This is a genomic window from Parapedomonas caeni, from assembly GCF_041060555.1.
Classification (GTDB): domain Bacteria; phylum Pseudomonadota; class Alphaproteobacteria; order Sphingomonadales; family Sphingomonadaceae; genus CAUJIW01.
The window spans coordinates 56,978-154,625 of sequence record NZ_JBEUDS010000006.1 but is presented as its reverse complement, the minus strand read 5'-3'; the positions used below and the strand labels follow the sequence as shown (position 1 = coordinate 154,625).

Sequence of the window (97,648 nt, the reverse complement as noted above, 5' to 3'; positions counted from 1 at the left end):
AAGGCATGGCCGAACTCAACCAACCCATGATCGAGGAGGAAAATCAGCCCCTACACATCACCGCCAAAGCCGCCTGACGATGGCCCACGGCCACAGCCGAAATTACACCACCTTGACGGACGCGACCCACATATTTGTAAAACTGAGAAATGCGCGCCCTTCAGCCTGATCAGCCGACAGCCACCCCATTGACAAGGCCGCTTGACAGCCACCGCGTGGGCGATGTCAAACCGCTCGACCGTTCGGCGGGCATCCCCGCCTGCCGGCACGACCGCAACCGCCACGACACCCGTGGAGATGCCGCCCGCTCCGGGCGCGTCCGGCCAGGGGTGACTGGCCAGATGCCAAGGAGCGAGGCCATGCTCTCCCCCCTGTCGCGGCCCCTGTGGCAGTTCCAGTCGCGGATCACCCGACGCGCGACCGCCTGTCCGCCTCTTGCCCGGCGGACGCTGAGGACGGGCGTCCTGCTGACCGCGCTCGCGCTCGCCGCCCTCCCGAGCGCCGGCCATGCCGCGACGGCGGCGGCAACGACCGCGCCGACCTATGTCGAGACGGCCAGCCGGACCCTAGGGTCAGACGTCATCGTTGAAGCCATCATACGGAAATCAAGCCGTATTTCCGCCAAGCAGGCACCCGATCTGGCGCCCGGCCGGCAACGCTTCCTGGTCGAGGCCGAAGTCGTCAGGGTGCTGGCGGCGCGGCAACCCGTCCCGCAGATCATCCGCTATCTCTGGGATGTCGAGGTCGCGCCCGGCGGGAAGGCACCGAAGATCAGGAAGCGGGCCGCGACCTTGTTCCTGCGCGAAGTGGCCACGTCCGATTCCATGTACCAGCTGGTGGACCGCGACGCCCAGTTCCTCGATGCCCCGCGGCTGGCGGAGATCGCGCGCGGCATCGCCAGTGATCCGCTGCGTGCCCGCATCGACGCCATGCGCATCGTCGGCATTCTGGAAGCGACGCCGATGGCCCATGGCCCGGCCGGCGATCGTTCCACCACCTATCTGCTCGCCACCGGCGATGGCGGCACGATGACCGCGACCCTGACGACCACCGCCGATGGCGGCCAACGCATCGACCTGTCACCGCCGGACAGCCTCGGCGATGGCATACCTGTCAAAAACGACAGCCTGGCGTGGTACGTTCTGGCATGCGGCCTGCCCGAAGCCCTGCCGGAATCGGTTGTCGATTCGGCGGCGCGCACGGGCGATTCGGCGCAGGTCGTCGCTGACTATCTGCAACTCAAGCGCCGAATCGGTCCATGCCAGTGAGTGCCGCCCCGGCCGTTCTGGTCACAGGCGGCGCCCAGCGTATCGGCCACGCCATCGCGCGGCGGCTGGCCGGCCGGGGCTGGGCAGTGGCCATCCACTGCCATCGCTCCCGCGCGCAGGCCGACACCCTGGCCGAGGAACTGCGCACCCAGGGCGCCCGCGTCGCGGTGGTGACGGCGGATCTCGCCTGCGAGACTGATGTGCTGGGCCTGGTCGACCAGGCCAGCGCCGCCGTCGGTCCGCTCACGGCGCTGGTCAACAATGCATCGGTGTTCGTGCGCGACCAGTGGGATACCGTGACGCGGGACAGCTGGACCGCGAATATGGACATCAATCTGCGTGCGCCGTTCCTGCTCACCCAGGCGTTCGCCCGCCAGCTGCCCGCCGACGCCGCCGGCGCCGTCGTCAATCTGGTCGACCAGCGGGTGTGGCGGCTCAACCCGGATTTCACCAGCTACACGGTGAGCAAGGCCGGGCTGTGGACACTGACCCAGACGCTGGCGCAGGCATTGGCACCGCATATCCGCGTCAACGCGGTCGGCCCCGGCCCGGTGCTGCAAAGCATCCACCACACGCCCGACAGTTTCCACCGGGAAGCCGCCAACGTGCCGCTGCGGCACGCGGTGCCGCCGGAAGAGATCGCCGACGCGGTACTGTTTCTGCTCGACTCGCCGTCGATCACCGGCCAGATGATCGCCGTCGACAGTGGCCAGCACCTTGCCTGGGCAACACCGGACATCGTCGGCGTCTATTGAACCGGAGTACCGCCAGCATGATCGCCTCGCAATCCTGGGGCCGCCCCACTCGCCGCGTCTTTGTGCGCGACCTGATGGTCGATGCCGAAATCGGCGTGTTCGAACATGAAAAGGGACGGCACCAGAAAGTTCGCATCAACGTTGATGTCGTCGCCGACGCCTCGCTGCCGCATGACGACAGCATCGCCAACGTGCTGTGCTACCGCGAACTGAGCGAGGGCATCCGCGCGATCATCGCCGCGGGACATGTCCACCTGGTGGAGACGCTCGCCGACCAGATCGCCGCGCTCGCACTGGGCTTCAGCGGCGCGCTGGAGGTCACCGTGCGGGTGGAAAAACTGGAGGCGATTCCCGGCACCTCGGCGGTGGGCGTGGAAATTCACAGGGTTCGCCAGGACGCCTGACGCCCTACCCGGCCGTTAACCTTCCGACGCCGGGTTGTTCACAGTATTCCCGGTCTGTTCCGGAGCCGTGAAAAATGTGGCTATGTAGCGGCCATCATCTTCCGGCAACATTATTGACAACAAAAATCCACAACAAAATCAGCGTATTAACTTTTGTGCCCAAATTTGAGGCAATCAGGAGGGAATCGCGGAGTTATGCGGGTTTGGCCTCCCCGCCCACGACCAGCGCACAGAGTTATCCACAGGGAAAGTGGATAACTCCACAGCCCCGTCCGGCAACCGATTCCCGACACGATTCGTACCCCGGCAGTGCTGGGAAAACCGCCGTCGGCTCCCTATAGTCAGCACGATGAACGACCCCACCCTGCCCGACCGCTTCTCCGAGGAACAGGCGATCCACGCCATCCAGGGCGCCGATACGCCCGACCTGGAGCGCGGCGTGCAGGTCATCCGCGACACGGTGAAGACGCTGCCGGCCCGACCCGGCGTCTATCGGATGGTCGATGCCTCGGGCAGCGTGCTCTACGTCGGCAAGGCACGCAGCCTGAAGGCGCGGGTGGTGAGCTACACCCAGGTCGGCCGCCTGCCGGTGCGGCTGCAGCGCATGGTCGCCCAGACCCGCTCGATGGTGGTGGTGACCACCCATACCGAGGCGGAAGCGCTGCTGCTGGAGGCCAACCTCATCAAGCACTACCGCACGCCGTTCAACGTGCTGCTGCGCGACGACAAGAGCTTCCCCTTCATCGTGCTGCGCGAGGGCCATGCCTTCGCCCAGATCGGCAAGCATCGCGGCGCCCGCAAGGCCGACGGCCACTATTATGGCCCGTTCGCCTCGGCCACCGCCGTCAACCGCACCCTGAACACCCTGGAAAAGGTGTTCCTGCTGCGCTCCTGCTCCGACAGCTATTTCCAGAACCGCTCGCGGCCGTGCCTGCTGCACCAGATCAAGCGCTGCTCGGCGCCCTGTGCCGACCGCATCACCCCGGAGGCCTATCAGGCGCTGGTGCGCGAGGCCAAGGCGTTCCTCTCCGGCCGCAGCCAGGACGTGCACAAGCGGCTGCGCGAGCAGATGCAGGCCGCCTCCGACGCGCTGGAGTTCGAGAAGGCCGCCGCCCTGCGCGACCGTCTGCGCGCGCTCAGCGTCATCCAGTCCGAACAGGGCATCCAGACCGACGCCGACACCGACGCCGATATCGTGGCGGCGGCCCAGAAGGGCGGCGTCACCTGCATCCAGATTTTCTTCATCCGGGGCGGCCAGAACTGGGGCAACCGCGCGCTCTACCCCCGCCACGACAAGGCGGAAAGCCTGGAGGACGTGTTGTTCGCCTTTCTCTCCCAGTTCTACGAGGACAAGCCGCCGCCGCGGCGCATCCTGCTCGACCGCGCCCTGCCGGAAACCGACCTGCTGGCGGAAGCCCTGTCGACGCGCGCCGAGCGCAAGGTCGCCATCGACGTGCCCCAGCGCGGCAAGCTCAAGACGCTGGTGGAGCTGGCCGCCCGCAACGCCTCGGAAGCGCTCGACCGGCGGCTGGCGGAATCCGCGTCACAAGCCCGCCATCTGGCGCTGCTGGCCGAGCTGTTCGGTCTCGACGAGCCGCCCGGCCGCATCGAGGTCTATGACAACAGCCACATCCAGGGCACCAACGCGGTGGGCGGCATGATCGTCGCCGGCCCGGAGGGTTTCCGCAAGAACGCCTACCGCAAGTTCAACTTCAAGTCCGGCGAGCTGACGCCGGGCGACGATTTCGCGATGATGCGCGAGATGCTCACCCGCCGCTTCGCCCGCCTGCAGGAGGAGGACCCCGACCGCGCCAAGGGCGACTGGCCGGACCTGGTGCTGATCGACGGCGGCAAGGGCCAGCTGACCGCGGCACTGGCGGTGCTGGCGGAGCTGGGCATCGAGGACGTGACGCTGGTTGGCGTCGCCAAGGGGCCGGACCGCAACGCCGGCCGCGAGGTGTTTCACCTGCCCGACGGGCGCGAGTTCACGCTGGAACCCAACAACCCCGCGCTGTTCTTCATGCAGCGGCTGCGCGACGAGGCCCATCGCTTCGCCATCGGCAGCCATCGCCAGAAGCGGTCGCGCGACATGGCCAAAAGTCCGCTCGATGACATTCCCGGCGTTGGCCCGGCCCGCAAGAAGGCACTGCTGATGCACTTCGGCACCGCGCGCGCCGTCACCCGCGCCGGCATCGCCGACCTCGCCAAGGTCGACGGCGTGTCGGACGCCATGGCCCGCGCCATCTACGAACACTTCCATCCGATAGGGTGATGACGCCGGCCAGCCCCGCTATGCTGCCGGCAACGAGACAAACGGGGAGACTGCCATGGACGCGGGCATGCCGATCAACGATCTGCAGACACTGCTGGACCGCGAACGCATCCGCGATCTGGTGCACCGCTACGCGCTGGCCATCGACAGCCGCGACTGGCAGGCCTACCGCGCCTGCTTCACCGACGAGGTGGCGCTGGATTTCGCCGCCGCCAGCGGTGCGCCGCCCACCTGGCGAACCCGATCGGCCGACGACTGGGTGGCCGAGTGCCAGGCCTTCTTCTCCCGCCTCACCGCGACCCAGCACATCCCGGCACTGCTCGCCGTCGACATCGCCGGTGATCGCGCCACCGGCTTCAAGCAATTGCACGCCCAGCACTATTGCAACCGCTTCCCGGCGCCAGTGCAGACCATGACCGGCCGCTACGCCTTCGAGGCGGTGCGCGACGGAGACCGCTGGCGCTTCGCCCGCCTGCGCCTGCATGTCGGCTGGATGGAGGGCGACCCCGCCATCATCGCCTATGCCTATGGCAACGATGGCGTACTGCCGGCCTCAACCGCCGCCAGATAGGCATCACGCAGCTCGCGCTTGAGCACCTTGCCGATGGCGCTGCGCGGCAGCTGGTCGACCAGCACCACCGCCGCCAGCCGCTGGGTCTTGCCAAGCTGGGCGTTGGCCCAGGCGCGGATATCCTCGGCCGCGGCGCCGGCGCCGGGCCGACACACCACATAGGCCACCGGCGTCTCGCCCCAGGCCTCCGACGGCACGCCGACCACCGCCACGTCCGCCACCGCCGGATGGGCATGCACCACCGCCTCCAGGTCGCTGGGGTAGATGTTGAAGCCGCCGGAAATGATCATGTCCTTCTTGCGGTCCATCAGGGTCAGGAAGCCGTCGGCGTCGAAGCGGCCAACGTCGCCGGTGCGGATGAACCGCCGGCCGTCGGGCGACCACCACTCCGCCTCGGCGGTCTTGCCCGGCTGGTTGTGGTAGCCGCGCATGGTGGCGCCGGAGTGGCCGACCACCTCGCCGATCTCGCCCACCGGCACCTCGTTGCCATCGTCGTCGATCAGCCTGATGTCATGGCCCGGCGCCGGCTGGCCGACGGTGTGCAGCTTGTCGGGGAAAGCGTGGGCGATCAGCATGCAGGTACCGCCACCCTCGGTCATGCCGTAGAATTCGACAAGCCCGCCTGGCCAGCGCTCCAGCACCTGCTTCTTGAGGCCGGCGGAAAACGGCGCCGAGGTGCAGAATTTGATCTGGTAGGACGACAGGTCATGGCGGTCGAACGCCGGTGATGCCAGCAGCCGGCTGTATTGCACCGGCACCAGCATGGTGTGGGTGACGCGGTGCCGCTCGGAGAGCGCGAGAAACGTCTCGACCTCGAACTTGGGCATCAGCACCACCGCGCCACCCTGGGCAATGGCCGGGAAGAAGCTCACCAGCGTGGTGTTGGAGTAAAGCGGCGTCGAGATCAGCGTCACCGTACCCGGCGCATAGCCGAAGGCGCCGGCGCGCTGGACATGCTGCCAGCGCATGCCGTGCTGCTGCACGATACCCTTGGGCGCGCCCGTGGTGCCCGAGGAGTAGATGATGTTGAACGGCCAGTCAGGCTGCACCTCGACCGGTGCCGGCACCGCGTCCGCCGGCGCCAGCCAGTCGCTCAGCGGCCGGCCAGCCTCGGGATTGTCATCGAGCGCGATGCACGGCCCCGGCATTGCCGACTGACGGTCTCCGAGCGCGGCCGCCACGCCGGCATCCAAGAACACCAGACGGGCACCGGCATCGGCGGCCATGGCGACCAGACTCTCCGGCGTCGAGGCGGGCGCCAGTGGCGCCACCGCCACCCCGGCGCGCAGCGCACCGAGGAACACGGCGGCATAGGCGACGGAGGAGGCGGCGCAGATGGCGACTGCCTGCCCTGCCGCCACGCCATCGCGCTGCAGACCGGCCGCCACCTGGTCCATCATCCGGTCCAGCCCGGCGAAGTCGAGCCGACCGGCCGCGTCGATGAGGGCTATGGCATCTGGCTGCGTCGCCGCATGATGGCGGATCAGGTCCGCCACGGTGGAGAACTCGCGCTCCAGCAGGTTGGTCGGCATGATCGGCTCCCACGTTGGTTTTATTGCTAATACCAATAGTGGTAGCCAGCCCGGCGCGCCCCGTCCATGGCGCATGCTCGGTAAAAGTGTCACGGCGCGTGACCCCCCGCAGGGACAGTCACACGCCGCGAGATTTCACCGACGAGTGTCGGTCGCGCCCTCAGCCGCGCTTGAGCGCCGCCTGGGCCGCCGCCAGACGGGCGATCGGCACCCGGTAGGGCGAGCAGGAAACATAGTCGAGCCCCACCCCCTCGCAGAAGTGGATCGAGGCCGGGTCGCCGCCATGTTCGCCGCAGATGCCGAGCTTGAGGTCGGCGCGGGTGGCGCGGCCGCGCTCGGCGGCGATCTTCACCAGCTCGCCGACGCCCTCGACATCGATGGAGACGAACGGGTCCTTGGGCAGGATACCCTTGTCGACATAGGTGGTGAGGAAGCGGCCAGCGTCATCACGGCTGATGCCCAGCGTCGTCTGGGTCAGGTCGTTGGTGCCGAACGAGAAGAAGGCCGCATGCTCGGCGATCTCGGCGGCGCGCAGGGCCGCGCGCGGCAGTTCGATCATGGTACCGACCATATAGTCCAGCCGGGTGCCGGTTTCGGCGAAAACCGCCTCGGCCTGGGCCTCGACCACCGCCTTCATCATCGCCAGTTCCTTCGGCGTGGCGACCAGCGGGATCATCACTTCCGGCACCACCGGCTGGCCGGAGGCCTTGGCCACCTGCACCGCCGCCTCGAAGATGGCGCGGGCCTGCATCTCGTAGATTTCCGGATAGGTGATGCCCAGCCGGCAGCCGCGATGGCCCAGCATCGGGTTGAACTCGTGCAGCTCCATGGCGCGCCGCCGCAGCGTCTCGACGCTGGCGCCGGCGGCTTCCGCCACCTCGGCGAACTCGGCTTCCTGATGCGGCAGGAACTCGTGCAGCGGCGGGTCAAGCAGGCGGATGGTGATCGGCAGCCCGGCCATGATGGTGAAGATCTGCACGAAATCCTCGCGCTGGACCGGCAGCAGCTTGGCCAGCGCGGCCCGGCGGCCGGCCTCGTCCTCGGCGAGGATCATCTGCCGCACGGCGACAATGCGCTCGGCCTCGAAGAACATGTGCTCGGTGCGGCACAGGCCGATGCCCTCGGCACCGAAGTCGCGCGCCGTCTTGCAGTCGAGCGGCGTCTCGGCGTTGGTGCGCACCTTCAGCCGGCGCTTGGCGTCGGCCCACACCATCAGCGTGGCGAAATCGCCGGCCAGTTCCGGCTGGATGGTCGGCACCGCGCCCACCATCACCTCGCCGGTGGCGCCGTCGATGGTGATGATCTCGCCCTCGCGGACCTCGCGGCCGTGGCAGCGCATCACCTTGTCGCGCATGTCGATGGCCAGCGCGCCGGCGCCCGACACGCAGGGCCGGCCCATGCCGCGGGCGACCACCGCCGCGTGGCTGGTCATGCCGCCGCGCGAGGTGAGGATGCCGCGCGCCGCGTGCATGCCGTGAATATCTTCCGGGCTGGTCTCGATGCGCACCAGGATGACGTCCTTGCCGGCGGCAGCCAGCTTCTCGGCATCGTCGGCGGTGAAGGCGACGACACCCGAGGCCGCGCCGGGTGACGCCGGCAGACCCTTGGTCAGCACGTCGCGCGGCGCCTTGGGGTCGAGCGTCGGGTGCAGCAGCTGGTCGAGCGCCTGCGGGTCGATGCGCAGGATCGCCTCGTCCTGGGTGATCAGCCCCTCGCTCGCCATGTCGACGGCGATCTTCAGCGCCGCCTTGGCGGTGCGCTTGCCCGAACGGGTCTGCAGCATCCACAGCTTGTTGCGCTGGACGGTGAACTCGATGTCCTGCATGTCGCGGTAGTGGCGTTCGAGGATGTCGAACACCTGCGCCAGTTGGCCGTAGGTCTCCGGCATCGACTCTTCCATCGACGCCGCCTTGGCGCCGGCCTTCTCCCGCGCGATCCTGGTCAGGTACTGCGGCGTGCGGATGCCCGCCACCACGTCCTCGCCCTGGGCGTTGATGAGGTATTCGCCGTAGTAGGCGTGCTCGCCGGTGGACGGATCGCGGGTGAAGGCGACGCCGGTGGCGGAGTCCTCGCCCATGTTGCCGAACACCATGGCCTGGACGTTGACCGCCGTGCCCCAGTCTTCCGGAATGTCGTTCAGACGGCGATAAACCTTGGCGCGGTCCGACTGCCAGGAGCCAAACACGGCGCCGATGGCGCCCCACAGCTGGTCCTGCACATCCTGCGGGAAGGGCGCGCCCATCTCCGCCTCGACCTTCTTCTTGTAGGTGCCGACCAGGGTCTTCCAGTCGTCGGCATCCAGCTCGGTATCAAGGTTGACGCCCTTGTCTTCCTTGAGAATTTCCAGCTCTTCCTCGAACATGTAGTGGTCGAGCCCAAGCACCACGTCGGAATACATCTGGATGAAACGGCGGTAGCTGTCCCACGCGAAGCGCGGGTTGCCGCTGTTGGCCGCCAGCCCCTCGACGGTGACGTCGTTGAGGCCGAGGTTGAGCACGGTGTCCATCATGCCCGGCATGGAGACGCGGGCGCCGGAACGCACCGACACCAGCAGCGGGTTGGCGGCGTCGCCGAAGCGGGCGCCCACCTCCGCCTCGATACGGGCCAGCGCGTCGGCGACCTGCGCCTTCAGCTCGGGCGGATAGCTCTGGCCGTGGTCGTAATAATAGGTGCAGACCTCGGTGGTGATGGTGAGACCCGGCGGTACCGGCAGGCCGATGGAGGCCATTTCCGCCAGATTGGCGCCCTTGCCGCCCAGCAAGGTTTTCTGCGTCGCGTTGCCCTCGGCCGTGCCGCCGCCGAAGCTGTACACCCACTTGGTCATGCCTGCCGCCTCTCTTCCCGTCTCTCTCGTGCCGTCCCCGTCACCGCCGGCGCGTTCGCGTGCGCACCATCCGTTTCGCTGCATTGCAGCGTGCGAAGACTTGCGGTCCCCTCAAAGCCATTGGCGGGGAAATGTCAAACCCAGAATGATTGACGCAATCTTATTACGCGCGAAGATCAAGGGGTTTCGCGGGCCGTCCGGCCGCCTCAACCTTCAATCCGTGAGAAGTCAGCCACCTGGTGCATGGCACTGCGCAACGAGGCCAGCAGGTTGAGCCGGTTGGCCCGCACATGCGGCTCCTCGGCATTGACCGTGACCTGCTCGAAGAAGGCGTCCACCGGCGCCCGCAGGCTGGCCGCCGCCTTCATGGCGCCGGCGAAGTCCTCGACCTCGACCGCCGCGCGCATCTCGGCGCCGGCCGCCGACACCCGTTCGTAGAGCGCCTGCTCCTGCGGCAAGGCCAGCAGGCCGGGCTCGACGGCGGCGTCATAGGCGCGGCCGTCCTTCTTTTCCTCGATACGCAGGATATTGGCCGCCCGCTTGTAGCCGGCCAGCAGGTTGGCGCCATCGTCGGTGGCGATGAAGTCGCTCAGCGCCGCCACGCGGGCCAGCAGGCGCACCAGATCGTCCTCGCCACCGAGGCTGAACACCGCGTCGATGAGGTCGTGGCGCACGCCCGCCTCGCGCTGCTGCACCTTCAGCCGGTCGGCGAAGAAATCGAGCAGACCGGCCGCGCCATCGAACAGCGCGTTGAGGCCGAGCCGCAGCTTGTTCTCGACGACCAGCCGGATAACGCCCAGCGCCGCCCGGCGCAGCGCGAACGGGTCCTTCGAGCCGGTCGGCTTCTCGCCGATGGTGAAGAAGCCCACCAGGGTGTCGATCTTGTCCGCCAGCGCCACGGCCACCGCCACCGGCGCGTTCGGGCAGGCGTCTGCGGGGCCGACCGGTGAATAATGCTCGCGAATGGCGCCCGCCACCTGCGGGTCCAGCCCCTCCGCCTCGGCGTAATAGGCGCCCATGACGCCCTGCACCTCGGGGAACTCGCCAACCATGCCGGAGACCAGATCGGCCTTGGCCAGCCGCGCGGCGGTCTCGGCCAGATCGGGGTCGGCGCCGCACGACGGCGCCAGCAGGCGGGCCAGCATCGCCACCCGGTCAACCTTCTTGGCCAGCGTGCCGAGCTTCTCGTGGAACACGATGTCGGCGAGCTTGGGCAGCCGGTCGTTCAGTGTCGTCTTGAGGTCGGTGTCCCAGAAGAACTTGGCGTCGGACAGCCGGGCCGCCAGCACCCGCTCGTTGCCGGCGACGATGGCCTTGCCATGGTCGGTCGCCTCGACATTGGCGACGCAGATGAAGCGGTTGGCGAGCCTGCCGGTCTTGGCATCGCGCAGGGCGAAATACTTCTGGTTCACCTTCATGGTGAGCTGGATGACTTCCGGCGGCACCGCGAGGAAGGACTCGTCGAACTGGCCCAGCAGCGGCACCGGCCACTCGTTGAGGCCGGCGTTCTCCGCCAGCAGGCCGGCATCGTCGACCAGCTCAAGGCCTGCGGCCTCGGCCAGCTTGCGGGCGCCGGTCTCGATGATGCGCGCCCGTTCGGCGGCATCCAGCACCACCTTGGAGACCCGCAGCTTGGTGCGGTAGTCGTCGAAGCCCGCCACGGTGAACTGCGAGTTGCCGTGGAAGCGGTGGCCGCGGGTGATGTTGCCGGTCTTGACGCCCTCGACCTCGAAGCCGACCACCTCGCCATCGAGCAGGCAGATCATCGACTGCAGCGGCCGCACCCAGCGCAGGCTGTCGGTGGCGGAGGAACGCTCGCCCCAGCGCATCGACTTGGGCCAGGGGAAGGCACGGACGATGCCGGGGATGACCTCCGCCAGCACCTCGGCCGTCGGCCGGCCGGCGCGCTTGATGACCGCGTAAAGGAAGCGCCCCTTGGGGTCGTCGCGTTCCTCAAGCTCGTCGCGGGACAGGCCGGTCGATTTCAGGAAGCCGTCGATGGCCGCCGCCGGCGCGTCGGCACGCGGACCACGCCGTTCCTCCTCCAGATCCGGCTGGGCCGCCGGCACCTCGCGGGCGACCAGCGCCAGCCGGCGCGGCGTGGCGTAGGTCTCCAGGCTGGCGGGCGTCAGGCCCTGCGCCTTCAGCGCCTCGGCCAACAGCCGGCCGAGATCCTCGGCGGCCTTCGCCTGCATCCGGGCCGGGATTTCCTCGCAGAACAGTTCCAGCAGCAGCTCGGCCATCACGCGCTCCAGTCCGGGAACCGCTCGGTCCAGCGCGGCGTGTTGACGGCGATGTAGCCCTCGCAGCAGCCCTTGGCGAGTTCGCGCACCCGGCCGATATAGGCCTGGCGCTCGGCCACCGAAATGACGCCGCGGGCGTTGAGCAGGTTGAACAGGTGGCTCGCCTTGATCGCCTGGTCATAGGCCGGCAGCGGCAGCTGGCGATCGAGCAGGTAGCGGCACTGTTCCTGCGCCTCGCGGAACTGGCGGAACAGGATGTCGGTGTTGGCGTGCTCGAAGTTGAACGCCGAGAACTGCACCTCGTTCTGCTTGAACACGTCACCGTAGGTGACGCCCCCCGGCGACCCCTTGAGGCCGTTGAAATCGAGGTCGTAAACGTTGTCGACGCCCTGGATGTACATCGCCAGGCGCTCAAGCCCGTAGGTGATCTCGCCGGCCACCGGCTTGCAGTCGAAGCCGCCGACCTGCTGGAAATAGGTGAACTGGGTCACCTCCATGCCGTCGCACCAGACTTCCCAACCCAGCCCCCAGGCGCCCAGCGTCGGGCTCTCCCAGTCGTCCTCGACGAAGCGGATGTCGTGCAGCGCGAAATCGATGCCTATTTCCTTCAGCGAGCCGAGATAGAGATCGACGATGTTGTCGGGGCTCGGCTTCAGAATGACCTGAAACTGATAATAGTGCTGCAGGCGGTTAGGGTTCTCGCCGTAGCGGCCGTCGGTCGGCCGGCGCGACGGCTGGACATAGGCCGCCCGCCACGATTCCGGCCCCAGCGCCCGCAGCGTGGTGGCGGGGTGGAAGGTACCAGCCCCCATCTCGACGTCATAGGGCTGGAGAATCACGCAGCCCTGCGCGCTCCAGTAACGCTGCAACGTCAGGATAAGTTCCTGGAAAGACGGCTTTTTTGGCTCAGCCACGGACCGGCCCAACCCCACTGTTCAACTCGGAGCGCGGACCCTAGCCGCCGCCCCCTGACGGGTCAAGGCAACCAAGTGTCGCCCTGCCCGCCCGGCGGCGGCGCCGGTTGACCGGAACGCCTGCTAGAAGCGCAGCACGTAGGTCAGCGAGGCATTGTGGCCGGTGTAGTCGCCGGCCTTCTGGAAGCCGTAGTTGAGCAGCAGGCTGGAGCTGTTGCGCAGATAGCCGAAGGTCAGGCCGGCCTGCACCTCGCTGGCGTCGAGCGCCGCCGAGGTCATGGTGAAGGCCTCGCCGCTGTCGACGAAGCGGGCCTTGACGGTCTGGGCGTCGGCACTGAAGTCGTGCACCCAGGCGCCATGGGCCTCCAGCTTGATGATGTCGTCGCCCATCGGATGCAGATAGGCCACCGCCAGCTTGGCGGTGTTGCGCAGCGAGCTGGCATTGGCCGCCTCCACCGCGAAGTCGGCGCCTTCCGCGCCGTCCTCGACATAGTCGTCCTGATGCAGCTTCACATAGGCGATGCTGTCGCTGGGCGTGATGCGCACCCGGCCCAGCGACCACTGGTAGCCGGCGGTCAGGCCGGCCGAGACCTGGTAGCCGTGCCACTTCGCCTCGGCGGTGCGCAGCAGGTCGCCGATCTCCAGCCGGCGCCGGCTGTGGTAGCTGTTGCGCGCCGCCCCCAGCACCGCGTCGACGAACAGCGGCCCCCGCGACCAGGAACCATAGAGGCTGAGCTGGGCGCTGTCGGCCACCAGCGGCTTGCCGCCCAGACCATCCTTGTCGATCTCGGTCGAGGTGCCGGCGAAGGCGAAGCCCAGCGCGTCGAGGCCCAGAACCGGCATGTCGCCACCGAAGGCCAGACCGAAGGTGCCGGTGTCATAGCCGGGGTCGCTGGCGCTGTCCTTCTGGTTGGAAATGTGGCCGATCTCCTGCACCCACACCGAGAAGCCGTGCCGCTCGGGATAGTCGCCGGTGCTCCACGGCTTGTCATGCAGGTCGGTCAACCGGTGTGACAGCGCCCCGAAGGCGAGGCTCTGGTTGGCGAGCGCGGTCCGCAGGATGCCGTTGCCGAACGACGGCGGCTCCAGCTGGCGATAGGCGGCGTTGAAGGCGGCCTGCGTCGTCAGGTTGCCAACCGCCAGCGCCAGCTCGGTGTCGCCGGTGAGCGCGCCGATGGAGGCTTCATAGAGGTTGCCGATGGGTTCGCTCAGCCCCAGCTCGGCCGCCGACTTGCGATGCACCTGGAGCGCCAGCGTGGTCGCCGTCGCGTCCAGCGAGTCGATGGCATACATGTAGGGCACCGTGGTCGTCTTGACCGCCGTGTCAGGGTTCTCCACGGTCAGGTTGCCCGCACTGACCAGGGTGATGGTGGCGCTGTCGGTCACCACGTCCTTGAACACGGCGGTCAGCGTCGCATCATCACTGATGGTGGCGTTGCCGGTGACCACGATGCCAGTCTGGCTCGCCGACACCGACAGCTTGAGTTCCGACGTGCCGCTGGCATCCAGACTGGCGAGGCTGAGCGTGCCCTGATCGGTGAGATCGAGAACGCTGGTGCCCGACATGGTGAGCGCCAGGGAGCCGCCGGTGCTCAGCACGCCGCCGGTCAGCACGGCGTCTCCGCTCAGTGTCAGGCTGTTGGTGCCGCCCCGGAAATCAACGTCGCCGGTCAGCGTGCCATCGGTCAGCGTCAGGCTGTCATTGCCGCCGCCGAGAATGACATCGCCAGTGATGGTGCCGCTGTTGCTGACAGAAACGCCGCTCGTGTTGGCAGAAACATCAATGGCGATGGCGGCGCCATCGTCGACCGCCGCCGTCATCGTGCCGCTGTTGGTGATGGTGGCGAGCGACCCGGACTGGTCGAGAATGACATAGGCATCCTGGTCGGCGCCGGCGGCGGTCACCGTGATGGTGCCGCTGTTGGTGAACGCGGTCACCGAACCGCCCGTCTCGACACGCAGGCCGATGGCGTCGCCACCGGCGGTGTCATCGTCGTCCTGACTGGTGGTCGCCGTGATGGTGCCCTTGTTGACAATCGCCGGCACCACACCGCCATTGCCGACGCTGATGGCGGTGGTGGTGGCGTCGACGCCGCTGGCGTAGATCACGCCCTTGCTGTCGTTGAGCAGGCCGCCGCCAGTATAGGCCCGATACAAGGTACCACTCACCGTGGTGCCACTGACGCGCACGGCGGTGGCGGCAGTGCCGGCGTTGCGGCCATAAGCGATGATACTGCCTTCGTTGACGATGCCATAGGCGAGATCGCCGGTGCCGACGTTGCCAATGGTGATGTCGGCCGTGGCCGTGTCGGTTGGCGCCACCTGCAGGGCATAGCCACCGCCCAGCGACTGGATGGTGCCGTAGACGCGCGTGTGCTTGCTGGTGTCGACATCGGCGTCGGCCACGGTATCGCCATCGCTGTCGACATAGTAGCTGTCGTTGTGCAGACCGCCGGCGACATTACCGGCCAGACGCACCGTCGCCACCCCCGGCACCGCATCGACAATGTTACTGTCGGAATCATAGGTCAGATCGGTGCCACCCACCAGCGTGCCGACGGTGTAGATCTTGCCGGTGATGCCACCATCGACATACAGCACATAGCCGTCGGCACCGGTCGAGCTGAGCGCGCCACGCAGCGTCAGGTCGCCATCAAGGGTGCCGGAAATCGACACCGCGCGCGAGCGCTCACCGGTGGTGGAGACACCATAGAGCGTCATGTCGCCGATCATGGTGGCGGTCAGGGAGACGCCTCGGGAATCATCGCCGCCGACCACGACGGAGGCCGTGGAATCGAAGGTGACGTCACCGGTCAGCGTGCCACCGCCATCGATCAGAATGCCGACATTGGCGGTGCCGGGATTGTCGTCATCGTCCTCGCCGGTGACGTAGACGCTGCCTTCGTTGGTGATGGTACTGGTGATGTTGCCGGCGGTGTTCACATGGATGGCGACGCCGTTGGACTGCGCCTTGCTGCCGATGGTGCCGGTGTTGGTCAGCGTGTTGCTGGAGTCCACCGTCACTGCGGTGCCTTCGCTGACGATCACCGAGCTCGACACCGTGACGTTGGCCGCCGCGCCATCATCGGCGGTGGAAGTGGCGATGGTGGTGGTGCGGGCGGAGTCCACGTCGATATCGGCGGCGATGGCAGGCCCCGCCGCGCACAACGCGACAGCAAGCGCCAGCGGACTCGGCCGCCACAACCACGGGGCGGACGGGCGGGCAACTGTCTGGACGGACACGGAAATACGACGGGCCTGGAAGCGCGGGGCTGCAGACATGGGAACCTTTATCAATTTGGAAGGATCGGAAAGGACGCAATGGCACAGGTACGGCGCCCGCGCGGCCGACCCTTCGATGCCTCGCCGGGGTAAGCGAGCAGGGAACCGGTCATCACGGACCGACGTGACCGTGATGACTGCCCCGTGAACGGAAAATGAATGATCGTCCCGGTTGCGACTAACCGTTGGTCGCACTGACCTCCACGGATACCGCCGTGACCGCCGCGTTGCCGGACAGCGGGTCGATCAGCGTCTCGTCGGTGACGTCGTTGATCGACGCCCCGGCGTGGGCGGTGGCGATGCCCAGCCGTACACCGGGGCGATTATGGCCCCAGCCATGCGGCAGGCTGACCACCCCGGGCATGATGTCCTCGGTCACTTCCACCGTGACATCGACGGCGCCAACCCGCGAGGCCAGCCGCGCCCGCGCGCCATGGCCGAGGTTGCGCTGGCGCGCGTCATCGGGGTGGATCATCAGTGTGCAGCGTTCCGGCCCCTTCACCAGCCGCTGGTAGTTGTGCATCCAGCTGTTGTTGGAGCGCACGTGACGGCGACCGATCAGCAGCAGCCCCCGGCCAGCGCCCTGCGGGCGGGCCTCCCGCGTCGTGGCGAGGAAGCGGTCAAGCTCGGCCAGCAAGGGCGCCGGCGCCAGCCGGATGCGCTTGTCCGGCGTAAACAGCCGCTCCGGCAGGCGCGGCTGCAACGGCCCGAGATCGATACCGTCGGGCTGCGCGGCGAGCTGCGCCAGGCCGAGGCCATAAGGCCCCGCCTTCAGGCTGGCATCCAGCATCGCCTCCGGCGCCAGCGCCGGCTTCTGCTCGCGCCCCAGCAGCCGGGCCAGCCGTTCGCCCAGTCGGGTGATGATCTCCCAGTCATGCAGGGCGCCCGGCGTCCTGGGCAGGGTCGGCGGCGAGAAGCGCGCCACGTTGCGCACCGACAGCTGGTAGAACAGCAGATCATACTTGCTGCGCTCCAGCGGTCCGGCCGGCGGCAGGATATAGTGGGCATGCCGGGTGGTCTCGTTGAGATAGCTGTCGATGCTGACCATGAAGTCGAGCCCGGCCAGCGCCCGGTCGAGCTGGCGACCGTTGGGGGTGGAGAGCACCGGATTGCCGGCGATGGTCACCAACGCTCGGATCTGGCCGTCACCGGGGGTGAGCATCTCCTCGGCCATGCAGGCCGCCGGCAGTTCGCCACAGGCCTCCGGATGACCGGAGACGCGGCTGGCCCAGCGGTTCCAGCCACCGGGGTTGGTGTGGGGCAGCAGGTCGACGGCGGGGGTGGCGAACATCACCCCGCCCGGTCGGTCGAGGTTGCCGGTGGCGATGTTGACGAGGTGGATCAGCCACTGGCACAGCGTGCCATGCTGCTGCACCGAGACGCCCATCCGCCCGTAGCACACCGCCGACGGTGCCGCCGCGAAGTCCCGCGCCAGCCGCCGGATGTCATCGACACCGATGCCGCAGACGTTGGCCATGGTGGCGAGGCTGGTCTGGCGCAGCGCCGACCACACCGCCTCCCAGCCCTCCAGCATCGGCGCCAGCCGGTCCGGCGCCGCCAGCCCCTGGTCGTCGAGCGCCAGCAGCAGGCCGGCAAGGAAGGCGGCGTCCTGGCCGGGACGGATGAACAGATGTTCGCTGGCGATCTTCGCCGTCTCGGTGCGGCGCGGGTCCACCACCACCAGTCGGCCGCCGCGCGCCTTGAGGTCGGTGAGCCGCTGCCTGACGTCGGGCACCGTCCACATGCTGCCGTTGGAGGCCAGCGGGTTGCCGCCGACGATCAGCATGAACGCGGTGCGGTCGACGTCGGGAATCGGGAACATCGCCATATGGCCGTACAGCCAGTGACTGACCAGCTGGTGCGGCATCTGGTCGACGGTGGACGCGGAGAAGCGGTTGCGCCGGCTCAGGTGACGCAGCAGCCCCGAGGCATGGAGTGTCACGGCGTAGTTGTGCGCCGACGGGTTGCCGGAATAGCTCGCCACCGCGTCCGTGCCGTGGCGGCCCATGACATCGGCCAGGCGCGCCGCCACCTCATCAAGCGCCGTGTCCCAGTCCAGGGTCTGCCAGCCCGTCCCGGTGCGCTTCATCGGTGCCCGCAGCCGGTCCGGATCGGTCTGGATGTCGGCGATGGCGGTAGCCTTGGGGCAGATGTGCCCCCGGCTCAGCGGATCGCGCGGGTTGGGCCGGATCGCCGTCACCGCGCCGTCAGCCACATGCACCTCGATACCGCAACAGGCCTCGCACAGGTGGCAGGTGCGATGATGAATGGCGCGCTCGCCCATGGTGGCCTCCCCTTCCTCCATGAATGCGTGATGGCGCCATGCTACGCGGGGGACGCCGCCCCGCAAGGCTGGCGACGGGGGGTGCCTTGCTTTTTGACCGGCGACTCGCTAGAAACCGCCGCTTCGTGAACCGGGCGGCACATCCCTGGAGGTCCGCCCATAGTGGAGAAATACCATGAGCCAACTGCTTTCTCTGAAAGCCGAGGCACGTGACCGGGCTGGCAAGGGAGCCTCCCGGGCAGCGCGCCGCGAGGGCCTTGTGCCCGCCGTGATCTACGGCAACAAAGCCGAACCGACGATGATCTCGCTGAACGCCAACGAGCTGTGGAAGATCCTGAACAAGGGTCACTTCATGAACTCGGTGGTCGAGATCACCCTGGCCGACGGCAGCAAGGAGCGCGGCCTGCCGCGCGACGTGCAGTTCCACCCGGTGACCGACCGTCCGCTGCACGTCGACTTCCTGCGCGTGGGCGCCGACACCAAGGTGACGGTGGCCGTGCCGGTGCGGTTCGTCGATGACACGCTGAGCCCGGGCATCAAGCGCGGCGCGGTGCTGAACATCGTCCGCCACGACATCGAGCTGTCCTGCCCGGCCGATTCGATCCCCGATGAGATCGTGATCTCGCTTCAGGGCCTCGACGTGCATGACTCGGTCCACATCTCGTCGGTCAGCCTGCCGGCTGGCGTCGAGCCGACCATCAAGGACCGCGACTTCACCATCGCGACCGTGGTCGCGCCGTCGGGCATGAAGTCTGACGAAGCCGCCGCGGCCGACGCCAGCTAAGCGGGTCGTCGCCTGATCGCTTGAGGGGCGCGGGGCCATCCGGTTCGGCGCCCCTTTTGCTATGACCCAGGGTCTGGGAGATGCCCGTGCAGCTCTTTGTCGGCCTCGGCAACCCCGGCAGCCAGTATGCCGGCAACCGCCACAACATCGGCTTCATGGTGGTGGACGAGATCGCCCGCCGCTTCAGCTTCGGCCCGTGGCGGGCGAAGTTCCAGGGGCTGCTGGCGGAAGGCGGCATCGGCGGCATCAAGGTGCTGTTGCTCAAGCCACAGACCTACATGAACCTGTCCGGCCAGTCGGTGGCCGCGGCGCTGGGTTTCTACAAGCTGCCGCTGGGCGCGCTGACCGTCTTCCATGACGAACTGGACGTGGCGCCGGGCAAGCTCAAGATGAAGCACGGCGGCGGCGCGGCCGGTCACAACGGCCTGCGCTCCATCGACGCCCATCTCGGCCAGGCCTATCGGCGGGTGCGGCTGGGCATTGGCCACCCCGGCCACAAGGACCGGGTGAGCGGTTATGTGCTGAGCGACTTCGCCAAGGCCGACCAGGCCTGGCTCGACCCCTTCATCGACGCGCTGGCGGCGGAAGCCGAATGGCTGGCCAAGGGCGACGATGCACGCTATGCGACGGCCGTCGCCCAGCGACTGGCGCCACCCAAGGCCGAAAAGCCGAAGGCGGACAAGCCGGCGCCGGCAGCCGCGACCTCGACGACGGAGACGAACTAGTGGGTTTTCAATGTGGTATCGTCGGCCTGCCGAATGTCGGCAAGTCGACCCTGTTCAACGCGCTGACCGAGACGGCGGCGGCCGCCGCCGCCAACTATCCGTTCTGCACCATCGAGCCGAACGTCGGCCAGGTGCCAGTGCCGGACCCGCGACTGACGAAGGTCGCCGAGATCGCCAAGTCGGCCAAGATCATCGAGACCCAGCTCGCCTTCGTCGACATCGCGGGCCTGGTGCGCGGCGCCTCGAAGGGCGAGGGCCTCGGCAACCAGTTCCTCGCCAACATCCGCGAGGTTGACGCCATCATCCACGTGCTGCGCTGCTTCGAGGGCGATGTCACCCACGTCGAGGGCAAGGTCGACCCGGTCGCTGACGCCGAGACGGTGGAAACCGAACTGATGCTCGCCGACCTTGACAGCCTGGAGAAGCGGCTGGTCGGCATCGCCAAGAAGGCCAAGACCGGCGACAAGGAATCGAAGATCGCCGAGTCCGTCCTCACCCAGGCGCTGGAGCTGCTGCGCGACGGCAAGCCGGCCCGGCTGACCCAGCCGAAGGACGAGGAAGAGGCCCGCGTGTTCCGTCAGGCCCAGCTGCTGACGGCCAAGCCGGTGCTCTATGTCTGCAACGTCGACGAGGGCGCCGCCGCCACCGGCAACGCCCATTCGGCCCGCGTCGCCGAGAAGGCGGCCGCCGAGGGTGCCAGGACGGTGATCATCTCCGCCGCCATCGAGGCGGAAATTTCCCAGATGGACCCCGCCGACCGGCCGGCCTTCCTCGCCGACCTCGGGCTGGCGGAAACCGGTCTGGCCCGCGTCATCCGCGCCGGCTACGATCTGCTGCACCTCATCACCTTCTTCACTGTCGGCCCGAAGGAAGCGCGCGCCTGGACGGTGCACCAGGGGGCGCGGGCGCCGGAGGCCGCCGGTGTCATCCACACCGACTTCGAGAAGGGCTTCATCCGCGCCGAGACCATCGCCTACGACGATTTCGTCAAGCACGGCGGTGAGCAGGGCGCCAAGGACGCCGGCCGCATGCGGCTGGAAGGCAAGGACTATGTGGTCGCCGACGGCGACATCATGCACTTCCGCTTCAACACCTGAGCGCGTCCGCGTCTGGCAGACCCGCGCCCGTCTCCTATCGGGGAACTGAGCCGGACCGACACACAGGCAGACAGGGGCGACGCCATGCGCCACCCCTGTTTCAGCCTCAGCGCCGACGGCGGCGCAGTGCCGGCACGGCCAGCAGGCCGAGGCCCAGCAGCGCCAGCGGTGCCGGCTCGGGCACCGGCTGCGGATCGGGATCGGGATCGGGATCGGGGTCGTTGGGGTCGGTGCTGATCGACACCAGCCTGGCCTGGATACGCACCAGATCGGTGAACGGTCCGAAGAACACATCCAGGTTGCCGAAGGTGGTCGCCAGCGGCGGGAACGGATCGGGCAGCGCCGGCGAGGTCAGCATCGCCAGCGTGTCGTCGTCCCAGGTGAAGTCGACCTGGGACGCGGTCAGACCCGCCACCATCTGCGAGGCCACCGTCGCCAGGTCGTCGAAGATCAGCCGGTCCAGCCCGTCGACATTGTCGGCCACCCAGCCGCGCCGGGTGTCGGCGCTGGTGTCGGCCTGGAAGCTCACGCCGCCGGCAGTGAAGCTGTAGTCCAGCAGTGCCCCCCAGTAGAGGCGGTAGTTGGGCAGCGGGTTGCCGCTCGCGGTCGGATCATAATCCTCGCCACTGGTATCGGGATCGTAGGTGAACCAGCCGTCGACCGTCTGGCCAACCGAGAAGGTGCCCGTCAGCGGCGCCGACACGTCAAAGATCTCATAGCTGAAATGCATGGTCACGGGTGCCGCGACAGCGGATGTCATCAGGCCCGGCATCGCCAGGCCGCACGTTGCCAGGCCCAGCGTCACCACGCCGGCCCTAAGAGCTGCTTTCATGAGTTCCCCCCTCGGTAGAGCGCCATCGCGCTCGATGGCGACGCTGAAGCAGCATTCATGCCAGTTTTTACGCCGTTGTTTTTGTTAACCATGCCCCGAAATTCGCTCAGGAGTTGTCAATTTTCCCGACTCCCCGTCGCCGCCAAGCATGGTGCTGGCTTTCCCGGCACGAAGCGGGCAGGATCGGCGGAATAGTTGCAAGTGCAGGATTTCAGGCGTGCCCAAGTATTTCGAGGATTTCGCGGTCGGCGACGAGGAGACCTTCGGCGCCTATCCGGTGACCGCGGAGGAGATCATCGACTTCGCCAGCAAATACGACCCCCAGCCTTTCCATCTCGACCCCGAGGCCGCGAAGAGCAGCCTGTTCGGCACCCTGTGTGCCAGCGGCTGGCATAGCTGCGCCATGGCGATGCGACTGATGGTCGACTGGATGAAGCGTGACGAGGCCGCCTCGCAGGGCTCGCCCGGCGTCGACGAAATCCGCTGGCTGCGCCCGGTGGTGCCCGGTGACGTGCTCAGCCTGCACATCCATGTGCTGGAAACCCGGCCGTCGTCGAGCCGGCCGGACATCGGCTCGGTGCGGGTACGCTACAGCCTGCTTGACCAGCAGCGCCAGCCGGTGATGCGCTTCCTCGCCATCGGCCTGTTCGGGCGGCGGCCGTCATGAGGCGGCACGCGCTCCCTGGCCTGGCCGGTGTGGCGCTCGCCGTCCTGATGGCAGCGCCGGCGACCGCCGATGTCCCCTCGGCGGAGAACCGGCTGCGCGACGCCTGCCTGAAGGCGTGGCGCGGCGACGCCACCGCCTGTTCCTGCCTGATCGCCGGCCTGCGCCGCAACGTCTCCAGTGGCGACTATGAGATGTACCTCGACATGGCACTGGTGGGCTTTGGCGTCGGCGCCACCAACGGATTCACCCCAATGCCCGCCGATCTGCGCAATCGCTACCGGCTGACGCCCGATGCGGCCGCAAGCGCGCAGGCCAGACTGAGCGCAACCCTGAACCAGGTGCAACAGCACTGCGTGCCGCGCTAGGACGGCCATGCTGTCGCCCGTCCTTCTCGTTTTGCTGAGCACCCTGGCGGCGCTGCTGCCGTTGTCCACCGACCCGCTGACGCCGGCCCTGCCGGCGCTCGCGGCGAGTTTCGGCGTGGACGCGCCGGAAGCGCAATCGGTGATGCGCAGTTTCATTCTCGGCGTGGCGTTCGGCCAGCTGATCTACGGCGCGCTGGGCGACCGCTTCGGCAGACGCCCGGTGCTGATCATCGGCACCGCCACCTACGTGCTGGCGACATTCGCAACGTTGTTCGCGCCCTCGATCGACACACTGGCGGCGCTGCGCTTCGTGCAGGCACTGGGGGCCGCGGCCGCCACCGTGCTCAGCCGGGCCGTGGTGCGCGACCTGCTGGAACGGGAGGCCGCCGCCCACGCACTGGCGTTGATGGGGGTCGGGATGGGTGTCGGCGTGCTGCTGGCGCCCGTGCTGGGCGGACTGGCGGCCGACTGGCTGGGCTGGCGCGGCCCCTTGCTGCTGATGGCGCTGTGCGGCATCGTCGCCACCGCCGGAACCCTGTGGCGCCTGCCAGAGACGGTGCCGGCACTGGATCCCGGCGCCCTGTCGCCGGCGGGCCTGGGACGCGCCTTCGGGCGCCTGCTACAGTCACGGCGCTACCTTAGCTATGTCGCCAACTGCATCACCGGCTATGGCGGTGTGTTCCTGTTCCTCACCGGCGCGTCATTCGTGCTGATGGGCGAGTTCGGCATCAGTGCCGCCGGTTTCGGCCTGTGGTTCGCCTTCGCCACCTGCGGCTACATCACCGGCAGCCTGATCAGCTCCCGGATCGCGCGCCGCATGGGTTCGGATCATGCGCTCTGGATGGGCCTGCTCGGCACCCTGAGTGGCGGCATGCTGATGACTTTCCTGGCCCTGACGGGTGTTCACCATCCCCTGGCGGTAACCGGCCCGATGGTAATCTACACCTTCGGCTGGGGGTTCCAGCAGCCGCAGGCGCAGGCGGCGGCCCTGTCGGTCTATCCGGAGATGGCCGGGCGCGCATCCGCCATGCTCGGTTTTCTCCAGATGGTCGGCGCCATGCTGGCAGCGCTGTTCTATGCCCGTATCGGTGACGGCACTGCCCTGCCGCTGGCCGCCAGCATGGCCGGCCTCGCCCTGCTCGGCGTGATCATCCGCCTGCTGTCCGACTGGCGCGTCCGCAAGCCCTGACGCCTCCTGCCGCCGGTCAGTGTCCGGCGAAAGCGAACAGGGACGTTACCGGCACGCCAGCCTGACGCAGGAGCTCGGCACCGCCCAGCTCGGGCAGATCGATGACGAACATCGCCGCCGCCACCTCGACGCCCACCGAGCGGAACAGCTCAACCGCCGCCAGCGCCGTGCCGCCGGTGGCCACCAGATCGTCGACCAGCAGCACCCGCGCGCCGGACGCTATGGCGTCAACGTGGATCTCGACCCGATCCTGCCCATACTCCAGCTCATAGTCGCGCCCGATGGTCTGGTAGGGCAGCTTGCCGCGTTTGCGCACCGGCACGAAGCCCAGCCCGAGAGCGGCGGCAATGGCGCCACCGAGAATGAAGCCGCGCGCCTCGATGCCCGCCACCACCTGGGCGTCGCTGTCACGCGCCGCCGCCGCCAGCCGGCGTACGGTCTCGCCGAAGCCCCAGGCGTCGCCGAACAGCGTGGTGATGTCGCGAAACTGGATGCCCGGCCGCGGAAAGTCGGGGATGGTGCGGACCAGTTGCCGAAGATCGTCGTTCGCCGTCATGCCGGGTCTCCCCTGAGACGACCGGCCACCGCCGCCAGTCGCGTGCTCATCCGTTCCGGCCAGCACGCCGGGTCCGTAAGCACAGCGCCGTCCAGTGCACGGTCGCACCCCCGCGCGCAGGCCGGCCGGGTTGCCGCCAGACGGGCCGCCAGGCGCGCCACCAGCGCCCTGGCGGCCTCGGCGTTGTCGGCCAGCACCCTGAGAATATCGGCCACCTCGACCGCATCGTGGCCGTCGTGCCAGCTGTCGTAGTCGGTCACCATGGCGATGGTCTGGTAGCAGATCTCGGCCTCGCGAGCGAGATAGGCCTCCGGCAGGTTGGTCATGCCGATGACGTCGGCACCCCAGCTCCGGTAAAGCCGGCTTTCGGCGCGGGTGGAGAACTGCGGTCCCTCGATGCACAGGTAGGTGCCACCCGCCGCCAGCGGCACGCCCAGTGCCGCGATCTCCTCGGCCACCCAGCCTCCCAGCCGGCCGCAGGTGGGTGCCGCCATCGACACATGCGCCACCACGCCGTCACCGAAGAAGCTGCGGGGCCGGCCCTGGGTGCGGTCAATGAACTGGTCGACGACCACGAAGGTGCCGGGCGCCAGTTCCTCGCGGAACGAGCCGCAGGCCGACAGCGACAGGATGTCGGTAACGCCAAGCCGCTTCATGGCATCGATATTGGCACGATGATTGAGGTCGGACGGCGCGATCACATGGCCCCGGCCGTGGCGCGGCAGGAAAGCGACCGGCAGGCCGGCGAGACGGCCGGTGAGGATGGCGTCCGACGGCGCCCCCCAGGGCGTTTCCACACTCTCCCAGCGCGCCTGTTCCAGGCCCGGCAGCTGATAGAGGCCGCTGCCGCCGATGATCCCGAGCCGCACCGGCGTCCCCGTGTCGCTCATGCCCCTCTCCCCCAAGACACGAAAGGCCGGAGCGAAAGCCCCGGCCTTTGTGGTTTCAGACGATCAGCAAGCCACTTAGTGGCTGTTCACCGCCGCCTTGATCTTTCTGTAGCTGTTGACCGCGACGATGAAGAACACCGACAGGAACATCAGCACGCCAATGCCGATGCGCTTGCGGGCTTCCATGTGCGGTTCGGCCGCCCAGGTCAGGAACGCGGTGACGTCCTTCGACATCTGCTCGACAGTCGCCTTGGTGCCATCGCCATAGGTGACCTGGTCGTCCGACAGCGGCTTGGGCATGGCGATCACGTTACCCGGGAAGTAGGGGTTGAAGTTGCCACCCTCGGGCACCTGGAACTCCGCCGGCGCGGTCTCGTAGCCCGCCAGCACCGAGTAGATGTAGGCCTCGTGGCCCTCGCGCGCCTTGACGATCAGCGACAGGTCGGGCGGCGCCTTGCCGTTGTTTGCGGCCTTGGCGGCGACATCGTTGGGGTAGACCAGCGGGAAGCGGTCCGACGGCAAGCCGGGGCGGGTGCTGGCGTCGCCGGTCTTGTCGTCGATCGACGGCACGTCGTAGCCCTTGGCGATCGCCTTGATCTCGGCCTCGTTGTAACCGAGGTCCGCCAGGTTGCGGAAAGCCACGCGATGCAGGCTGTGGCAGGCCGCGCAGACTTCCTTGTAGACCTGGAAGCCGCGCTGCAGCTGCGCCCGGTCGTAGGTACCGAAGATGCCCTGGTGCGCGAACTCCACGTGCATGTGCGGCTTGTGGAACTTGGCCGCGGGATCCTCCACCGCCGCTTCACGCGGCAGGAAGGCGGCGATCAGCAGGGCCAGCGTGAAGATGGCGCCCACACCGAATGAAATGAGCCGGATCATGGATCTGTGTCCCCCTTATTCAGCCGGCTGGGCAGCCGCGCCCGGCAGCACCGGTTCCGAAATGCTCTTCGGCAGCGGCTTGGGCGTCTCCAGGCGCGCAACGATCGGCACCAGGATCAGGAAGTGGATGAAGTAATAGGCGGCCGCGAACTGGCTGATCCGCACATAGGGCTCCTCCGCCGGCGCCGCGCCGCAGTAGCCCAGCAGCGCCAGATCCGCCACCAGCAGCCAGAACAGCTGCTTGTAGACCGGCCGGAACCTGGCCGAGCGGGTCTTGGAGTCGTCCAGCCACGGCAGGAAGAACAGCAGCAGAATGGCCGCGAACATCGCCAGCACGCCCCACAGCTTCGCCGGCACGCCGAGGAAGTCATAGGTGAAGGCGCGCAGGATCGCGTAGAACGGCCAGTAGTACCACTCCGGCACGATGTGCGCCGGCGTCGACAGCGGATCGGCCGGGATGTAGTTGTCGGGGTGCCCCAGCGCGTTGGGCAGGAAGAACACGAAGATCGAGAACACGATCAGCGCGGCAACCACGCCCATCAGATCCTTCGCCGTGTAGTAGGGGTGGAACGGCACGGTATCGGCCGGCCCCTTGACGTCGATGCCCAGCGGGTTGTTTGAACCCGGAATGTGCAGCGCCCAGATGTGGAGGATGACCACGCCGGCGATGACAAACGGCAGCAGGTAGTGCAGCGAGAAGAACTTGTTGAGCGCCGGGTTGCCGACGAACGGCGCGCCCAGCAGCAGGGTCTGGATGTCGTCGCCGACCACCGGGATCGCCGAGAACAGGCCGGTGATGACCTGGGCGCCCCAGAAGCTCATCTGGCCCCATGGCAGCACGTAGCCCATGAACCCGGTCGCCATCATCAGCAGATAGATGACGACGCCGAGGATCCACAGCATCTCGCGGGGCGCCTTGTAGGAGCCGTAGTAGAGGCCGCGCAGGATATGGACGTAGACGACAATGAAGAAGAACGACGCACCGTTGGCGTGCATGTAGCGGATCAGCCAACCGAAGTTGACGTCGCGCATGATGCGCTCGACGGAATCAAAGGCCACCGCCTGGTTGGCGGCATAGTGCATGGCGAGCACGATGCCGGTGACGATCTGCACCACCAGGAACAGGCCGGCCAGCGAGCCGAAGTTCCACCAGTAGTTCAGGTTCTTCGGCGCGGGATAGCCGGCGCCGACGGAGTCGTGGACCAGCCGGATGATCGGCAGGCGCTCGTCCAGCCACTTTTCGAGGCCGCTTTGCGGCTCATATTTCTTTGCCCAATGAAATCCCATGGCTGGCCTCACCCGATCACGATGGCGGTTGGCGTCTTGAAGGCGTAGGTCGGCACCTCCAGGTTCTTCGGCGCCGGGCCCTTGCGGATGCGGCCCGAGGCGTCGTAGTGCGAACCGTGGCAGGGGCAGAAGTAGCCACCATACTCACCCTTGGGCTCGCCCTGAGCCGCGCCCAGCGGCACACAGCCCAGATGGGTGCAGACGCCCAGCGTCACCAGCCAATTGTCATGACCGGCCTGGACGCGGTCCTCGTCCTTCTGGGGATCGCGCAGCTCGGAGAGGCTGACAGCGCGCATCGCCTTGACCTCGGCCTCGGGACGGTTGCGGACAAACACCGGCTTGCCCTGCCACATCACCTTGATCGCCTGACCGGAGGCGACCGGCGCCAGGTCGACCTCGACGGTCGACAGCGCCCGGGTGTCGGCGGCCGGGTTCATCTGACTGATGAACGGCCACGCCGCGGCGGCGGCGCCGGCGGCGACAAAGCCGCCACTGACAATGTGAATGAAGTCGCGACGGCGGACACCGTGTTCGGTCGACCCCGGTGCGGCACTGCTATCGGCTATAGCCATATGTCCAATGTCCCTGCTGCAACCAAACCGGCGGCTCTTACATACCGCCAGCCAAAGCCTGCTGGAAGGCCCCCTAAAGCCCCCATCAGCCGGGTTCCATAATGACCCTGGCTAGTCGGCGCAATGGTCAATTTGGCCGCATCGCGGCTTGCCCCCCCTGCGCAAGGTCGTGAAACCGGGTTATGAACGGCCGGAAGCTCTGCCGTAAACAGTCTGCCAAGGGGGGGACGACATGAAGGTGCGACGACGCTTGCTCCGGCTGCTGGCCATCGCGGTTCTGGCCATGGTGGCGGCGTTCGCCGTGCTGTTCGTGCGCACCGTGGGATGGACCGAGCCGCTGCCGGAGAACAGCACCCTCGCCTGCCATCGTCTGGACGGACCGGTGGGCGCCGAGGACATCGCCATCGACTGGCCGGCCGGACGGGCCTATGTCACCAGCGCAGACCGTCATGGCGTCAACACCGGCACCGCCCCGCGCGGCGACATATTCGTGCTCGACTTCGCGGCCGCCACGCCCGCGCTGACCCCGCTGAAGCTGCGCGACGACGATGCGTTCTTCCCGCACGGCCTCGATCTGTGGACAGGACCGGGAGGGGCAAAGCGCCTGTTCATCGTCGATCACGGCGCCGACGGATTGTCACACAGCATTGAAATATATGACATTACACAAGACGGCGCGCTATCGCTGGCCCAGTCTGTGTCCGCCTCGGCGCTGACCTCGCCCAATGACGTCGCGACCAGCGGCCCCGAACAGTTCTACGCCAGCAACGACCCCTTCGCGGAGCCGGCCTGGAAGCGCTGGCTGGAAACCTACCTGCTCCTGCCGCTCAACACGCTGGCTTATTTCGATGGACGCCGCGCCATGCCGGTGGCGGAGGGTCTGCAGTTCCCCAACGGGGTCGCCCTGTCCCCCGACGGGCAGTGGCTGATCGTGGCGGAGTCCACCGCCAGGGCGCTGCGGCTGTTCCGTCGCAACCCGTTCAACGGACAGGTGACACCGGACCGGTCGATCCGTGTGCCGATGGCGCCCGACAACATCACCGTCCAGCCAGACGGCGCGCTGATGGTGGCCGGTCACCCGCGCCCGCTGGCCTTCCAGGCCCATGCCAGGGCGCCGGCCGCGGCCGGCGCGCCGTCGATGGTGCTCCGCATCACCGACTGGACCGGCGACAAGCCCCGCATCGACACCCTGTTCGCGGACGATGGCCAGCGCTTCGCCGCCTCCTCCGTCGCCTTCCGGGACCCCCGCGGCAGACTGTTCATTGGCGGCGTTTACGAGCGCGGGTTGCTGATGTGCGGGGGTGGCGCTCAATCGATGGTTTCCCCCGCGACCGACATCCGCTAGCCAGAGGCTCATGCGCCTTGCCCTGTTCCAGCCCGACATCGCGCCCAACGTCGGCACGATGCTGCGTACCGCCGCGTGCTGGGGCGTGGGCGTGGATGTCATCGAGCCCTGCGGTTTCCCGTTCTCCGACCGGGGGCTGAGGCGTGCCGGCATGGACTATCTCGACCAGGCAGACATCCGCCGTCATATCGACTTCGACAGTTTCGACACCGCCCGCCGGCTGGCGGGCAACCGGCTGGTGCTGGTGGAAACCACGGGGACGCTCGCCTATCACCAGTTCGGCTACCGACCGGGCGATATCCTGATGGTCGGGCGGGAGAGTGCCGGCACGCCACCGGAGGTCGAGAACCGCTGCGACGCCGTGGTGCGTATTCCGATGCGACCCGGATTGCGCTCCCTCAATGTGGCGATCGCGGCATCTATTGTAGTGGCGGAAGCCCTGAGGCAGACGGGAGGCTACCCTTGAACAGCGAGAACGCGATGGAAAACCAGAAACTACGCGCAGCCCAATGGTTCGAATCGCTGCGCGATTCCATCTGTGCCGCCTTCGAGGCGATCGAGGATGAACAGACCACCGGCCCGTTCGCCGACCTGCCGCCGGGCCGATTCGCGCGCAAGGCGTGGGAGCGCACCGATCACAGCGGTGCCCATGGCGGCGGTGGCGTGATGTCGATCATGCATGGCCGCTGCTTCGAGAAGGTGGGCGTCAACATTTCCACCGTCCATGGCGAGTTCGCGCCGGAGTTCGCCAAGCAGATCGAGGGCGCGGCGGACGACCCCCGGTTCTTCGCCACCGGCATCAGCCTGGTCGCCCACATGCGCTCACCGCTGGTGCCGGCGGTGCACATGAACACCCGCTTCCTCGCCACCACGAAATGGTGGTTCGGCGGTGGCGGGGATCTCAACCCGCCGTTCCCGGTGGAGGCCGACACCCGCGACTTCCACGCCGCCTATCAGGCCGCCTGCGACAGGCACGACCCCAGCTACTTCCCGAAGTTCAAGGCTTGGTGTGACGAGTATTTCTTCATCAAGCACCGCAACCGGGCACGCGGCGTCGGCGGCATCTTCTACGACCACCTGAACTCCGGCGACTGGGAGGCCGATTTCGCGTTCACCCAGGATGTCGGCCGCGCCTTCCTCGACATCTACCCGACGCTGGTGCGCCGCCACATGCACGCGCCGTGGACGGCCGAACAGCGCGAGGAGCAGCTGCGTTACCGGGGCTACTATGCCGAGTTCAACCTGGTCTATGATCGCGGCACCACCTTCGGCCTGAAGACCGGCGGCAACGTGGAGGCCATCCTGATGAGCCTGCCGCCCGAGGCCAAGTGGCCCTGAGGCTGCCCTTCAGCCCACCCGCAGCGATCTGGCCTTGCCCCTGCCGGTCAACGTATCCCGCGTCGGCTCGGCCGCCGGGTCCTGACCGGCCGTGTAGGCTGCCAGCCATCCCGGCACCGCATCGGCGTCCATGGGCCGGGCGATGCCGTAGCCCTGCGCCTGATCGCAGCCGAGGTGAATGAGCAGCGCCTGGATCTCGGCCGTTTCCACACCCTCGGCGACCACCGTCAGCGAAAACGTCTGCGCCAGCCGGATGACCGCCTCGACAATCGCCCGGTCATCCGGATCGTTTGCCATGTCGCGCACGAAACTCTGGTCGACCTTGACGGTCTGGGCAGGCAGATGACGCAGATAGGACAACGAGGAATAGCCGGTACCGAAGTCGTCCAGCGCCACCGACACCCCCAGCGCCCGGCAGCCTTCCAGTACCTTGCGGGAGTGGCGAAGGTTCTGGAGTGCCGCGCTTTCAAGCACCTCCAGTTCCAGCTGCGACGGCCGCAGCGACGGCCACCGCGCCAGCGACTCCCGCAGCACGTCGAGGAAACGGGAATCCAGCAGGTGCCGTGGCGAAATGTTGACCGACACGGCGGTGTCCAGGCCCAGCTGCCGCCAGGCGTCGAGCTGCCTCAACGCCTCGCCAATCGACCATTCGCCGAAGACGATCTCCATCTCGGTGCCGGCGATGGCCTCCAGGAAGCGGTGCGGCGCCAGCACCTCGCCGGAAGGCAGAAGCCGTCGCGCCAGCGCCTCGAAGCCAACCACGACGTTGCTGCGCAGGTCGATCTTGGGCTGGTAGTGCAGTCGCAGTTCCCCCCGCGCCAGGGCGCCGCGCACCACCTCCACCGTGGTGCTGCGCGCGTGGTCCCGCACGGCATTGCCGACATCGAAGAACTGGATGCGCTGCCGGCCGGCGAGCTTGGCCTGGTACATGGCCTGGTCTGCCTGACGGATCAGGACATCCGGTTCCGAGCCATCGAGCGGATAGACGGAAATGCCCAGGCTGGCACCCAGCTGGAACTCCCCCGCCAGCAACCGGTAGGGTTGCGACAGCATGCCATGCAGTTGCGGAAGCGCCTCACGACAGGCCCGCATGTCCTCGAACCCCGACAGCAGCAGCACGAACTCGTCGCCGCCGATGCGGGCAGCAACGTCGACCGCCGGCAGACAGTCACGCAGACGATCGGCGACGGCCGCCAGCAGATCGTCGCCGATCTGGTGACCGTAGCTGTCGTTGATCGGCTTGAAGCCATCGAGATCGAGGTAGCAGACCGCCAGCAATGTATCAGCCGCAGTGGCGCGCGCCATCGCCTCTGCCAGCAGTTCGCCCAGCAGCACGCGGTTGGGCAGGCCGGTCAGCACGTCGTAATGGGCCAGCCGCTCCAGCTTCTTCTGCTGCTCCTTCAGCTCGCTGATATCGGAGAGCATCGCCACGTGATGACGCGCCTTGCCGGTGTCATCATAGAGCGCCGATACCACGGTCACGGTGTGCACCGTGTTGCCATCGCGATGAACGACCGAAAGCTCGCCGCGCCACTGGCCGTGGGCACTGGCGCTTTCCATCGCCTCGCGGACCCGGTGTCGGACTTCCGGCAGAACGGGAATCTCCTCGGCGCGCCGGCCTATCAGTTTGTCAGCCGCCGCCCCGATCATGGAGCAGAAGCGCGGGTTCACCTTCAGGACGCGGAATTCTTCATCGGTGACGACAATGCCTTCATCCGCCTGGTCGAAGATGATGCCCGCCAGGCGCAGGTTTTCCTCCACCTGATGGCGTTCCGTGATGTCCTCGGATACCCCGAGCAACAGTCGCGGGCTGCCATCCTCGTCATAAATCGGCACCTTGCGGGTGTGTAGCAGACGCCGCCCCAGATGCGGGGTGTCCATCACCTCTACCGGCAGGTCCACCGGCTCGCCGCTCGCCAGCACCCGGCGATCCACCTCCGTGAACAAGGTCGCCTGCTCGCGGGGCACGAAATCGAAGTCGTTGCGGCCGATCAGATCGGCTTTCGGCACCCCCATCAGGGCCGCGCCGGTGCGGTTGAAATGGGTGAACCGCAGCTCCCGGGGTTCCTTGGTGAATACCATCATCGGAATGTTGTCGATGATCGCCTCAAGCTCGCCCTGATAACGCATGGCCTGCTCGCGGGCGCGATGGTGCTCGATGGCGATGCCGGCCAGCTGGGCGGCGTGACCGATGATGAACATGTCCTCGACGTCGGGCACCGCCGGACGGGAATGATAGATGCCGAACGTGCCGAGAACCCGGCCGTCGGCGGCGAGGATGGGTTCCGACCAGCAGGATGCCAGCCCGGCGGTTGCCACGAGCTCCCGATAGGGAGCCCAGTAGGGATGCACCGCCAGATCCTCGGCAATCACCCGCTCGGCACGGAATGCCGCCGTGCCGCATGACCCGATTCCCTCGCCGATCGCCAGGCCATCGACGGCCTTGATATAGAAGTCGGGCAGCCGCGGCGCCGCGCCATGGCGCAGACACCCCTCGGCGTCGACCAGCAGCACCGAACAGAGTGCCTCGGTCGCAATGGTTTCAACCGCGCGGGTGATGGCCGCCAGTACGGTACCCAAGGGCTTGCCTCTGGCCAGTAGCTCCAGAGCCTCGCCACGCAACTGGTTGAGGTTTCGCGATCGGGTGTCGGTATCGGGGGTCGAAATCAACGCCATACGCCTTCGCCGCTTGCAGTGTCCCCGGCACCCCGACGCCCCCCCTTGGCCGCCAGCGCCGTATCCGCCCCACCCTCTACAAGCGGAGAATACGGCAGCGGAATTAATGTGCCGTTAAAGCGCGCCTGCTGCGACGGCAGGTCAGCCAAGCCCGATCCAGGTCACCGGCAGCATGGCCACCAGCGCGCCGGTCGACAGGTTGGCCAGGGTCGCCGCCAGCAGCGAGCGGAACAGCAGGCCGGCAACGTCGGAGCGGCGCTCGGGCGCGATGGCGTTGAAGCCGGCCAGCATGATGCCCAGTGAAGCCAGATTGGCGAAGCCGCAGACGCAATAGATGAGAATGGCGATGGTGCGGGCCGACAAGGTTTCATCCAACTGCGACAGCCGGATGAAGCCCATGATCTCGGTCATGGTGATCTTGGCGCCCATCACCGAACCGGCGGTCACCGCCTCGCCCCAGGGCACGCCGATCAGCCACATCATCGGCGCGAACAGCCAGCCCAGCAGCCGCTCGATGGACAGCGGCCCGCCGGCCAGGTCCGGCAGCGCCTTCAGCCCCATGTCGACCAGCGCCACCGTCGCCAGCACGGCGATGATCATGGCGGCGATGTTGAGCAGCAGCCGCAGGCCTTCCTCGACACCGCTGGAAAAGGCGTCGACGGTGGAGCGATAGACGCCCTCCTGATCGCCCTCCTCACGACCGGTCGGCACCACGCCGGGGGCTTCCGGCACCATCAGCAGCGCCAGCACGACGCCGGCCGGGGCCGAGATCAGCGAGGCCGCCACCAGATGGGCAATGGCGTTGGGCAGCACGGATTCGATCAGCAGCGCATACAGCAGCATCACCGAACCCGCGACCGTCGACAGGCCGGTAACCATCACGACAAACAGCTCGGAACGCGACAGCCGGTTGAAGTAGCGGCCGATAATGACCACCGATTCCACCATGCCGAGGAACACGTTGGCGGCGGTGGCCAGGCTGACGGCGCCGCCCAGCCCCAGCGACCGTTCGAACAGGCGGGCGAACAGGTGGCTGATCCATTGCAGCACCTTCCAGTGCCACAGCACGGCGGAGATGGCGGCGACGACGATGATGAACGGCAGGATCTGGAAGAAGAAGCTGGGGCCAACGTCAGTATTGACCACCGCGAACGGCGCCTTGCCGCCGCCGATGTAGCCGAACACGAAACTGGTGCCGGCCTGGGTGGCGCTGGAGAGCGCATCGACGGCATCGTTGAGGCCCAGCAGCGCACGGCGCACCGGCGCCAGGGCAAACAGCAGCAGCAACAGCGCCACCTGCAACACCATGCCGCCGATCACGGTACGCCAGGGGATGCACCGCCGGTTCTCCGACAGTGCCCAGCCGATACCGATGATGACGGCTAGCCCGAGCAGCCCGCGCGCGTGATTGACGTCCCAGCCCATGTATCCGCCTGCCCCCGATCATATTGCTCCGCACAATAGCTAACGGGGCACCGGACACGGCGCCAGAGCGAGAAACAAACCGCAATGTGAAATATATGTTACCGCGCGTCGGTGGACCACAGGGCGCCGATGACCGCGCCCTTCACAAAGGGCAGCAGGCCCATGGTCAGCGCGCCGACGGCCGACAGCACGCCGGTCAGCACCATTGGCAGGGAGTGTTCCAGAATGAACGGGAACCCCAGCACCGGCGCCACCACCAGGTGACCGACGATCAGGATGGTGAAATAGGGCGGCGCGTCATCGGCCGGATACTGGCCGTTGTCGTGGCCGCAGGCCGCGCAGGTGGGCGCCACCTTCAGGTAGCCGGCGAACAGATTGCCCTCGCCGCAGTTCGGGCAGCGGCGAACCAGGCCGCGCAGCACGCCCTGCAGCATCGGCTTGTTCCTGGCCACAACGACTTTCTGGGGCGACAGCTCCGGCATCGACATTCCTTCCACGCGACCCCCTGGCACATGACAAACATCGTACCGGGCCGCTCCTCTATTCGCCGTTAACAGGCCGGGACGCAACTGTCGCGCGGCGCGGCAGATCGCCCCACGCACCAGCCCGGACCGTCACGAGGGGGCACCAACGCGATCCGGCCCCCGGCCACAACGACAAACCCCTCCCCGGCAGGGCAACCGGAGAGGGGCTTGGTCGTCATCGAGAACGTCATCCCCGAAGACCGGCGCTCCGGCCGTGACGGGTCAGGGCAGCCCGTCACGGCAACGCCGGCCAGCGGCTCAGTTGGCCTGCCGCTTGAGGAAGGTCGGGATCTCCAGCGGATCCTCGCCCGCCGCGCGGGGGTCGCGCGCCGGGGCCGCCTTGGCGGCCGGGGCCGGAACGTCATCCGTCTCCTCGGCCTGGGTCGAACGACCGATCCCCATCATCCGCTCGAACAGGGTTGGCGCGCGGGTCGCCTCGGCGCGGGGCCGCGCGGCCGGGCGGGCCGGTTCGACAAACGGACGTTCCACCGACTCGACGATCGGCGCGGTTGTCTGCGGCGCCCGCGGTGCCGGCTCGCGCAGCGAGGTCACCACGGCGGGGGCATCGGGCTCGGCCAGCTCATCGGCGACATCAAGCGCCAGTACATCTTCTTCCTCGGCCACCGCTTCCGGCTCGGCGACCGGAACCGGCTGGGCCACCGGCGCCGGCTGGGCGACCGGCTGCGCGCCAGCGCGCGGCGCGCCGGTGTGGAAGGCGCCCGCGACCGGGGAGAAGCTCATGCTGGTGCGCGACGTGGCTGGCGTTGCCGGCTGGGTCGCGGCGGCGGCGTCGATGCCGGTCGCCACCACCGACACGCGCATCCGGCCGTTGAGTTCCTCGTTGAAGGCCGAACCGACGATGATGTTGGCCTCGGGGTCGACCATCTCGCGGATATGGTTGGCGGCCTCGTCGACCTCGAACAGGGTGAGGTCGTCGCCCCCGGTGATGTTGATGATGACGCCCTTGGCGCCGCGCATCGACACCTCGTCGAGCAGCGGGTTGGCGATGGCGGCCTGGGCGGCCTCGATGGCGCGGCCGGCGCCCTCGGCCTCGCCCGTGCCCATCATCGCCTTGCCCATCTCGCTCATGACGGTACGGATGTCGGCGAAGTCGAGGTTGATCAGGCCCGGCATGACCATCAGGTCGGTGATGCCGCGCACACCGGCGTGCAGCACCTCGTCCGCCATCGAGAAGGCTTCCTTGAAGGTGGTCTGCGGCCCGGCGATGCGGAACAGGTTCTGGTTGGGAATGATGATCAGCGTGTCAACGTGCTTCTGCAGCTCCGAGATGCCCTCCTCGGCCGAGCGCATGCGGCGCAGACCCTCGAAGCTGAACGGCTTGGTGACCACACCCACCGTCAGGATGCCCTTCTCGCGCGCCGCGCGGGCGACAATCGGGGCGGCACCCGTGCCGGTACCACCACCCATGCCGGCGGTGATGAAGCACATGTGGCTGCCGTCGAGCGCGGTCTCGATGGTGTCCAGCGTTTCCTCGGCCGCCGCGCGACCGATTTCGGGCCGCGAGCCGGCGCCCAACCCTTGCGTGATCTTCAGGCCAAGCTGGATGCGGGTCTCGGCCAGACCGCCCACCAGCGCCTGCGCGTCGGTGTTGGCCACCACGAAGTCCACGCCCTGCAAGCCGGACTTGATCATGTTGTTCACCGCGTTGCCACCGGCGCCACCAACGCCGATCACGGTGATGCGGGGCGAGAGCTCGGTCAGCTCCGGCCGCTTGAGTTCGATACCCATTGCCCTGTTCTCCTTCGTCCTCGATGACTCACGCCTGAACGCTATCTATACGACCTTGGCGGGCTGCTCCCACCTATATTTAGTTAAAATGCACTGGCGAGAATACGGATCATCCGCCCGAACGGATTGCGCGAAATCGTCGTCGCCGAGATGCGCGCGTCGCGCCAGATATCCTGCACCTGCTGCTGCTCCATCTGGATCAAACCCACCAGGGTCGAGAAGGCAGGCCCTGAGGCCGCTTCCGGCAGACCATCCAGCGGCTTGGGCGCGGCAAGCTTGACCTCGCGGCCGAACATGCCGGTCGCGAAATGGGTAATGCCGTTGAGGTCGGCGACACCGCCGGTGAGCATCACCGGTCGGCCCACGGCGGCCCGGAAGCCCAGCTCGTCGAGGCGGACAGCGACTTCCGAGAGGATCTTTTCCACCCGTTTGCGGATGATCGCCGACAACTGAGCCTTCGACACCCAGCTCGGCTCGCCACCCTGGGCCCGCAGCGGCGTCACCTCGATCATGTCATGGTTGTCGCGACTGGTGGTGATCAGCGTACCATGCAGCGACAGCATCCGTTCGGCGTGAATGCGCCTTGTACCCACGCCGGCGGCGATGTCGTCGACGATGTCCGCACCACCCATCGGGATCGACGACAGGCCAACCATCATGCCGCGATAGTGCACGGAGACGTTGGTGACGCCGGCGCCCATCTCGACCAGCGCGACACCGGTCTCGCGCTCGTCCTTCTCCAGACAGGCAAGGCTGGTGGCCATCGGAGCGGCGGCGATCGACTGCACACCCAGATGGGCCTGGCGGATGCACAGGTCGAGGTTGCGCAGCGGCGCGGTATCGCAGGAGACGACCATGATGTCGACGCCCAGCCGCTCGGCATGGAAGCCCAGCGGGTTCGCGACGCCCGGCAGGTCATCGACGGTATAGATGGCGGGAATGGCGTGCAGGATGGTGTGGTTGCCGGGGTCGATGCGCTCGCGACCCTCGGCCAATACCCGGTCGATGTCGGCCCTTTCGATGCGGTGGCCGGCAATGTCGACGTCGACCTGATGAATCTCGTAGCACAGGTTGCCGGCCGACATGCTCACGAGCACGCGTTCCACGGTCAGATCGGCGGTTTTCTCGGCCTGATCGACCGCCGCGCGGATGGCGCGTTCAGCCGCGTCCATGTCGGCGACCACGCCCTGGCGAACGCCCGTGCACAACTGGTGGCCAACACCCAGCACCTGGGCGGAGCCATCCGGCCCGAGACGGGCGATCAGCGCCGCCACCTTGGAGGTGCCGACATCGAGGGCGGCGACCACGCGCTCACCCCGTGCCAGACTGAGCCCAGCTCCACTCTTGCGGCGCGCCTTCATATATCGACCCCCCGATCCTGCCCGGCCCCATCCGCGACTCGCGCGGGCACCGCCGCCAACTTGCGCGTGTACATCCGATCCTCCTGGCGCATGTCAAAGCGGGCAAAGCCGCGCCCCAGCAACCCCGCGTTGCGATCCATCGTCGCGAATTTGGACACGGCCCGCACGGCGGCGTCATCCCCCTCGGGCAACATCAGCAACTCGCCGGACCGGAATCGCAAATCCCAGCGGCGATCGCCGACCCAGGTCGCGGAGTCCAGCTGGCCAGCGAGATCCGGGTGCCCGGCCAGCATGACAAACAACGCCCGGGCGTGCGCCTCGGCACCGACACCCACCACCAGCGGCAGGCGTCCGAAGCGCTTCACCCGCTCGCCATTGTCAAGGACACGACCCTCGGCATCGATCACTGCCAGCCGGCCCTGCCGCTGCCACACCGCGACCGGCTTGCGCTCACGGACCACGACGTCGAGCGTATCCGGGAGCCGGCGGGCGACCGAGGCCTCCGCGATCCACGGATTCGCCATCAGACGGGCGCGAACGTCATCGATGTCGACCAGCAGCATGGAATTGGAGCGCCCATCGAACACCGCGCTATAGATCGCGAGCTTCGGCGCGTTCTCGACCCCGCTGATCTTGACGTGCTTGACCTCGAAGCCAAGCCCGGCGACGCCCTGGGCGACGCCAAAAGCCAGCCGCTGCGGCACATCGAACAGCCAGACGCCCAGCCCCAGCACGATGCCGGTGACGGCAAGCCCGCCGCCAATGACTGCCCGCCGCCGCAGCGACGCGGTCCAGAACGACGTCGTCTTGGCCGAACGGCGCGAGGATCCGGCGGCTTTCTTGCGGCGGCTCATCGCTTCAGCCCCGCATCCTGGATCAGCCGGTCGACCAGGGCGTCGAAGCCGATCTGGCGATACTTCGCCTGCTCGGGCACCAGGCTCAAGGGCGTCATCCCCGGCTGGGTGTTGACCTCCAGCAGGTAGAGCTGGCCCGGCTCGCCCATGGTGTCGTCATAGCGAAAATCCGAGCGGGAGACGCCCCGGCAACCCAGCGCCCGGTGGGCGGCCAGCGCCATCGCCAGTGCCTGCTCGGTCGCCTGGGGGTGGATCGGCGCCGGCACCACGTGCTGGGTCAGGCCTTCGGTGTACTTGGCGTCATAATCGTAAAAGCCGCGCGTCGGCTGCAACTCGGTGACCGCCAGCGGTTCGTCGTCGAGGACGGCGACGGTCAGCTCGCGGCCACGGATGAACGGTTCGGCGAGCAGCGTCTCGAACTGCCGCCACGGTCCGGCGGCATCGCGGCTGATCGGCTGGCCGAAATTGCTGTCGTCGGTGACGATGGCGACCCCGACCGACGATCCCTCGTTGACCGGCTTCAGCACATAGGGGCGCGGCAGCGGGTCCGCCTCGAACACTGATTCCGAGCGCACCACGCCACCGCCCGGCATCTGGATGCCGGCGGCGGTGAGTACCGTCTTGGTGAGCTGCTTGTCGATCGCCACCGCCGATGTGGTGATGCCACTGTGAGTATAGGGGATGCCCATCAGCTCCAGCACACCCTGGATCGACCCGTCCTCACCCGGCGTGCCGTGCAGGGCGTTGAACACCACGTCCGGCTTGAGCTCGGCGAGGCGCTGGGCGACGTCATGGCCCATGTCGAGTCCGGTGGCCCGGTAGCCCAGCCGCTGGCAGGCCTCGACGATGGCCCGGCCGGAGGTCAGCGACACCTCGCGCTCCGCCGACCAGCCGCCCATCAGCACGACCACATGCCTGCTCATGCCCGGCCTCCCGTCTGCGGGTTGCCGATGCGCTGTATCTCCCACTGCAGTTCGACGCCGCTGTCGGCCTTCACCCGTCGCCGCACCTCCTCGCCCAGCTGCTCCAGCTCGGCACTACTGGCGCCGCCGGTGTTGAGCATGAAGTTGCAGTGCTTCTCGCTCATCTGGGCGCCGCCGATGGTCAGGCCCCGGCAGCCGGCATGATCGATCAGCTGCCAGGCCTTGTGGCCGTCCGGGTTCTTGAACGTGGAGCCGCCGGTGCGCGAACGCAGCGGCTGGCTCGCCTCGCGCTCGGCGGCGATGCGGTCCATCTCGGCGCCGATGGCGGCGGGGTCGCCGGGCCGCCCCTCGAACAGCGCCTCGACGACGATGGCACCGTCGGGCAGCTCGGAATGGCGGTATGTGTAGCCCAGCGCCGAGGCCGGCAAGGTCTCGACCCGACCGTCGCGGTGGACCACGGTGCACTCGACCAGGATATCGGCACATTCCCGGCCATAGGCGCCGGCGTTCATCCGCACAGCGCCACCGACGGTGCCGGGAATGCCGCGCAGGAACTCCAGCCCGGCGATGCCAGCGTCACGCGCGGCGCTGGCGACGGTGATGCCCATGGCGGCGGCGCCCGCGCGCACCCGGGTCGGGCCCTCGATCTTCACGTCGGCGAAGCCCTTGGACAGCCGCACCACCACGCCATCAATGCCGCCATCGCGCACCAGCAGGTTGGAGCCGACGCCCACCGGCAGCACCGGCACATCGGCCGGGCAGCCGGCAAGAAAGGTCACCAGGTCGTCGCGGTCCGCCGGGCGGAACAGCGCTTCCGCCGGACCGCCGGTGCGGAACCAGATGAAATCGGCCATCGAGCCGGCGGCCTCCAGCGTGCCGCGCGGCGCCGGCAGCCGGTCGAGCAGCGAGGGATTGGCGCGCGCCGCCATCATGCCACCGCCCCCCGATTGGCGCGGATGGCGTCCGCCAGACCCGCCGCCCACTTGGTGATGTCGCCGGCACCCAGGCAGACCACCATGTCGCCGGGCTGGATCAACGCCGCGAGCTGCTCCGCCAGATGGTCGGCACCGTCGGTCGCCAGCACCTGGCGATGGCCGGACGCCTTCAGTCCCTTGACCAGCGCGTCCCGGTCGACGCCCTCGATCGGCTGCTCGCCGGCGGCATAAACCGGGGTGATGATGACGACGTCGGCATTGTTGAAGCAGGTGCAGAAGTCGCCCATCAGATCGTGCAGGCGGCTGTAACGGTGCGGCTGGGCGACCGCGATCACCCGGCCGGTGCCCACGCCCTCACGGGCGGCGGCGAGCACGGCGCGAATTTCCACCGGATGATGGCCATAGTCGTCGATGATGGTCGCCCCATCGACCTCGCCGACCCTGGTGAAGCGCCGCTTGACGCCGCCGAAGGTACGGAAGGCCTCCTTGATCGCTTCATCCGGGATGCCGAGCTGCTGGGCGACGGCGATCGCCGACAGCGCGTTCTGGACGTTGTGCCGGCCCGGCATCGCCAGTTCCAGCTCGTCGATCGAGCGGCGCGCGCCGGTACGCCGGTCGGTGATGACGGCGTTGAAGCGGTTGCCGCCCGGCACCGGCTGCATCGCCTCGCCGCGCACGTCGGCCTGGGCGTTGAAGCCGTAGGTGACGATACGCCGGTCGGTGACGCGCGGGATGATCGCCTGCACTTCCGGGTGGTCAAGGCAGAGCACGGCGGCGCCATAGAAGGGCACATGCTCGATGAACTCGACGAACGCCTCTTTCACCGTGTCGAAGTCGCCGTAGTGGTCGAGGTGTTCGGGGTCGATGTTGGTGACGATGGCAATGGTCGGCGGCAGGCGCAGGAAACTGCCATCGGACTCGTCGGCCTCGACGACCATCCATTCGCCGCCGCCAAGATAGGCATTGGTGCCATAGGCGTTGATGATGCCGCCGTTGATCACCGTGGGGTCGAGACCGGCCTTGTCGAGCACCGCCGCCACCAGCGAGGTGGTGGTGGTCTTGCCGTGGGTGCCGGCGACCGCGATGGTCGACTTCAGGCGCATCAGCTCGGCCAGCATCTCCGCCCGCCGCACCACGGGAATGAACCTTTCGCGGGCGAGATCGACCTCGGGGTTGCCGGCCTTGATGGCGGACGACACCACCACCACCGCCGCGTCGCCGAGGTTCTCGGCCTTGTGGCCGATGGCGACCGGGATGCCGCGCTCGCGCAGCCGGGCGACGTTGTAGGATTCAGCGACGTCCGACCCCTGCACGCGATAGCCCAGGTTCTTCATCACCTCGGCGATGCCGGACATGCCGATGCCACCGATACCGATGAAGTGGATAATGCCGATATCGCGTTCCAGACCACTCATGACGCAACTTTCACTATCATGTCGCTATCGTCCTCACCGCGGACATCGGACCACGGGCCACCGGCCAGCCGGGCGATGATGCCGGCCAGCGCATGCGCCGCCAGCGGATGCCCGAGCGCCCGGGCCCGCGCCGCCGCATTGGCGAGCGCACCGGGTTCAAGCGCGATCTTCTGAATCTGCTTGGCCAGTTCCGCCGGCGTGAAGCGGGCCTGCGGGATCACCCGCGCGCCGCCGGCCTGCGCCATCTCGCGGGCGTTGGCGCTCTGGTGATCATCGGTCGCCGAGGGCAGCGGCACCAGGATGGCCGGCCGCCCGACCGCCGTCAGTTCGGAAAGCGTCGAGGCGCCGGCACGGGCGATCACCAGATGCGCCCATTTCAGCCGCGCCGCCATGTCGGTGATATAGGTGGCACACTCGGCGGCAATGCCAAGACGGGCATAGATCTGGCGCACCGTCGAGACATCCTCCTCGCGGCACTGCTGCGTCACCTGCAACCGCCGGCGCAGATGCACCGGCAGCATCTCCAGTGCCGCCGGCACCACGTCGGAGAGCACCTTGGCGCCCTGACTGCCACCCACCACCAGGACGCGGAACACGCTCTCCTCGTGAAAGTCGGGAAACGGCAGGGCCCGCAGCGCGGCGACATCGGCACGCACCGGATTGCCCGTCACCGAGACCTTCAGGGCGTGACGGGCGTTCAGCCGCGCCGTCTCCTGGAATGACGTGGCGATCACGTCCACCCGGCCCGCCAGCAACCGGTTGACCCGGCCCAGTACGGCATTCTGCTCGTGAATGACGGTCGGGATCCTCAGGCTGAGCGCCGCCAGCAATGCCGGCAAAGCCGGGTAGCCGCCAAAGCCCGCCACCACCGCCGGGTGGTAGGACTGGAACAACCGTCGGGCAGCGGCGCGACCCTCGCGCACCTTGAGCAAGGCGGACAACCAGCCGAGCGGACCGCCCCGGCTCGGCGAGCCGCTGGCGATGACATGCTTGGGAATGCCGTCGAACAGCCCGGGAAAGCGCAAACCCCGGTCGTCGGTGACCAGCGTCACCTCATAGTCCTGCGCCATCAGCGCGTGCGCCACCGCATGGGCCGGCACCATGTGCCCACCGGTTCCGCCGGCGGCGATCACCACATGGCGATTGCCGTCGGTCATAGGGTTGCCCGTCCGGACACGAAGGGGGAGGCATGGAGGAAGCGGTTGCGACGGGTCAGCGCGAGCACCAGCCCCATGCCGACAGCCACGGCGACGAACGAGGAACCGCCATGGCTGATCAAGGGCAAGGTCATCCCTTTGGAGGGCAACAGATGTAGGTTGACGCCCATATTGATGAACGCCTGTGCTCCGAATTGCGTTGTCAGCCCGGCCACGGACAGGAAAACGAAAGGATCTTCCTCGTCCACAAGCTGTAGCAGAACCCTCACTATAATGGCTAGATATAGTAGCGCCAAGCACAGACAGGCGATCATGCCAAACTCTTCGCCGATCACCGAGAAAATATAGTCCGTGTGCGGTTCGGGCAGTTGCATCTTGACCTGGCCCTCGCCCGGCCCGGCGCCGAACAGGCCGCCGGACTGGAAGCTCTCGATGGCCTTCTTGGTCTGGTATGCCTGCTCCGCCTCGTCGGTGGACAGGAAGCGCTCGATGCGCGAACGGACGTGCGGCACATACATGTAGGCCAGCCCCATGCCGGATACGCCCGCGAGGCCAACCGCCAGCAGCAACCACAGGCTCATGCCCGCCAGAAAGGCCTGTGCCAGCCACACAGCGGCAACCAGTGCGCTCTGGCCATAGTCCGGCTGAATGACAAGCAGGCCCACCACCAGCACCATCAGCGCCGCCGAGACCTGGATCGCGGGTACCGCTGCATCATCGAACCGCGCCGACAGCAACCAGGCGGTGGTGACGATGAACATCGGCTTGAGGAACTCCGAGGGCTGGAACTGGAAGCCGCCAAGACTGATCCAGCGCACCGCGCCGTTGGCGTTGGAACCGATGAACGGCACCGCCACCAGCGCCGCCAGCAGCGCGACGAAGCCGACCACGCACAGGCGACGTACCCAGACGATGGGCAGCATGGAGGCGCCAATCAGCGCCGGCACCCCCACCGCGACCCAGAACAGGTGCCGGCGAAAATACATCAGGTCGGGAATCCGGTGCGTGGCGTCGGAGTAACGGTGCGCCGCCGCCGGGCTTGCGGCCAGCACCGCGACGATACCCACCGCCACCAGCATCAGCAGCATGGTCAGCAGCATGCGGTCGATGGTCCAGAACCAGCGACCGACGGCCGTACGGTCGGAGCGACTGAACGGACTCATGAGGCGTCTCCTTGCCCCAGCGCCGCCACGGCGGCGCGGAAAGCGTCTCCACGGGCCTCGAAATCCCTGAACTGGTCGTAGGAGGCACAGGCCGGCGACAGCAGCACCACCTCGCCCGGGCGGGCCGCCGCCGCGGCGTCAGCCACCGCCTGTTCCAGCGTGCCGGCACGCACCACCGGCACGTGGGGAGACAACAGGCCCGCGAACAGCGCCTCCGCCGCGCCGATCACATAGGCCTGCCGGACATGGCCGAGATGCGGCAGGCAGGCATCCAGCTCGTCGGTCTTGGCCTTGCCACCGGCGATCCAGTGGATGGCCGGATAGGCGGCCAGTGCCGGCGCGGTGGAGGTCGGGTTGGTGGCCTTGGAATCGTTGAGGTAGGTGACGCCGCCGATCTCGGCAACGAACTCCATCCGGTGGGCGAGCCCCGGATAGCTGGCGAACGCCGCCAGGATGACCGCGTCGGCGATACCGAGCGCGCGGCAGGCGGCATAGGCGGCCGCCGCGTTCTGCGCGTTGTGCGGCCCCTGCAGACGGGGCCAGGCCGACTGGCTGCCGATGGCCCGGCCATCGACATTCAGGGTGCCGCCAACGACGCAGACGCCATGGCCCAGCACCCGCTCGTTGGAGATTGGCACCAGCGTGCCCGCCACTGTGTCGGCGATCCGCCGGCTGGGATCGTCATCGATCGATACCACCGCCGTCTGACGCGGCGTCTGCATCGCGAACAGGCGCTGCTTGGCATGGGTGTAGCCGGCCATGTCGCCGTGACGGTCGAGATGATCCGGCGTGATGTTGGTCAGCACCGCGACATCGGCCACCAGCGTCTGGGTGAGATCGATCTGGAATGACGACAGTTCCAGCACATAGACGCCGCCTTCCGGCAGCGGCGCCTCCCCGAGGATCGGCAGGCCGATGTTGCCGCCCATGCGGGTCGGCACGCCGGCGGCGGCGACAACGTGGTGGATCAGCGCCGTGGTCGTCGACTTGCCGTTGGTGCCAGTGATCGCCACCACCTTGTGCGCGGGCAGTTCGGCACGGGCGCGGGCGAACAGCTCGACATCTCCTATCACCGGTACGCCCGCCAGTCTTGCCTTCTCGGCGAGCGGGTGCGGCGCCGGCAGGTAGAGCGGGATGCCCGGCGACAGCAGCAGGCCGTCAAGGCCGCGCAGATCCAGCGCATAGAGATCGACCAGCGGAATACCGGCCTCGGCCGCCGCCCTGCGGGCGGCGTCGCCGTCGTCCCAGCCCAGCACGTCGGCGCCCGAGGCGATCAGCGCGCGCGCGGTGGCAAGGCCGGTGCGCGCCAGACCGAACACCGCATATCGTTTGCCGGAAAAGACGCGCGCCGTGATCATGAGCGACTACCGCAGCTTGAGGGTGGAAAGACCGATCAGCGCCAGCACCAGCGCAATGATCCAGAAGCGGATGACGATGGTGGATTCCGCCCAGCCTTTCTCCTCGTAGTGGTGGTGGATCGGTGCCATGCGGAACACCCGCTTGCCGGTCAGCTTGAAGCTGGCCACCTGGACGATCACCGATACAGCCTCCAGCACGAACAGGCCGCCGACGATCGCCAGCACGATCTCGTGGTTGGTGATCACGGCGATGGCGCCCAGGGCGCCGCCCAGTGCCAGGCTGCCGGTGTCGCCCATGAACACCATCGCCGGCGGCGCGTTGAACCACAGGAACGCCAGCCCCGCCCCCACCAGAGCGGCGCAGAACACCAGCAGTTCACCGGCGCCCGACACGGCATGCAGTTGCAGGTAGGTGGCGAACTTGGCGTTGCCGATGACGTAGGCGATGATGCCGAAGGTGACGGCGGCGATGATCACCGGCATGATCGCCAGGCCATCGAGACCGTCGGTCAGGTTGACCGCGTTGCCGGCACCGACGATGACGAACGAGGCCACCACCAGATAGAACCAGCCGAGGTTGAGCCCGACGTTCTTGAGGAAGGGCAACCACAGGGTGGTGCCCGTTTTCTGCGACACCCACCAGACCGCGGCGCCGGCGATGGCGAACTCGATCAGCAGGCGGGTCCGGCCGGACAGGCCCTTGTGGGAGGACTTGGTGACCTTGCGGTAATCATCCGAGAAACCGACCAGGCCAAAGCCCAGCGTCACGCCAAGGCAGACCCAGACATAGCCGTTGCTGAGGTCGGCCCACAGCAGGGTGGAGACCACCAGCGAGATCAGGATGAGAATGCCACCCATGGTCGGTGTGCCAACCTTGGTCAGCAGGTGCGACTTGGGACCATCGGTCCGGATCGGCTGACCCTTGCCCTGCTTGACGCGCAGCCAGTTGATGAGGCCCGGACCGATGACCAGGCCGATCATCAACGCCGTCAGCGCGGCGGCGATGGCGCGGAACGTCAGGTAGCGAAAGACGTTGAGAATGGACAGATCGCCACTCAGTTGCGCCAGATAACTCAGCACGGCCTTGCTCCCTGCAATTTTTCATCCAGCGTCCGCTGTTCGTTGAGGGCGCGGACGACGCGGGCCAGCCCGACACTGTTGGAACCCTTGACGAGCAAGATGTCGTCCGGCCGCAACAGGCCGCGCACCTGTGCCAACGCCTCGTCCGCCGACGTCACCAGCGTGTGGCTGATACGCCGTGGCAGGGTCGCCGCCAAGGGCGTCATTTCCGCCCCCACCAGCACCACATGATCGACTGCCGCCGCCTCGATGGGCTCGGCCAGCGAGGCATGAAACCGGTCGGAATCGGCACCCAGTTCCTTCATGGCGCCCAGCACCGCGATCCGGCGGCCCCGCCCCCTGGGCTCGAACCCGCCCAGCACCGCAAGCGACGCCGCCATCGACGCCGGATTGGCGTTGTAGCTCTCATCGAGCAGCATGGCGCTGCCGTCGCCCACCGCGATGTTGGTCCGACGGCCACGCCCCTCCAGCCCCTGCATCTCGGCCAGCGCCAGACCGGCCAGACCGAGGTCGGCACCGACGGCCTTGACCACCGCCAGCACCCCGAGCGCATTGAGCGCCCAGTGCTCGCCCGGCAGACCGACCTTGAAGGTCAGCGTCTCGCCCATCACCTCGGCCGTCATACAGGTGCACGTCGCATGGCTCGACAGTTTGATCGGCCGGACATCCGCCGCCGGATCGCGCAGGCCGAAGCTGACAAGCCGCCCGATGCCCGCCGCCCGCGCCGCCGTCGCCAGCCGCTCGAAGTGGCGGTTGTCGCGATTGAGCACCACCGTGCCCCCCGGCACCACACCCGTGAAGATCTCCGCCTTGGCGTCGGCGATCGCCTCCTCGCTGTCGAAGAAGGCGCGGTGTGCGCTGGCAATGGTGGTCACGATGGCCACATGCGGACGAACCAGCGTGGTGAGCGCCGTCAGCTCGCCACTGTGGTTCATGCCCATCTCCAGGACGCCAAAGGCGCTGTCGGCCGGCATCCTGGCCAGCGACAGCGGCACCCCGGTATGATTGTTGTACGACTTCACCGACGCATGGACCAGGCCCGGACGGAACCGGTCCAGCACCTGCCGCAGCGCCTCCTTGACGCCGGTCTTGCCGGCACTGCCGGTGACGCCGATCACCGTGCCGGCCATCCGCGCCCGTGCCGCCGCGCCAAGCGCGTTCAGCGCCATGAACGTGTCGGCAACGGCCACGTGCGGCGCACCGGGTGCCGGCAGCCGGGCGGGATCGCTCACCAGTGCCGCAGCCGCCCCCTGGGCGAACGCCTGCGACAGGTAGGCATGGCCGTCGGCGTGTTCGCCCTTGAGCGCGATGAACAGATCGCCTGGCGCCACCTCGCGGCTGTCGAAGGTGACGCCGGTCACGGCGAACGCACCCGAGGCACGGCCGGCCGTGGCGGCGGCGATATCAGAGGCGGTCCACAGCGGGGTCATGCGTCTGCTCCATCGGCACGCAACCGTCGGGCGATCTGGGCGGCGACCGCCACGTCATCGAACGGCTGCACCATGCCTTTCACGATCTGGCCCTGCTCATGTCCCTTGCCCGCCACCAGCACCAGATCGCCGGCGCGCGCCGCCCGCATGGCGGTCTCGATCGCCAGCGCCCGGTCGCCGATGTCATGGGCCGACGGTGCCGCCGCCAGAATGGCTGAGCGGATCGTGGTGGGGTCCTCGCTACGGGGATTGTCGTCGGTGACGTACACCACATCGGCCAGCCGTGCGGCGATCGCGCCCATTTCCGGCCGCTTGCCCGCATCGCGGTCACCGCCACAGCCAAATACAACATGCAGGCGCGAGACGGTGTGCGGGCGCAGCGCCTCGATGGCCGCCCGCAGGCCGTCGGGCGTGTGGGCGTAGTCGACATAGACCGGTGCGCCCGCCGGCGTCACCGCCGCCTGCTGCAACCGCCCCGGCACCCCGGCCACGCGTTCGAGCGCGCCGAACACAGCCTGGGGTGCCCCGCCGCAGGCGATGGCGAGGCCTGCCGTCACCAGCGCGTTGGCGGCCTGATAACCGCCGATCAGCGGCAGGCGGATATCGAAGGGCCGCCCCTGCCAGGCGACGGTCAGCCGCTGGCCGTCGGGCAGCACCTCACGGCCGACGAGGCGCAGGACATCACCCGCCGCGCCCACCATCCAGGTCGTGATGCCGCGCGCCCGCGCCAGGTCGGCCATGAACGCCGAAGCAGGATCATCGGCCCAGATCACCGCCGTACCGTCACCGGCCAGCAGCTCGGCGAACAGTCGCCCCTTGGCGTCGCGGTAGTGCTCGACCGTCGGATGATAGTCCATGTGGTCGCGCGACAGGTTGGTGAACGCGGCGGCGCGAATGGCGAGCCCGTCGACCCGGTACTGGTCGAGACCGTGGGACGAGGCCTCGAACACCGCGTGCTCGATGCCGGCGCGCTGCATCGAGGCCATGGTTGACAGAAACGTGAGCACGTCCGGCGTGGTCATGCCGAGGTCGCGCCGGCCCACCGCCGTGACGACGCCCAGCGTGCCGAGACTCGCGGCTGGGTGACCCAGCAGCGTCCAGACCTGGCGCAGCAGGTCGGCGACGGACGTCTTGCCGTTGGTGCCGGTGACGGCGGCGATGGTGGCGGGGAACGGCGCATGGAAGCGGGCGGCGATCACCGCCATCCGCCGGCGCGGGTTATCGTCGGCGATATGGACCGTGCCAGCCGGCACCGGGGCCTCGGGCCGGGCGACGATCGCGACGGCGCCCGCCGCGATGGCCGCCGGGATATAGTCCTCGGCGTTGAACCTGACGCCGCGGAACGCGCCGAAGATAAAACCCGGCGCGACCTGGCGATGGTCAATGGCGAGCCCGACAACCGGCGTCCCGGCCGGCGTGCCCGTCACGTCCGCCAATGTCTGGAGGGTGGCGCCCATGGCCTTACTCCACCGGCTGCTGTTTTTCGGCGATGTAGACATCGTAGGCGCGGGTATCGACATCGCGGCGGATGTCCGGCTCCACGCCCAGGATCGGGCCCGCGCGCTCCACCAGCGCCTTGATGACGGGTGCCGCCACCCAGCCGGCGGTGGCGTAGCCGTAGCTCTCCTTGTTGCCCTGCGGCTCGTCGATGGAGGCGATGACGACATAGCGGGGATCGTCCATCGGAAACGCTGCCGCGAAGGTCGAGATCAGCGACTTGCGACGATAGCCGCCGACACCCGGCTTCTCCGCCGTGCCGGTCTTGCCACCGACACGATACCCCGGCGCATCGGCCTTGCGGCCGGTGCCATCGGTTACCACCATGCGCAGCAGCGCCCGCATCTGACGCGAGGTCTCGGGCGAGAACACCTGGTCGCCGGCCGCCGGCTCGGCGCCGGGCGCCAGCTTGAGCAGGGTCGCCGGCCGCCAGACCCCGCCATTGACCAGAGCCGCCATGCCGGACGCCAGGTGCAGCGGCGTCACGGCGATGCCGTGGCCATAGCCCACCGTCATGGTGGCGATCTTGCCCCAGACCTTGGGGTAGAGCGGCTGGGCGGTCTCGGCGAGTTCGATCTTCTCCGGTTCCAGGAAGCCAAGCTTGCGCATGTAGTCGATCTGGGTCTGGGTGCCGCTGTCCACCGCCATCTGCGCGGTGCCGATATTGGACGAGTAGATGAAAATCTCGGGAATGGTCAGCCAGCGCTTCTTCGGATGGTCGTCATTGATGGTGAAGCGCCCCACCTTCAGCGGCACTGTGGCATCATAGCGCTTGTCGATGGTGACAACGCCGGTGTCGAGCGCGATCGCGGTGGTGAAGGCCTTGAACGTGGAGCCCAGCTCATAAACGCCCAGCGTCGCCCGGTTGAACCAGGTGGCGTTGGGGCTGCGACTGACCGCGTTGGGATCGAACACCGGCAGCGAGGCCATCGCCAGCACCTCGCCGGTGCGGACATCCATCACCACGCCCGCGGCCCCGATGGCGGCAAAACTGTTCATCGCCGCCTGCAGTTCATACTCCAGCGCGTGCTGGACGCGCACGTCGATCGACAGCTGCATCGGCTTGCTCAGCCGCGCCGGATCAAGCATCCGCTCGTTGAACGAGCGCTCGATGCCGGCCCGGCCCTCGTTGTCGATGTCGGTATAGCCCAGCACGTGGGCGGCCAGCTTGCCATTGGGGTAGACGCGCTCCGTTTCATCCTGGAACTCAAGGCCAGGTTCGCCGATGGCGTTGATTCGCGCCACTTCCTCTGGCGTCAGGCGCCGCTTGAGATAGCGGAACTTCGACGACGCCATCACCTGCCGGCGGATGAACGACGGGTCGAGGTCGGGCAGGGCGCGGGAGATCCGCTCCACCAGAGCCTCGCGATCATTGATCACCAGATGCGGTCGCACCGCCAGCGACTGCACCTTGATCGAGGTCGCCAGCACCTCGCCGTTGCGGTCGACGATGTCCGCCCGAGGCGGCTTCAGCGTTGCCAGAATGTCGATGCCGGGGCCGCGCCGGATCGCCTGCAACACGGAGAGATCGAACAGACGCAGTCCCACCACGATGGCGAGGGCAATGAACAGCAGCACGCCGATAACCAGGCGCTGGCGCGACCGCTCCAGGGCCTGCTGGCGATGGCCGGCCAGCTGGATACGGAGCGATCGCAGGGCGGCTGGGCTCATTGGATGCCTTCTTTGAGGGCTGCCTGCTGAATGGACGCGATGGTCGCCATGTCGAGGCCACCCGCGACCGGGCGCGGCGTCTCGACAGGCGGCGCCTTGGCGACAGGGCGCGGCTCCTCGGCCCGCCGGACCGGCGCGGCCTCGCTGGACGCCGCGTAGCTGGCGAGATGCACGCCCGCCGGCCGCTGACGATTGCTGGCGGGCATCGGCCGGACGACGGGTGCCGAGGCAGTCGGCCGGGGCGCGACATCCGGCGCCGGCAAGGTCAGGGCGACCAGCTGACCCGCCGCCGGCGCGGACTTCGCGCCGGCGGCCTGGACAAACGAAACCAGTTTGGCGCGCGGGAACGACGTGTCGTCTTCGGCACGCTCGATCGCCGGCTGCACCTGCGGGACCGACCGTGGCGCGGGATCGGCGGCAAACGCGACATAGACGTCGGCCGAGGTGAAATAGCGGTCAGCCGTCGGCGCCGTCAGGCCGAAATAGGCATCATTGAGACGCTGGAGCTGGTTGGGGCGCGCGCGAATCTGGAGTTCCGCCTGCATCCGGCGCACCGCCTTGGTGTCGGCGGCGATCTGCCGCTTGAGCGCATTGACCTGCTCGCGCCGCTCGCCCACCTGCAGACTGACGGAGAAGCACACCACCGCCGCCGCCACTACCGACAATCCCATCACGATGTTTCTGAAATGTCGCATGTCAGTCGTCCCAGGCCGGTGCGTCAGTACGAACTCCCACGCGCAACGTCGCCGAACGTGCACGAGGGTTGGAGCGGGTTTCGGCGTCGCCGGGGCGAACTGCCTTGGCGACGCGGGCGAAGGTGGCGGCAGGCCCGGTGACAACCCGCTCCGGCAGGTGCCGCGAGCCGCCGGCGACGGCGCCACTGCGCTGGCGCAAAAATGCCTTCACCGCCCGGTCCTCCAGGCTGTGGAAGCTCACCACCGCCAGCCGGCCGCCGGGCTTCAGCAGCCGCTCGGCGGCGCGCAGGCCATCGTGCAGCTGGTCCAGCTCCCGGTTGACGTGAATGCGCAGCGCCTGGAATGTGCGGGTCGCCGGGTCCTTCGGCCCCTGCCGGCCACCCAGCGCGCGGCGAACCACCTCGGCCAGCTCCGCCGTGCGGGTGAACGGCCGGGTCGCGCGGGCGGCCACGATGGCGCGCGCCACCCGGCGGGCGCCCGGTTCATCGCCGAAGTGATAGATGATGTCGGCCAGCTCCGCCTCGCTGGCGGTATTGACCACGTCGGCGGCACTGGGGCCGGCCTGCTCCATGCGCATGTCCAGCGGCCCGTCGGCCTGGAAGGAAAAGCCGCGCTCGGCCCGGTCGAGCTGCATCGACGACACGCCGACATCGAAGGCGACCCCGTCAACACCCGCGACATCGCGCTCGGCCAGCAACGCGTCCATGTCTCCAAAGCGCCCCGGAAGCAGGGTCAACCGACCCTCCGCGGCCACCTCCAGCGCACGGCCGGCCGCGATGGCGCTGGGGTCGCGGTCAATGGCATAGACATGCGCCACCGGTCGCGCCAGCAGCGCACGGGTGTAGCCGCCGGCGCCAAAGGTGGCATCCACCACCACGTCACCCGGTCCGGGGGCCAGCCCGGCGATCACCTCGTCGAGCAGCACCGGCACATGCGGCGACAAGGGCGCGGCGGCGGCGGCCGTCGTCATGCCACACCCCCCTCACCGGGCACCGGCAGCTTGCGCTGGCGCAGCAGGTAACCGACCTTGCGGCACAGCGCCTTCTGGTGCGCCTGATGCTCCAGGAACGCATAGGGGTCCCATACCTCGAAATAGCCCTGGGCACCCAGGAACAGCGCCAGCTTCCCGATGCCGGCATAGCCGATCATCGCCCCGTCCAGCACGATACGGCCGGCGTCGTCGAACCTGACCTGGTCGGCGGTGGCGAAAAGTTCGCGGCGCATGTCCTCGCGATTGGCGCCCTGAGCCACCCGCTCGCTGGCCTCTGCGCGCAGCTCGGGCAGATAGGCGCTGTCAAAGGCCACCAGACAGGGCAGGTCCTCATGCTCGCGGATCAGGAATTCCTCGCCGCCGGTGCGACTCTTGATGGTGGCGCGAAACTGGGCCGGCACGGACACGCGGTTCTTCGCGTCCACGCTGTTCAGCGCATTGCCGTAAAACAGATGTTCGTCTCGATCGCCCACCGGCTGGCCATCCTCCACCGGAACGGCACCGCCTCCACCCTCTCAAACCCGGCATCAGCGCCCGCCGCGCCGACCCGTGAAGATGCCAGGAAATGGAGACCCGCCGCCCACGGTTCAGGTGTACATACCACCACATGGGTTTTCAATGGGAAATCATCCCACCAGACTCCATTTTTGGCCAAAATCCGCGCCCGGCATCCCCCTACGCCGGACGCACGCGCAACGCCAGCGGATCGTTACGCAACGGTCGGCCGCGACCACCCGCGAAGCGGCCGGTACCGGCTGTACTGATGACGGAAACGGGCGCCCGCCGCCCCCGGTCGGAGGCGGCGGGCCAGAAGGTCTGTAAGCCGGGTTCTGTGCACGTGGGATGCAATCCCACGCCGACGACCATTCCTCTAGGACGGACGTTACCGCCCGCCTCCAGCAACCAACCCGGACGACATGCCGGAATCTCGCATCGACGACCCACGGATGAGTCGTCTCGTCGTCCCTATTCGGTCTTGCTCCCGGCGGGGTTTGCCATGCCCGCCCCGTCGCCGGGGCGGCGGTGCGCTCTTACCGCACCTTTTCACCCTTACCGGCGATAACGCCGGCGGTTCGATCTCTGTGGCACTTTCCCTCGGGTCGCCCCGGCCGGGTGTTACCCGGCGCCGTGTTTCCGTGGAGCCCGGACTTTCCTCCCCTCTCCGCCAACGGCGGAAAGCAGCGGCCGTCCGACCTTCTGGCCCGTTCATCTCAATAGGCATGCCAATCCCCCTTGCCAAGAGGCGCGTCAGACGGCACGGTCGCGCCCGCAAATGGAGGCCCCGATGCGCGTAGGACTGGTTCTCGTTGGTATTGCCCTGACCCTGAGCGGCTGCAGCTCGGTGCGTGGCGCCTTTGGCGCCGTCAGCGACCTGTTCGGCGCCAACGATCGCGGTGAACTGGCCTACCAGAACACCGGCCAAGGCAATCCCGAGGCCGTCGCGCCACGCGCGACCGACGGCAAGCCGATCAAGGACATCGCGCGGGACATGCCTCGCGGCCTGATTGGCGACGCCGCCAACAGCGCCCATGCGTCGGAAGCGATCGCGCCGCAGTAACCCGCTGACTTAAAACGGCTTCTTCAGACCTTCACCCGCAGGCCGCCAGCAGCGCCGCGAGCAGGCCCTGTGTCTCGGCGTCCGCCGCGCCATCAATGCGGGACGGGCGGAAGTGGCGCTGGAACGCCATGGTCGCCAGCCGGTGCCCGCCATCGCCATCGAGGCCGTAGCCGTAGGCGGACAGTGCCGCGACATAAGCCGCCTCGCCGCCGAAAGCCGGCCCCGGCGCCGCCGGCCACAGACCGACACCGCGCGTCGCCAGCCATCGCCAGTCGAACAGCTCGCCGGGGTCGGTCTTGCGCGCCGGCGCCACGTCGGAATGGCCCACGACATCACGCGGCGCGATGGCGTGGCGGGCCAGAATGCCGCCGGCGAGCTCGACCAAGGCCGCCATCTGCGCCGGCGGGAACGGCCGGTAGCCGAACTCGTGGCCGGGGTTGACCAGTTCGATGCCGATGGAGGCGGCGTTGACGTCGGTAATGCCCCGCCAGACGGACACCCCCGCGTGCCAGGCCCGACGGTCTTCCGGCACATGAACGTAAACCGTCCCGTCTTCGTCAATGGTGTAGTGCGCGGAAACCTTGGCGGCCGGATCGGTCAGTCGGTCGAGCGCCTCGGCGGCCGTACGCATGCCGGTATAGTGCATAACCAGGAGCCTGACCGCCTGGCCGCGACGATCGTCGAAATTGGGTGATGGCCGCTCGACCCGCCTCACGGACGCTCCTCTTCCTTGCGCGCGCCCCGGAAGGTGATAATGCCCACCCCCACCAGGGTGATCATGCCGCCGATCATCATCTTCCCGGTCAGCGGGCTGTCGAGCAACAACACGGAGAACAGCACCGACAGCAGCGGCGACAACAGGGTGAAGGGCGAGATGACGGTCACCGGATAGCGTTGCAGCAGCCAGGCAATGCCGGCGTGCCCGATCACCGAGGAGAAACCGGCGGCGAACAGCAGATAGCCGAACACCCGCGCCGGCGCATCCGGCAGCGCCTGCACCGCACCCGGCTCCACCAGCAGCGACAGCAACAGCAGCGGCACGACGCTGACCGCCGCGACCCAGGCCTGCAACGTCAGCGCCGGCACGCCGGTCATCTGGCGCATCATGATGTTTCCCACGGCATAAATGAACGCCGAAAAGGTCACCAGCAGCAGCGCCGGCCACTGATCGAACACGGCGGGGTCGAACGACATCACCACCACGCCGCCGAACGCCAGCACGATGCCGACAGTGCGGATCCAGCGGATGCGCTCGCCCAGCACGCCAATGGCGAGAATCAGGCTGAACGGCACACCGAGCTGGGTAGCGATAGCCAGCGCGCCCATGTTGGTGGCAATCGCGAAGGCATAGTTCATCACCGCGAAATTGAGCGCGCCGATAACGAACCCGGTCACCAGCACGCGCCCCATCTTGCCCGGCAACCACTTGAGAAACGGCAAGCAGAGCAACAACAACAGGGCAAACCGCACCAGCGCGGCCGTGATTGGCGGCAACGTCTCCAGCGCCAGCTTGACGGGGACGATATTGAAGCCCCAGGCGACGTTGATCAGCATCAGAAAGGCGAAGTGCAGCGGGGTCATGCCGCACCATGTTCCTTCAGGATCGTCCGGTATGCCGCGTTGATCGCCGCCATCCGCGCTTCGGCCACACGGATGAACTCATGGGGCACGCCGGCGGCGATATGACGATCGGGATGATGGTCCTTCACCATGCGCCGGTAGGCCGCCTTGATGGTGTCGAGGTCGGCCTCCGGCGCCACGTCGAGCACCGCATAGGGGTCATCATGGTCCAGCGGCACATGACGGGAGCGGATCTGGGCGAAGCGACGCGCCTCGAACCCCAGATGCCCGCCGACCGTGCGCAGATAGTCCATCTCCTCCGCGCTGACCACGCCGTCGGCGCGGGCGATGAGGAACAGCGCATCCAGCAGATCCTCAAGAATCGGCGATCCGGGTCCGAACAGCTGGGCGGCCTGTCGGGCATAGGCCTCGTAGCCGTCGGCCGAGCGATGGGCGAAGCGATAAAAGCGCACCACATTGGCCTCCTCCCCCGGATCGACATGAAACAGCCGGCGGAAGGCGGCGAACTCGATGTCGCTGGCATCGCCATCGGCCTTGGCCATCTTGGCGGCCAGCGCGATGGCGGCAATGGTGAAGGCGACCTGACGCCGGTCCGGTTCGTTGAGGGCACGGCGGGTCGCTGGCGCGTCGAGCACGGCATGGCCGACGACAATGCCGATCAGCGCGCCAATCGGCCCGCCAATCGCCAGTCCCGCCGCGCCGCCAATGAGCTTGCCCCAGATCGACATCACAACTACCAGTGTTGAGCCATTCTCATACGGTCGGATGGTTCGAGATGGAAGCGCGTCAACTGTCGCGCCCGCACACGAACCCGTCCCCCGCCGGAGACCTGGCCCCGCCCGACCACTGAGGCCATGTGCGGCCTCACCGGGTCAAGGCCCTCAGGCAAAGCCGCCGGCCGGTCACCGCGCGCCGGGATATGCCGGGCATGATCCGCGCCAGTACGACACCGGAGTCCGCCATGAGCCACGCCAGCAACCTTCCGACACCAGCCCTGACCCCGCCCTATGTGGCGGTGATCTTCACCAGCCTGCGGCCGCTGGGCGTCGACGATGGCTACGACGCCGCCGCCGAGGCGATCGCCCGGCTGGCGACCACCCAACCCGGCTATCTCGGCATGGACAGCGTGCGCGATCCGGCCACCGGGCTTGGCATCACCGTTGCCTACTGGCGCGACGAGGAGGCCGTGATCGCCTGGCGCGACCAGGAGGAACACGCCGCGGCGCGCGTCGAGGGCCGGGCACGCTGGTATGATGCCTTTAGCCTGCATGTGGCAAAGGTCGAGCGCAGCTACGACTTCACGCGGGGCTGATCAGCCGGCGGCGGCGAGCGCCATCGGGCTGTCGACGGGAATGTAAAGCCCGCGCTGCTCACGCACCGGCTTCAGCGCCTTGGTGAGGCCGAGCACCGTCTCCGCCGCGCCCAGGAACAGGCTGCCGTCGGCGGGCATCTGGCGCCGGAGATTGTCCAGCACCTGCGCCTTGGTGGGGGCATCGAAGTAGATCAGCACGTTGCGGCAGAAGATGATGTCGAACTGGCCAAGACCGGCCATCGACTCCAGCAGGTTGAACGTGCGGTACTTCACCATGTTGCGGATGTCCGCCGAGACCTGCCACTGGTCGCCGACCTTGGCGAAATATTTCATGAGCAGCTGGATCGGGAGCCCGCGCTGCACCTCGAACTGCGAGTAGAGGCCGGCCTGCGCCTTGCTCAGCGCAGCCTTGCACAGGTCGGTGCCGATGATCTCGATGTTCCAGCCCGCCCACTGTGCGGCCTGCTCGTTGAGAATCATGGCGATCGAATAGGGTTCCTGCCCGGTGGACGCGGCGGCACACCAGATGCGCAGCCGCCGGGTGGCGGCCCGCGCCACCTTCAACTGCGGCAGCACATGGGTTTTGAGCACCTCGAACGGCACCGTGTCGCGGAAGAAGAACGACTCGTTGGTCGTCATCGCCTCGGTGATTTCGACCAGCAACTCCTCACTGGGGCGCATGCGAAGCTGCGCCACCAGCTCCGGCAGGCCGGCCAGCCCGCGACGGCGGGCGATCGGGGTCAGTCGCGATTCCAGCAGATAGGTTTTCTCGGTCCCCAGCACCAGGCCCGAGCGGGTCTTGAGCAGGTTGGACAGCAGATCGAAATCCTGGGGCGTCAACGCGGTCATGGCTGGCGACCCTCCATCAGGTTGGTGATCGAACCACCAATGTTGTTGAGCGGAAACACAAAACTGGCAAAGCCCGCGCGCGTCACGGCGCCGGGCATGCCCCACACCACCGACGTCGCCTCGTCCTGGGCGATCACCGTGCCACCACGACCGATGATGGCGCCCGCGCCCTGCTCGCCGTCATGCCCCATGCCGGTAAGCACGACCGCCAGCGCCTTGTCGCCATAGACATCCGCCACCGAACGGAACAGCGGATCGACCGCCGGGCGGCAGAAATTCTGCGGCGGCGTGTCGTCGAGCACGATACGGACCTCGCCACCGGCCTGACGCACCGTCATGTGGCGGTCGCCTGGCGCGATGTAGACACGCCCCGGCCGCACCACCTCGTCATGCTGACCCTCGGCGGCGGGATGCTTGGTCATCCGCTCGACATGCTGGGCCAGGATCGCCGTGAACGTCGGCGGCATGTGCTGGGTGATGAGGACAGGCAGGGGAAACGGCCGGGCAAGGGCACCCAGCACGTTGAACAACGCCTGCGGCCCCCCGGTCGAACTGCCGATCGCCAGTACCGCCGGACGCGCCTGCGACGGCCGGGGATGCACGATCGCCCCGCCGCTGGCGGGCGCCCGCGCGGGAAGCGGCGGCGGCGTGGCCGACCGGACGCCGACCACCGGACGTGGCGCCGGCGCGGCCGTGCTCGGCACCGGCGTCTCGCCGCGCTTGCGGCGTGCGACCTGAGCAATCGCCTTCACCTTCTCCACAAGCTCGCGGCGGAAATCGACCCCGGACGTGACGATGCGGGTGCTGGTGGGTTTCGGAATATAGTCGGCGGCCCCCAGGCTGAGCGCCTTGAGCGAGATGTCGGCGTTGCGGGCGGTCAGCGTCGAGGCCATCAGCACCTGCATGCCGGGCTGGGCCACCAGCAGCTGCGGCAGCGCCGTCATGCCATCCATCTCCGGCATTTCGATATCGAGGATGACAACATCGAAGGTCTGCGCCTTGACCTGACGCAGCGCGCCGACACCGTTGGCGGCGGTGGCGGTCACGCGGATGGCGGGATCGTCTTCAAGCCAGCGCGCCAGAACCCCCCGGATCACCGCCGAGTCATCGACCACCATGACCCGGATGGTATCCGGCGCGGTGGTGACGCTTGTCTCGTTCGCTACGCCCAGGGCTGCCACGCTGAATCGCCTCACTTACTGCTGACTCTGACAACCGGATCGAGCCCTTGCGGCACGACCCGTCACAAGCGATCACGCTCAGATGAGCCCGACCTGGGCGAACTTCGCCTCGATGATCTCCCGATCGAACGGCTTCATGATGTACTCATTGGCACCCGCCTCGATCGCCGCCCGGATGTGCGACATATCGTTCTCGGTAGTGCAGAACACCACGACCGGCTGGCGATCCAGCGAGGCGCCGCGCAGCGTGCGCAGAAAATCGAGCCCGTTCATCACCGGCATGTTCCAGTCGAGCAGCACGACGTCAGGCACCTTCTTCTGGCATTGCTGCCAGGCGTCCTGACCATCGACGGCCTCTTCGATCTCGAACTGCATCTCCTCAAGGATGCGCCGGGCAACCTTGCGGATCACTTTCGAGTCGTCAACGACCAGGCAGGATTTCATCATTGCCGCTCCCCTAGGGCCTTAACTTCTTCAGTTTAGGGCGTGAAACCTTGAAACGTGGTTAAGGCTCAGGCCGCCAGTGCCTGATCCATGTCGAGCAGCCGGCGGACATCAAGCACCACCAGCAATTCGTCCTGCAGGCGATAGATGCCGTTCGACACTTCCCGCCAGCGCGCGTCCAGAGTCACCGGATTCTTCTCGTACAGCGTGTCGTCCAGCCGCAGCACCTCGCCGACACTGTCGATCAGCAGCGAATAGGGCTCACCCTTGTGATCGACGACGACGCTCATCGGAGCCTTCTCGTTGGCGCCGCGCGGCGGCAGGCCGAGGCGGTTGCGCAGATCGATGGCGGTGACGATGCGGCCGCGCAGATTCAGCACACCGGCGACCCAACCCGGCGACAGCGGCACGCGGGTGACGTTCTGCAACTTCAGCACGTCATGCACCAGCAGCACGGGGATGCCGAGCAGCTGGCCGGCCAGGCGGATGGTCACGAACTCGTTGGACTGGAGGCTCATGTTCTTTCTCCTGGTACCGGTCTATCAGGCGGCCGTGCGGGTCAGTTCAAGCTGCTCGTCGAGGATCGACAGCAGGGAGTCGCGGTCGAACTTGGCGACGTAATCGTTGAAGCCGGCGGCGCGACCCTTCTCGAAGTCGGCACCGGAGGCCAGCGACGACAGGGCAACCAGCGGCGTGTCCGCCCAGCGGCCCTGGCCGCGTACTTCCGCCGCGAACTCGAAGCCGTTGAGACCCGGCATCTCGATGTCCGAGATGATGAGGTCGAACACCTCGCCTTCCTCGCGCAGCGCCAGTGCCTCCTCCGCCGACGACACCGACGTCACGTCGTAGCCCCCGGCCGCCAGCAGCGGCTTCAGCATGTTGCGGAAGAACGAGCTGTCATCGATCAGCAGCACGCGCGGCTGCTGGGCATTCGCAGCATTGAGTTCCTGCGGCTTGGCGCGCAGATAGTCCTTGAAGGCGAGCTTGAGGTAGTGGCCGACATCCATGATCTCGGTGACCTTGCCGGCGACCACCGCGGTGCCCAGGCGACCGTTGGATTCGGAGCTCAGCTCGATCTTCAGCTCGGTCTCGACGATGTCGAGGATCTGGTCGACCGCAAGACCCATGGTCTTGTCGCCGTCGGCGAACACCAGCACTGCCTGGCGGCCCTCGGTCACCAGCTGGCATTTGTCGTCGACGGTCACCAGCGGCATCAGGCTGCCACGATACTGCACCATCGGCTTGCCGTCGGCGAACTCGATGGTCGAGACGTCGATGTCCTCCAGTCGGGCGACCAGCGACAGCGGCACCGCCTTCGGATTCTCGCTGCCGGCGCGGAACAGCAGCATGCTCTCGTGCTCGTTCTCCAGCGAGCGGGCCCGCACTTCCTGCGAGTCTTCCTGCTGGTTGTGCTGCACGGTGGCGGTGGCGTTGGCGACGCCGTTGGGGTCGAGGATCATGATCACCGAACCATCGCCCAGGATGGTGTTGCCGGAGTAGACTGACAGGTTCTTCAGGATCGGCGCCACCGGCTTCACCACGATTTCCTCGGTGTCGAACACTTCGTCGACGACGATGCCGAAGGTGAAGGAGCCGACCTGGGTGACGACGATGAAGGCCTCGTCGTTGTCGTTGGCGGTCTTGGGCTCAAGGCCCAGGATGCGGTGCAGGTGCACCAGCGGCAGCAGGCGGCTGCGCAGGCGCAGTACCGGCGCGTTGTTGACGAACTCGATGCGATATTCGCTGCCCGGCGCGGCGCGCACCAGTTCCAGCACCGAGATCTGCGGCACCGCGAAGCGTTCGCCGCCGGATTCGACGATCAGCGCCGAGACGATCGCCAGCGTCAGCGGGATCTTGATGGCGAAGCGGGTGCCCTTGCCGGCGACCGAGTCGAGTTCGATGGTGCCGCCGATCTTCTCGATATTCGACCGCACCACGTCCATGCCGACGCCGCGGCCGGACACCGAGGTCACCTTCTCGGCGGTCGACAGACCGGGGTGGAAAATGAACTTGTGGATCTGGTTGTCCGACATGCCCTCGGCTTCCGCCTCGGAGACAAGCCCGACCTCGACGATCTTCTGGCGCAGGCGGTCGACATTGAGGCCGCGACCATCGTCGGCGATCTCGATGATGATGTGGCCGCCTTCATGATAGGCGTTCAGGCGAACATGGCCGGTCTCCGACTTGCCCTTGGCGACACGTTCGGCGGGCATCTCGATGCCGTGATCGGCCGAATTGCGCACCATGTGGGTGAGCGGATCCTTGATCAGCTCAAGCACCTGGCGGTCGAGTTCGGTGTCGGCGCCCTTCATTTCGAGCTCGATCTTCTTGTCGAGTTCGTGGCTGAGGTCGCGGATGATGCGCGGCAGCTTCGACCAGGCGTTGCCGATCGGCTGCATGCGGGTCTTCATTACCCCTTCCTGCAGTTCGGTGGTGCACTGCGACAGGCGCTGCAGCGGTACGCTGAACTCGCTGTTCTCGTTGCGGCGCGCGATCTGCAGCAGCTGGTTGCGGGTCAGCACCAGTTCGGAGACCAGGTTCATCAGGCCTTCCAGCAGATCGACCGACACGCGGATCGACTGGTTGCCCTTGGCACCGCCATCCTCGCCGTCGCGGGCCTCGACCGGCGCCGCCGCCGGCTTGGCCTCGACGCGGGCCTTTTTCGGCTCGGCCTTGGCAGCCGGGGCCAACGGCGCCGCTGCCTCGACCTCTTCCGGACCGGCGGCGGCGGCAAACGCCGCTTCCAGCTCGTCAAGCGTCACTTCGCCCGGCTTCAGCGAGCGGCCGAGCAGTTTCTCGGTCTCGGCGCGGGAGTCAGCCACCACCGGCGCGGGCTCGGGCGCCGCTACCGGCGCCGCGTCCTCGAACTTGCCTTCGGCGGCAAGGTCAAGACGGGCGATCAGGTCCGAATCGTCGCCTTCCGGCTCGTTGCCGGTCTGCTCCAGGCCCTGGAGAATCATCTTGATGGTGTCGAGCGCCTCAAGGATCTGGGAGACCAGCCCCGGCGTCACGAACAGCTCGCCGTCACGGAACTTGCCCAGCACGTTCTCGGCCGAATGCGCCACCGACTCCAGCCGGGGAAGGCCCAGAAAGCCGCAGGTGCCCTTGATGGTGTGGACCAGACGGAAGATGTTATCCAACACCGCCTTGTCGTTGGGGTTTTGCTCCAGCCTGACCAGTTCGTTATCGACCGTGTCGATGCTCTCGTTGGTCTCGGTCAGGAATTCCGTGAGCAGATCATCCATGGCGCCCGCCTCGTCGTGTTTGTACCCTGAAAGGAGCGCGACTACGCTCCGGTGTCAGTCAAACACTGTGACCAAGCGGGGTTAAAAAGCCCTAAATCAAAACCGGAGTTGTTGGCGAGGCGATACAGATGCCGGTCGCCGGGCAGGATAATCGGGGGGCTCAGGCCGCCAACTGCGCGCCGAACACCAGCACGCCGGGTTCCGGTTCGAGCAGTCGCAGCGTCGCCCCGGAATGCCCCAGCAGCTGCCGGACCAGCAGCGCCGGGGCCACCCGCGGCGTCGCCTCGAAGCTTGCGGGATCTCCCGTCAAGGTCAGGCGCAGATCCTCGCCCAGCAGCAGCCGCGGGCCTTCGGCCCGCACCACCAGCTCCACCTGATCCTCCGCCCGTTCGGCGGCGATTCGCAGCGCCCCGCCGCGCAGCAGCGCGTCACCGGCGATCAGCGACAGGTTGAGCAGCACCTTGACCGCCACCTTGGGCAGCGCCGGCAGTGTCACCAGCCAGTCGAGCTTGACCTTGTCGGCGGCGAACATGCCCTGGATGGCCGCCTGTGCCTCCCGCACGTCGACCTGCTCGGAGAAGCCGCCCCCCGCCCCGAAGGCCAGACGGAAGAACTTCAGCCGGTTGGCGGTCTGCTGGGCGCTGTCCGCCAGCAGCTGAAGGCACTGGGCACGCATGTCGGGATCGGTCTCGTCGGCGAGTATCTCGATCCCGTTGGCGAGCGCGCCAACCGGGCTGACCAGATCATGACACAGGCGCGAACACAGCAGGCTGGCGAAATCCACATCACTCATGATCGATCGGTCCTCGTTGCCTGAACGCGGGCAGGTTGGGAATTGCTATGCAACTCGCACCGGCGACGCAAGTTTTTCAACGGCACCACCGGGTCGTCCGGCCGGACGACCGCTAGAACAGACCTGCCGCCAGTGCCGCCAGCCCGAACAGCAGCAACACCACCGCCGAAACATGATTGAAGATCAGCAGGTGCCGATCATCCACCCAGCCGCGTGCCCAGCGGGCCATACCGGAAATGAACAGCCACCACAGCATCGAACCCAGAAAGACGCCGATCACCACCTCGGCGGCATTGATCAGGGCATCCGGTGACTCATGCCCGATGCCCCGGAAGCCGATCGAGCCGAACGTCGCCGCGAACCACAGCAGGGTCGCCGGGTTGGTGACCGTCATCATGAAGGTCGCCAGGGCCATGTGGCGCGCCCGCGGGATCTTGCGCACCGGATCGTCGAGATGCGGCGCGGTGCGCCACACCACCACGGCGAAGCCGATCATGATGAGACCCCCGACCACGCGAATCAGGTCATGATGGTCGTCCATCAGCAGCTTGAGCGCGGTCAGGCCGAAAGCCGCGGCGGCGGCGAAGACGGCGTCGCCCAGCGCCGCGCCCAGCCCGAGTGCGAGTGCGGAGCGGATGCTCTTCTGCAAGGTCCGCTGGATGACGATGATGTTGACCGGACCAATGGGCGCCGCCGCCACCAGGCCAATCAGCATGCCGACGGGCAGGTGATAGGTCGCGAGCCAGCCCAAGTTCATCCGTCGCGATCCTGACCATCAACCCAAACACACGGCGCCCGACAGGCGGATGTGCACCGCGCCTGCTCACCGTCCGTTAATCATCGCCGCCTTATAGTGAGGCTTGGAGGGGTTGGAAAGGGAAGCGCCATGACCAACGTGCTGAAATCCGCCCTGAGTCTCGACGAGCGTCTGCTTGATGATGTGACGCCGGCCGATCAGGCCGCCCCCCTCGCGTCGGTTGCCGACGTCGTCGGTCCGCCGCTTGACCGGGACTTCTGGCAGCGCGGCTATCGCATGACCAGCGCTGAAATTCAGGTCGAGCACCCCAACGCGCCGGGCGTGATGCGCACCATGGTCTGGCAGGATATGGACCAGGCCCCCGACTACCCGGTGCTGACGGCCTTCCTCGACGACTGGGTACGGACCCGCGACGAACGGGTGGTGGCCATCCGGGTGGTGACGGTGCAGGATCTGACTCCCGACCGGCTGGCGCTGCACGGCATCAGCGTCGCGGCGCACTGAATCCGCGCCCGAGAGCACGGCCGTCATGAGGAGCCGGCGGGCACAGGCACACCCGCCGCAAAAAATCGCCGGATTTCAAGTGATTGTTAACCTTACGGTGGCCGATATTCACCGCCTGTACAGATTCGCGCCCGTATCATGCGGCCCACGTTAGAAAAAATGGTCGCTGAACGGGTGGGCAATATCATGATTCCGAACCAGTCGGGGGGGCGCCCCCCAAGTGCCCGGGCGGCAGCGCGAACGAGCGCCCCCTTGGGCACCGTTCCTCGCGCAACCGCGCGCAACATGGCGCTGCTGCGGGCAGCCCTCCTGCCCGCGCTGCTGATGTTCAGCGCGCCGGCCGCGCTCGCCGCCGCCCCGGCAGCCAAGGCCGCCGACGACGACTGCGACCCCATCGTCATCAATGGTGCCAGCAAACAGCAGGTGACCAGCGCGCCGGCAAAGGTCGTGAAAGTCAGCAAGTCGACGAAGCCAAAAACCAAGATCAAGAAAGCCGCCCGGAAATCGACCAAGCCCCGGAAGGCCAAGCCTAAGGTCGTGACCGCCAGCGCGGCCCCGGAAGAAATTCCGGGCGCCTGCCCCGGTGCCGGCAAGAATGCCGACCAGATCGCCACCCTGCTTGATGACATCGCCAGCATTGCACCGGCCGGTGAAGCGACACCCGCATTCCCTGACCCCGCGGCGGGCGGCAACCGGATTGCCGCGCTGTCCAGCCCGCCCGCGACCCGTATTTCCCGCCCCAGCTACACCCCGGTCAGCACGGGCGGCACCACTGTGCCGCTGGCGCTGGGCGGCTCGGGATCGAGTGGCGGTTCCGGCAGCGGTTCAGGCTCGGGTGGCGACGACTCGTCGGGCAGCTCCAGCGGCGGCTCCTCCGGCGGCTCCGGCAGTGGTTCCTCCGGCGGCTCCGGTGGCGGATCATCAAGCGGCGGCTCCAGCAGCTCGTCCGGCATCACCGGCTCCAGCGGCACGACCGTCAAGGTGCCGGAACCTGGCAGCGTGACGCTGATGCTGGGCGGCCTCGCGGGCCTGGCCCTGGCGGGTCGCCGCCGGCACAGGCCGACATCCTCCTCCCGCCCCGACTGACGACCGGTCGCGCCCCCGGCTCAGTGGCCGGACGGTGCCTTGATGTCGTCAATGCCGATGCGCACCGAGGCGGTGGCGATCAGGATTTCCCGCAGGAACAGCACCAGCCCCACCGTCAGCGCGGCCATGGCGCCAATGAACAGTCCGGCGACGATCTGCGAGAAATCAAGCCGGCTGAACTGCGAGATGAACATGATGGCCACCACCACGCAGATCAGCACCGCGCACACCACGCACAGGCCGATCGCCCAGTTGATCAGTCGCATACGCTGCGACAGCGCGGCGAGAATCCGGTAGATTTCCGTCCGCTGCGCTTCGTTGGCCTGCGCCCAGCGCGACTCCTGAAGCCGTGCCCGGTCGACGATACGATTGAGCCGCGCGGTCAACACATTGAGGATGGAACCCACGCCGGTCAGCAGGAACACCGGCGCCAGGGCCAGCTGGATCAGATGGGCGATCGGCAGCGCGTCATCCGCCATGGTCGCCAGGATCATGAGCGAGCGCCCCCGCCCGCCCAGGTATCGTGAAAGCGCAAGGGCGCGCCGATCGGCGTCCCCGGCACCGCGTCCTCCCACATCACCCGCTGGCCACGGATGATGGTGCCGATGGCCTTGCCGGTGAGCGTCATGCCGGTGAACGGCGACCAGCCGGCGCGGCTGGCCAGCCAGTCCTCGCTGACCGTCCACTGCTTCTTGAGGTCGACCACGGTGAAATCCGCTTCATAGCCGGCGACGATGCGCCCCTTGCCGACCAGCCCCCAGACCCGGGCGGCACCGGCGGAGGTCAGGTCGACCAGCCGGTCGAGGCTCAGCCTGCCGTGTGCCATGTGGTCGAGCAGCAACGGCAGCAGTGTCTGCACCCCCGGCATCCCCGAGGGCGACTGCGGATAAGGCTTCGCCTTTTCCTCGATGGTGTGCGGCGCGTGGTCGGACCCGATGACGTCCACCACGCCCTGACCGACCCAGTGCCACAGGCCGTCGCGGTGTGCCGCCGAGCGGATCGGCGGGTTCATCTGCGCGAAGGTGCCCAGCCGCTCGTAACAATCCGGCCCGCCCAGCGTCAGATGCTGCGGCGTCGTCTCGACGGTGGCGATGTCCTTGTGGTCGCGCAGGAAGGCCATTTCGGCAGGCGTGGTGACGTGCAGGATGTGGACACGCCGGCCGGTCTTGCGCGCCAGCGCCACCGCCCGCCGGGTCGCCAGCAGCGCCGACTCGTCGTCACGCCAGACCGGGTGCGTCTCCGGCCTGCCGTCGAGCGCGAGCGCCTTGCGGGCGCGCATCCGCTCCTCGTCCTCGCAGTGGATGGCGACACGGCGCTGACCGTGCGCCAGCACCTTTTCCAGCGTCGGGTCGTCCCACACCAGCAGATCGCCGGTCGAGGCCCCCATGAACACCTTGACGCCGCAGCAACCCGGCACCCGTTCATACTCGGGCAGGTCGGCAATGTTGTCGGCGGTGGCGCCAACGTAGAACGCGTGATCGCACCACATGCGCCCCTTGGCGCGGGCCACCTTGTCGGCGATGTCGGCGGCCGTGGTGGTGCTGGGCTTGGTGTTGGGCATCTCGAACACCGCGGTCACGCCGCCCATCACCGCCGCCAGCGAGCCGGTCGCCAGGTCTTCCTTGTGCTCCAGACCGGGCTCCCGGAAGTGCACCTGGGTGTCGATGACGCCCGGCAGCACGTGCAGGCCGGTGCAGTCCACCACCTCGCCGGCCGACGCGGACGCCAGGTCGCCGAGTTCCACGATGCGGCCGGCGCGCACGCCGACGTCCACCCGTTGCGCCCCGCCCGGTGTCACCACCGTGCCGTTTTTCAGGATCATGTCGAGACTGTCGGTCATAGGCTCGATCTATAAGCCGACCACGCACGATAATCCACTGGTGGCGCAGGCGCGCGGTGCCATTGATGGCTTATCCCTTGAGACAGGCCGCCAGCCGACTATCTTGGAGCCACCATGAGTCTCGATGCCACGTCACCCGCCGCGCCCGGCCTCCACCGCACCCGCTTGCCGACTCGCGCCGTGCTGGCGGTCGGCGGCCCGGACGCCCGCGCCTTCCTGCAAGGTCTGCTCACCAACAGCGTCACCGCCGTCACGCCGGACCGGCCGGTGTGGGCCGGCCTGCTCAGCCCGCAGGGCAAGTGCCTGTTCGACCTGATGGTGTTCGACGACGGCGCCGGCGGCCTGCTCGTCGACGCCGATGCCAGCCGCCTGGCCGACCTGACCCGACGGCTGACGATGTATCGGCTGCGCGCCGCGGTGACACTGACGCCGCGCCCCGATCTGGCGGTGTTCGCCGCCTGGGGCGACGGCACGCCACCGGCCGGCGCGCAACCCGACCCGCGCCTGCCGGCGCTGGGCTGGCGCTGGATCGCCGCCGCCAACGACACCGCATCCACCGCGACGCCCGAGGCCTACCGCCGGCATCGCTGGCGCCTCGGGGTGCCGGAAGGCGCGGCCGAGGTGGGCGTCGATGCCCTGCTGTGGCTGGAGACCAACGCCGGGGAACTCAACGGCGTCGACTTCCGCAAGGGCTGCTACGTCGGCCAGGAGAACACGGCGCGGATGCACTTCCGCAACAAGGTGCGCAAGCGGCTGCTGCCGCTCGACCTGCCCGGCGCTGCCTCCGGTGACGAGCTGGGCGACGACACCGTGATTCGCTCGGGAGACGGCAAACCCGCCGGGGATCTGGTGGCGCGCGACGGCGACCTCGGACTGGCGCTGATGCGGATGGAGTATGTCGAGGATGGCGCGGCCCTGACGCTGGGCGGCCAGCCGGTGACGGTGCGACGGCCGGACTACCTCGCCGCCGGCTGAGCGGTCGCCGTCTCCGGCCGCCATGCCGCCAGCAGCAGGTCGACGCAGGTGGCGATATGCGCCTCCAGCTCGCCCTCGGCCAGCGGCCGCAGGCCGAGCATCACCACCATGTGCGGATTGCCCTTGAGCAGACAGATGAACTGCGCCGCCGCCTCGCGCGCGTCGGCGAAACGCAGCCGACCCGCCTGGCGGTGCCGGTCGAGGAAGGCGGCGGTCTTGGCCACCGTCTGCTCGACGGCGTTCTCGAAGAACAGCTGCGCCAGCCGGGGCTCGCGCGGGCCCTCGATCAGCACCAGCCGGTGGGCGGCGATCGCCTGCGGATCGAGAATCAGGTCGAGGAACAGCCGCCCGACCACCATCATGCCGGCGCGCGGATCGGCCGCCTGCACCTGCTCGATGGCGAAGGGGTCCATCATGCGGTCGCACTTGGCGCGGATCACCTGGGCGAACAGCGCCTCCTTGCCGGCGAAACGCTTGTACACCGTCAGCTTGGATACGCCGGCGGCGGCGGCCACCGCGTCCATGCTGGTGCCTTCGTAGCCCTGGGCGAGGAACAGCTGGCCCGCCGCCTCCAGGATGGCGGCACGCTTGGCGGCGTCGAGCGGCCGCCCGCGCTTGCGGGCCGTCGCCATCGTGCGGGCGGGCATATCGCTTATTTCTAAACTCATGAGTTTACATATAATCAATTTTTGTGTACCAGTCAGTATAGAAAATTCGATGTTGTCGCGATTGCCCCTAAATCCCCGATCCGTTGAGTAGAGTGCCATGACGCAGCCCCTCGCCCGCCACGTCATCCGCCAGCTCCGCGCGGCCGTGCCCGGACTTGCCGTCGCCGCCCTGCTGGCCGGCTGCGGTGGCGACCCGACGCCCGCCACGCCCGAATCGACAGCGCCCGTGATCGCCGTGGCAGTCGCCGAGCCCGCCGCCGGCACCGCCACCGCGCGGGCCACCGGCACCGTGCGGCTGCGCCGCGAGGCGGACCTCGCCTTCAAGGTCGGCGGTGTCGTCGCCAGGGTGCTGGTGGACGCCGGCACGCCGGTGCGGGCCGGCCAGGTGCTGGCGGCGCTCGACACCATGGAGGTCGAGGCTGGTCGGCGCGAGGCCGCCGCCAACCGCGACAAGGCCCGCGCCGAACTGGCGCGGGTGGAAAAGCTGGTCGCCGACGGCTGGGCCACCACCCAGCGGCTGGAAGCCGCGCAGGCTGCCGACAAGGCCGCCGCCGCGCAACTCGACACCGCTGCCTTCAACCTGCGCTGGTCGGTGCTGCGGGCGCCGACCGACGGCGTCGTGCAGCGTCGGCTGGCCGAGCCCGGTCAGGTGCTCAGCCCCGGCACGCCGGTGCTGCGGCTGGGCAAGGTGGACCAGGGCTATGTGCTGGAGGTGCCGCTGTCCGACGCCCAGCTCGCCACCGTGCGCCTGGGCGACACGCTGCCAGTGGAACTCGACGGGGTGGGCCAGCAACTTTCGGGCAAGATCATCGAGGTCGCCGCGCGCAGCGACGATCGCACCGGCACCTTCGATGTCCGCATCGCCCTGCCGGCCGCACCGGGGCTGCGCAGCGGCCTGATCGGCGACGCGCTGGTGCCAACCCGCCGTGATGGCGCGGCCACCATGGTCGCCATTCCCGCCATGGCCTTGATGAACGGCCGGGCGGACGAGGCCTTCATCTATGTCGTCGACCCGAAAAGCCGTGTCGCCCGCAGTCGCCGCGTCGCGCTGCGCAGTTTCGACGACCAGTGGGCCATTGTCAGCGCCGGGCTCGCCGCCGGCGAGCAGGTGGTGGTGGCCGGCACCGACCGGGTGCGTGACGGCATGAAAATCACCCCGCGCCTGACCCCTGCCACCGGCCACCCGGCGAACCGGGGCTGAGCATGGGCGGTCTGGTTCAGTTCGCGGTCCGCCGCTGGCAGTTCACGCTGCTGCTGTTCACGCTGCTGGCGGCGCTGGGCTACAACACGCTCAACACCATCCCCCGCTCGATGGACCCGCATTTCCCGATTCCCGTCGTCGTCGTCGTGGCGGCGATGCCGGGCGCCGACCCCACCGACATGGAGCAGCTGGTCAGCAAGCCGGTCGAGGACGTGCTCCAGGGCCTCGATGACGTGAAGGAAATCCGCTCGGTGAGCCAGGACGGCTCGGCGGTGGTCACCGTCGAGTTCGGCTGGGATACCGACGCCGAGCGCAAGTTCGACGAGGTGGTGCGGGAGGTGAACGCCATCCGCTCCACCCTGCCGTCGCGGCTGCAACGGCTGGAATTCCGCAAGGTGCGCACCACCGAGGCGGCGGTGGTCCAGCTGGCGCTGGTCAGCCCGGACGCCTCCTACCGCCGGATGGACAAGATCGCCCGCGACCTGCGCGATCTGCTCAATCAGGTGCCCGGCGTGCGCAAGACCTCGATCTGGGGCGTGCCGCAAACCGAGGTGCGGGTGGCGGTCGATCTCGGCCGGCTGGCGGCACTGAAGATCCCGGTCACCGCCATCGCCGACGCGCTCACCGCCCAGGGCGCCGACCTGCCGGCGGGCGCCGTGCACGTGGGTGACCGCCGCTTCAACGTGAAGGCCGGCGGCGCCTTCCGCACCCTGGAGGAAGTCGAGAACACGCCGGTGCTGTCGGTGGCCGGCCGGGTGGTGCGGGTGCGTGATCTCGCCACCGTGTCGTGGTCGACCGAAGAGGCGACCCACCTCACCCGCTTCAACGGCAAGCGGGCGATCTTCGTCACCGCAACCCAGAAGAACGGCGTCAACCTGATGGACGTGCGCCAGGGCATCAACGAGGTGCTGGACGACTTCGCGCCGTCGCTGCCACCCGACATCAAACTCGAACGCGCCTTCGACCAGTCGCGCGTGGTCGATGAACGGCTGGCGCATCTGGGACGCGATTTTATCATCGCGCTGGCGCTGGTGCTGGTGACGCTGCTGCCGCTGGGCGTGCGGGCGTCGATTGTCGTCATGATCTCGATCCCGCTGTCGCTGGCCATCGGTCTTACCGCGCTCAAAGGTCTCGGCTTCACGCTCAACCAGCTGTCCATCGCCGGTTTCGTGCTGTCGCTCGGGCTGCTGGTCGACGATTCCATCGTGGTGACCGAGAACATCGCCCGCCACCTGCGCGAAGGCGCCAGCCGGCGCGAGGCGGCACTCGCCGCCACCCGGCAGATCGCCGTCGCCGTGGTCGGCTGCACCGCCACCTTGATGCTGGCCTTCCTGCCGCTGATGTTCCTGCCCGAGGGCTCGGGCCGCTTCATCCGCTCGCTGCCGCTCACCGTACTGCTGACGGTGGGCGCCTCGCTCATCGTCTCGCTGACCATCATCCCGTTCCTCGCCAGCCGCATCCTGCCGCGCCACGAAAGCGCCCACGGCAACCGCCTGCTGCAATGGCTGACCACCGGCATCCACCGGCTGTACGCGCCGGTGCTGCACCTGGCGCTGGAGAAACCACGCCGGACGCTGGCGCTGGCCGGCGCGCTGTGCGGGCTGGCCTTCGCGCTGGTGCCCTATCTCGGCTTCTCGATGTTCCCGCCCGCCGACGTGCCCTATTTCCTGATCGAGGTGAAAAGCACCGATGGCGCGGCGATGCCCGCCAGCGACCGCGCCGTGCGCTTCGTCGAGAAAGTGCTGGCCGAAGAATCGATGGTGGAGACGGTCAGCAGCAACATCGGCCGCGGCAACCCGCAGGTGTTCTACAACGTCCGCCAGCAGGAAAACCGCACCCAGTATGGCGAGCTGTTCGTCACCGTGAAGGACTGGAACAATACCGACGGCCCGGCGCTGGTCGAGCGGCTGCGCCACCGTTTCGAGGGCTTCCCCGACGCCGACATCGTGGTCAAGATCTTCCAGAACGGCCCGCCGATCGAGGCGCCGATCGCGGTGCGCATCTCCGGCCCCGACATGACCGTGCTGAAGCGGCTCGCCGGCGTCGCCGAGCAGGCGATCATCGCCACCCCCGGCACCCGCGACATCAGCAACCCGCTGCGGCTGGACCGCACCGACCTTGATCTCGGCATCGACGAGGCCAAGGCGGCGGCACTGGGCGTGCCGGCCGGCAGCATCCGCCGCGTCACCCGGCTGGCGCTGGCCGGCGAGGCGACGTCCAGCTACCGCGATTCCGACGGCGACTCCTATCCGGTGCAGGTCCGCCTGCCGATGGACGAGCGCCAGCCCTATTCCGCGCTCAACCACATCTACGTCCCGCTCACCGATGGCAGTTCGATTCCGCTCAGCCTGGTCGCCAAGCCGGAACTGCGGTCGGCACCGGCGGCGATCGACCGCTTCAAGCAGAAGCGCACCGTCACGCTGACCGCCTACACCCGTGACGGCTACCTGACCTCCAAGGTGAACAAGGAAGTGTTCGAGCGTCTGCAAAGCCTGCCGCTGCCGGCTGGCTACACGCTCTCCGCCGGTGGTGAAGCGGAAGCCCAGACGCGCAGCTTCTCGGGTCTTGGCGACGCCATTCTGGTGGCCATCTTCGGCATCCTCGCCGTGCTGGTGCTGGAGTTCGGTAATTTCCGCGAGTCCGCGGTGGTGGCGGGCGTCATTCCGCTGGGCGTGTTCGGCGGCCTGATCGCGCTGGCGCTGACCGGCAATTCGCTGTCGTTCACCGCCGTCATCGGCTTCATCGCGCTGATCGGCATCGAGATCAAGAACTCGATCCTGCTGGTGGATTTCACCAGCCAGTTGCGCCGGGAGGGGCTGGCGCTGCGCGAGGCGATCGAGCGGGCCGGCGAGATCCGCTTCCTGCCGGTGCTGCTGACCTCGGTCACCGCCGTCGGCGGCCTGCTGCCGCTGGCGCTGTCCGGTTCGGGGCTTTACGCCCCGCTGGCCTGGGTGATCATCGGCGGCCTGGTCTCCTCCACCCTGCTGTCGCGCATCGTCACGCCGGTGATGTACCTGCTGCTCAGCCAGCGTAGCGAACAGCGGCGGCTGGCCGAGCTGGAGGACTAGGAACAGCCGCCTGTGCGGCGGCCGACCGGCTGACAACCCTTGACCGGGGCGGCCGCTTGGTGTCTATGGCCCGCTTCCCACGGTCGGGATTCCGGCCGTGCCCCCGGCGCGTGGCCTATTGGCCCGCGCATGACCGTCGACACTCGACACCCTGCAAACCGCGAGTCCGCCCCCATGGCCTTTCCCCCGGTCCATCCCGATCTTGCCCGCGCGCTAGAGGCACGCGGCTATGCCGAACCGACGCCGGTGCAGGCCGCCGTGCTCGCCCCCGAGGCCGAGGGCCGCGACCTGCTGGTCTCCGCCCAGACCGGCTCCGGCAAGACCATCGCCTTTGGTCTCGCGCTGGCCTCGACGCTGCTGGAGGCCGATGGCGCGCCGCTGCCGCGTGCCGCCGAGCCGCTGGCGCTGATCATCGCGCCGACCCGCGAGCTGGCGCTGCAGGTCCACCGCGAGCTGGAATGGCTCTACGAGCCCACCGGCGCCCGCGTCGTCTCCTGCGTCGGCGGCATGGACGCCCGGCGGGAGGCGCGCAGCCTGTTCCAGGGCGCGCACATCGTCGTCGGCACGCCGGGCCGGCTGGTCGACCACCTCCAGCGCGGCAACCTCGATGCCTCGTGCCTGCGCGCCGTGGTGCTCGACGAGGCCGACGAGATGCTCGACCTCGGCTTCCGCGACGACCTTGAGCTGCTGCTCGACGCCGCTCCCTCGGCGCGACGCACGCTGTTGTTCTCGGCGACCCTGCCCAAGGGCATCGTCGAACTGGCCAAGACCTACCAGCGCGACGCGCTGCGCATCGCCACCACCACCGGCCGGTCCGCCCACGCCGACATCGACTATCGCGCCATCCGCGTCGCGCCGGGCGATCTTGAGCACGCCATCGTCAACGTGCTGCGCTATTTCGAGGCCGGCATCGCCATGGTGTTCTGCGCCACCCGCGAATCCGTGCGCCATCTGCACGCCAACCTCGCCGAACGCGGCTTTTCCGTCGTCGCCCTGTCGGGCGAGCTCAGCCAGAACGAGCGCAGCCACGCGCTGCAGGCACTGCGCGACCGCCGGGCGCAGGTGTGCATCGCCACCGACGTCGCCGCGCGCGGCATCGACCTGCCGGAGCTCGGGCTGGTGATCCACGCCGAGCTGCCGACCAATTCGGAAACGCTGCTTCACCGCAGCGGCCGCACCGGGCGCGCCGGCCGCAAGGGCCTGTGCGCCATCATGGTGCCCTACCCGCGCCGCCGCCGCGCGGAACGGCTGATCGCCGACGCCCACATCAAGCCGGAATGGATGGCACCGCCGTCGGCCGACGAGGTCCGCGCCCGCGACGCCGAACGGCTGATCGCCGACCCGATCTGGACGGAGGAAGCCGCCGAGGACGTCCGCGCCGCCGCCCAGACGCTGCTTGCCCAGCGCTCGGCCGAGGACGTGGCGATGGCCTATATCCGCCTGCAGCGGGCCCGCCTGCCGGAACCGGAAGAGCTGTTCGACCCCGGCCCGGCCGAACCGGCGCCACGCGAACGTGGTCGGCGCCGCCGCGACGAGGACGGTTACGACGCCGCCCCCCGGGGCGGGCACCCGGAAGGCGATCACGCGCCGCGCGAGCGGGGCGGCGGACCGGGCGTGTGGTTCCGGCTGAGCATCGGCCGTAACGCCAACGCCGACCCGCGCTGGCTGCTGCCGCTGCTGTGCCGGCGCGGCCATATCGTCAAGCGCGACATCGGCGCCATCCAGATCTTCGACCGCGAGACGCGGTTCGAAATTCACCCCGAGGTGGCGGAACGCTTCGCCGTCGCCGCCAGCCGGCCGGACCCCGCCGACAAGGCGATCCGTATCGAACCCGCCGATGGCCCCTACCCCGGCCCGTCGCGGGACAAGCCGCGTGAGGAAGCACGCCCGCCGCGCCCGACGCTGCGCACCGTCGAACGGCCCGAGCGGCCGGCCGCCGGCGAGGGCGAGGAGCCGCTGTACGACACCCGCACGCGCAAGAAGGAAGGCTTCGTCAAGCCGCTCGGCAAGGGTGGCCCGCGCAAGGCTGGTGTGGGCAAAACTGATCCGGGCAAGGGCGGCCCGCGAAAGGGCGACGCCCCCCGTGGCGGCGACGGCCCCCGTGGCGGCGAGGGCCCGCGGGGTCGTGAAGGCGCCCGTGAAGGTGGCCGCGAGGGTGGCGCCAGCTATGGCAAGCCGCGCGCCGGTCAGCGCCCCGGCGCGGGTCGCGGGGGTCCTGCGGGCCGCGGTGGCGGCTTCGACAAGCCGCGCCGGCCGCGCTGAATTGGTCCGTGGTGATTCCGGCCCGCGCCCCCGGCCCGGCGCCGGATCGCTGACCGCTCAGGCGGCCCGGTAACGCCCGACCCAGGCCCATACCGTCGCGGGGTCTTCCACCATGGCGTTGTGGCCGAGCCCCGCCAGCACCTCGGCCTGCGGATCGTGCGCCTGCAACTGGGCGAGATTGACCATCGTATCGTGCTCGCCGCAGGCCAGGTGCAGCGGGCAGCGGGCCGCCGCCACGAAGCCGGCGATCGGCGGCGCGCCAACCAGGCCGGTGCGCGGATCGGTGGCCAGCCACCAGCCGCCGTCCGCCTCGCGCACCCCGTGGGCGACCAGCGGCGAGTCGGCATCCACCAGCCCCGCCAGACCGGACACCTTGAGATAGCGCGCCAGCGCCTCCTCGCGGCTGGCGAAGCTCTTGCCCGGCTGGCCGGCCCGCGCCAGCACGCCGGCCTCTTCCTCCGCCGTCCAGGCGACCTTGATGCCCAGCCCGAGCACGCGGGCCGGCTGCACGCCGAACCAGCCCGAGGCAAGCGCCAGCGCCACCGCGCCGCCCATGGAATGGCCGATGACAACCAGTTCCTCGGGCGCGTCCTCAAGCGCGAGAATCGCCTCGGCGACGTCGGCCGCGTGGGCGCCATAGCTGTAGGGCAAGGCCGCGCCTGAACCGCCGTCACCCGACCGACCCCCGTCACCCGACCGACCATGCCCGCGCAGGTCGAGATTGAGCACACGGGTGCCCGCCGGCGGACCGGCGGCCGCGATCATCGGCGCCCACACCTCGCGGGTGGTGCCCAGCCCGTGCAGCAGGACGAGCAGTCGCCCGCCCGCGCCGCTGATGTCGCCCGACAGCACCATGGCCGGCTCAGGCGTCGAGGATTTCACCCTGCACCAGGGTCACCCGACCCTTGGCGAAGGTCATCAGATCCTGGCCGGCGGCGGCGTTCTCGGGGCTCTTCATCGCCGCCGAGAAGCTTTCCTTGTCGGCGAAGTACATCTCGGCGATCAGGAACGGCGCATTGTCGCCGATCATCGTGCGGTTGATCTTGGTCACTTCCGCCCGCAGCAGGCCCGGCACCTTCTTCACCAGCGGCACATGGACATCGCGGTAGTGGGTCAGGAACGCCTCGGCGTCTTCCGGCGTCTGGTAGATGGCGATCATCTTGATCATGCGTCTTCCCCCCTTGGTTGCTGTTGTCGTACCAGCCCGCGCGCCACGGGCGGGCGGACTGGCGACGAATCCCGGCAACGAACGCTTAAGCGCCCGCCGCCTTGAACGCGTTCATCGTCAGCAGATCATAGGTCGCCACCAGCTCGTCGTCATGGTTGGTGATGGCGACGTCCCAGCGCACCTCGCCATAGTCGGCGTTGCGCGGCTTGGTCTGCTTGACCGTCAACCGCACCTTGATGCGGTCACCCGGCGACACTGGCTTGAGGAAGCGCAGGTTGTCGAGGCCATAGTTGGCGAGCACCGGCCCCGGCGCCGGCTCGACGAACAGACCGGCGGCGAACGACAGCAGCAGGTAGCCATGCGCCACCCGGCCGGGAAAGAACGGATTGGCGGCCGCCGCCTCCTCGTCCATGTGGGCATAGAAGGTATCGCCGGTGAAGTGGGCGAAATGCTCGATGTCCTCCAGCGTCACCACCCGCTCGGCGGTGTGCAGCGTCTCGCCGAGCACCAGCTCGTCGATGGCCTGACGGAACGGATGCACCGGTGCCGGCACTTCCGGCGCGCCCTTGATCCAGGTGCGGGCCAGCTGGCCCAGCCGCGCCGGCGAGCCCTGCAGCGCGGTGCGCTGGAGATAGTGCTTCACGCCGCGCAGGCCGCCCATCTCCTCACCGCCGCCGGCGCGCCCCGGGCCGCCGTGGATCATGTGCGGCAGCGGCGAGCCGTGGCCGGTGGATTCCTTGGCGCAGTCGCGGTCGATGAACACCAGCCGGCCATGGAAGGCCGCCGCGCCGAACAGCAGTTCATCGGCCACCGCCGGGTCATAGGTGAACACCGAGGCGACCAGGCTGCCCTCGCCGCGATTGGCCAGCCGCACGGCGTCGGCCAGATTGTCGTAGGGCACGATGGTGGCGACCGGACCGAACGGCTCGACGTCGTGGATGTATCTGGCGGCCCACGGGTCGTCGCACTGCAACAGCACCGGCGGCAGGAAAGCGCCGGCGGTCTTGTCGGCGCCCACCACCTCGAAATTGTCCGGGTCGCCGCAGACGACGCGGGCGTCCTGCTTGAGCAATTCGATCTTGGCGCGCACGTCGTCGCGCTGGGCCTGGCTCGCCAGCGCGCCCATGGTGACGCCCTCGGCTTCCGGGTTGCCCACCACCACCTTGGCCAGCCGTGCCTTCAGCGCCTCGGCGACGGCGTCGGCATGGGCGCGCGGCACGATGGCGCGGCGGATGGCGGTGCACTTCTGGCCCGCCTTGGTGGTCATCTCGCGCATCACCTCCTTGACGTAGAGGTCGAACTCCGGCGTGCCGGGGCCGGCGTCGGGGCCGAGGATGGAGGCGTTGAGCGAGTCGCGCTCGGCGATGAAGCGCACGGCGTTACGCAGGATCACCGGGTGGGCCTGCAGCTTGATCGAAGTGTCGATCGAGCCGGTGAACGACACCACGTCCTGACAGGTCAGGTGCTCGAACAGGTCGCCGGTCGAGCCGACGATGAGCTGCAGCGAACCCGCCGGCAGCAGGCCGGACTCGATCATCATCCGCACCAGCGCTTCCGCCAGCCAGGCGGTGGCGGTGGCCGGCTTGGTGATGATCGGCACGCCGGCGAGGAAGGTCGGCGCGAACTTCTCCAGCAGGCCCCAGCAGGGGAAGTTGAAGGCGTTGATATGCACCGCCACGCCTTGCAGCGGGGTCAGCACGTGCAGGCCGATGAAGCTGCCGGTCTTGGACAGCCCTTCGACCTCGCCGTCGATGAGGTGGCGCTCGTTGGGCAGCTCGCGCTTGCCGCGCGAGGCATAGGCAAACAGCGTGCCGATGCCGCCGTCGATGTCGATCCAGCTGTCGCCCTTGGTGGCGCCGGTCTTGTAGGACAGCGCGTAGAGCTGGTCCTTGCGCTCCATCAGATACTGGCCCAGCCGCTTGAGGATGTCGGCGCGCTGGGTGAAGGTCAGCGCCCGCAACGCCGGACCGCCGACCTCGCGGGCGTGTTGCGCCATGGCGGCGAAGTTCAGGCCGTCAGTCGAGACGTTGCCCATCGGCGCGCCATCGACGGCGCTGACGACCTGGGTCAGGCGGCCGGTGGGGGCAACCCACTCACCGCACGCATAGCTCATGAGCTTCATGGAACTCTCCTTCGCGAGAAGATGCGAGAAACAGGGGGACGACGGCGCCGGGGTTCAGGCGCCGGTGAAGGTGGGCGGCCGCTTGGCGAGGAAGGCGGCGACGCCTTCCTTGTAGTCGGCGGAATTGCCGGCGGCGCGCTGCAGATCGCGCTCCAGATCGAGCTGGGCGTCAAGGCTGTTGGTGGCGGCGGCGCGAATCGCTTGGCGGATGAAGCTCAGGCCCTTGGTCGGCTGGGTGGCGAAATGCCCGGCCAGCGCATCGATCTCGCCGGCCAGCGCCTCCGGCGCCACGGCTTTCCAGATCATGCCCCAGGCTTCCGCCTGCTCCGCCGACACCGGCGTGCCGAGCATCGACAGCGCCATGGCGCGCGCCGAGCCAACCAGTCGCGGCAGAATCCAGGTGCCGCCCGAATCGGGCACCAGACCCAGCTTGCAGAAGGCCTGGATGAACTTGGCGGCGGTGGAGGCGATCACGATGTCGCAGGCCAGCGCCAGATTGGCGCCCGCGCCGGCGGCGACGCCGTTGACGGCGCAGATCACCGGCATCTTCAGCCCGGTCAGCCGACGCACCAGCGGGTTGTAGTAATTCTCCAGGCTGGCGCCGAGGTCGACCGCCGCGTCGCCCGGCTTCACCGCCCGGTCGTCAAGGTCCTGCCCGGCGCAGAAGGCGCGCCCGGCGCCGGTGAGCACCAGCACCCGCGCGGTGGCGTCGGCCTCCAGCGCGTCCAGCGCCCGGGCGATCTCGCCATGCATCTGCACGTTGAAGCTGTTGAGTTTTTCCGGTCGGTTCAGCGTCAGGCGGGCAATGCCACCGCTGACAGAAAATTGGATCGTCTCGAAGTCCATGGTTCCCCGCCCAATCGTTGTTCGCGTCCGATTTCGACCTAGATCGCAGCGTGGCGATTGACAGGCGAACCGGCGTCGTCAATTAATAGTATGTCCGGTCGGACAATTTACCGCAAGACAAAAGGCCGCATCAAGGATCGGCCAACAAAGAGCCGGCACGCAAGAGCCGGCGCACGCAGGAGCCGGCGGCGACGCCGGCCGGGGCCGATAAGGCAGGGAAGGATGGCCATGACCGCACAGGCGGATCGGCTGGCGCAGCGGGTTGCCGCGCGGATGATGGCGGAGGACCAGGCCTCGCGGGGGCTGGGGATGACGATTCTCGCCATTGCCGATGGCCGGGCCGAGCTGGCCATGACCGTCACCGACTCGATGCTCAACGGCCACGCCATCTGCCACGGCGGCTTCATTTTCACGCTGGCCGATTCGGCCTTCGCCTTCGCCTGCAATTCCGACAACCACCGCACCGTCGCCCAGCACGCGGCGGTAACCTTCGTGCGCCCCGCCCGGCACGGCGACCGGCTGACCGCCACGGCGCAGCGGCGGTCCAGCGCCGGCCGTACGGGGATTTACGACGTCACCGTCACCCAGCAGGATGGCGCCGTCATTGCCGAGTTCCATGGTCTTTCGCGACGCATCGACGGCCATATCGTCGATGCCGCCACCAGTTCAGGAGATGCGTAACATGACCCAGGCTTTCATCTGCGACGGTATCCGCACAGCCATCGGCCGCTATGGTGGCGTGCTGGCGGGCGTCCGCGCCGACGATCTGGGCGCCGTGCCGCTCAAGGCACTGATGGCCCGCAACGCCGGCGTCGACTGGAGCCGCGTCGACGACGTTGCCTTCGGCTGCGCCAACCAGGCCGGCGAGGACAACCGCAACGTCGCCCGCATGGCATCGCTGATCGCCGGCCTGCCGATCGACGTGCCGGGCACCACCTTGAACCGCCTGTGCGGCTCCGGCATGGACGCCGCGCTCTATGCCGCGCGCATGGTGCGCTCGGGCGAGGCCCAACTCACCATCGCCGGCGGTGTCGAGAGCATGAGCCGGGCGCCGTTCGTGATGCCCAAGGCCGACAGCCCCTTCTCGCGCAAGGCCGAGATTTACGACACCACCATCGGCTGGCGCTTCGTCAACAAGGTGCTGGAGAAGCAGTACGGCATCGATTCGATGCCCGAGACGGCGGAAAACCTCGCCGCCGACTTCAACATCAGCCGCGCCGACCAGGACGCCTTCGCCGTGCGTTCGCAGGACAAGGCGGTCGCCGCCCAGACCAATGGCCGGCTGGCCGTCGAGATCACCCCGGTGCACATCCCCGGCCGCAAGGGCGAGGTGACCGTGGTCGACAAGGACGAACACCCGCGCGCCGGCACCACCGTTGAGTCGCTGGCCAAGCTGCCGACGCCGTTCCGCGCCGGCGGCAGCGTCACCGCCGGCAACGCCTCCGGCGTCAATGACGGTGCCGCCGCCATGCTGATCGCCTCGGAAGCCGGCGCCAGGGCACACGGCCTGACGCCGCGGGCCCGCGTCGTCGCCGGCGCGGTCGCCGGTGTCGCGCCGCGCATCATGGGCATCGGCCCGGTGCCGGCGACGCACAAGGCGCTGGCGCTGGCCGGCCTGACGCTGGACCAGATCGACGTCATCGAACTCAATGAGGCGTTCGCCGCCCAGGCGCTGGCGGTGCTGCGCCAGCTCGGCGTCGCCGACGATGACGCGCGCGTCAACCGCAACGGCGGCGCCATCGCGCTCGGCCATCCGCTGGGCATGTCGGGCGCGCGCATCCTGATCTCGGCGACCGAGGAGCTGCACCGCACCGGCGGCCGCTACGCGCTGGCCACCATGTGCATCGGCGTCGGCCAGGGCATCGCCACGGTGATCGAACGCGTCTGACACGCGTAAAAAAAATCGCGTCGCCACGACGCGGGACAAACAGACGGGGCGGCTCACCGGGCCGCCCCGCGACACACGGCAACGGGCCGCGCGCGGCCGGAGGAACAGGCGCGTCAACGCGCCCGAGGATAGTACCGCACGCCACCGGCGTGCCTGACGGGGAAGATGAGACCATGGGGACTAGCCACGCTTTCGAACCGATCGAGGTCGCCAGCCGTGATGAAATCTCGGCGCTGCAATTGCAGCGGCTGAAATGGACGCTGCGCCACGCCTACGACAATGTCGCCCACACCCGCGCCGCCTTCGACGCCAGGGGCGTGCATCCCGACGACCTGAAGTCGCTCGATGATCTCGCCAAGTTCCCCTTCACCTCCAAGCTCGACCTGCGCGACAATTACCCGTTCGGGCTGTTCGCGGTGCCGCGCGACCAGGTGGCGCGCATCCATGCCTCCAGCGGCACCACCGGCAAGCCGACGGTGGTGGGCTACACCAGGCGGGATATCGAGACCTGGTCGACGCTGGTCGCCCGCTCGATCAACGCCGCCGGCGGCCGCCCCGGCGATCTGGTACATGTGGCCTATGGCTATGGCCTGTTCACCGGCGGCTTGGGCGCCCACTACGGCGCCGAGCGGCTGGGCTGCACCGTCATCCCGATGTCGGGCGGCGCCACCGAACGCCAGGTACAGCTGATCCAGGACTTCAAGCCCGGCATCATCATGGTGACGCCCTCCTACATGCTGGCGATCGCCGACGAGTTCCGCCGCGAGGGGCTGGACCCGCGCGACTGCTCGCTGCGCATCGGCATCCACGGCGCCGAGCCGTGGACCGACGAGATGCGCCGGGAAATCGAACAGACCTTCGGCATCGACGCCGTCGACATCTACGGCCTGTCGGAGGTGATGGGCCCGGGCGTCGCCCAGGAGTGCGTCGAGAGCAAGGACGGCCCGACCATCTGGGAGGACCATTTCTACCCCGAGATCATCAACCCCGAGACCGGCGAGGTGGTGCCGGACGGCGAGTTCGGCGAGCTGGTGTTCACCTCGCTGACCAAGGAGGCGATGCCGGTCATCCGCTATCGCACCCGCGACCTCACCCGCCTGCTGCCGGGCACCTCGCGCTCGATGCGCCGGTTCGACCGCATCCGCGGCCGCAGCGACGACATGATGATCATCCGCGGCGTCAACGTGTTCCCGACCCAGGTCGAGGAACTGATCCTCACCGAAGCGCCGCTGGCGCCGCATTACCGGCTGGAAATCCGCCGCGACGGCCGCATGGACAGCCTGACCGTGGTGGTGGAGAGCGCGCCGGGCGCCGCCGAGGACGCCATCGCCGGCTCGGCGAAGCATCTGGGCAAGCGCATCAAGGACCAGATCGGCATCTCGGCCAGGATCGAGGTGGCGGCGCCGGGCGCCGTCGAGCGCAGCCAGGGCAAGGCCAAGCGGGTTTATGATTATCGCAACCAGTGATCGGCAATAATTGACCGATCGTTCGGGTTATTATAAACTGGACCCGCCCGGTCACATAAGGGCAATCGAGGCGACCCCTCCCGCGATGGAGGCGGCGCCGGGCAGGTGAAGGAGAGCAGCGTGTACACGACCAATCTCGAATTCGGGAAAAAGCAGGCCGAAGAGGCCGCCCAGCCGGAGGACGCCGACAAGGTCGCCGCCTTCGAGGCCCGCGTCGCCGCCGACGACTATATCGAGGCCAAGGACTGGATGCCCCAGGCCTATCGCAAGACGCTGATTCGCCAGATTTCCCAGCATGCCCACTCGGAAGTGGTCGGCATGCTGCCGGAGGGCAACTGGATCACCCGCGCGCCGACGCTGCGCCGCAAGCTGATCCTGCTCGCCAAGGTACAGGACGAGGGTGGCCACGGCCTCTACCTCTATTCCGCTGCCGAGACGCTGGGCATCTCGCGCGACGAGATGGTCGACGCGCTGCTGAGCGGCCGGGCGAAATACTCGACCATCTTCAACTACCCGACGCTGACCTGGGCCGACATCGGCGCCATCGGCTGGCTGGTCGATGGCGCGGCGATCATGAACCAGATCCCGCTGCAGCGGACCTCCTATGGCCCCTATGCCCGCGCCATGGTGCGGGTGTGCAAGGAGGAGAGCTTCCACCAGCGCCAGGGCTTCGAGATCATGACGGTGCTGATGAACGGCAACGCCGCCCAGCGCCGCATGGCCCAGGACGCGATGAACCGCTGGTGGTGGCCGTCGCTGATGATGTTCGGCCCCGCCGATGACAATTCGCCCAACTCGGCGCAGTCGATCCGCTGGCGCATCAAGCGCATGACCAACGACGAGCTGCGCCAGAAGTTCGTCGACGTCACGGTGCCGCAGGCGGAAGCCATCGGGCTGACCGTGCCCGACGCCGACCTCAAGTGGAACGAGGAACGCGGCCACTACGACTTCGGCGCCATCGACTGGGAGGAATTCTACGCGGTGGTGCGCGGTGAAGGCCAGGTCGCCAGGGACCGCATGGCCGCCCGTCGCAAGGCATGGGACGACGGCGCGTGGGTCCGCGAGGCGGCGATCGCGCACGAGCAGAAGGTCGCCGAGCGGGCGGCCGTCAAGGCCGCCTGAGCGACGGCCCGCACCCCAACGTTACTGCACGACGGCCGGCGCCGAGCGCGCCGCCGACAGTCAAGGAATGACAGCAATGAACAAGGAATGGCCCCTCTGGGAAGTGTTCATCCGGTCGAAGAACGGCCTGTCGCACAAGCATGTCGGCTCGGTGCACGCCGCCGACGGCGCCATGGCGATCGAACACGCCCGTGATGTCTATACCCGCCGCCAGGAAGGCGTGAGCATCTGGGTGCTGCCGTCGAGCGCCGTCGTCGCTTCCGACCCCGAGACCGCCGACAGCCTGTTCGAGCCGGCCAAGGACAAGATCTATCGGCACCCGACCTTCTACACGGTGCCGGCCAACGTGAAGAACATGTGAGCGGCCACACCATGACCAGCCAGCAACAGGATCTCTTCGAGTACGCGACGCGGCTCGGCGATTCCGCCCTCATCCTTGGCCAGCGCCTGTCCGAATGGTGCGGCCATTCGCCCGAGCTTGAGCTCGACATGGCGATCACCAACCTGTCGCTCGACCTCATCGGCCAGGCGCGCCTGCTGCTGGCACTGGCCGGCGAGATCGAGGGCGCCGGCCGCGACGAGGACCAGCTCGCCTTTCTGCGCGACGCGCTCGATTTCCGCTGCCTGCTGCTGGTCGAGCAGCCCAATGGCGACTGGGCGCAGACCATCGCCCGGCAGTTCTTCTTCTCCGCCTTCCAGCAGCTGCAGTTCCAGGCGCTGAGCCAGTCCGCCGACGCGCGGCTGGCGGCCATCGCCACCAAGGCGCTGCCGGAAATCGCCTACCATGTGCGCTTCGCCGCCGACTGGGTGGTGCGCCTGGGCGATGGCACCGAGGAGAGCCACCGCCGCATGGCCGCCGCCATCGACAATCTCTGGCGCTTCACCGACGAGATGTTCCTGCCCGACGCCGTCGAGGAACGCCTGACCGCCGCCGGCATCGCGCCGGACGCCACTGCACTCAAGGCCGGCTGGCTGGCCGCTGTCACCGCCACGCTGGGTGAGGCTGGCATCGCGGTGCCGGCGCCGCACCGGCCGGTGGTCGGCAGCCGGGTCGGGCATCACAGCGAGCATCTGGGGCATATCCTGTCCGAGATGCAGTTCATGCAGCGCGCCTACCCCAACGCCGAGTGGTAAGCCTGCCCGAGGACGATGCCGAGGACGATGCCGTGACCAATAGCGCCACCGCCGATACTGACGCCATCTGGGCGGCGCTTGCCGAGGTCGCCGACCCGGAAGTGCCGGTGCTGTCGGTGGTCGATCTCGGCATCGTGCGCGCGGTCGAGGCAGGCCCGCCGGTGACGGTGACCATCAGCCCGACCTATACCGGCTGCCCGGCCACCGAGATCATCGGCACGCTGATCCGCGAGAAGCTGGCGGAGGCCGGCTTCCCCGGCGCCACCGTCCGCCAGTCCATCGTCCCGCCGTGGACGACGGACTGGATCAGCGAGGAGGGGCGCGCCAAGCTCAAGGCCTATGGTATCGCGCCCCCCAAGCCGCGCGCGGCCAACAGCGGCCCGATCCGCTGCCCGCGCTGCGACTCCCCAAACACCAAGCGGGTCAGCGAGTTCGGCTCCACCCCGTGCAAGGCGCTGTGGCGCTGCACGGACTGCCTCGAACCGTTCGACCACTTCAAATGCCTCTAACGAGAGTGTGCCAGACCGATGCGCCAGTTTCATGCCCTTAAAGTCGCCGAGGTGAAGCGCGAGACGCCGGAGGCTGTCTCCATCCGCTTCGAGGTGCCCGCCGACCTTGCCCCGCTCTATGCCTACCGCCAGGGCCAGCACCTGACGCTCAAGCGCGACATCGACGGCCAGGACGTGCGCCGCTCCTACTCCATCTGCGCCGGCGTCGAGGAACAGAGCCTGCAGGTGGCGGTGAAGAAAATTCCCGGCGGCCTGTTTTCCAGCTTCGCCAACGACGCGCTGAAAGCCGGCGACGTGGTCGAGGTGATGCCGCCGGCCGGCCACTTCTACACCGAGCTCGACCCATCGGCCGCGCGCCAGTATGTCGCCTTCGCCGCCGGCAGCGGCATCACGCCGGTGATGTCGATCCTGAAAACCGTGCTCGCCGCCGAGCCCCGCAGCCGCTTCCTGCTGGTCTATGGCAACCGGATGCCCGGCCGCGTGCTGTTCGACGAGCAGCTGGCGGAACTGAAGAACCGCTACATGGAGCGGCTGGAAGTGCTGCACGTGCTGAGCCAGGGCGAGGCCGACATTCCGCTGCTCAACGGCCGCATCGACGCCGAGAAGTGCCAGATCATCCTCAAGCACATGGTCGACCCGCAGGCGATCCACGCCGCCTTCCTGTGCGGCCCCGGCGAGATGATCGACACGGTGGAGGCCTGCCTGCTCGCCGCCGGCGTCGACAAGCGCGCCATCCGCCACGAGCGCTTCACCGCCGCCGGCCAGCCGACGGGCACGCCGACGCGCGCGCCCGCCGACAGCACCGCCGCGCGCATCACCATCATCATCGACCAGCAGCCGGTCAGCTTCGAGCATGACGGCAGCAAGCCGATCCTCGACGCCGCGCTGGACGCCGGCCTCAACGTGCCGTTCGCCTGCAAGGGCGGCGTCTGCTGCACCTGCCGCGCCAAGGTGATGGAAGGCGAGGTCGACATGGCGGTGAACTACAACCTGGAGGAGGAGGAAGTCGCCGCCGGCTATGTGCTGACCTGCCAGTCCTTCCCCAAGTCGGGCAAGGTGGTGCTCAACTTCGACGCCTGACGGGACCAGACGGGTATTCGGACCTTCGCGAATCGACAGTCTTCGGTTCGAATTTTGGAGGACGAGTCTATCGTAATCCGGACATCGCACCTGTATGCTTAACAGAACGCAGGAGGCATCATGTCACGTCCGCAGGAGGTCAACGACTTCATCACTAAGCTTAGGCCAAGGGCTGTCTGCAACAAATGCATAGCTCAGGGCCTTGGATGGGCGAATGATACGGCTCACCCCGCGCAGATCACTGGTGCGCTGGCTACCACCAGCGACTTTATCCAAGAAACCGGGGTCTGCTCGATCTGCAAGGACAGCAAGAAGGTGATCCGCCGAGCCTGAAGATTTTTGCGACCCGGTTGCCCTGATGGTGACGGCGCGCTGATCGACATGGATCTGGAGGACTATCATGGCGCTTAGGATGCACCCGTCGCTGGCCGTCCCTGTCGGCGACTGGCTGCGCACCGAGATCGTCGAGCCCGCCGGTGTGAGCGTGACGGCGCTGGCCAGCCATCTCGGCGTGTCCCGGCAGGCGCTGAGCACCCTGCTCAACGGCCATGCCGGCCTGTCCGCCGACATGGCGATCCGGTTCGAGAAGGCCTTCGGCATCAAGGCGGACACGCTGCTGCGGATGCAGACGACCTATGATCTGGCTCAGGCCCGCGCCCGCGAGGGCGACATCCAGGTCGCGAAATTCCCCAACGCCGCCTGAACCGGCGTTCCCCCACCCGGCCCCCACCCGGACCCGCGCGTTCAGGTTGCCAAGGCGGCGGCGGCCGGTCCATAAGACCGACATCGCCCGGTAACAGTTGGACAGTCCCGCCCGCATGGCCCGTACCCAAGCCCCCGATTATGACGACCGGCGTCAGGCCATCGTCGACCGCGCCGCCGAACTGTTCGCCGAGATGGGCTTCCACCGCGCCTCGATCGCCGATTTGGCGGTGGCCTGCGGCACCTCGAAGTCGGCGCTGTACCATTATTACCAGTCGAAGGAGGCGATCCTCGACGCCATCCTGTCCGACCACACCACCTTGCTGCTGGAGACCGCCGAGCGGGTGGCCGCCAGCGACGGCGACCCGGAGACCCGGCTGCGCCGGCTGGCTGAAGCCCTGATGAGCCTCTACGTCACCGCCACCGCCAAGCATGTGGTGCTGCTCAACGAGATCGCGTCACTACCGGACGAGCAACGCGCGCCGGTGATCCGCCGCCAGCGCCAGATCATCGACATCATCCTCGGGCTGCTGGTGGAACTGCGGCCGGACATCGCCGACCACGAGGCGCTGCGCAAGCCGATCGCCATGATGTTCATGGGCGCGATCAACTGGACCTACACCTGGTTCGACACCGCCGGGCCGACCACGCCGGCCCAGTTTGCCAATCTGGTGGTTGACCTGTTCATACGCGGCCTGCCCGGCCTCGACCTGGCGCGGTAGCGGACGCCGACGGTGTTCGCGTGGATGGCCGGGTCAGGCCCGGCCATGACGGGCGAGGTGCGCGAATACATCCGGCCCGGCCATGACGGCGGAGAGGTGGCCGGGCCGAGCCATGGCGGCGCCTTAACGGAATCGCGCGGCCTCCCTTCCGCCATCACGTCATGCCCGGGCCTGTCCCGGGCATCCACGGACGGCGGTTCCGCCGCGATGCCCTCGCCGGTGAGGCGCCCTCCCCCCCCCCATGACGTCATCCCCGGGCTTGTCCCGGGCATCCACGTCCGGCACCATCCGGTGCATGGGGGGATGGGTCTATATCATGACGAACCGGCCCAACGGCACGCTCTATACGGGCGTGACCAGCGACCTCGCCCGGCGCGCCTGGGAGCACCGCACCGGCGCGCTCGATGGCTTCACCCGCCGCCATGGCCTCACCCACCTGGTCTACGTCGAGCCGCATGAGCGCATCGAGACCGCGATCCAGCGGGAACACAACATCAAGCACTGGCCCCGGGCCTGGAAGGTGCGACTGATCCTGGCGCACAACCCGGACTGGCGTGACCTCTATGACGAGCTGGCATGGTAGGCGGGCGTCGTGCCCATGCCGGCACCGGCAGTGTTCGCGTGGATGGCCGGGTCAAGCCCGGCCATGACGGTGGAGAGGTGGCAGGGCCAGGCCATAGCGGCACCCCGGCGGTGCGCCCCATTGCCTACCCGTTCCCTAAACCGTCAAGCCCGGCCATGACGGAAGAGGTGGGCGAATACATCCGACCCGGCCATGACGGCGGAGAGGTGGCCGGGCCGAGCCATGGCGGCGCCTTAACGGAATCGCGCGGCCTCCCTTCCGCCATCACGTCATGCCCGGGCCTGTCCCGGGCATCCACGGACGGCGGTTCCGCCGCGATGCCCTCGCCGGTGAGGCGGCACCGCCCGGAGCCCCCGCGCCCCATGCGGTGTTCGCGTGGATGGCCGGGTCAAGCCCGGCCACGACGGGCGAGGTGCGCGAATACATCCGACCCGGCCATGACGAGATCGCCGGCAAGCTCTGGCAGCACCATGCCCCCAGCGCCACGCAGGGGCGCGCTGGACGCGATTTCGGGCCACCCGGATACCCGGGGTGCGGAATCGTCAAATTCCTCTGTATGGGCGTTTAAAAGCGATTACGCGCCTCGATGGTTCAGCCTAGGTGAAACAGACTAGCCATTACATCAACCAACCCCGCCCGGCGCTAATCCGCCGGGGCCGACCGGCTCAGGCCGGCCACACCGGCTTGCGCTTCTCGACGAAGGCGCGGAAGCCCTCCTGGGCGGCGGCGTCCATCATGTTGTCGGCCATCACCTGCTCGGCCAGCGTGTAGGCGGCCTCGATGCCCTGCTCGGCCTGGGCATAGAACAGCCGCTTGCCGCGCGCCACCGACACCGCCGGCTTGGCGAGGATGCGCGCCACCAGCCCCGCCACCGCCTCGTCGAGCTGTTCCGGCGGCACGGCGGCGTTGACCAGCCCCAGTTCGGCGGCCCGCCGGGCGCTGATGAAGTCGCCGGTGAGCAGCATCTCCAGCGCCGTCTTGCGCGGCACGTTGCGCGACAGGGCGACGCCCGGCGTCGAGCAGAACAGGCCGAAGCTGATGCCGGAGACGGCGAAGCGCGCGGTGTCGGCGGCGATGGCAAGGTCGCACATGGCGACCAGCTGGCAGCCGGCGGCGGTCGCCGTGCCCTGGACGCGGGCGATCACCGGCTGGGGCATCCGGTGCAGCCGCATCATCGTCGAGGAGCAGGCGTTGAACAGCCGGGTGTAGAAGCCGTGGTCGGGCGTCGCCACCATCTCGCCGAGGTCATGGCCGGCGCAGAAGGCCTTGCCGGCCGCCGCCAGCACCACCACCCGCACCGCCGGGTTGTCGGCGACGGCGGCCAGCGCCGTATCGAGCGCGGCGATCATCTCCACCGACAGCGGATTGAAGCGGTCGCCCCGGTTGAGCGTCACCGTCGCCACCCCGCCCTCGATGTGGGTCAGCACCAGCGGATCATTGTGGAGCGACGCCGGCGCGGCGGCCGAAGATGCGGGTGCGGTCATGGCAATATCTCCCCGGAAAATCGACACCAGCTTAAGGGCGGAGGCAATCCGGAGCAATGGCCGGGGCGGCGGCGGGGGAAGCCATAACGCCGCCTCCCCCTTCACACCGCCACGACCGCTCAGGCGGTGACGCCCTCGCGGGCGGCCGCGATCGCCGCCTGCAGCACATCGTGGCGGCCGATCTGGTTGGCAAGAATCAGCAGCAGGCGGAAATTGAGGTCCGCCGACTGTTCGAGGCTGAGCCCGTCATGGGCGGCGATGAGGCCGGCATAGAAGCTGTCCGGCTGCTCCAGACGATTGTCGCGTTCAAGCAGCATGGGCCGCTCCCTCGGTCTTGGACTGGCCGCCCGCCTTCCCCATGGCCCGCGTCATCGCGGCGCCAATGGCGGCGGGGTCGAAGGCACGCCAGCGCGCCGCAACGTGCTGGTCGGGCCGGAACAGGTAGGTGGTGCCGGGTTTCAGGTCGTAGCGGCGGGCCAGCAGCCCCTGGGTGTCGACCAGATCGCGCCCGACCGTCAGCACCGGCACCGCCTCGCCCTCGATGTCGAGCGTCGCCGGTGCGTCCGCCGCAGTGGTGAGCACCGCGAACCGGTCACCGATGGCGTGCAGGAACCAGTCGTCGGCGCCGGCCCTGGCGATCGGCGCGTCGCTGGCCGGCGAGCCCGGCGCCACCACGGCGGCGAAGCTGTCGGCGTCCGGCGTGTTGAGGACGGAGTCGACCAGATGCGCCGGCACCGACAGGCGGCCGGAATTGACCATGGCGCGGGCGAACGGCCAGTCGGCGGCCATCGCCAGCACGGTGTCGCGCATCCGCCGGCTGGCCTCGGACTTCGGCGTCATGAAGTCGGTGGCGCGGGTGGAGTTGAGAATATTCTCGTGCGCGGCGTAGAGGCGCTCGTCGTTGTAGCTCTCCAGCAGGCTCGCCGGCGCCCGGCCGTCGAGCACCAGCTTCAGCTTCCAGCACAGATTGTCGGCGTCCTGCACGCCGGCGTTGCCGCCGCGCGCACCGAACGGCGACACCTGATGCGCGGCGTCGCCGGCGAAAATCACCCGGTCGTGGACGTAGCGCGACAGCGTCCGGCACTGGAAGACGTAGACGCTGATCCATTCCAGCTCGAAATTGTCGTGGCCGAGCAGCGCCTGGATGCGCGGCACCACCCGCTCCGGCGCCTTTTCGGCCTCGGAGTCGGCGTCCCAGCCCAGTTGCAGGTCGATGCGCCAGATATCGTCGGCCTGGCGGTGCAGCAGCGCCGTCTGGCCGGGGTGAAACGGCGGCTCGAACCAGAACCAGCGCTCGGCGGGAAACGGCGCGGTCATCCGCACGTCGGTGATGAGGAACTTGTCCTCGAACACCTTGCCGTCGAAATCGAGGCCGAGCTGGCGGCGGATGCCGCTTTTCGCGCCATCACAGGCGATCAGCCAGTCGCAGGTCAGGGTGTAGGCGCCCTCCGGCGTCTCCACCTGCACGGTCGCGCCGTCCGGCCGGTTCTCGATGCCGACGCAGCGATGGCGCCAGCGCACCGCGCCGCCGGCGGCCGCCAGCTTCTCCAGCAGATGCTCTTCCATGTGGTACTGCTGGAGATTGACGAAGGCCGGCATCTGGTGGCCGTCCTCGGGCAGCAGGTTGAACTCGTAGAGCAGGCCGTCGCGGTGGAACACCTTGCCGATGTTCCACTGCACGCCCTTGTCGACCATCCACTCGGCGGCGCCCAGCCGGTCCCAGATCTCCAGTGTGCGCTTGGCCTGGCACAGCGAGCGCGAGCCGATGGAGACGGTCTCGCCCTGCTCCAGCACCACCACCGGCACGCCCTTGCGGATGAGGTCGAGCGCGATGGTCTGGCCGACCATGCCGCCACCGACGATCACCACCGGGTGGTGGTTGGGGGCTCCATCCTGCTCCGGCGCCCGCGCGAACGGGAAGCTCGGGCGGACGTGGCTCGGATTGAGCTGTTTCATCCCTCCAGTTCCTTCCACATCGCCTGGTCGCGCTCGTCGGTCCAGATGCGCGGGTGGGACAGGCCGCCGGCCTCGTCGTAGGCGCGGGTGACGTCGAACGGCATGCAGTGGTCGAAGATCACCCAGTTGCCGTACTTCTGCTTCAGTTCGGCATAGACGGTGCGATAGGTGTCGTTGAGGCTCTTGCCGGCATCCTTCGCCGCCTTCACCGACTGGAACAGGTCGCTGACGAACGCCCGCGTCCCGGCGATGGCGTCAGCCACCTGGGCGGCGTTGGTGAGCGCGTCACCGCGCCCCGGCACCAGCTTTTCCGCGCCGAAGGTCGCCAGATTGTCGAGCGTGCCCGGCCAGTCCTCCAGATGCGCGTCGCCGGTGTAGGGGGTGGCGCCATATTCCACCAGGTCGCCGGCGTACATCACCTTGTGCGCCGGCACCCAGACGACGGTGTCGCCCTTGGTGTGGCCGCGCCCGACCTGGAGGATCTCGACCTCCAGGCCGCCCAGCTGCACGGTGAGCTTGTTCTCGAACACGATGGTCGGCCAGGTCAGGCCGGGAATGGAGTCGACGCCGCGGAACAGCCGCGGGAAGCGGCCGATTTCCGAGGCCATGTCGGCGGCGCCGCGCTCGACGATGAGATCGTAGGTGTCGCGGCTAGCGATGATCGCCTGCGGCTCATAGGCCGAGGCGCCGAGCACGCGCACCGCATGATAGTGGGAGAGCACCACGTATTTCACCGGCTTGTCGGTGATCGCGCGGACGCGGGCCAGAACGTCGGCGGCCATTTCCGGCGTCGCCTGGGTGTCGATCACCATCACCCCGTCCTCGCCGATGATGATGCCGGAGTTGGGGTCGCCCTCGGCGGTGTAGGCGTAGCAGCCCGGTGCGAGCTGGGTGAAGCTGACCACCTTGTCCTCAAGGTCGCCGGCCGAGGCAAATGCCTTGCTCATCGCATCCTCCCTGTATGGTGCGTGGCCCTGCGGGCCATCTTGGTTCCACAGTAATCGTGAGCCTACCATGCCACGGTTTTCGCCCGCGCGCCGTCCACACCGGAGGGGACAAGCAACGACAGCCCGCTGCCGGGCGGGCAATGCGGCGCCTGGCCGGTCCGCCGGCGACTGGCAACGACCCCCAAGCTTGCTATGATAGCGCCGCAATGTCCGGCACATCCCCCCTTCCCCCCGCGCCCCTGGCGTCCGCCGCTCCCGCGCCTGACGACACCCTGCTGGCCGGCTGGCTGCCGGCGCTCGCCAGCGCCATCGAGGCGCTGGGCACGCCGGCCTTTCAGGCGGCACTGACCCGCAGCCTCAACGCCATCGTGCCGGTGGACCACTGTGTCGTCTTCACCTTCGCGCCGGGCGACGGGCCGGGCCACCTGTTCACCCAGTCGAAAATGCCGCCGGAACACGCCGAGTCGCTGGCGCGCGACTATGTCGAACGCTTCCACGGCGCCGACCCCAACCGGGCGCGCATCCTGGCGGACGATGCCCGGCACGACGACGCACCGATCCGGCTGGTGCCGCACATGGACGCGCCGGCCGACTATCGCGACCACTTCTTCGACCGCACCGGGCTCGTCGACAAGGCCTCGACCATCGGCCGGGCCGGCGACGCGCGGGTCTATTGCAACTTCTACCGGATGCGCGAATCCGGCCCCTATTCCGATGCCGACTGGCAGCGGCTGGAAGCCATCCTGCCGGTGGCGACGGCGCTGATCGGCACCCATTACCGCCTGTGGCGCGAGGCCGGCGCGCCGGATGCATCGCCTGCCACCGCGCCCAGCCTGATTCACTCGGTGATCGGCCGCCAGCTGCCGCCGTTCGACCGCCTGACCCGGCGCGAGCGCGACATCTGCGAGCGCATCCTGCTCGGCTACTCGACTGTCGGCATCGGGCTCGACCTCGACATCGCGCCGTCCTCGGTCACCACCTACCGTCGTCGGGCCTATGAAAAACTTGGCATTTCCACCCAGAACCAGCTGTTCCAGCTGTGCCTGGGCACGGTGCAGGCCGAACGCGGCTGATTGCGTCGCCCGCCCGCGCCGGATTTTCCCGGTTGCCGTGGCGTCGGGCCGGCTCCATAGTTGAGGTATAAAAAGATCAGGGAGACGGACGGGGAGCATGAACGCGCGCGCGTCCCTGCATGAACGGCTGGACCGGTGGCAGGCGGATGTGACCAGCATCTGCGGGCGCTTCGATACCGGAGTCGCCGACGCCGAGCGCTTCCACGGCGCCATCGCCGCCCGCCGCCTCGACGCGCTGGACATCGCCGACATCGAACTGGGCTGGGCCAGGGTGATGAAGCGCCGGCCACAGCTCACCGATGCCCAGCATGACTGCTATTTCCTGATCCAGCAGATCGAGGGCGAGGCCGCCATGGCGCAGGAGGGATCGGAAGCCCATCTGCTGCCCAACGATTGCACCATCATTGACTCCCGCCGCGCCTCGGAGTTCCGTTATGGCTCCTCCATGCGCCAGCGATCAGTGCACATGCCGCACGCGCTGGTGCGCGAACTGACCGGCCTGCCCGAACTGGCTTGCGGCCGGCGCATCGACGGCTCGCGGGGCTTGGGCGCACTGTTCTCGGCGACCTTAAGCCAGTTCAGCGCCCTGGGCGACACGCTGAGCGACGACGAGCGCCGGGTGGGCCTGGAATCGCTGTTCCACCTGCTCACCCGCCTGCTCGCCGATGGCGGCGGGGGTTCGCTGGCTGGCGTCAACCGGCCGACACTCACCCGCATCAAGGCGTGGATCGACGCCCGGCTGGGGGATGCCAACCTGACTCCCGACAGCATCGCCAGTGCCTTCAACGTGTCGCGCCGCCAGCTCTACCGGCTGTTCGAGGATGCCGAGACGACGCCGACCGCCTGGCTGTGGGAGCGCCGGCTCGCCCGCGCCATGCAGGTACTGGCCGACGAGAGCTGTGCCCGCGCCTCGATTCTGGAAATCGCCTTCTCGCTGGGTTTCAACGACGCCGCCCATTTTTCCCGCTCCTTCCGCAAGAAGGTCGGGCAGACGCCGTCGGACTATCGCCAGCAGGCACTGGCCGCCCGGCGCTGACGCCATTCGGCCACCCCGTCGGCGGGCCCGCCTCCCTCACTGCCCGGCGGGCAGCTTCTCCACCAGGCGCGCGCGTGTATTGGTGATGTCGGTCAACGGCTGCCGGCGCAGCCGCGCCACCTCGTCCACCGTGTACGGCTTGAACCGGGCACGGTCGGCGGGATCGGCGAAATTCCTGACCGTCCAGTTGAGCACGTCGGTCAGCTTGGCGTCGTCGATCGGCGCCTGGGCGACGCCCGGCACGCGGCCGAGGAATTCCCGCCCACCCTCGACATACTGGAACTTGCCGATAATGCCGCGCATGTCGGGCACCTTGCCGGCCATGCCGGAGCCATCGAGCAGATGGCAGCCCATGCACTGGAGCATGTAGTTGCCCCGCGGCCCCGCCGCATCGACAGCAACAGCCGGCGGTGCCGACAGGGCAAGCACCGTCAGCACCACCCCCGGCAGCAGCCGGGCGCCGACATGCCGGCGCCTGTCAGCCATTCTCCGCCGCGCCCATGAGCACCGACACGGTGCAATGGTAGGTGTTGTGGGTAGAGCCAAGGCACCAGTTGATATCGTTGGCCTGGCCGGGCCGATTGACCGGCATGTCGCCTTCATTGCGCATGCAGGTACAGCGGCCGCAACCGCCCTTGCCGCAGCAGTCGTTGTAGGAAACGATGTAATGCTTGCCATCGTCGGGGTTCTGGCAGGTGCCGACCCAGGTC

Annotated in this window: 89 protein-coding genes, 1 other RNA gene and 1 pseudogene (1 of these 91 only partly in view); 36 read left to right on the top strand and 55 right to left on the bottom strand. The window is 68.1% G+C overall.

What is annotated here, in order from left to right:
- Positions 1-359: 359 nt before the first annotated feature.
- The 5 genes from ABU113_RS06525 to ABU113_RS06505 all read left to right on the top strand — a co-directional run bounded on the left by ABU113_RS06525 (position 360) and on the right by ABU113_RS06505 (position 5,270).
- Positions 360-1,268: a hypothetical protein gene (locus tag ABU113_RS06525; RefSeq protein WP_454558689.1), complete on the top strand. Its 909-nt coding sequence runs from the start codon at positions 360-362 to the stop codon at positions 1,266-1,268.
- Positions 1,259-2,023 carry an SDR family oxidoreductase gene (locus ABU113_RS06520; RefSeq protein WP_454558688.1) on the top strand — a complete coding sequence of 255 codons (765 nt, stop codon included), beginning with the start codon at positions 1,259-1,261 and terminating at the stop codon, positions 2,021-2,023. The genes ABU113_RS06525 and ABU113_RS06520 overlap by 10 nt, the downstream gene beginning before the upstream one ends.
- A 17-nt stretch (positions 2,024-2,040) precedes the next feature.
- Positions 2,041-2,427, top strand: coding sequence for a dihydroneopterin aldolase (gene folB / locus ABU113_RS06515; protein ID WP_454558687.1), 387 nt, complete (start codon positions 2,041-2,043; stop codon positions 2,425-2,427).
- Between the two features lie 349 nt (positions 2,428-2,776).
- On the top strand, positions 2,777-4,699 hold the full coding sequence (gene uvrC / locus ABU113_RS06510) for an excinuclease ABC subunit UvrC (protein WP_454558686.1): 1,923 nt from the start codon (positions 2,777-2,779) through the stop codon (positions 4,697-4,699).
- Positions 4,700-4,754: 55 nt separating this feature from the next.
- Complete coding sequence (locus ABU113_RS06505; protein ID WP_454558685.1) at positions 4,755-5,270, top strand: nuclear transport factor 2 family protein; 516 nt, start codon at positions 4,755-4,757, stop codon at positions 5,268-5,270.
- Here ABU113_RS06505 and ABU113_RS06500 read toward each other — a convergent pair.
- From ABU113_RS06500 to ABU113_RS06475, 6 genes are all read right to left on the bottom strand, one after another.
- Positions 5,225-6,802 (bottom strand): class I adenylate-forming enzyme family protein, encoded by a 1,578-nt coding sequence (locus tag ABU113_RS06500; protein ID WP_454558684.1) that lies wholly within the window; start codon positions 6,800-6,802, stop codon positions 5,225-5,227. The genes ABU113_RS06505 and ABU113_RS06500 overlap by 46 nt on opposite strands.
- Positions 6,803-6,962: 160 nt before the next feature.
- Positions 6,963-9,626: a pyruvate, phosphate dikinase gene (ppdK, locus tag ABU113_RS06495; protein ID WP_454558683.1), complete on the bottom strand. Its 2,664-nt coding sequence runs from the start codon at positions 9,624-9,626 to the stop codon at positions 6,963-6,965.
- Between the two features lie 206 nt (positions 9,627-9,832).
- Positions 9,833-11,869 carry a glycine--tRNA ligase subunit beta gene (gene glyS, locus ABU113_RS06490; RefSeq protein ID WP_454558682.1) on the bottom strand — a complete coding sequence of 679 codons (2,037 nt, stop codon included), beginning with the start codon at positions 11,867-11,869 and terminating at the stop codon, positions 9,833-9,835.
- Entirely contained in the window at positions 11,869-12,783 is a 915-nt protein-coding gene (locus tag ABU113_RS06485) for a glycine--tRNA ligase subunit alpha (RefSeq protein ID WP_454558681.1), read from the bottom strand. The genes glyS and ABU113_RS06485 overlap by 1 nt, the downstream gene beginning before the upstream one ends.
- Positions 12,784-12,906: 123 nt before the next feature.
- A complete protein-coding gene (locus tag ABU113_RS06480) occupies positions 12,907-16,065 on the bottom strand; it encodes an autotransporter domain-containing protein (RefSeq protein ID WP_454558680.1) in 3,159 nt (1,052 codons plus the stop codon).
- Positions 16,066-16,243: 178 nt separating this feature from the next.
- Entirely contained in the window at positions 16,244-18,370 is a 2,127-nt protein-coding gene (locus tag ABU113_RS06475; RefSeq protein ID WP_454558679.1) for a molybdopterin-dependent oxidoreductase, read from the bottom strand.
- Positions 18,371-18,524: 154 nt separating this feature from the next.
- On the opposite strand from ABU113_RS06475, the gene ABU113_RS06470 reads away from it, so the two are divergent.
- The 3 genes and pseudogenes from ABU113_RS06470 (at position 18,525) to ychF (ending at position 20,955) form a co-directional block, all read left to right on the top strand.
- Entirely contained in the window at positions 18,525-19,133 is a 609-nt protein-coding gene (locus ABU113_RS06470) for a 50S ribosomal protein L25/general stress protein Ctc (RefSeq protein WP_454558678.1), read from the top strand.
- 86 nt (positions 19,134-19,219) lie between these two features.
- Positions 19,220-19,783: pseudogene (gene pth / locus ABU113_RS06465) on the top strand (aminoacyl-tRNA hydrolase); the annotation flags it as partial.
- A gap of 74 nt (positions 19,784-19,857) precedes the next feature.
- On the top strand, positions 19,858-20,955 hold the full coding sequence (gene ychF, locus ABU113_RS06460; protein WP_454558677.1) for a redox-regulated ATPase YchF: 1,098 nt from the start codon (positions 19,858-19,860) through the stop codon (positions 20,953-20,955).
- Between the two features lie 106 nt (positions 20,956-21,061).
- On the opposite strand, the gene ABU113_RS06455 is transcribed toward ychF, so the two are convergent.
- The gene (locus ABU113_RS06455) at positions 21,062-21,787 is read right to left on the bottom strand and encodes an MYXO-CTERM sorting domain-containing protein (protein WP_454558676.1); all 726 of its coding nucleotides are present in this window, start codon (positions 21,785-21,787) and stop codon (positions 21,062-21,064) included.
- 217 nt (positions 21,788-22,004) lie between these two features.
- On the opposite strand from ABU113_RS06455, the gene ABU113_RS06450 reads away from it, so the two are divergent.
- Genes ABU113_RS06450 through ABU113_RS06440 form a run of 3 tightly spaced genes read left to right on the top strand, consistent with a single transcriptional unit; the run spans position 22,005 to position 24,008 of the window.
- Positions 22,005-22,454, top strand: coding sequence for a MaoC family dehydratase (locus ABU113_RS06450; protein WP_454558675.1), 450 nt, complete (start codon positions 22,005-22,007; stop codon positions 22,452-22,454).
- Entirely contained in the window at positions 22,451-22,819 is a 369-nt protein-coding gene (locus ABU113_RS06445) for a hypothetical protein (RefSeq protein ID WP_454558674.1), read from the top strand. Before ABU113_RS06450 ends, ABU113_RS06445 begins: the two co-directional genes overlap by 4 nt.
- 7 nt (positions 22,820-22,826) lie before the next feature.
- On the top strand, positions 22,827-24,008 hold the full coding sequence (locus tag ABU113_RS06440) for a multidrug effflux MFS transporter (RefSeq protein WP_454558673.1): 1,182 nt from the start codon (positions 22,827-22,829) through the stop codon (positions 24,006-24,008).
- A gap of 16 nt (positions 24,009-24,024) precedes the next feature.
- On the opposite strand, the gene ABU113_RS06435 is transcribed toward ABU113_RS06440, so the two are convergent.
- The 5 genes from ABU113_RS06435 to petA form a co-directional block, all read right to left on the bottom strand.
- Positions 24,025-24,564, bottom strand: a complete 540-nt coding sequence (locus ABU113_RS06435; protein WP_454558672.1) for an adenine phosphoribosyltransferase — start codon at positions 24,562-24,564, stop codon at positions 24,025-24,027.
- Positions 24,561-25,454, bottom strand: coding sequence for an S-methyl-5'-thioadenosine phosphorylase (locus ABU113_RS06430; protein WP_454558671.1), 894 nt, complete (start codon positions 25,452-25,454; stop codon positions 24,561-24,563). The genes ABU113_RS06435 and ABU113_RS06430 overlap by 4 nt, the downstream gene beginning before the upstream one ends.
- Positions 25,455-25,529: 75 nt before the next feature.
- Entirely contained in the window at positions 25,530-26,330 is an 801-nt protein-coding gene (locus tag ABU113_RS06425) for a cytochrome c1 (protein WP_454558670.1), read from the bottom strand.
- A 15-nt stretch (positions 26,331-26,345) separates the two neighbouring features.
- Positions 26,346-27,617 carry a cytochrome b gene (locus tag ABU113_RS06420; RefSeq protein ID WP_454558669.1) on the bottom strand — a complete coding sequence of 424 codons (1,272 nt, stop codon included), beginning with the start codon at positions 27,615-27,617 and terminating at the stop codon, positions 26,346-26,348.
- Between the two features lie 8 nt (positions 27,618-27,625).
- The gene (gene petA, locus ABU113_RS06415; RefSeq protein WP_454558668.1) at positions 27,626-28,189 is read right to left on the bottom strand and encodes a ubiquinol-cytochrome c reductase iron-sulfur subunit; all 564 of its coding nucleotides are present in this window, start codon (positions 28,187-28,189) and stop codon (positions 27,626-27,628) included.
- A 232-nt stretch (positions 28,190-28,421) separates the two neighbouring features.
- On the opposite strand from petA, the gene ABU113_RS06410 reads away from it, so the two are divergent.
- Genes ABU113_RS06410 through hemF form a run of 3 tightly spaced genes read left to right on the top strand, consistent with a single transcriptional unit; the run spans position 28,422 to position 30,872 of the window.
- Positions 28,422-29,534: a strictosidine synthase family protein gene (locus tag ABU113_RS06410; RefSeq protein WP_454558667.1), complete on the top strand. Its 1,113-nt coding sequence runs from the start codon at positions 28,422-28,424 to the stop codon at positions 29,532-29,534.
- Positions 29,535-29,544: 10 nt separating this feature from the next.
- Positions 29,545-30,000: a tRNA (cytidine(34)-2'-O)-methyltransferase gene (locus ABU113_RS06405; RefSeq protein ID WP_454558666.1), complete on the top strand. Its 456-nt coding sequence runs from the start codon at positions 29,545-29,547 to the stop codon at positions 29,998-30,000.
- Between the two features lie 14 nt (positions 30,001-30,014).
- Positions 30,015-30,872, top strand: coding sequence for an oxygen-dependent coproporphyrinogen oxidase (hemF, locus tag ABU113_RS06400; RefSeq protein WP_454558692.1), 858 nt, complete (start codon positions 30,015-30,017; stop codon positions 30,870-30,872).
- Between the two features lie 9 nt (positions 30,873-30,881).
- Here hemF and ABU113_RS06395 read toward each other — a convergent pair whose 3' ends face one another.
- The 20 genes from ABU113_RS06395 to rnpB form a co-directional block, all read right to left on the bottom strand.
- On the bottom strand, positions 30,882-33,548 hold the full coding sequence (locus ABU113_RS06395; protein ID WP_454558665.1) for a bifunctional diguanylate cyclase/phosphodiesterase: 2,667 nt from the start codon (positions 33,546-33,548) through the stop codon (positions 30,882-30,884).
- 141 nt (positions 33,549-33,689) lie between these two features.
- Positions 33,690-34,973 (bottom strand): NupC/NupG family nucleoside CNT transporter, encoded by a 1,284-nt coding sequence (locus ABU113_RS06390; RefSeq protein WP_454558664.1) that lies wholly within the window; start codon positions 34,971-34,973, stop codon positions 33,690-33,692.
- Between the two features lie 98 nt (positions 34,974-35,071).
- Positions 35,072-35,455, bottom strand: a complete 384-nt coding sequence (locus ABU113_RS06385) for a DUF983 domain-containing protein (protein WP_454558663.1) — start codon at positions 35,453-35,455, stop codon at positions 35,072-35,074.
- Positions 35,456-35,755: 300 nt separating this feature from the next.
- Positions 35,756-37,246, bottom strand: a complete 1,491-nt coding sequence (gene ftsZ / locus ABU113_RS06380) for a cell division protein FtsZ (protein ID WP_454558662.1) — start codon at positions 37,244-37,246, stop codon at positions 35,756-35,758.
- An 83-nt stretch (positions 37,247-37,329) separates the two neighbouring features.
- Positions 37,330-38,553 (bottom strand): cell division protein FtsA, encoded by a 1,224-nt coding sequence (gene ftsA / locus ABU113_RS06375; RefSeq protein ID WP_454558661.1) that lies wholly within the window; start codon positions 38,551-38,553, stop codon positions 37,330-37,332.
- A 50-nt stretch (positions 38,554-38,603) separates the two neighbouring features.
- A complete protein-coding gene (locus tag ABU113_RS06370; RefSeq protein WP_454558660.1) occupies positions 38,604-39,461 on the bottom strand; it encodes a cell division protein FtsQ/DivIB in 858 nt (285 codons plus the stop codon).
- Positions 39,458-40,384, bottom strand: coding sequence for a D-alanine--D-alanine ligase (locus ABU113_RS06365; protein WP_454558659.1), 927 nt, complete (start codon positions 40,382-40,384; stop codon positions 39,458-39,460). Before ABU113_RS06365 ends, ABU113_RS06370 begins: the two co-directional genes overlap by 4 nt.
- Positions 40,381-41,316 (bottom strand): UDP-N-acetylmuramate dehydrogenase, encoded by a 936-nt coding sequence (gene murB, locus ABU113_RS06360; RefSeq protein ID WP_454558658.1) that lies wholly within the window; start codon positions 41,314-41,316, stop codon positions 40,381-40,383. Before murB ends, ABU113_RS06365 begins: the two co-directional genes overlap by 4 nt.
- Positions 41,313-42,734: a UDP-N-acetylmuramate--L-alanine ligase gene (gene murC, locus ABU113_RS06355; protein WP_454558657.1), complete on the bottom strand. Its 1,422-nt coding sequence runs from the start codon at positions 42,732-42,734 to the stop codon at positions 41,313-41,315. The genes murB and murC overlap by 4 nt, the downstream gene beginning before the upstream one ends.
- Positions 42,731-43,891, bottom strand: a complete 1,161-nt coding sequence (gene murG, locus ABU113_RS06350; RefSeq protein ID WP_454558656.1) for an undecaprenyldiphospho-muramoylpentapeptide beta-N-acetylglucosaminyltransferase — start codon at positions 43,889-43,891, stop codon at positions 42,731-42,733. The genes murC and murG overlap by 4 nt, the downstream gene beginning before the upstream one ends.
- The gene (locus ABU113_RS06345; protein WP_454558655.1) at positions 43,888-45,054 is read right to left on the bottom strand and encodes an FtsW/RodA/SpoVE family cell cycle protein; all 1,167 of its coding nucleotides are present in this window, start codon (positions 45,052-45,054) and stop codon (positions 43,888-43,890) included. Before ABU113_RS06345 ends, murG begins: the two co-directional genes overlap by 4 nt.
- Positions 45,051-46,412: a UDP-N-acetylmuramoyl-L-alanine--D-glutamate ligase gene (gene murD / locus ABU113_RS06340; RefSeq protein WP_454558654.1), complete on the bottom strand. Its 1,362-nt coding sequence runs from the start codon at positions 46,410-46,412 to the stop codon at positions 45,051-45,053. The genes ABU113_RS06345 and murD overlap by 4 nt, the downstream gene beginning before the upstream one ends.
- A 6-nt stretch (positions 46,413-46,418) precedes the next feature.
- Complete coding sequence (gene mraY, locus ABU113_RS06335) at positions 46,419-47,492, bottom strand: phospho-N-acetylmuramoyl-pentapeptide-transferase (RefSeq protein ID WP_454558653.1); 1,074 nt, start codon at positions 47,490-47,492, stop codon at positions 46,419-46,421.
- On the bottom strand, positions 47,486-48,922 hold the full coding sequence (locus ABU113_RS06330; RefSeq protein WP_454558652.1) for a UDP-N-acetylmuramoyl-tripeptide--D-alanyl-D-alanine ligase: 1,437 nt from the start codon (positions 48,920-48,922) through the stop codon (positions 47,486-47,488). The genes mraY and ABU113_RS06330 overlap by 7 nt, the downstream gene beginning before the upstream one ends.
- Positions 48,919-50,379 (bottom strand): UDP-N-acetylmuramoyl-L-alanyl-D-glutamate--2,6-diaminopimelate ligase, encoded by a 1,461-nt coding sequence (locus ABU113_RS06325; protein ID WP_454558651.1) that lies wholly within the window; start codon positions 50,377-50,379, stop codon positions 48,919-48,921. The genes ABU113_RS06330 and ABU113_RS06325 overlap by 4 nt, the downstream gene beginning before the upstream one ends.
- Positions 50,380-50,383: 4 nt before the next feature.
- Positions 50,384-52,090, bottom strand: coding sequence for a peptidoglycan D,D-transpeptidase FtsI family protein (locus ABU113_RS06320; protein WP_454558650.1), 1,707 nt, complete (start codon positions 52,088-52,090; stop codon positions 50,384-50,386).
- A complete protein-coding gene (locus ABU113_RS06315; RefSeq protein ID WP_454558649.1) occupies positions 52,087-52,785 on the bottom strand; it encodes a hypothetical protein in 699 nt (232 codons plus the stop codon). The genes ABU113_RS06320 and ABU113_RS06315 overlap by 4 nt, the downstream gene beginning before the upstream one ends.
- Position 52,786: 1 nt before the next feature.
- Positions 52,787-53,755 (bottom strand): 16S rRNA (cytosine(1402)-N(4))-methyltransferase RsmH, encoded by a 969-nt coding sequence (gene rsmH / locus ABU113_RS06310; protein WP_454558648.1) that lies wholly within the window; start codon positions 53,753-53,755, stop codon positions 52,787-52,789.
- Positions 53,752-54,249 carry a division/cell wall cluster transcriptional repressor MraZ gene (locus ABU113_RS06305; protein WP_454558647.1) on the bottom strand — a complete coding sequence of 166 codons (498 nt, stop codon included), beginning with the start codon at positions 54,247-54,249 and terminating at the stop codon, positions 53,752-53,754. The genes rsmH and ABU113_RS06305 overlap by 4 nt, the downstream gene beginning before the upstream one ends.
- Positions 54,250-54,579: 330 nt before the next feature.
- Positions 54,580-54,977, bottom strand: an RNA gene (gene rnpB, locus ABU113_RS06300) — RNase P RNA component class A.
- An 84-nt stretch (positions 54,978-55,061) separates the two neighbouring features.
- Between rnpB and ABU113_RS06295 the strand changes: the two genes are divergently transcribed.
- Entirely contained in the window at positions 55,062-55,334 is a 273-nt protein-coding gene (locus ABU113_RS06295) for a hypothetical protein (RefSeq protein WP_454558646.1), read from the top strand.
- Between the two features lie 31 nt (positions 55,335-55,365).
- Here ABU113_RS06295 and ABU113_RS06290 read toward each other — a convergent pair whose 3' ends face one another.
- From ABU113_RS06290 to ABU113_RS06280, 3 genes are read right to left on the bottom strand one after another with little or no spacing between them, the layout of a single operon-like run.
- Entirely contained in the window at positions 55,366-56,049 is a 684-nt protein-coding gene (locus tag ABU113_RS06290; RefSeq protein ID WP_454558645.1) for an N-acetylmuramoyl-L-alanine amidase, read from the bottom strand.
- The gene (locus tag ABU113_RS06285) at positions 56,046-56,915 is read right to left on the bottom strand and encodes a DMT family transporter (RefSeq protein WP_454558644.1); all 870 of its coding nucleotides are present in this window, start codon (positions 56,913-56,915) and stop codon (positions 56,046-56,048) included. Before ABU113_RS06285 ends, ABU113_RS06290 begins: the two co-directional genes overlap by 4 nt.
- Positions 56,912-57,643: a TerB family tellurite resistance protein gene (locus ABU113_RS06280; protein ID WP_454558643.1), complete on the bottom strand. Its 732-nt coding sequence runs from the start codon at positions 57,641-57,643 to the stop codon at positions 56,912-56,914. The genes ABU113_RS06285 and ABU113_RS06280 overlap by 4 nt, the downstream gene beginning before the upstream one ends.
- A 200-nt stretch (positions 57,644-57,843) precedes the next feature.
- On the opposite strand from ABU113_RS06280, the gene ABU113_RS06275 reads away from it, so the two are divergent.
- A complete protein-coding gene (locus ABU113_RS06275) occupies positions 57,844-58,227 on the top strand; it encodes an antibiotic biosynthesis monooxygenase family protein (protein WP_454558642.1) in 384 nt (127 codons plus the stop codon).
- Here ABU113_RS06275 and ABU113_RS06270 read toward each other — a convergent pair whose 3' ends face one another.
- The 7 genes from ABU113_RS06270 to ABU113_RS06240 all read right to left on the bottom strand — a co-directional run bounded on the left by ABU113_RS06270 (position 58,228) and on the right by ABU113_RS06240 (position 65,496).
- Entirely contained in the window at positions 58,228-59,076 is an 849-nt protein-coding gene (locus ABU113_RS06270; protein ID WP_454558641.1) for a CheR family methyltransferase, read from the bottom strand. It lies immediately after the preceding gene.
- The gene (locus ABU113_RS06265) at positions 59,073-60,257 is read right to left on the bottom strand and encodes a protein-glutamate methylesterase/protein-glutamine glutaminase (RefSeq protein ID WP_454558640.1); all 1,185 of its coding nucleotides are present in this window, start codon (positions 60,255-60,257) and stop codon (positions 59,073-59,075) included. The genes ABU113_RS06270 and ABU113_RS06265 overlap by 4 nt, the downstream gene beginning before the upstream one ends.
- Positions 60,258-60,335: 78 nt before the next feature.
- Positions 60,336-60,701, bottom strand: a complete 366-nt coding sequence (locus tag ABU113_RS06260; protein WP_454558691.1) for a response regulator — start codon at positions 60,699-60,701, stop codon at positions 60,336-60,338.
- Positions 60,702-60,769: 68 nt separating this feature from the next.
- A complete protein-coding gene (locus ABU113_RS06255) occupies positions 60,770-61,219 on the bottom strand; it encodes a chemotaxis protein CheW (protein ID WP_454558639.1) in 450 nt (149 codons plus the stop codon).
- Positions 61,220-61,243: 24 nt separating this feature from the next.
- On the bottom strand, positions 61,244-63,946 hold the full coding sequence (locus ABU113_RS06250) for a chemotaxis protein CheW (protein ID WP_454558638.1): 2,703 nt from the start codon (positions 63,944-63,946) through the stop codon (positions 61,244-61,246).
- A gap of 160 nt (positions 63,947-64,106) precedes the next feature.
- Positions 64,107-64,739 carry a histidine phosphotransferase family protein gene (locus tag ABU113_RS06245; RefSeq protein ID WP_454558637.1) on the bottom strand — a complete coding sequence of 211 codons (633 nt, stop codon included), beginning with the start codon at positions 64,737-64,739 and terminating at the stop codon, positions 64,107-64,109.
- Positions 64,740-64,851: 112 nt separating this feature from the next.
- Positions 64,852-65,496: a LysE family translocator gene (locus ABU113_RS06240; protein ID WP_454558636.1), complete on the bottom strand. Its 645-nt coding sequence runs from the start codon at positions 65,494-65,496 to the stop codon at positions 64,852-64,854.
- Positions 65,497-65,625: 129 nt separating this feature from the next.
- Here ABU113_RS06240 and ABU113_RS06235 point away from each other — a divergent pair, with 129 nt between their 5' ends.
- Positions 65,626-66,000 (top strand): hypothetical protein, encoded by a 375-nt coding sequence (locus ABU113_RS06235; RefSeq protein WP_454558635.1) that lies wholly within the window; start codon positions 65,626-65,628, stop codon positions 65,998-66,000.
- A gap of 285 nt (positions 66,001-66,285) precedes the next feature.
- Positions 66,286-67,086: a PEP-CTERM sorting domain-containing protein gene (locus tag ABU113_RS06230; RefSeq protein WP_454558634.1), complete on the top strand. Its 801-nt coding sequence runs from the start codon at positions 66,286-66,288 to the stop codon at positions 67,084-67,086.
- Positions 67,087-67,106: 20 nt separating this feature from the next.
- Here the strand turns inward: ABU113_RS06230 and ABU113_RS06225 are convergent, their stop codons facing one another.
- A complete protein-coding gene (locus tag ABU113_RS06225; protein ID WP_454558633.1) occupies positions 67,107-67,580 on the bottom strand; it encodes a DUF2721 domain-containing protein in 474 nt (157 codons plus the stop codon).
- Entirely contained in the window at positions 67,577-68,926 is a 1,350-nt protein-coding gene (locus ABU113_RS06220; protein WP_454558632.1) for a dihydroorotase, read from the bottom strand. Before ABU113_RS06220 ends, ABU113_RS06225 begins: the two co-directional genes overlap by 4 nt.
- 114 nt (positions 68,927-69,040) lie before the next feature.
- Here ABU113_RS06220 and ygfZ point away from each other — a divergent pair, with 114 nt between their 5' ends.
- A complete protein-coding gene (ygfZ, locus tag ABU113_RS06215) occupies positions 69,041-69,901 on the top strand; it encodes a CAF17-like 4Fe-4S cluster assembly/insertion protein YgfZ (protein WP_454558631.1) in 861 nt (286 codons plus the stop codon).
- On the opposite strand, the gene ABU113_RS06210 is transcribed toward ygfZ, so the two are convergent.
- Positions 69,883-70,569 (bottom strand): TetR/AcrR family transcriptional regulator, encoded by a 687-nt coding sequence (locus ABU113_RS06210; RefSeq protein ID WP_454558630.1) that lies wholly within the window; start codon positions 70,567-70,569, stop codon positions 69,883-69,885. The genes ygfZ and ABU113_RS06210 overlap by 19 nt on opposite strands.
- A 97-nt stretch (positions 70,570-70,666) precedes the next feature.
- Between ABU113_RS06210 and ABU113_RS06205 the strand changes: the two genes are divergently transcribed.
- The 3 genes from ABU113_RS06205 (at position 70,667) to ABU113_RS06195 (ending at position 77,100) form a co-directional block, all read left to right on the top strand.
- Positions 70,667-71,770 (top strand): efflux RND transporter periplasmic adaptor subunit, encoded by a 1,104-nt coding sequence (locus ABU113_RS06205; protein WP_454558629.1) that lies wholly within the window; start codon positions 70,667-70,669, stop codon positions 71,768-71,770.
- A 2-nt stretch (positions 71,771-71,772) separates the two neighbouring features.
- Positions 71,773-74,838, top strand: coding sequence for an efflux RND transporter permease subunit (locus tag ABU113_RS06200; protein ID WP_454558628.1), 3,066 nt, complete (start codon positions 71,773-71,775; stop codon positions 74,836-74,838).
- A gap of 174 nt (positions 74,839-75,012) precedes the next feature.
- On the top strand, positions 75,013-77,100 hold the full coding sequence (locus ABU113_RS06195) for a DEAD/DEAH box helicase (protein WP_454558627.1): 2,088 nt from the start codon (positions 75,013-75,015) through the stop codon (positions 77,098-77,100).
- Between the two features lie 57 nt (positions 77,101-77,157).
- On the opposite strand, the gene ABU113_RS06190 is transcribed toward ABU113_RS06195, so the two are convergent.
- The 4 genes from ABU113_RS06190 to paaG form a co-directional block, all read right to left on the bottom strand.
- Positions 77,158-77,955, bottom strand: coding sequence for an alpha/beta fold hydrolase (locus ABU113_RS06190; RefSeq protein ID WP_454558626.1), 798 nt, complete (start codon positions 77,953-77,955; stop codon positions 77,158-77,160).
- Between the two features lie 7 nt (positions 77,956-77,962).
- Positions 77,963-78,268: an EthD family reductase gene (locus ABU113_RS06185; RefSeq protein WP_454558625.1), complete on the bottom strand. Its 306-nt coding sequence runs from the start codon at positions 78,266-78,268 to the stop codon at positions 77,963-77,965.
- Between the two features lie 85 nt (positions 78,269-78,353).
- Entirely contained in the window at positions 78,354-80,390 is a 2,037-nt protein-coding gene (paaZ, locus tag ABU113_RS06180; RefSeq protein ID WP_454558624.1) for a phenylacetic acid degradation bifunctional protein PaaZ, read from the bottom strand.
- A gap of 54 nt (positions 80,391-80,444) precedes the next feature.
- Complete coding sequence (paaG, locus tag ABU113_RS06175; RefSeq protein WP_454558623.1) at positions 80,445-81,236, bottom strand: 2-(1,2-epoxy-1,2-dihydrophenyl)acetyl-CoA isomerase PaaG; 792 nt, start codon at positions 81,234-81,236, stop codon at positions 80,445-80,447.
- 228 nt (positions 81,237-81,464) lie between these two features.
- Here paaG and paaI point away from each other — a divergent pair, with 228 nt between their 5' ends.
- From paaI to ABU113_RS06115, 12 genes are all read left to right on the top strand, one after another.
- Positions 81,465-81,917 carry a hydroxyphenylacetyl-CoA thioesterase PaaI gene (paaI, locus tag ABU113_RS06170; protein ID WP_454558622.1) on the top strand — a complete coding sequence of 151 codons (453 nt, stop codon included), beginning with the start codon at positions 81,465-81,467 and terminating at the stop codon, positions 81,915-81,917.
- A gap of 1 nt (position 81,918) precedes the next feature.
- Positions 81,919-83,124, top strand: a complete 1,206-nt coding sequence (gene pcaF, locus ABU113_RS06165) for a 3-oxoadipyl-CoA thiolase (RefSeq protein ID WP_454558621.1) — start codon at positions 81,919-81,921, stop codon at positions 83,122-83,124.
- Positions 83,125-83,297: 173 nt separating this feature from the next.
- On the top strand, positions 83,298-84,590 hold the full coding sequence (paaK, locus tag ABU113_RS06160) for a phenylacetate--CoA ligase PaaK (RefSeq protein WP_454558620.1): 1,293 nt from the start codon (positions 83,298-83,300) through the stop codon (positions 84,588-84,590).
- Positions 84,591-84,710: 120 nt separating this feature from the next.
- A complete protein-coding gene (gene paaA / locus ABU113_RS06155) occupies positions 84,711-85,712 on the top strand; it encodes a 1,2-phenylacetyl-CoA epoxidase subunit PaaA (RefSeq protein ID WP_454558619.1) in 1,002 nt (333 codons plus the stop codon).
- Between the two features lie 76 nt (positions 85,713-85,788).
- Entirely contained in the window at positions 85,789-86,073 is a 285-nt protein-coding gene (gene paaB / locus ABU113_RS06150; RefSeq protein WP_454558618.1) for a 1,2-phenylacetyl-CoA epoxidase subunit PaaB, read from the top strand.
- An 11-nt stretch (positions 86,074-86,084) separates the two neighbouring features.
- The gene (gene paaC, locus ABU113_RS06145) at positions 86,085-86,846 is read left to right on the top strand and encodes a 1,2-phenylacetyl-CoA epoxidase subunit PaaC (protein ID WP_454558617.1); all 762 of its coding nucleotides are present in this window, start codon (positions 86,085-86,087) and stop codon (positions 86,844-86,846) included.
- Entirely contained in the window at positions 86,840-87,355 is a 516-nt protein-coding gene (paaD, locus tag ABU113_RS06140) for a 1,2-phenylacetyl-CoA epoxidase subunit PaaD (protein WP_454558616.1), read from the top strand. The genes paaC and paaD overlap by 7 nt, the downstream gene beginning before the upstream one ends.
- A gap of 18 nt (positions 87,356-87,373) precedes the next feature.
- Positions 87,374-88,435, top strand: a complete 1,062-nt coding sequence (gene paaE, locus ABU113_RS06135) for a 1,2-phenylacetyl-CoA epoxidase subunit PaaE (protein ID WP_454558615.1) — start codon at positions 87,374-87,376, stop codon at positions 88,433-88,435.
- A gap of 120 nt (positions 88,436-88,555) precedes the next feature.
- Positions 88,556-88,768 (top strand): hypothetical protein, encoded by a 213-nt coding sequence (locus tag ABU113_RS06130; RefSeq protein WP_454558614.1) that lies wholly within the window; start codon positions 88,556-88,558, stop codon positions 88,766-88,768.
- Between the two features lie 67 nt (positions 88,769-88,835).
- Positions 88,836-89,138, top strand: coding sequence for a HigA family addiction module antitoxin (locus ABU113_RS06125; protein ID WP_454558613.1), 303 nt, complete (start codon positions 88,836-88,838; stop codon positions 89,136-89,138).
- A 115-nt stretch (positions 89,139-89,253) separates the two neighbouring features.
- Positions 89,254-89,859: a TetR family transcriptional regulator gene (locus tag ABU113_RS06120; protein ID WP_454558612.1), complete on the top strand. Its 606-nt coding sequence runs from the start codon at positions 89,254-89,256 to the stop codon at positions 89,857-89,859.
- Positions 89,860-90,100: 241 nt separating this feature from the next.
- Positions 90,101-90,442 (top strand): GIY-YIG nuclease family protein, encoded by a 342-nt coding sequence (locus ABU113_RS06115; protein ID WP_454558611.1) that lies wholly within the window; start codon positions 90,101-90,103, stop codon positions 90,440-90,442.
- A gap of 665 nt (positions 90,443-91,107) precedes the next feature.
- On the opposite strand, the gene ABU113_RS06110 is transcribed toward ABU113_RS06115, so the two are convergent.
- The 4 genes from ABU113_RS06110 to ABU113_RS06095 all read right to left on the bottom strand — a co-directional run bounded on the left by ABU113_RS06110 (position 91,108) and on the right by ABU113_RS06095 (position 94,829).
- Positions 91,108-91,926, bottom strand: coding sequence for an enoyl-CoA hydratase (locus ABU113_RS06110; RefSeq protein ID WP_454558610.1), 819 nt, complete (start codon positions 91,924-91,926; stop codon positions 91,108-91,110).
- 119 nt (positions 91,927-92,045) lie between these two features.
- Positions 92,046-92,243: a DUF2783 domain-containing protein gene (locus tag ABU113_RS06105; protein WP_454558609.1), complete on the bottom strand. Its 198-nt coding sequence runs from the start codon at positions 92,241-92,243 to the stop codon at positions 92,046-92,048.
- Positions 92,233-93,882 (bottom strand): FAD-dependent oxidoreductase, encoded by a 1,650-nt coding sequence (locus tag ABU113_RS06100; protein WP_454558608.1) that lies wholly within the window; start codon positions 93,880-93,882, stop codon positions 92,233-92,235. The genes ABU113_RS06105 and ABU113_RS06100 overlap by 11 nt, the downstream gene beginning before the upstream one ends.
- Positions 93,879-94,829, bottom strand: coding sequence for an MBL fold metallo-hydrolase (locus ABU113_RS06095; protein WP_454558607.1), 951 nt, complete (start codon positions 94,827-94,829; stop codon positions 93,879-93,881). The genes ABU113_RS06100 and ABU113_RS06095 overlap by 4 nt, the downstream gene beginning before the upstream one ends.
- 206 nt (positions 94,830-95,035) lie before the next feature.
- Between ABU113_RS06095 and ABU113_RS06090 the strand changes: the two genes are divergently transcribed.
- Positions 95,036-95,902 carry a helix-turn-helix transcriptional regulator gene (locus ABU113_RS06090; RefSeq protein WP_454558606.1) on the top strand — a complete coding sequence of 289 codons (867 nt, stop codon included), beginning with the start codon at positions 95,036-95,038 and terminating at the stop codon, positions 95,900-95,902.
- A gap of 97 nt (positions 95,903-95,999) precedes the next feature.
- Positions 96,000-96,938: a transcriptional regulator FeaR gene (gene feaR / locus ABU113_RS06085; protein WP_454558605.1), complete on the top strand. Its 939-nt coding sequence runs from the start codon at positions 96,000-96,002 to the stop codon at positions 96,936-96,938.
- A gap of 36 nt (positions 96,939-96,974) precedes the next feature.
- Here the strand turns inward: feaR and ABU113_RS06080 are convergent, their stop codons facing one another.
- Together ABU113_RS06080 and ABU113_RS06075 are read right to left on the bottom strand one after the other, a co-directional pair.
- The gene (locus tag ABU113_RS06080; protein ID WP_454558604.1) at positions 96,975-97,424 is read right to left on the bottom strand and encodes a cytochrome C; all 450 of its coding nucleotides are present in this window, start codon (positions 97,422-97,424) and stop codon (positions 96,975-96,977) included.
- Positions 97,417-97,648 carry the final stretch of a methylamine dehydrogenase light chain gene (locus ABU113_RS06075; RefSeq protein ID WP_454558603.1) on the bottom strand. Its footprint extends 284 nt past the window's final position, so 232 of the gene's 516 nt are visible here — the last part of the coding sequence; the start codon falls outside the window, past its right edge; it ends in the stop codon at positions 97,417-97,419. Before ABU113_RS06075 ends, ABU113_RS06080 begins: the two co-directional genes overlap by 8 nt.

Bases quoted from the DNA above. Each gene is read 5' to 3' on its own strand.
- petA (WP_454558668.1), bottom strand. From the start codon at position 28,189: ATGGCTATAGCCGATAGCAGTGCCGCACCGGGGTCGACCGAACACGGT.
- ABU113_RS06365 (WP_454558659.1), bottom strand. From the start codon at position 40,384: ATGAGCAGGCATGTGGTCGTGCTGATGGGCGGCTGGTCGGCGGAGCGC.
- ygfZ (WP_454558631.1), top strand. From the start codon at position 69,041: ATGAGTCTCGATGCCACGTCACCCGCCGCGCCCGGCCTCCACCGCACC.
- ABU113_RS06425 (WP_454558670.1), bottom strand. From the start codon at position 26,330: ATGATCCGGCTCATTTCATTCGGTGTGGGCGCCATCTTCACGCTGGCC.
- paaI (WP_454558622.1), top strand. From the start codon at position 81,465: ATGACCGCACAGGCGGATCGGCTGGCGCAGCGGGTTGCCGCGCGGATG.
- ABU113_RS06385 (WP_454558663.1), bottom strand. From the start codon at position 35,455: ATGCCGGAGCTGTCGCCCCAGAAAGTCGTTGTGGCCAGGAACAAGCCG.
- folB (WP_454558687.1), top strand. From the start codon at position 2,041: ATGATCGCCTCGCAATCCTGGGGCCGCCCCACTCGCCGCGTCTTTGTG.
- ABU113_RS06235 (WP_454558635.1), top strand. From the start codon at position 65,626: ATGACCAACGTGCTGAAATCCGCCCTGAGTCTCGACGAGCGTCTGCTT.
- ABU113_RS06505 (WP_454558685.1), top strand. From the start codon at position 4,755: ATGGACGCGGGCATGCCGATCAACGATCTGCAGACACTGCTGGACCGC.
- ABU113_RS06205 (WP_454558629.1), top strand. From the start codon at position 70,667: ATGACGCAGCCCCTCGCCCGCCACGTCATCCGCCAGCTCCGCGCGGCC.
- pcaF (WP_454558621.1), top strand. From the start codon at position 81,919: ATGACCCAGGCTTTCATCTGCGACGGTATCCGCACAGCCATCGGCCGC.
- ABU113_RS06320 (WP_454558650.1), bottom strand. From the start codon at position 52,090: ATGAGCCCAGCCGCCCTGCGATCGCTCCGTATCCAGCTGGCCGGCCAT.
- ABU113_RS06220 (WP_454558632.1), bottom strand. From the start codon at position 68,926: ATGACCGACAGTCTCGACATGATCCTGAAAAACGGCACGGTGGTGACA.
- ABU113_RS06315 (WP_454558649.1), bottom strand. From the start codon at position 52,785: ATGCGACATTTCAGAAACATCGTGATGGGATTGTCGGTAGTGGCGGCG.
- murB (WP_454558658.1), bottom strand. From the start codon at position 41,316: ATGATGGCGGCGCGCGCCAATCCCTCGCTGCTCGACCGGCTGCCGGCG.
- ABU113_RS06095 (WP_454558607.1), bottom strand. From the start codon at position 94,829: ATGAGCAAGGCATTTGCCTCGGCCGGCGACCTTGAGGACAAGGTGGTC.
- ABU113_RS06470 (WP_454558678.1), top strand. From the start codon at position 18,525: ATGAGCCAACTGCTTTCTCTGAAAGCCGAGGCACGTGACCGGGCTGGC.
- ABU113_RS06110 (WP_454558610.1), bottom strand. From the start codon at position 91,926: ATGACCGCACCCGCATCTTCGGCCGCCGCGCCGGCGTCGCTCCACAAT.
- ABU113_RS06430 (WP_454558671.1), bottom strand. From the start codon at position 25,454: ATGAGCGACACGGGGACGCCGGTGCGGCTCGGGATCATCGGCGGCAGC.
- ABU113_RS06080 (WP_454558604.1), bottom strand. From the start codon at position 97,424: ATGGCTGACAGGCGCCGGCATGTCGGCGCCCGGCTGCTGCCGGGGGTG.
- murC (WP_454558657.1), bottom strand. From the start codon at position 42,734: ATGAGTGGTCTGGAACGCGATATCGGCATTATCCACTTCATCGGTATC.
- ABU113_RS06255 (WP_454558639.1), bottom strand. From the start codon at position 61,219: ATGAGCCTCCAGTCCAACGAGTTCGTGACCATCCGCCTGGCCGGCCAG.
- hemF (WP_454558692.1), top strand. From the start codon at position 30,015: ATGGAAAACCAGAAACTACGCGCAGCCCAATGGTTCGAATCGCTGCGC.
- ABU113_RS06325 (WP_454558651.1), bottom strand. From the start codon at position 50,379: ATGGGCGCCACCCTCCAGACATTGGCGGACGTGACGGGCACGCCGGCC.
- ABU113_RS06270 (WP_454558641.1), bottom strand. From the start codon at position 59,076: ATGACCGCGTTGACGCCCCAGGATTTCGATCTGCTGTCCAACCTGCTC.
- feaR (WP_454558605.1), top strand. From the start codon at position 96,000: ATGAACGCGCGCGCGTCCCTGCATGAACGGCTGGACCGGTGGCAGGCG.
- ABU113_RS06520 (WP_454558688.1), top strand. From the start codon at position 1,259: ATGCCAGTGAGTGCCGCCCCGGCCGTTCTGGTCACAGGCGGCGCCCAG.
- ABU113_RS06200 (WP_454558628.1), top strand. From the start codon at position 71,773: ATGGGCGGTCTGGTTCAGTTCGCGGTCCGCCGCTGGCAGTTCACGCTG.
- ABU113_RS06245 (WP_454558637.1), bottom strand. From the start codon at position 64,739: ATGAGTGATGTGGATTTCGCCAGCCTGCTGTGTTCGCGCCTGTGTCAT.
- ABU113_RS06445 (WP_454558674.1), top strand. From the start codon at position 22,451: ATGAGGCGGCACGCGCTCCCTGGCCTGGCCGGTGTGGCGCTCGCCGTC.
- paaK (WP_454558620.1), top strand. From the start codon at position 83,298: ATGGGGACTAGCCACGCTTTCGAACCGATCGAGGTCGCCAGCCGTGAT.
- ABU113_RS06195 (WP_454558627.1), top strand. From the start codon at position 75,013: ATGGCCTTTCCCCCGGTCCATCCCGATCTTGCCCGCGCGCTAGAGGCA.
- paaC (WP_454558617.1), top strand. From the start codon at position 86,085: ATGACCAGCCAGCAACAGGATCTCTTCGAGTACGCGACGCGGCTCGGC.
- ABU113_RS06480 (WP_454558680.1), bottom strand. From the start codon at position 16,065: ATGTCTGCAGCCCCGCGCTTCCAGGCCCGTCGTATTTCCGTGTCCGTC.
- ABU113_RS06330 (WP_454558652.1), bottom strand. From the start codon at position 48,922: ATGACCCCGCTGTGGACCGCCTCTGATATCGCCGCCGCCACGGCCGGC.
- paaB (WP_454558618.1), top strand. From the start codon at position 85,789: ATGAACAAGGAATGGCCCCTCTGGGAAGTGTTCATCCGGTCGAAGAAC.
- ABU113_RS06240 (WP_454558636.1), bottom strand. From the start codon at position 65,496: ATGAACTTGGGCTGGCTCGCGACCTATCACCTGCCCGTCGGCATGCTG.
- ABU113_RS06280 (WP_454558643.1), bottom strand. From the start codon at position 57,643: ATGTCGATCTGGGGCAAGCTCATTGGCGGCGCGGCGGGACTGGCGATT.
- ABU113_RS06100 (WP_454558608.1), bottom strand. From the start codon at position 93,882: ATGAAACAGCTCAATCCGAGCCACGTCCGCCCGAGCTTCCCGTTCGCG.
- ABU113_RS06210 (WP_454558630.1), bottom strand. From the start codon at position 70,569: ATGAGTTTAGAAATAAGCGATATGCCCGCCCGCACGATGGCGACGGCC.
- uvrC (WP_454558686.1), top strand. From the start codon at position 2,777: ATGAACGACCCCACCCTGCCCGACCGCTTCTCCGAGGAACAGGCGATC.
- ABU113_RS06440 (WP_454558673.1), top strand. From the start codon at position 22,827: ATGCTGTCGCCCGTCCTTCTCGTTTTGCTGAGCACCCTGGCGGCGCTG.
- ABU113_RS06260 (WP_454558691.1), bottom strand. From the start codon at position 60,701: ATGAAATCCTGCCTGGTCGTTGACGACTCGAAAGTGATCCGCAAGGTT.
- ppdK (WP_454558683.1), bottom strand. From the start codon at position 9,626: ATGACCAAGTGGGTGTACAGCTTCGGCGGCGGCACGGCCGAGGGCAAC.
- ABU113_RS06105 (WP_454558609.1), bottom strand. From the start codon at position 92,243: ATGCTGCTTGAACGCGACAATCGTCTGGAGCAGCCGGACAGCTTCTAT.
- ftsZ (WP_454558662.1), bottom strand. From the start codon at position 37,246: ATGGGTATCGAACTCAAGCGGCCGGAGCTGACCGAGCTCTCGCCCCGC.
- ABU113_RS06370 (WP_454558660.1), bottom strand. From the start codon at position 39,461: ATGAGCCGCCGCAAGAAAGCCGCCGGATCCTCGCGCCGTTCGGCCAAG.
- ABU113_RS06295 (WP_454558646.1), top strand. From the start codon at position 55,062: ATGCGCGTAGGACTGGTTCTCGTTGGTATTGCCCTGACCCTGAGCGGC.
- murG (WP_454558656.1), bottom strand. From the start codon at position 43,891: ATGACCGACGGCAATCGCCATGTGGTGATCGCCGCCGGCGGAACCGGT.
- ABU113_RS06500 (WP_454558684.1), bottom strand. From the start codon at position 6,802: ATGCCGACCAACCTGCTGGAGCGCGAGTTCTCCACCGTGGCGGACCTG.
- ABU113_RS06420 (WP_454558669.1), bottom strand. From the start codon at position 27,617: ATGGGATTTCATTGGGCAAAGAAATATGAGCCGCAAAGCGGCCTCGAA.
- ABU113_RS06345 (WP_454558655.1), bottom strand. From the start codon at position 45,054: ATGAGTCCGTTCAGTCGCTCCGACCGTACGGCCGTCGGTCGCTGGTTC.
- ABU113_RS06395 (WP_454558665.1), bottom strand. From the start codon at position 33,548: ATGGCGTTGATTTCGACCCCCGATACCGACACCCGATCGCGAAACCTC.
- ABU113_RS06285 (WP_454558644.1), bottom strand. From the start codon at position 56,915: ATGACCCCGCTGCACTTCGCCTTTCTGATGCTGATCAACGTCGCCTGG.
- glyS (WP_454558682.1), bottom strand. From the start codon at position 11,869: ATGGCCGAGCTGCTGCTGGAACTGTTCTGCGAGGAAATCCCGGCCCGG.
- ABU113_RS06130 (WP_454558614.1), top strand. From the start codon at position 88,556: ATGTCACGTCCGCAGGAGGTCAACGACTTCATCACTAAGCTTAGGCCA.
- ABU113_RS06475 (WP_454558679.1), bottom strand. From the start codon at position 18,370: ATGGAGGAAGGGGAGGCCACCATGGGCGAGCGCGCCATTCATCATCGC.
- paaG (WP_454558623.1), bottom strand. From the start codon at position 81,236: ATGGACTTCGAGACGATCCAATTTTCTGTCAGCGGTGGCATTGCCCGC.
- ABU113_RS06225 (WP_454558633.1), bottom strand. From the start codon at position 67,580: ATGATCCTGGCGACCATGGCGGATGACGCGCTGCCGATCGCCCATCTG.
- ABU113_RS06115 (WP_454558611.1), top strand. From the start codon at position 90,101: ATGACGTCATCCCCGGGCTTGTCCCGGGCATCCACGTCCGGCACCATC.
- rsmH (WP_454558648.1), bottom strand. From the start codon at position 53,755: ATGACGACGGCCGCCGCCGCCGCGCCCTTGTCGCCGCATGTGCCGGTG.
- ABU113_RS06275 (WP_454558642.1), top strand. From the start codon at position 57,844: ATGATCCGCGCCAGTACGACACCGGAGTCCGCCATGAGCCACGCCAGC.
- ABU113_RS06435 (WP_454558672.1), bottom strand. From the start codon at position 24,564: ATGACGGCGAACGACGATCTTCGGCAACTGGTCCGCACCATCCCCGAC.
- paaZ (WP_454558624.1), bottom strand. From the start codon at position 80,390: ATGAAGCTCATGAGCTATGCGTGCGGTGAGTGGGTTGCCCCCACCGGC.
- ABU113_RS06125 (WP_454558613.1), top strand. From the start codon at position 88,836: ATGGCGCTTAGGATGCACCCGTCGCTGGCCGTCCCTGTCGGCGACTGG.
- ABU113_RS06230 (WP_454558634.1), top strand. From the start codon at position 66,286: ATGGCGCTGCTGCGGGCAGCCCTCCTGCCCGCGCTGCTGATGTTCAGC.
- ABU113_RS06390 (WP_454558664.1), bottom strand. From the start codon at position 34,973: ATGGGCTGGGACGTCAATCACGCGCGCGGGCTGCTCGGGCTAGCCGTC.
- ABU113_RS06405 (WP_454558666.1), top strand. From the start codon at position 29,545: ATGCGCCTTGCCCTGTTCCAGCCCGACATCGCGCCCAACGTCGGCACG.
- ABU113_RS06120 (WP_454558612.1), top strand. From the start codon at position 89,254: ATGGCCCGTACCCAAGCCCCCGATTATGACGACCGGCGTCAGGCCATC.
- ABU113_RS06455 (WP_454558676.1), bottom strand. From the start codon at position 21,787: ATGAAAGCAGCTCTTAGGGCCGGCGTGGTGACGCTGGGCCTGGCAACG.
- ABU113_RS06185 (WP_454558625.1), bottom strand. From the start codon at position 78,268: ATGATCAAGATGATCGCCATCTACCAGACGCCGGAAGACGCCGAGGCG.
- ABU113_RS06525 (WP_454558689.1), top strand. From the start codon at position 360: ATGCTCTCCCCCCTGTCGCGGCCCCTGTGGCAGTTCCAGTCGCGGATC.
- ABU113_RS06090 (WP_454558606.1), top strand. From the start codon at position 95,036: ATGTCCGGCACATCCCCCCTTCCCCCCGCGCCCCTGGCGTCCGCCGCT.
- ABU113_RS06250 (WP_454558638.1), bottom strand. From the start codon at position 63,946: ATGGATGATCTGCTCACGGAATTCCTGACCGAGACCAACGAGAGCATC.
- ABU113_RS06410 (WP_454558667.1), top strand. From the start codon at position 28,422: ATGAAGGTGCGACGACGCTTGCTCCGGCTGCTGGCCATCGCGGTTCTG.
- murD (WP_454558654.1), bottom strand. From the start codon at position 46,412: ATGATCACGGCGCGCGTCTTTTCCGGCAAACGATATGCGGTGTTCGGT.
- paaE (WP_454558615.1), top strand. From the start codon at position 87,374: ATGCGCCAGTTTCATGCCCTTAAAGTCGCCGAGGTGAAGCGCGAGACG.
- ABU113_RS06190 (WP_454558626.1), bottom strand. From the start codon at position 77,955: ATGGTGCTGTCGGGCGACATCAGCGGCGCGGGCGGGCGACTGCTCGTC.